The 115,343-nt window shown below is 39.0% G+C and carries 93 protein-coding genes, 2 tRNA genes, 3 rRNA genes and 5 pseudogenes (1 of these 103 only partly in view); 50 read left to right on the forward strand and 53 right to left on the reverse strand.

From position 1 onward, the window contains the following. From topA to AC4CUY_RS01435, 3 genes are all read left to right on the forward strand, one after another. On the forward strand, positions 1-861 hold the 3' portion of the coding sequence (gene topA / locus AC4CUY_RS01425; protein WP_419327063.1) for a type I DNA topoisomerase. It extends 1,782 nt beyond the left edge of the window; 861 of the gene's 2,643 nt are visible here — the last part of the coding sequence; its start codon lies beyond the left edge, outside the window; the stop codon is at positions 859-861. A 70-nt stretch (positions 862-931) separates the two neighbouring features. Beyond that, positions 932-1,690, forward strand: coding sequence for a hypothetical protein (locus AC4CUY_RS01430; RefSeq protein WP_336952169.1), 759 nt, complete (start codon positions 932-934; stop codon positions 1,688-1,690). Positions 1,691-1,826: 136 nt separating this feature from the next. Beyond that, on the forward strand, positions 1,827-2,390 hold the full coding sequence (locus AC4CUY_RS01435) for an HdeD family acid-resistance protein (RefSeq protein WP_490774651.1): 564 nt from the start codon (positions 1,827-1,829) through the stop codon (positions 2,388-2,390). 188 nt (positions 2,391-2,578) lie between these two features. Here the strand turns inward: AC4CUY_RS01435 and AC4CUY_RS01440 are convergent, their stop codons facing one another. Beyond that, on the reverse strand, positions 2,579-3,028 hold the full coding sequence (locus AC4CUY_RS01440; protein ID WP_336952579.1) for a carboxymuconolactone decarboxylase family protein: 450 nt from the start codon (positions 3,026-3,028) through the stop codon (positions 2,579-2,581). Positions 3,029-3,127: 99 nt separating this feature from the next. Here AC4CUY_RS01440 and AC4CUY_RS01445 point away from each other — a divergent pair, with 99 nt between their 5' ends. The 5 genes from AC4CUY_RS01445 (at position 3,128) to AC4CUY_RS01465 (ending at position 7,894) form a co-directional block, all read left to right on the forward strand. Further along, a complete protein-coding gene (locus AC4CUY_RS01445) occupies positions 3,128-4,264 on the forward strand; it encodes a glycerate kinase family protein (protein ID WP_490773581.1) in 1,137 nt (378 codons plus the stop codon). 188 nt (positions 4,265-4,452) lie between these two features. Further along, positions 4,453-6,444, forward strand: coding sequence for an ATP-dependent helicase (locus tag AC4CUY_RS01450; protein ID WP_419358906.1), 1,992 nt, complete (start codon positions 4,453-4,455; stop codon positions 6,442-6,444). A gap of 86 nt (positions 6,445-6,530) precedes the next feature. Then, complete coding sequence (locus AC4CUY_RS01455; protein ID WP_336952167.1) at positions 6,531-6,782, forward strand: RNA recognition motif domain-containing protein; 252 nt, start codon at positions 6,531-6,533, stop codon at positions 6,780-6,782. Positions 6,783-7,003: 221 nt separating this feature from the next. After that, complete coding sequence (locus AC4CUY_RS01460; RefSeq protein WP_004718012.1) at positions 7,004-7,507, forward strand: DUF6586 family protein; 504 nt, start codon at positions 7,004-7,006, stop codon at positions 7,505-7,507. 108 nt (positions 7,508-7,615) lie between these two features. Continuing rightward, positions 7,616-7,894: a hypothetical protein gene (locus tag AC4CUY_RS01465; protein ID WP_336952165.1), complete on the forward strand. Its 279-nt coding sequence runs from the start codon at positions 7,616-7,618 to the stop codon at positions 7,892-7,894. A 235-nt stretch (positions 7,895-8,129) separates the two neighbouring features. Here the strand turns inward: AC4CUY_RS01465 and AC4CUY_RS01470 are convergent, their stop codons facing one another. The 4 genes from AC4CUY_RS01470 to AC4CUY_RS01485 form a co-directional block, all read right to left on the reverse strand. After that, the gene (locus AC4CUY_RS01470) at positions 8,130-9,848 is read right to left on the reverse strand and encodes a cation:proton antiporter (protein WP_336952164.1); all 1,719 of its coding nucleotides are present in this window, start codon (positions 9,846-9,848) and stop codon (positions 8,130-8,132) included. 182 nt (positions 9,849-10,030) lie between these two features. Next, the gene (rpmG, locus tag AC4CUY_RS01475) at positions 10,031-10,186 is read right to left on the reverse strand and encodes a 50S ribosomal protein L33 (protein WP_003654787.1); all 156 of its coding nucleotides are present in this window, start codon (positions 10,184-10,186) and stop codon (positions 10,031-10,033) included. Between the two features lie 12 nt (positions 10,187-10,198). After that, positions 10,199-10,435, reverse strand: a complete 237-nt coding sequence (gene rpmB, locus AC4CUY_RS01480) for a 50S ribosomal protein L28 (protein WP_000048256.1) — start codon at positions 10,433-10,435, stop codon at positions 10,199-10,201. Positions 10,436-10,600: 165 nt separating this feature from the next. Next, a complete protein-coding gene (locus AC4CUY_RS01485) occupies positions 10,601-12,049 on the reverse strand; it encodes a coniferyl aldehyde dehydrogenase (protein ID WP_336952162.1) in 1,449 nt (482 codons plus the stop codon). A 111-nt stretch (positions 12,050-12,160) separates the two neighbouring features. Here AC4CUY_RS01485 and AC4CUY_RS01490 point away from each other — a divergent pair, with 111 nt between their 5' ends. The 5 genes from AC4CUY_RS01490 to AC4CUY_RS01510 all read left to right on the forward strand — a co-directional run bounded on the left by AC4CUY_RS01490 (position 12,161) and on the right by AC4CUY_RS01510 (position 15,906). Next, a complete protein-coding gene (locus AC4CUY_RS01490) occupies positions 12,161-12,853 on the forward strand; it encodes a TetR/AcrR family transcriptional regulator (RefSeq protein ID WP_034611676.1) in 693 nt (230 codons plus the stop codon). An 84-nt stretch (positions 12,854-12,937) separates the two neighbouring features. Next, complete coding sequence (purU, locus tag AC4CUY_RS01495) at positions 12,938-13,804, forward strand: formyltetrahydrofolate deformylase (protein WP_336952161.1); 867 nt, start codon at positions 12,938-12,940, stop codon at positions 13,802-13,804. Positions 13,805-14,023: 219 nt separating this feature from the next. Continuing rightward, positions 14,024-14,851 (forward strand): energy transducer TonB family protein, encoded by an 828-nt coding sequence (locus tag AC4CUY_RS01500; RefSeq protein WP_490773582.1) that lies wholly within the window; start codon positions 14,024-14,026, stop codon positions 14,849-14,851. A 27-nt stretch (positions 14,852-14,878) separates the two neighbouring features. Beyond that, positions 14,879-15,502: a MotA/TolQ/ExbB proton channel family protein gene (locus AC4CUY_RS01505; protein ID WP_004818829.1), complete on the forward strand. Its 624-nt coding sequence runs from the start codon at positions 14,879-14,881 to the stop codon at positions 15,500-15,502. After that, positions 15,502-15,906: an ExbD/TolR family protein gene (locus tag AC4CUY_RS01510; RefSeq protein ID WP_004717995.1), complete on the forward strand. Its 405-nt coding sequence runs from the start codon at positions 15,502-15,504 to the stop codon at positions 15,904-15,906. The genes AC4CUY_RS01505 and AC4CUY_RS01510 overlap by 1 nt, the downstream gene beginning before the upstream one ends. Before the next feature lie 432 nt (positions 15,907-16,338). Here the strand turns inward: AC4CUY_RS01510 and msrA are convergent, their stop codons facing one another. Beyond that, complete coding sequence (gene msrA, locus AC4CUY_RS01515; RefSeq protein WP_419327067.1) at positions 16,339-16,860, reverse strand: peptide-methionine (S)-S-oxide reductase MsrA; 522 nt, start codon at positions 16,858-16,860, stop codon at positions 16,339-16,341. Between the two features lie 252 nt (positions 16,861-17,112). Next, entirely contained in the window at positions 17,113-17,451 is a 339-nt protein-coding gene (locus AC4CUY_RS01520) for a protein tyrosine phosphatase family protein (RefSeq protein WP_151956787.1), read from the reverse strand. 126 nt (positions 17,452-17,577) lie between these two features. On the opposite strand from AC4CUY_RS01520, the gene AC4CUY_RS01525 reads away from it, so the two are divergent. From AC4CUY_RS01525 to AC4CUY_RS01535, 3 genes are all read left to right on the forward strand, one after another. Then, a complete protein-coding gene (locus AC4CUY_RS01525) occupies positions 17,578-18,474 on the forward strand; it encodes an alpha/beta hydrolase (RefSeq protein ID WP_336952157.1) in 897 nt (298 codons plus the stop codon). Beyond that, entirely contained in the window at positions 18,475-18,906 is a 432-nt protein-coding gene (gene trxC, locus AC4CUY_RS01530; protein WP_056516933.1) for a thioredoxin TrxC, read from the forward strand. It begins immediately after the preceding gene. A gap of 74 nt (positions 18,907-18,980) precedes the next feature. Continuing rightward, the gene (locus AC4CUY_RS01535; RefSeq protein WP_419327076.1) at positions 18,981-19,349 is read left to right on the forward strand and encodes an acyl-CoA thioesterase; all 369 of its coding nucleotides are present in this window, start codon (positions 18,981-18,983) and stop codon (positions 19,347-19,349) included. Positions 19,350-19,430: 81 nt separating this feature from the next. Here AC4CUY_RS01535 and AC4CUY_RS01540 read toward each other — a convergent pair whose 3' ends face one another. The 3 genes from AC4CUY_RS01540 to AC4CUY_RS01550 form a co-directional block, all read right to left on the reverse strand. Next, the gene (locus tag AC4CUY_RS01540; RefSeq protein ID WP_336952155.1) at positions 19,431-19,952 is read right to left on the reverse strand and encodes a nuclear transport factor 2 family protein; all 522 of its coding nucleotides are present in this window, start codon (positions 19,950-19,952) and stop codon (positions 19,431-19,433) included. 168 nt (positions 19,953-20,120) lie between these two features. Further along, positions 20,121-20,624, reverse strand: a complete 504-nt coding sequence (locus tag AC4CUY_RS01545) for a DUF4442 domain-containing protein (RefSeq protein WP_004717985.1) — start codon at positions 20,622-20,624, stop codon at positions 20,121-20,123. Positions 20,625-20,652: 28 nt separating this feature from the next. After that, on the reverse strand, positions 20,653-21,141 hold the full coding sequence (locus AC4CUY_RS01550) for a YajQ family cyclic di-GMP-binding protein (RefSeq protein ID WP_336952154.1): 489 nt from the start codon (positions 21,139-21,141) through the stop codon (positions 20,653-20,655). A 91-nt stretch (positions 21,142-21,232) separates the two neighbouring features. On the opposite strand from AC4CUY_RS01550, the gene AC4CUY_RS01555 reads away from it, so the two are divergent. Then, on the forward strand, positions 21,233-21,547 hold the full coding sequence (locus tag AC4CUY_RS01555) for a rhodanese-like domain-containing protein (protein ID WP_336952153.1): 315 nt from the start codon (positions 21,233-21,235) through the stop codon (positions 21,545-21,547). 49 nt (positions 21,548-21,596) lie between these two features. On the opposite strand, the gene mnmC is transcribed toward AC4CUY_RS01555, so the two are convergent. The 4 genes from mnmC to AC4CUY_RS01575 all read right to left on the reverse strand — a co-directional run bounded on the left by mnmC (position 21,597) and on the right by AC4CUY_RS01575 (position 25,094). Beyond that, positions 21,597-23,525 carry a bifunctional tRNA (5-methylaminomethyl-2-thiouridine)(34)-methyltransferase MnmC2/FAD-dependent 5-carboxymethylaminomethyl-2-thiouridine(34) oxidoreductase MnmC1 gene (gene mnmC, locus AC4CUY_RS01560; protein WP_490773583.1) on the reverse strand — a complete coding sequence of 643 codons (1,929 nt, stop codon included), beginning with the start codon at positions 23,523-23,525 and terminating at the stop codon, positions 21,597-21,599. Positions 23,526-23,624: 99 nt separating this feature from the next. Continuing rightward, a complete protein-coding gene (locus tag AC4CUY_RS01565; protein ID WP_336952150.1) occupies positions 23,625-24,146 on the reverse strand; it encodes an SH3 domain-containing protein in 522 nt (173 codons plus the stop codon). 4 nt (positions 24,147-24,150) lie between these two features. Beyond that, on the reverse strand, positions 24,151-24,453 hold the full coding sequence (locus tag AC4CUY_RS01570) for a YciI family protein (protein ID WP_004717974.1): 303 nt from the start codon (positions 24,451-24,453) through the stop codon (positions 24,151-24,153). A gap of 26 nt (positions 24,454-24,479) precedes the next feature. Next, the gene (locus AC4CUY_RS01575) at positions 24,480-25,094 is read right to left on the reverse strand and encodes an inner membrane-spanning protein YciB (protein WP_490773584.1); all 615 of its coding nucleotides are present in this window, start codon (positions 25,092-25,094) and stop codon (positions 24,480-24,482) included. 44 nt (positions 25,095-25,138) lie between these two features. Here AC4CUY_RS01575 and AC4CUY_RS01580 point away from each other — a divergent pair, with 44 nt between their 5' ends. Continuing rightward, the gene (locus AC4CUY_RS01580) at positions 25,139-25,990 is read left to right on the forward strand and encodes a PHP domain-containing protein (RefSeq protein WP_336952149.1); all 852 of its coding nucleotides are present in this window, start codon (positions 25,139-25,141) and stop codon (positions 25,988-25,990) included. A 121-nt stretch (positions 25,991-26,111) separates the two neighbouring features. On the opposite strand, the gene ybeY is transcribed toward AC4CUY_RS01580, so the two are convergent. Genes ybeY through miaB form a run of 3 tightly spaced genes read right to left on the reverse strand, consistent with a single transcriptional unit; the run spans position 26,112 to position 29,208 of the window. Further along, positions 26,112-26,597 (reverse strand): rRNA maturation RNase YbeY, encoded by a 486-nt coding sequence (ybeY, locus tag AC4CUY_RS01585; protein WP_490773585.1) that lies wholly within the window; start codon positions 26,595-26,597, stop codon positions 26,112-26,114. Positions 26,598-26,606: 9 nt separating this feature from the next. Next, positions 26,607-27,716 (reverse strand): PhoH family protein, encoded by a 1,110-nt coding sequence (locus tag AC4CUY_RS01590; RefSeq protein ID WP_004717967.1) that lies wholly within the window; start codon positions 27,714-27,716, stop codon positions 26,607-26,609. A gap of 37 nt (positions 27,717-27,753) precedes the next feature. Beyond that, positions 27,754-29,208, reverse strand: a complete 1,455-nt coding sequence (miaB, locus tag AC4CUY_RS01595; protein WP_004717965.1) for a tRNA (N6-isopentenyl adenosine(37)-C2)-methylthiotransferase MiaB — start codon at positions 29,206-29,208, stop codon at positions 27,754-27,756. A gap of 289 nt (positions 29,209-29,497) precedes the next feature. Between miaB and AC4CUY_RS01600 the strand changes: the two genes are divergently transcribed. The 4 genes from AC4CUY_RS01600 to AC4CUY_RS01615 all read left to right on the forward strand — a co-directional run bounded on the left by AC4CUY_RS01600 (position 29,498) and on the right by AC4CUY_RS01615 (position 33,813). Beyond that, positions 29,498-31,471 carry a lytic transglycosylase domain-containing protein gene (locus tag AC4CUY_RS01600; RefSeq protein WP_151801732.1) on the forward strand — a complete coding sequence of 658 codons (1,974 nt, stop codon included), beginning with the start codon at positions 29,498-29,500 and terminating at the stop codon, positions 31,469-31,471. A 38-nt stretch (positions 31,472-31,509) separates the two neighbouring features. Further along, a complete protein-coding gene (locus tag AC4CUY_RS01605) occupies positions 31,510-32,169 on the forward strand; it encodes a ribonuclease T2 family protein (protein WP_419358893.1) in 660 nt (219 codons plus the stop codon). Positions 32,170-32,339: 170 nt separating this feature from the next. Further along, positions 32,340-33,326 carry a malate dehydrogenase gene (locus AC4CUY_RS01610; RefSeq protein ID WP_004717959.1) on the forward strand — a complete coding sequence of 329 codons (987 nt, stop codon included), beginning with the start codon at positions 32,340-32,342 and terminating at the stop codon, positions 33,324-33,326. Positions 33,327-33,558: 232 nt separating this feature from the next. Beyond that, positions 33,559-33,813 (forward strand): DUF2789 family protein, encoded by a 255-nt coding sequence (locus AC4CUY_RS01615; protein ID WP_336952148.1) that lies wholly within the window; start codon positions 33,559-33,561, stop codon positions 33,811-33,813. A 130-nt stretch (positions 33,814-33,943) separates the two neighbouring features. On the opposite strand, the gene AC4CUY_RS01620 is transcribed toward AC4CUY_RS01615, so the two are convergent. Both AC4CUY_RS01620 and AC4CUY_RS01625 read right to left on the reverse strand, forming a co-directional pair. After that, a complete protein-coding gene (locus tag AC4CUY_RS01620) occupies positions 33,944-34,471 on the reverse strand; it encodes a hypothetical protein (protein ID WP_336952147.1) in 528 nt (175 codons plus the stop codon). 104 nt (positions 34,472-34,575) lie between these two features. Then, positions 34,576-35,178 (reverse strand): 2OG-Fe(II) oxygenase, encoded by a 603-nt coding sequence (locus AC4CUY_RS01625; RefSeq protein WP_336952146.1) that lies wholly within the window; start codon positions 35,176-35,178, stop codon positions 34,576-34,578. A gap of 116 nt (positions 35,179-35,294) precedes the next feature. Here AC4CUY_RS01625 and AC4CUY_RS01630 point away from each other — a divergent pair, with 116 nt between their 5' ends. From AC4CUY_RS01630 to rrf, 8 genes are all read left to right on the forward strand, one after another. Then, complete coding sequence (locus AC4CUY_RS01630) at positions 35,295-36,152, forward strand: 23S rRNA (adenine(2030)-N(6))-methyltransferase RlmJ (protein ID WP_490773586.1); 858 nt, start codon at positions 35,295-35,297, stop codon at positions 36,150-36,152. A gap of 164 nt (positions 36,153-36,316) precedes the next feature. Then, positions 36,317-37,144 carry a CDP-diacylglycerol--serine O-phosphatidyltransferase gene (gene pssA / locus AC4CUY_RS01635; RefSeq protein ID WP_004717950.1) on the forward strand — a complete coding sequence of 276 codons (828 nt, stop codon included), beginning with the start codon at positions 36,317-36,319 and terminating at the stop codon, positions 37,142-37,144. A gap of 34 nt (positions 37,145-37,178) precedes the next feature. Then, complete coding sequence (locus AC4CUY_RS01640; protein ID WP_490773587.1) at positions 37,179-38,297, forward strand: DUF6670 family protein; 1,119 nt, start codon at positions 37,179-37,181, stop codon at positions 38,295-38,297. A gap of 437 nt (positions 38,298-38,734) precedes the next feature. Beyond that, positions 38,735-40,273: ribosomal RNA gene (locus AC4CUY_RS01645) — 16S ribosomal RNA — on the forward strand. A 59-nt stretch (positions 40,274-40,332) separates the two neighbouring features. Next, positions 40,333-40,409, forward strand: a tRNA-Ile gene (locus AC4CUY_RS01650). A 44-nt stretch (positions 40,410-40,453) separates the two neighbouring features. Further along, positions 40,454-40,529: transfer RNA gene (locus tag AC4CUY_RS01655), tRNA-Ala, on the forward strand. 336 nt (positions 40,530-40,865) lie between these two features. Next, positions 40,866-43,756: ribosomal RNA gene (locus tag AC4CUY_RS01660) — 23S ribosomal RNA — on the forward strand. A 167-nt stretch (positions 43,757-43,923) separates the two neighbouring features. Then, a 5S ribosomal RNA gene (rrf, locus tag AC4CUY_RS01665) occupies positions 43,924-44,038 on the forward strand. The 16S, 23S and 5S rRNA genes sit together here with 2 tRNA genes alongside, the layout of an rRNA operon. Positions 44,039-44,177: 139 nt before the next feature. On the opposite strand, the gene AC4CUY_RS01670 is transcribed toward rrf, so the two are convergent. After that, positions 44,178-45,551, reverse strand: a complete 1,374-nt coding sequence (locus tag AC4CUY_RS01670) for a dihydrolipoyl dehydrogenase (RefSeq protein WP_419328697.1) — start codon at positions 45,549-45,551, stop codon at positions 44,178-44,180. A 142-nt stretch (positions 45,552-45,693) separates the two neighbouring features. Here AC4CUY_RS01670 and AC4CUY_RS01675 point away from each other — a divergent pair, with 142 nt between their 5' ends. Then, complete coding sequence (locus AC4CUY_RS01675; RefSeq protein WP_483770369.1) at positions 45,694-47,706, forward strand: Ig-like domain-containing protein; 2,013 nt, start codon at positions 45,694-45,696, stop codon at positions 47,704-47,706. A 339-nt stretch (positions 47,707-48,045) separates the two neighbouring features. Here the strand turns inward: AC4CUY_RS01675 and AC4CUY_RS01680 are convergent, their stop codons facing one another. From AC4CUY_RS01680 to thyA, 4 genes are all read right to left on the reverse strand, one after another. Beyond that, positions 48,046-48,486, reverse strand: coding sequence for an META domain-containing protein (locus AC4CUY_RS01680; RefSeq protein ID WP_234622392.1), 441 nt, complete (start codon positions 48,484-48,486; stop codon positions 48,046-48,048). 77 nt (positions 48,487-48,563) lie between these two features. Continuing rightward, positions 48,564-49,625, reverse strand: coding sequence for an Lnb N-terminal periplasmic domain-containing protein (locus tag AC4CUY_RS01685; protein ID WP_336954541.1), 1,062 nt, complete (start codon positions 49,623-49,625; stop codon positions 48,564-48,566). A gap of 31 nt (positions 49,626-49,656) precedes the next feature. After that, on the reverse strand, positions 49,657-50,169 hold the full coding sequence (locus AC4CUY_RS01690) for a dihydrofolate reductase (protein ID WP_336954542.1): 513 nt from the start codon (positions 50,167-50,169) through the stop codon (positions 49,657-49,659). Between the two features lie 79 nt (positions 50,170-50,248). Beyond that, a complete protein-coding gene (gene thyA, locus AC4CUY_RS01695) occupies positions 50,249-51,091 on the reverse strand; it encodes a thymidylate synthase (RefSeq protein WP_151801587.1) in 843 nt (280 codons plus the stop codon). Positions 51,092-51,265: 174 nt separating this feature from the next. Here thyA and AC4CUY_RS01700 point away from each other — a divergent pair, with 174 nt between their 5' ends. Beyond that, positions 51,266-52,063, forward strand: a complete 798-nt coding sequence (locus tag AC4CUY_RS01700) for a YwqG family protein (RefSeq protein ID WP_336954543.1) — start codon at positions 51,266-51,268, stop codon at positions 52,061-52,063. Positions 52,064-52,470: 407 nt separating this feature from the next. Continuing rightward, a complete protein-coding gene (locus AC4CUY_RS01705; RefSeq protein WP_004726489.1) occupies positions 52,471-52,998 on the forward strand; it encodes a hypothetical protein in 528 nt (175 codons plus the stop codon). Between the two features lie 107 nt (positions 52,999-53,105). On the opposite strand, the gene AC4CUY_RS01710 is transcribed toward AC4CUY_RS01705, so the two are convergent. The 3 genes from AC4CUY_RS01710 to lgt all read right to left on the reverse strand — a co-directional run bounded on the left by AC4CUY_RS01710 (position 53,106) and on the right by lgt (position 54,768). After that, a complete protein-coding gene (locus AC4CUY_RS01710) occupies positions 53,106-53,477 on the reverse strand; it encodes a hypothetical protein (protein ID WP_419328715.1) in 372 nt (123 codons plus the stop codon). Beyond that, positions 53,477-53,863, reverse strand: coding sequence for a hypothetical protein (locus AC4CUY_RS01715; RefSeq protein ID WP_336954546.1), 387 nt, complete (start codon positions 53,861-53,863; stop codon positions 53,477-53,479). Before AC4CUY_RS01715 ends, AC4CUY_RS01710 begins: the two co-directional genes overlap by 1 nt. 86 nt (positions 53,864-53,949) lie before the next feature. Beyond that, positions 53,950-54,768 carry a prolipoprotein diacylglyceryl transferase gene (gene lgt, locus AC4CUY_RS01720; protein ID WP_336954547.1) on the reverse strand — a complete coding sequence of 273 codons (819 nt, stop codon included), beginning with the start codon at positions 54,766-54,768 and terminating at the stop codon, positions 53,950-53,952. Positions 54,769-54,862: 94 nt separating this feature from the next. Between lgt and AC4CUY_RS01725 the strand changes: the two genes are divergently transcribed. Next, positions 54,863-55,645, forward strand: coding sequence for an NRDE family protein (locus AC4CUY_RS01725; protein WP_483770366.1), 783 nt, complete (start codon positions 54,863-54,865; stop codon positions 55,643-55,645). 52 nt (positions 55,646-55,697) lie between these two features. Here the strand turns inward: AC4CUY_RS01725 and AC4CUY_RS01730 are convergent, their stop codons facing one another. The 4 genes from AC4CUY_RS01730 to tatA form a co-directional block, all read right to left on the reverse strand. Continuing rightward, a complete protein-coding gene (locus AC4CUY_RS01730; protein WP_483770365.1) occupies positions 55,698-57,863 on the reverse strand; it encodes a PhoX family protein in 2,166 nt (721 codons plus the stop codon). 582 nt (positions 57,864-58,445) lie between these two features. Next, the gene (gene tatC, locus AC4CUY_RS01735; RefSeq protein WP_056514073.1) at positions 58,446-59,228 is read right to left on the reverse strand and encodes a twin-arginine translocase subunit TatC; all 783 of its coding nucleotides are present in this window, start codon (positions 59,226-59,228) and stop codon (positions 58,446-58,448) included. Next, positions 59,225-59,680: a Sec-independent protein translocase protein TatB gene (gene tatB, locus AC4CUY_RS01740; protein ID WP_004818879.1), complete on the reverse strand. Its 456-nt coding sequence runs from the start codon at positions 59,678-59,680 to the stop codon at positions 59,225-59,227. Before tatB ends, tatC begins: the two co-directional genes overlap by 4 nt. A gap of 17 nt (positions 59,681-59,697) precedes the next feature. Further along, on the reverse strand, positions 59,698-59,922 hold the full coding sequence (tatA, locus tag AC4CUY_RS01745; protein ID WP_004726505.1) for a Sec-independent protein translocase subunit TatA: 225 nt from the start codon (positions 59,920-59,922) through the stop codon (positions 59,698-59,700). 174 nt (positions 59,923-60,096) lie between these two features. Between tatA and AC4CUY_RS01750 the strand changes: the two genes are divergently transcribed. Further along, on the forward strand, positions 60,097-60,972 hold the full coding sequence (locus tag AC4CUY_RS01750) for an AEC family transporter (protein ID WP_483770364.1): 876 nt from the start codon (positions 60,097-60,099) through the stop codon (positions 60,970-60,972). Positions 60,973-61,105: 133 nt separating this feature from the next. Here the strand turns inward: AC4CUY_RS01750 and rdgB are convergent, their stop codons facing one another. The 11 genes from rdgB to AC4CUY_RS01805 form a co-directional block, all read right to left on the reverse strand. Further along, the gene (rdgB, locus tag AC4CUY_RS01755) at positions 61,106-61,729 is read right to left on the reverse strand and encodes an RdgB/HAM1 family non-canonical purine NTP pyrophosphatase (protein ID WP_336954553.1); all 624 of its coding nucleotides are present in this window, start codon (positions 61,727-61,729) and stop codon (positions 61,106-61,108) included. 84 nt (positions 61,730-61,813) lie between these two features. Next, on the reverse strand, positions 61,814-62,311 hold the full coding sequence (locus AC4CUY_RS01760; RefSeq protein WP_336954554.1) for a hypothetical protein: 498 nt from the start codon (positions 62,309-62,311) through the stop codon (positions 61,814-61,816). Positions 62,312-62,338: 27 nt separating this feature from the next. After that, a complete protein-coding gene (locus tag AC4CUY_RS01765; protein WP_105713372.1) occupies positions 62,339-62,716 on the reverse strand; it encodes a nuclear transport factor 2 family protein in 378 nt (125 codons plus the stop codon). 84 nt (positions 62,717-62,800) lie between these two features. Beyond that, a complete protein-coding gene (locus AC4CUY_RS01770; protein ID WP_004726515.1) occupies positions 62,801-63,397 on the reverse strand; it encodes a tetratricopeptide repeat protein in 597 nt (198 codons plus the stop codon). After that, positions 63,394-63,987, reverse strand: coding sequence for a methionine biosynthesis protein MetW (metW, locus tag AC4CUY_RS01775; RefSeq protein WP_004726517.1), 594 nt, complete (start codon positions 63,985-63,987; stop codon positions 63,394-63,396). Before metW ends, AC4CUY_RS01770 begins: the two co-directional genes overlap by 4 nt. Next, a complete protein-coding gene (gene metX / locus AC4CUY_RS01780; protein ID WP_004726519.1) occupies positions 63,987-65,147 on the reverse strand; it encodes a homoserine O-succinyltransferase MetX in 1,161 nt (386 codons plus the stop codon). The genes metW and metX overlap by 1 nt, the downstream gene beginning before the upstream one ends. A gap of 450 nt (positions 65,148-65,597) precedes the next feature. Further along, entirely contained in the window at positions 65,598-67,295 is a 1,698-nt protein-coding gene (gene leuA / locus AC4CUY_RS01785) for a 2-isopropylmalate synthase (protein WP_336954557.1), read from the reverse strand. 279 nt (positions 67,296-67,574) lie between these two features. After that, the gene (locus AC4CUY_RS01790) at positions 67,575-68,675 is read right to left on the reverse strand and encodes an alpha-hydroxy acid oxidase (protein WP_483770363.1); all 1,101 of its coding nucleotides are present in this window, start codon (positions 68,673-68,675) and stop codon (positions 67,575-67,577) included. 62 nt (positions 68,676-68,737) lie between these two features. Further along, a complete protein-coding gene (locus AC4CUY_RS01795) occupies positions 68,738-69,421 on the reverse strand; it encodes a Fe2+-dependent dioxygenase (protein ID WP_336954559.1) in 684 nt (227 codons plus the stop codon). Between the two features lie 72 nt (positions 69,422-69,493). Then, on the reverse strand, positions 69,494-71,833 hold the full coding sequence (locus AC4CUY_RS01800; protein WP_419819644.1) for a TonB-dependent receptor: 2,340 nt from the start codon (positions 71,831-71,833) through the stop codon (positions 69,494-69,496). Between the two features lie 419 nt (positions 71,834-72,252). Further along, positions 72,253-74,478, reverse strand: a complete 2,226-nt coding sequence (locus tag AC4CUY_RS01805) for a TonB-dependent receptor (RefSeq protein ID WP_490773588.1) — start codon at positions 74,476-74,478, stop codon at positions 72,253-72,255. Between the two features lie 431 nt (positions 74,479-74,909). Here AC4CUY_RS01805 and tig point away from each other — a divergent pair, with 431 nt between their 5' ends. The 4 genes from tig (at position 74,910) to AC4CUY_RS01825 (ending at position 79,302) form a co-directional block, all read left to right on the forward strand. Then, positions 74,910-76,241, forward strand: a complete 1,332-nt coding sequence (gene tig / locus AC4CUY_RS01810) for a trigger factor (protein WP_004726530.1) — start codon at positions 74,910-74,912, stop codon at positions 76,239-76,241. Between the two features lie 188 nt (positions 76,242-76,429). After that, positions 76,430-77,041 (forward strand): ATP-dependent Clp endopeptidase proteolytic subunit ClpP, encoded by a 612-nt coding sequence (gene clpP / locus AC4CUY_RS01815; protein ID WP_004726532.1) that lies wholly within the window; start codon positions 76,430-76,432, stop codon positions 77,039-77,041. A 36-nt stretch (positions 77,042-77,077) separates the two neighbouring features. Then, the gene (gene clpX / locus AC4CUY_RS01820; protein ID WP_483770360.1) at positions 77,078-78,388 is read left to right on the forward strand and encodes an ATP-dependent Clp protease ATP-binding subunit ClpX; all 1,311 of its coding nucleotides are present in this window, start codon (positions 77,078-77,080) and stop codon (positions 78,386-78,388) included. A gap of 164 nt (positions 78,389-78,552) precedes the next feature. Beyond that, the gene (locus tag AC4CUY_RS01825) at positions 78,553-79,302 is read left to right on the forward strand and encodes a DUF2846 domain-containing protein (protein ID WP_336954563.1); all 750 of its coding nucleotides are present in this window, start codon (positions 78,553-78,555) and stop codon (positions 79,300-79,302) included. 60 nt (positions 79,303-79,362) lie between these two features. On the opposite strand, the gene AC4CUY_RS01830 is transcribed toward AC4CUY_RS01825, so the two are convergent. From AC4CUY_RS01830 to AC4CUY_RS01850, 5 genes are all read right to left on the reverse strand, one after another. Then, entirely contained in the window at positions 79,363-79,896 is a 534-nt protein-coding gene (locus tag AC4CUY_RS01830) for a DUF2059 domain-containing protein (protein WP_419328736.1), read from the reverse strand. A 55-nt stretch (positions 79,897-79,951) separates the two neighbouring features. Continuing rightward, entirely contained in the window at positions 79,952-80,485 is a 534-nt protein-coding gene (locus AC4CUY_RS01835) for a DUF2059 domain-containing protein (protein ID WP_490773589.1), read from the reverse strand. A 10-nt stretch (positions 80,486-80,495) separates the two neighbouring features. Then, positions 80,496-81,044, reverse strand: a complete 549-nt coding sequence (locus AC4CUY_RS01840; RefSeq protein WP_490773590.1) for a hypothetical protein — start codon at positions 81,042-81,044, stop codon at positions 80,496-80,498. Between the two features lie 82 nt (positions 81,045-81,126). Beyond that, positions 81,127-82,653 carry a fumarate hydratase gene (locus tag AC4CUY_RS01845; RefSeq protein ID WP_004726542.1) on the reverse strand — a complete coding sequence of 509 codons (1,527 nt, stop codon included), beginning with the start codon at positions 82,651-82,653 and terminating at the stop codon, positions 81,127-81,129. A 224-nt stretch (positions 82,654-82,877) separates the two neighbouring features. Continuing rightward, entirely contained in the window at positions 82,878-83,081 is a 204-nt protein-coding gene (locus AC4CUY_RS01850; RefSeq protein WP_419330601.1) for a hypothetical protein, read from the reverse strand. A 224-nt stretch (positions 83,082-83,305) separates the two neighbouring features. Between AC4CUY_RS01850 and AC4CUY_RS01855 the strand changes: the two are divergent. Further along, positions 83,306-83,916, forward strand: a pseudogene (locus tag AC4CUY_RS01855) (class I SAM-dependent methyltransferase). 278 nt (positions 83,917-84,194) lie between these two features. Further along, entirely contained in the window at positions 84,195-86,381 is a 2,187-nt protein-coding gene (locus tag AC4CUY_RS01860; protein WP_419361063.1) for a TonB-dependent receptor, read from the forward strand. A 149-nt stretch (positions 86,382-86,530) separates the two neighbouring features. Here the strand turns inward: AC4CUY_RS01860 and pta are convergent, their stop codons facing one another. The 3 genes from pta to AC4CUY_RS01875 all read right to left on the reverse strand — a co-directional run bounded on the left by pta (position 86,531) and on the right by AC4CUY_RS01875 (position 91,790). Further along, positions 86,531-88,672, reverse strand: coding sequence for a phosphate acetyltransferase (pta, locus tag AC4CUY_RS01865; RefSeq protein ID WP_490773591.1), 2,142 nt, complete (start codon positions 88,670-88,672; stop codon positions 86,531-86,533). Between the two features lie 218 nt (positions 88,673-88,890). Then, positions 88,891-90,108 carry an acetate/propionate family kinase gene (locus AC4CUY_RS01870; RefSeq protein WP_336954570.1) on the reverse strand — a complete coding sequence of 406 codons (1,218 nt, stop codon included), beginning with the start codon at positions 90,106-90,108 and terminating at the stop codon, positions 88,891-88,893. A 416-nt stretch (positions 90,109-90,524) separates the two neighbouring features. Next, the gene (locus tag AC4CUY_RS01875; RefSeq protein WP_336954572.1) at positions 90,525-91,790 is read right to left on the reverse strand and encodes a glutamate-5-semialdehyde dehydrogenase; all 1,266 of its coding nucleotides are present in this window, start codon (positions 91,788-91,790) and stop codon (positions 90,525-90,527) included. A 303-nt stretch (positions 91,791-92,093) separates the two neighbouring features. Between AC4CUY_RS01875 and AC4CUY_RS01880 the strand changes: the two are divergent. Together AC4CUY_RS01880 and AC4CUY_RS01885 are read left to right on the forward strand one after the other, a co-directional pair. Beyond that, a pseudogene (locus AC4CUY_RS01880) lies at positions 92,094-93,141 on the forward strand (alpha/beta fold hydrolase); the annotation flags it as partial. A 77-nt stretch (positions 93,142-93,218) separates the two neighbouring features. Then, a pseudogene (locus AC4CUY_RS01885) lies at positions 93,219-93,446 on the forward strand (alpha/beta fold hydrolase); the annotation flags it as partial. Positions 93,447-93,536: 90 nt separating this feature from the next. Here AC4CUY_RS01885 and AC4CUY_RS01890 read toward each other — a convergent pair. Both AC4CUY_RS01890 and nagZ read right to left on the reverse strand, forming a co-directional pair. Then, on the reverse strand, positions 93,537-94,382 hold the full coding sequence (locus tag AC4CUY_RS01890; RefSeq protein ID WP_336954574.1) for a class I SAM-dependent methyltransferase: 846 nt from the start codon (positions 94,380-94,382) through the stop codon (positions 93,537-93,539). A 237-nt stretch (positions 94,383-94,619) separates the two neighbouring features. Beyond that, on the reverse strand, positions 94,620-95,639 hold the full coding sequence (gene nagZ / locus AC4CUY_RS01895; protein ID WP_490773592.1) for a beta-N-acetylhexosaminidase: 1,020 nt from the start codon (positions 95,637-95,639) through the stop codon (positions 94,620-94,622). A gap of 196 nt (positions 95,640-95,835) precedes the next feature. Here nagZ and AC4CUY_RS01900 point away from each other — a divergent pair, with 196 nt between their 5' ends. Together AC4CUY_RS01900 and AC4CUY_RS01905 are read left to right on the forward strand one after the other, a co-directional pair. Beyond that, positions 95,836-98,019 (forward strand): carboxy terminal-processing peptidase, encoded by a 2,184-nt coding sequence (locus AC4CUY_RS01900; protein ID WP_490773593.1) that lies wholly within the window; start codon positions 95,836-95,838, stop codon positions 98,017-98,019. A 209-nt stretch (positions 98,020-98,228) separates the two neighbouring features. Next, positions 98,229-99,836 (forward strand): annotated as a pseudogene (locus AC4CUY_RS01905) (bifunctional diguanylate cyclase/phosphodiesterase); the annotation flags it as partial. On the opposite strand, the gene AC4CUY_RS01910 reads toward AC4CUY_RS01905, so the two are convergent. Beyond that, positions 99,831-100,763 carry an IS5-like element ISAha1 family transposase gene (locus tag AC4CUY_RS01910; RefSeq protein ID WP_004637176.1) on the reverse strand — a complete coding sequence of 311 codons (933 nt, stop codon included), beginning with the start codon at positions 100,761-100,763 and terminating at the stop codon, positions 99,831-99,833. The pseudogene AC4CUY_RS01905 and the gene AC4CUY_RS01910 sit on opposite strands and share 6 nt — an antisense overlap. 55 nt (positions 100,764-100,818) lie before the next feature. On the opposite strand from AC4CUY_RS01910, the pseudogene AC4CUY_RS01915 reads away from it, so the two are divergent. The 5 genes and pseudogenes from AC4CUY_RS01915 to AC4CUY_RS01935 all read left to right on the forward strand — a co-directional run. After that, positions 100,819-101,352 (forward strand): annotated as a pseudogene (locus tag AC4CUY_RS01915) (EAL domain-containing protein); the annotation flags it as partial. Positions 101,353-102,449: 1,097 nt separating this feature from the next. After that, entirely contained in the window at positions 102,450-103,865 is a 1,416-nt protein-coding gene (locus AC4CUY_RS01920) for a TolC family protein (protein ID WP_336954580.1), read from the forward strand. After that, a complete protein-coding gene (locus tag AC4CUY_RS01925) occupies positions 103,862-106,003 on the forward strand; it encodes a type I secretion system permease/ATPase (protein WP_490773594.1) in 2,142 nt (713 codons plus the stop codon). Before AC4CUY_RS01920 ends, AC4CUY_RS01925 begins: the two co-directional genes overlap by 4 nt. Further along, on the forward strand, positions 106,000-107,187 hold the full coding sequence (locus tag AC4CUY_RS01930) for an HlyD family type I secretion periplasmic adaptor subunit (RefSeq protein WP_419328746.1): 1,188 nt from the start codon (positions 106,000-106,002) through the stop codon (positions 107,185-107,187). The genes AC4CUY_RS01925 and AC4CUY_RS01930 overlap by 4 nt, the downstream gene beginning before the upstream one ends. Before the next feature lie 362 nt (positions 107,188-107,549). Continuing rightward, positions 107,550-115,271 (forward strand): Ig-like domain-containing protein, encoded by a 7,722-nt coding sequence (locus AC4CUY_RS01935; protein ID WP_490773595.1) that lies wholly within the window; start codon positions 107,550-107,552, stop codon positions 115,269-115,271. Positions 115,272-115,343: the final 72 nt, after the last annotated feature.

The raw sequence follows: 115,343 nt of genomic DNA on the forward strand, positions 1-115,343 counted from the left end.
TTAACTACAGCACAGGGTGAAAACGGTATGCGCCGTAATCAACCTGTAGAAGTTGAAGCTGTTCACTGTAAAGAATGTGAACGTCCGATGCAGATTCGTACTGGTACAACGGGTGTCTTCCTTGGTTGTTCTGGCTACAACTTGCCACCAAAAGAACGCTGTAAAGGGACGTTGAATTTAACACCAGTTGAGTCGTTGGCTATACTTTCTGATGATGACAGTGCTGAAACTGCTGACTTAATGTCGAAAAAACGTTGTCCAATATGTGGTACGGCAATGGACAGCTATGTGATTGATGGTGGTCGCAAGTTACATATTTGTGGTAATAACCCGGATTGTGATGGTTACGAGCTGGAAGAAGGCGAGTTCAAAATCAAGGGTTATGATGGTCCAACCATTCCATGTGATAAATGTGATGGCGAGATGCAGTTAAAAACAGGTCGTTTTGGTCCATATTTCGCTTGTATGAGTTGTGACAATACCCGTAAAGTTCTGAAAAATGGTCAGCCAGCGCCACCTCGTGTCGACCCAATCAAAATGGAACATTTACGTTCAGTCAAACATGATGATTACTTTGTTCTACGTGATGGAGCAGCGGGGTTATTCTTGGCTGCAAGCAAATTCCCTAAAGTACGCGAAACACGTGCACCGAAGGTTGCGGAGTTACGTTCAGTTGCAGATCAACTTGATCCTAAGTATCAGTTTATCTTGCAAGCACCTGATCAAGATCCAGATGGTAATCCAACATTGGTTAAGTTTAGCCGTAAAAACCAAGCGCAATATATTGGTTCAGAGACCCCAGAAGGTAAACAAACCAAATGGTCTTTGGTCTACCAAGATGGGAAATGGGTAGAAGCTTAATTCATAGATATTTAAAAATGCTGGCCTAGGTCAGCATTTTTATTGCAATTAAAAATTGAGAATATAATCAATGTGGAAAAAGATTCGAGTTGGTATTTTACTGATCATTCTGCTGATTGTTGCAGTGAATGCTTGGCGTGATATGAACCAAGATTGGAGCAAGCCCATCTTTGTTTTATTACATCCAATTAATGCAGATGGTCAACGCTCCACATCAGTCTATATTCAGCAAATTTCAACAGATGATCTTGAAGAAATTAAACATTATTTAAGTTTGCAGTCTCAAGTATTTCGTGGACAACCGATTTCGTTCCATTTTCAACTTGGACGTGAATTAGATACTTTGCCACCTAAGTTTCCAGAATCAGGCCGTATATTGGATACAGTTCTGTGGAGCTTAAAATTTAGATTTTATGCATGGAAACAGCATCAAGGAGAAGATGGCTCACCATCGGTGACCCTGTATTTAAATTATTATGATCCGAAGTTGCTGAAAGTATTGAAGCACTCCACTGCATTGGAACGTGGACGTATTGGCTCGGTGAATCTATTTGCATCGCGAAAGCAAAGTTCGAGTAATAAGGTTGTTCTTGTACATGAGTTATTACATACCTTTGGCGCCAAAGATAAATATGATTTTAAAACAGGGCAGCCACTCTATCCAACAGGCTATGCAAATCCTGAGCAACAACCACGCTACCCGCAACCACGTGCAGAAATCATGGGTGGATATATTCCGCTTTCAGAAAGTAAAAGCAAAACACCTGAAGAACTAGCAGATACTATGATCAGTCGACTCACTGCACAAGAAATGGGATGGGTGAAGTAGCCTATAGACCTGTGCAATTTATCGCTAACATTCTGCTCAAATAAAGCTTTATTTTCGTATAGATGCAGATTTTATACAGACAAACAACTGAATTAGATCAACAATAAAATCAATGAATAACAACCAAGAGAAGAATATGCGTACTGTAGGAAATGATTTAGTTCGTCATCAACTCCATGAAAACCGTAAATGGTATCTTCTGCTTGGAGCTTTATTGGTGATTTTTGGATTAGTGCTATTGGCTTCACTGAGTATGGCAACATTGACAGTTGTTGCATTGTTTGGTGCTTTAATGATGATCGGTGGGGCTTTACACCTGATTGCAGCATTTAAAATTTTTGATGGCGGTTTCCGTTGGCTTTGGGCGTTGTTTGGTGTGTTGTATATCGCAGCGGGTTATTATGCCTTTAAATCTCCGATTACCACTGCAGTGGTATTAACCAATTTACTGGCAATTGCTTTATTGATTGGCGGTTTTATTCGTATTTTTAATGCTTTTATGTTGAAACCAATGTCTGGATGGGGTTGGACATTATTTTCAGGGATTTTAACATTGGCAACAGGCGCAATTATTTTGGCATCACCTGATTCTCCTTTTTGGGTACTCGGATTATTTTTAGGTGTGGATATTTTATTCCAAGGAGTGAACTATCTTACCTTCGCAGCAGCAATTAAACACATCCCTCCAGCGAGTCATTAAGGTTTCACTTGATATTTGAAATCGTATACGCTTTTAATAAAATGCCTGATGAATGACATCAGGCATTTTGCATTTTGGCGTAAATATTTATGCAACTAGAGCAGTATTCAGTTAAATCTTATCTTAATTAACACGCTTGAAAAGCGAAGTGTTGCCTAGATAAATTGATTAAAGTGCTAAAACGCAGCTTACTTTGCAACTTTATACTGGCTAGAAATGGCGATACGGTTCCATGTATTGATCACAATCGCAATCCATTCAATCGCTGTAATTTCATCACTAGATAAATGCTGTGCAGCTTGCTCATAAGCGTTATCTGGAAAATGTTGATTGGCAATTAAAGTAATCTCTTCAATTAAAATTAAGGCCGCACGTTCTTTTTCAGTAAAGTATTCACTCTCACGCCAAGCACTAATCAAGGCAATACGATCGGTTGACTCGCCCGCTTTAATTGCATCTTGGGTATGCATACGAACACAGAAAGCACATTGGTTAATTTGCGAGGCTCTTAATTTGAGCAAATGAGAGAATCCAACATCAAGCCCAGCTTGCTGAACTTTTTGCATAGATAAATTTTCAAGCTCGATGACCGTTTTATATAGTTCTGGGGCGGTCTTTCCAAGGTTTACACGTTGCATAGTTGTCATTTCTTTAGTCTTAATTATGAATTTATTAGTTTATCTATACTCGAAAAATCGTTATGTTAATTTTTGAATCTCACCGAAATGCATTTGCTCATGTCTAAAGTTTTTGTTCTTGCGCCTGACTCATTTAAAGAAAGTATGACAGCCGAACAAGCTTGTTTTGCAATGCAACGTGGCATTGAAAAAGTCATTGCTGATGCGCAGTTTATTCATGTACCTATGGCAGATGGTGGTGAGGGAACAGTCGATGCTTTGGTCGCTGCACGAAGTGGTCGTAAAGTATATATTGAGGTCACTGGTCCATTGGTTCAGCAACGAATATCCACCTATTGGGGATTAATTGATGGCGGTCAAACGGCTGTTATAGAAATGGCGATGGCAAATGGTATTCATTTGATCGAAAAATCCCAACGTAATCCTTTGGTGACATCAACTCTGGGTACAGGGGAAATGATTAAAGCCGCTTTAGATTTGGGTGTTGATAAAATCATTATTGGTCTAGGTGGGAGCGTCACCAATGATGCTGGTGCTGGGATGGCACAGGCTTTAGGGGCAAAATTTTTAGATGAAAACAACCATCCTGTAGATGTGGGTGGTGGGCAGCTTCAACAGATCAAAAGCATTGATCTTTCACAACTCGATGTGCGTTTAAAAGCGACTGAGATTATTATTGCCAGTGATGTAAACAATCCATTATGTGGTCCAAATGGTGCTTCTTTTATTTTTGCACCACAGAAAGGAGCAACTGCTGAGATGGTTGGGATCTTAGATCAAAATCTTGATCATTTTGCTATGTTGGTGAAACAACAATTGCATGTGGATGTGGCAAATATTCAGGGTGCTGGTGCTGCAGGCGGTTTGGGTTTCGGACTTATGGCTTTTACAGGAGCAAAAATACGCTCTGGTATAGAAATCGTGATTAAAGAAACCCAACTTGAGGAAAAAATTGCCCAAGCAGATTATGTGTTTACTGGTGAGGGCGGGATTGATTTTCAAACTAAGTTTGGCAAAACACCTTTTGGGGTAGCACAAGTTGCTAAGCAGTTGAATAAACCTGTGATTGCTTTTGCAGGGCATATCGGTGAAGGCGCCGAGGAGCTTTATGCAGAAGGCTTTAGCGCAATTTTTGGTATTGTTGATGGTGCATGTGATTTAGTCACGGCATTAAAGCACGGTGAGCAAAATTTAGAACGCTGTAGTGAAAATGTGACACGGTTGTTAAGGTTATAAGCTGTTTTTTATTGTTGAAGCCTTTCTTTAATCTCTCCAAAAGATAGGGGAATTTTATTGTCTTGAGTTTTTCTTCATTTTTATGTCCTGATTTAAGCGTCAATTCACGACTTGATTCTTGGGTTAAAATGCATAATTTCACTATAGCTCTGCTAAACTAGCAGCCATCCATAAAATGATGAGTGAAAATGAGTTTAGCCAACCTGATTAATGAATTAAACCCTCAACAAAAACAAGCTGCTACGACTGAAAAAAAACATAGTCTAGTTCTTGCTGGGGCAGGTTGTGGCAAAACCAAAACCATTGTGGCACGAGCTGCATATCTCATTGATCAGGGCATTCCTGCCAATCAAATCCAAATTCTGACATTTACCCGCCGTTCTGCCAGCGAGATTGTGGCGCGAGTAGAACTTGCTTTAGGTGATCAGGCCAAAGGGTTACGAGCATCTACATTTCATACCTTCTGCATGTATTTACTCAGACGCGTGCCAAAAGCTTTTGGATTAGATCAATTTTCGATTATAGATCGTGATGATCAATTGATGCTGTTTCGTTTGATTCGTGGAAAAGACGATAAAAAGAATCCCAACGCTTTACCCAAACCACAACAGCTTTGTGATTTATATTCCTTTGCGCGTAATACCCGACAAAAACTAAGTTTGGCTTTAGAAAAGCAATTGCCTGAGTTTTTAGATGATAAAGACCAAATTGCTGAAATCATGAAAGAGTACGAAACCCGAAAGCGGGCACGTAGTTTTCTAGATTACGACGATATTCTCGCCGTGGTTGCTTCTGCTTTGGCTCAGTCGGATGGCTTAGCAGATTATGTCGCGGGCTTATGTCAGTACATGCTAGTTGATGAAATGCAGGATACCAATCCTTTGCAATGGGCGATTCTTGAACCATTAAAAGACAAAACATCATTGTTCTGTGTGGGGGATGATGCACAGTCAATTTATGGTTTTCGTGGTGCGGATTTTGAAAATATCCACCATTTTAAAGAACGTGTACCAGATGCAGAGATTTTTAAATTAGAAAAAAATTATCGCTCTACTCAAGAAATTTTAGATTTTTCAAACTGGTTGCTTGATCAAAGCGATATTCATTACGATAAAAAACTTGAAGCTTATCGTGGTGAAGGCATTAAACCGCGAATGCATGTTTTTCCAAACGAGTTTGATGAAGCAAAATGGATCGCGATCGACATCAAAGAGCGACATTTATTAGAAGGTTCAGCTTGGCATGACCACATGGTGTTGGTGCGCTCAGCCTTTGCGGCAAGACATATTGAGGCTGCTTTTATCCAAGCCAATGTTCCTTACCGATTTATTGGTGGGATGAAGTTACTTGAAACAGCGCATGTTAAAGACTTACTGAGCTTATTGCGTGTTATTGCCAATCCATTGGATGATATTGCATGGATGCGGTTTTTAACCTTGTGGAATGGCGTGGGCGATGTCGGTGCGAGTAAGCTGGCGCAACAACTGTTACTTGATGCAGATATTGAGAAAATCACAGAAAAATTAGAAAAGTTTGGACGCATTCCTGACAATACATTGCTGATTATGAAGCAAATGAGTGTATTGAAAACTGAAGTTGAAGCCTGTGTAAAACTCGGTGTAGAGGCTATTCTCAATCAACTTGAAGAAAATTATGCCAAAAAAGATTGGCATAAACGGGTGGGTGATTTTGATTTGGTTAAGCAATTGGCATCTAAACATACCCAACTGAGCGAGTTCTTAGAAGAATATGTGCTTGATCCTGTTTCAATCAGTGAAATTGAACGTCAGTCGCAAGATGATGTGGTGACTTTAATTACGATCCATTCTGCGAAAGGTACAGAACAAAAGGTTTGCTATGTGGCAAATGTCTCTGCGGGGCAATATCCTAATGCACGTGCTCAAGGAAATTTCGATGAAGTTGAGGAAGAGCGTCGTGTGCTTTATGTGGCTTTAACACGCGCCCAAAATGAACTTATTTTAACCAAACAAAATTTAAGTTTTTGGGCCCATACGCAAACGGATGAACAAGGTCGTAAGATTGAAAGTTATTTTCTCAATGACTTAACTCGAAATTTATGTACTACAGAAACCCACTACAGACAGCGAGAGCAAACTGTAAAAAGTGCCTTAATCGAGCGTCGGGCGATTAATTTAGATTTTGGTATAGATCTAGATTAAACTATAGCAATCGTTTTTCATTCAAAAAGTAGGTAGGCGAGTGCTTTTTGATGTTTTTTGCCTCGTTTATATTTTAAGGTTGTGAGATGAAAATTTTAGTTCGTAATTTAGAACGTACTGTAACTGAAGCTGAATTGTTAGAGTTATTTAAGCAATATGGTACAGTAGATACTTGTACTTTAGTGCTTGATACGGCAACAGGAAAATCGAAAGGTTTTGCTTTTGTTGAAATGCCACATGGTAGAGAAGCAGTCAAAGCGATTAAAGCTTTGAATACTTTGCGCTTACATGGTCATGGAATTCGTGTAAAAGCAGCGGAAGATAAGCCAGAAGCATAATTGGCAGATATTCTAAGGAGCATTTATTGCTCCTTTTTTTATTTTAGTATTTAAATGATCTCGCCAAATCATGATAAAAATAAAAACTTAAACTGATATTTTTGTAAAAACGAGCGCTATCTATTTTATTGACATACAACATGGATAAAATTCATTGTGATTTTTGTTCAATAAAGATTAAGCTAAGACTGTAAAGAATGCCAAAATCTTAGGGAACTTCCATGTCACGTGTAGCTCGCTTTCATGCAGACCGTACCAATCAAAAACTTTACTTTGCTCGTCTTGCATGTATGCAAGGAGAACAAACTGAAAATGTTCAACAAGCTCAAGCACATCGTGAAGCAGCAGTATTTCATTTACATGGTGCGGTTTTAGCCTTTCTGCAAGAGTTGGTACGTTATTACCGTTTAAATGATTTTTCCCCAACCTTAAAGTCAATCGAAGAAAATATGGCGGCTAAAGGACAAGTATCACCAGAAGTTTTAGTGATGCAAAAATTAGCCAAAGAAGGATTTATTGCCGAACTCAAAAGAGCATATCGACTTTGTCAGTATGCACCTGAGCCAAGTGCACCAGAACCAGAAGATGAAACATCATCAAACTTAATTATCAAAGTGACTCAAACACCACAAGCTTGGTTGCCTGATACAAAGATTCTAAGAGAGTGGCACCGAGATTTATCGCAGCTTATTGATGGTTTTCGTAATGAAATGGTTGAATTCTGATCTTTTTGATCAGATATACTTGAAATTTTGTTTTAAATGACTATATAAAATATCTACAAGATGCAAAGTGCATTCAGCACCTTGCCCCATGTTGAGCATGGAGGATTTATGTCTATCGAACAGTTAAAAGAGTTATTTGGAAATCAGGAAGCTATTTTGGAGTTGGTACAGCTCGAAGGTGGGGAGCTGGCACTGCGTAATGCAGGTTCTGAAAAAGAGCCATTGGTCACTATTCAATTTAATGAAGAAGTGAAAGCACTACTGGGTGATCAAACGCCAGCGATTGCGCAACAGATGATTCAAGCTGCATTATTTGCGTTACTTGAAAAACAGGCAGATGAATGGCACGCTGAAGTTGTAGATGAACAACCAAAATTTATGAGCTAGTGATTTCATTTATTCTAGAATAAATACAATAAACGCACTTTCGAGTGCGTTTTTCTTTGTATGTCAATAGCATGATATTCATAGAGGATATCAAAAGAAGATATCAAATTATAAAAGCTATATCTTTGTCCAATAGTGGCATTCATGCCACTATTGGAGGTAAACACCACGAATAAGCAAACTTTCACAAATAAATGTTCAGTTGCTTTAAGTGAGTTTTGACGATAGCCCTATTTCAATGTGTGGGTTCATGATGATGAGCAATTTGGATTTGGTTTAAAATATGATTACTCATGTTTTTCGCCATTTCTTCTTTTGCATAATACACTTCACCGACATTGTCTTTACGGATCACTTCAGCTTCTTCTTTATTTTCAGCACAGACTAACACTTGAATTTCTGGATTAAGTAGCTTGGCCGTATCGACAATTTTATGAATATCTACAATATCCATCGGTGAAATCACCAATAGTCGTGCATGTTGGATATGGGCTTGAATCAATACACTGGGTTCAGTTGCTCGACCAGAAACCGCAGCAATGCCTTTTTCACGCAAATTCTCTACAATCTCGCGGTTCTCTTCAGCGATAACCACTTTGATGCCATCATCCATCAATGTTTTGGTTATACGACGTCCGACTTCACCATGACCAACAATCACCACTTGATCGCGTAAATACGCTTGATCGACTTCATCTGGAAGCATCGCCAGTGGATCACCACTACGTTCAAGTAAGCGTGCTAAATGCGAACGCTCACGGATCCAGTTTTGTACTGGTTCAATCGCAGAAAATAGGAATGAATTGAGCGTGATGGAAAATAAAGCACCCGCTAAGATTAAGTTTTGTGCTTCAGGACTAAGCAATCCCAGCGATAAGCCTAAAGTTGCGAGAATAAAGGAAAACTCACCAATTTGTGCCAGACTGGCACCCACTGTTAATGCTGTGTTGATGGGATAACGGAAAAATAATACCAATGCCATTGCAGCTAACGTCTTACCAATCATAATAATGGCGATGACCGCTAAAATATGCAGAGGCTGTTCCACAAGGATACGCGGATCAAATAACATTCCGACAGAAACGAAAAATAGGATCGAAAAAATTTCTCGTAAAGGTAAGGTTTCCTCTTCTGCACGATGGCTAAAATCTGATTCCTTAACCACCATCCCAGCAAAAAATGCTCCAAGTGCCATAGAAACACCGAAGATTGCGTATGAGCCATATGCGATGGATACTGCTGCTGCGACCACAGTTAATGTAAAAAGCTCTCTAGAGCCTAAACGTGCCACATATTGCATAATCATTGGGACAAGTCGTTTCCCAATAATCAGCATAAATGCAATAAAACCTGTCACTTTTAATAGGGTAATACCGAGTGTTAACCAAATATTTTGATCAGATTCATGCCCTGCAATGGTGTGTCCGCCTAAAAGTACTGCTGTTGCAGGCAGTAGAACGAGGACTAAAACCATGACCAGATCTTCGACCAACAACCAACCAACGGCAATCTTACCATTCACCGAGTTAAGCAGTCCTTTGTCACCTAATGCTTTGAGTAAAACCACCGTACTTGCACAGGATAAACTTAAGCCAAAGACCAGTGCAGAACCAAAGCTCCAGCCCCAAAAGATGGAAACTGCCATACCCAGTAATGTCGCAACTGCGATTTGTAAAATTGCACCAGGCAGGGCAATTTTTCGGACTTGCATTAAATCGTTGAGGGAAAAATGCATCCCGACACCGAACATTAAGAACATGACACCTAATTCAGCAAGCTGATTGGCCAGCGCGATATCTGCAACAACACCTGGGGTATTGGGGCTGATGATAATTCCCGCAATTAAATAACCAATCAAAGGTGGTAGGCGTAATCGTGCAGCGATATAGCCAAAAATCAGTGCTATACCAAAACCAACTGCAAGTAAAATAATCAGATCTACATCATGAGGCACTAAATACTCCTTAAATCTTCAGGAGAAATCATTCAAAAAATCATTTCTTAAGGTAATGACTTTGTATAAAGCCATATAAAATGCACAATCAGTGCCAAATTCGTTAAAGAGTTTAACAAGTCGAAGAAAAAAAAGGCAAAAAAAACGATCCAAATGGATCGTATTTTTTAAGAAAACTAAAATTATTTAATTTTAGCTTCTTTGAAGATTACGTGTTGACGGATTTTTGGATCAAATTTTTTGATTTCCATTTTTTCCGGCATAGTACGTTTGTTCTTAGTAGTGGTATAGAAATAACCTGTACCAGCAGTAGAAACTAAGCGAATTTTATCACGCATGGTTCAGACTCCTTAGATCTTTTGACCTTGAGCACGAAGGTCAGCAACAACCTTTTCAATGCCCAATTTGTCGATAATACGCATACCTTTAGTGGTTAAACGAAGACGTACGAAACGTTTTTCGCTTTCTAACCAGAAACGGTGGTGATGCAGGTTCGGCTCGAACCGGCGTTTAGTTTTGTTGTTGGCGTGTGAGACGTTGTTACCAACGACTGGACGCTTGCCGGTAACTTGGCAAACCTTAGACATGGTGTAACTCCATTGATTTAGCCAACAGCAAATCTGTATGGCCAGTCAAAATAAAACGGATTGAATTCATTCAAGGGGCGTTTTATACCAAAATTCCGCTTAAAAGACAAGCGGAATTCGTCAAAACGCAACATGATCCAATTTGATAGATCATGCCTTGATCAGTTAACGTAAGAAAGTTTTCTCTAAAATCTTATTTAGGGCTTTGTCATAAGGCGCTAATATGAATTTTAAGCTAAATAGCTTAGGAATAGACATTACCGAACGCTCATGTGATAAACCAAAGAAACCTTCTGGGCCATGATATTTGCCCATACCAGATGCGCCAACGCCACCAAATGGTAAATCGTCTTGTGCAACATGGGTAACTACGGAATTTTGACCGAAATGCCCAGAATGGGTACGTTGGGAAACGTATTCTGCACGGGCATTGTCAAAGTCGAAGTAGTATAAAGCAAGTGGACGTGGTCTGCCATTAATAAAGTCAATCACATCGTCAATTTGATCATATTCCATAATAGGAAGAACTGGGCCAAAGATTTCATTCTTCATAATGTCCATTGTTGGTAGGACGCTTGTTAAGAATGTGGGCGCAATTTTACGTACACTTGCTAATTCTTCATTTTGAGGATTGATTTCAATCAGCTCAGCACCTTGCTGTCGTGCATCCTCTAAATAACCTTGAACGCGGTTATACTGCTTATCGTTGATAATACTAGTATAATCTTGATTGTCACGAATCGTTGGATACATTGTTGTTGCAACTTGTTTAAAGCTTTCAATAAACTCGGCAGTTTTTCCTCTAGGTAGGAACATATAGTCTGGTGCTACACAGGTTTGACCAGAGTTCCATAATTTACCAAAAGCAATACGTTCAGCGACCAGATTGAGATCGCTTGAAGGATGTACGATTACAGGTGATTTACCACCAAGCTCAAGAATAACAGGCACTAGATTTTCGGCAGCAGCAGACATGACGGTTTTACCGACATTGGTAGAGCCAGTAAAAATGATTTTATCGAATGCTAAATGTGAAAATGCATCTGAAATTTGACCACCACCATTCACCACGGCAACCAATTCTTGTGGAAAAGCTTCTGAGAGTGCATTTTCAAGTACGAAGCCAAAATTAGAAGATGAACTTGAAATTTTGAGTATTGCGTGATTTCCTGCAGCCAATGCACAAATTAGTGGACCAACAGAAAGTAACAATGGATAGTTCCATGGTGCAATAATTCCAATCACACCTAAAGGCTGATATTGCACCCAAGCTTTGGCTGGTTGGTGTAAGATAGACACATGGCGCTTAGATGGTTTCATCCATGCTGTTAAATGCTTGCTATAATATTTAATTTGTTCTAAACATGTGAGTAGTTCACCAATTTTAGTTTCGCTGATCGAACGATTGCCATAGTCTTGATTGATTGCTTCTGCAAATTGATCTTGGTATTTTACGAGAACTTTCTTTAAGCGAGCTAAACGTTCAATACGTTCCTTTGCTGTAGGAACAGGATAGCGTTGATAAGCGACTTTCTGTTGTTCAAGAATGTCATGCATACGTTGAACTTCAGGTGAGTAAGAAGTCATTGAATTTGTTTTTGTATGACTGTTCATGACAAACACCATTTACGAATAGGTTAATATAATATAATTTTTAGAGTAAATACTCTAAATAGTCAAGTCACTTTATGTTAGCTTGTGCTAACGGTTAAAAATGGTAATAGGATGTCGAGCTCCAAAACTTTGAAAACGAAAGACCGAATTTTGCAGATTAGTCTGCAACTTTTTAATGAGCGCGGCGAACGTGCAGTTACAACAAATCATATTGCAGCAGAGCTTGGGATCAGTCCTGGAAATTTGTATTATCATTTTCGAAACAAACAAGAAATCATCAAAGAATTGATGGAACAATACCAAAAAGAAACTTTAGATATGCTGTCATTACCCGATGACCGTGGAGTCAATGCGAATGATAAAATCCGTTATTTCCAAGTTTTAAGCAGCCAGCTATGGGAATATCGCTTTCTACATCGTGATGTTTATCATTTAATTGAAAATAATGATGACTTTAGAAAAATTTACCCTCGCTTCGCTGGCAAGGTGATGCAACAAGGGCAAAAAATTTATCATGCCTTTGTTGAGGCGGGACTTATGCAGATGACACCTTCTGAAATTGAAGCACTCATCATCAATATTTGGATCGTGCTGACCAACTGGACAAATTTTCTTTATATGTCTGGGCATTTAAGTGATTCGAACCATTTAGATGAAAAATGGATTTGGCAAGCATTGCGCCAGATGGTGTTTTTGGAAGGCCCTTATTTACGTGGCGAAAGTCGTGAAACCTATGAACGCTTGCTAGAAAGCTTCGGTTCTTCGGAATTATTTGCCAGTTTATCTGCTGTAAAACGTGATTGAGGCTGAATCAAGATTGAAAGCTGATGAAAAAGCGTTAAAATATTTGGCTGTTTTTAAATTAACTTATAAGTGATATCCATCAACATGAACATGACTACTGCCAACACAGCGCGTCTACTGATTACTTGTGAAGACAAGCCAGGAATCGTGCAAGCTGTATCGAGCTTTTTGTATCATCAGGGCGCTAACATTACTGCGCTTGATCAATACGCAACTGAAGCTCAAGGCGGGCGTTATTTTATGCGTGTTGAGTTCGAACTCGATCATTTGCAATCTCGTCGAGAGAGTCTCATTCAAACTTTCGCAAGCAATGTGGCTGAACGTTATAGTATGCATTGGCGTTTGGCTTTGGTCAGTGACATTAAAAAAGTCGGTATTTTGGTGTCTAAAGTTGACCATGCTTTGCTTGAGTTGTTATGGCGTCATTCTCGAGGTGGCTTACCTTGTGAAATTACCCAAGTGGTATCAAACCATGAAGACTTACGTGAATCTGTAGAAAACTTTGGTATTCCTTTTTATGTGGTTCCTGTTAATAAAGAAAATAAACGTGAAGCCTATACAAAGATCGATGAGTTGATGCAAGGCAATGATTTATTAGTTCTCGCACGTTATATGCAAATTCTTGATGAAGAGTTTGTACAAAAATGGGAAATGAAAGTGATCAATATTCATCACTCATTTTTACCTGCTTTTGTGGGGGCAAATCCATATAAACAGGCGTATGAAAAAGGCGTTAAATTGATTGGGGCAACAGCGCATTATGTGACTGCAGATCTGGATCAAGGTCCAATCATTGAGCAAGATGTAGAGCGAGTAAACCATGATTTTACTGTGGATCAACTGCGTGAATTAGGCCAAGACGTTGAACGTAATGTACTTGCTAGAGCGGTAAAATGGCATCTAGAAGACCGTATTATTGTCGATGGTAATAAGACTGTTGTTTTTCAGTAGCATATGAATATACATTTAATATGAGTCGTAAAACAAGGATGCTTTATGCATCCTTTTTTTATTTTTAATTTGTAAAATCGATTAAAAATATTGAAAAACCAGTTGCAAATGAAAACACTTCTCATTTATCATTGTTGCACTTTAATTGTTCTATCCGATGAGCTTAATCTATAAAATCATATTTTTGTAGTTTGCTCAATTTTAGGTATTTAGATTCTTATGAGTCAGTCTTCCATTGCACCACTTCAAACGCCACCACCGATGAAGAAAAAAGTCCTTGCTGCAGTATTAGCAGTTGTTGTCGGGCACGCAGGTGTGTTGTGGGGGGTAAGTCATATGAAACCATTTGAACTGCCTCAAATAAAGAAAGAACCTTTAAAAATCAATTTTTTAAAGTTAAAAGAAGATGTTCCACCGCCGCCACCTCCTCCATCTGAACCCATCAAACCTAAAGTTCAACCAAAACCTATAGAGAAGAAAGTTGAGCCTAAACCAGTGGTTAAGCCAAAAATCATTGAGCAGAAAAAACCTGTAGAAAATGATGATCGGGCAAGAAAGCTTGAAGAACAAAAGCGTTTAGAAGAGCAACAGAAGCAGGATAAGGCACGTCAAGATGAGCAAAAACGTCTAGATGATCAAAAGCGTGCGGAACAGCAGAAACGTGAACAAGATGAACGTGACCGTCAAAAACGTGAACAAGATGAGCGCGATCGCCAACGTCGTGATCAAGAGCAAAGAAACACGCCGCGTAATGTAAACGAAGGTCAGGTGTCTTGGAGTCGTAGTCCACGTATCGCAAAAGAGCAATTACTTAAACTGATGTCTCCAGAAGATGGAACCAAGGTTGTAAATCTAGAAATTACTGCGGATGCGGGCGGAAATATTACCAATGTTCGTATTCTTCAATCCAGCGGTAATTCAAGTTTAGATAGTTATGTTGTTAAGCAGACTCAATCTGCAAAATTTAAAGCTTATAAAGAAAATGGTGCGGGTGTGCCGTTTAAAATTAGGCAAGATTTTGCGTTGTCGGTCTCTAAAGGTAAATAATTTTTTTAAGAATTAGGAAATGTGCATATGAACTTTTCAGTTTATTGGCAACATGCTGATGCGGTCAGTAAGACACTGTATTTTGTTTTATTGGCAATGTCTATTGCAACGTGGACTGTGTTCATTTTGCGTATTCTAGGCACGCGTCAACTCAAGCAGGTTGCTCAGGATCACCTTGCTCAGGCTTTAAAAGCCTTAAAAGCCAAGCTTGCGCCATTAAGCTTTGATCAACGTAAAGCAGTTGCAGAACAAGCGTTACTACGTCAAATTTCAGCTGAAAAAGCCAATGCAGAAAAAGGTGTTTCAGTTTTAGGAACGATTGCTTCACTTGCACCATTTGTAGGTTTGTTTGGTACAGTATGGGGAATCTTCCATGCGCTTGTTGCTGTAGGTAAAAGTGGTCAAGCCGGTTTAGCTCAAGTTGCAACACCAGTTGGTGAAGCACTGATCATGACGGGTTTAGGTCTTGCTGTTGCGATTCCAGCAGTATTGGCATATAACATTTGCGTACGTTTTAATCGGACATTGTCAAATGAGTTGCAAGATCAAGCACATGGTTTGTTAATTGATACGATGTTACAACAAGATTCTTCAACGCAAAAAGTTGAATCTGAATCTACAAATAAAGGTTTAGTTGGAGGTCAAGCTTAATGGCTTTTCAATTGGGAGAAGACAACGATTCTGGCATGAATGAGATGAATCTCATTCCGCTGATCGATATTATGTTGGTATTGATGATCATCTTCTTGGTGACAGCCACCGTTGCTAACCCATCGATACCATTAACTTTACCAAAGACCACAGCTGAAGTGATTGCGCCTCCACCTGAAGCAATTACCATCAGTATCAATCAGAATGGTGATGTGGCTTGGAATGATAAAGTCATCACTTTAGATGAATTGGCTAAACGATTTGATGAAGAAGGTCAAAAGCCAGTAAAACCAGCTGTTCAGTTAAGAGCGGATAAAGAATCTCGCTATGATACCGTTGCACAAGTGATGTCTCGTGCAAGTGAGGCAGGATTAAATGATCTTGCATTTATGAGTGATAATTAATTTGAATAATTACAAATATTTTAAAACCTCCTTTTAAGGAGGTTTTTTTTATGTTGATTTAAAGACAGACTTTTGTGTGAACCAAAAATTGAGCATTAAAAATTGATATGCATTTAAATTTTGATAAAACATAGATGGTATTTCTATCGTGAGGCGACATAAATGTCGCTAAGTTAGAGGAGGGTACAGACGTACCCCATCCAACATGAGCAAAAACAAAGTATTGCTTTGTTTGCAATGCAAGGTTTGCCATCCCACTACGAAAAGTGATTTAAACTATAAATGTAAAGCAAGGCATTATAAATTTGATCTTTAGAGATTTATCTTTCTGCAATAGTAAAAGTTTCATGCTTGATAAAGCTTAAGCACTCCTAGAAATTATTCAAAAACTTAGTTTGACAAGAAGTCTAATAGTTTGAGTATTTAAAATACTTAATCTTTGAGTAAGTCTTGAAACTGGCTATGGAGTTTGAGTAATTTTGGCGGAATGGCAAAATTACAATAACCTTGTGCAGGATTACGGGCAAAGAAGTTTTGATGGTATTCTTCGGCAGGATGGAAGGCGGGTGCTGAACTGAGTTCAGTCACAATATTTAAGCCATCTGCTTTGAGCTGTTCAATAAATTGCTCCGATTCAAGTTTTTGCTGTTCATTAAAGTAATAAATCACCGAACGATATTGTGTTCCAATATCATTACCTTGGCGGTTTAATGTGGTTGGATCATGAATTGCAAAAAAAACCGTGAGTAATTGCTGATAACTGATTTGCTGTTCATCAAATTCAATCAAAATCACTTCAGCATGATTGGTATCCCCATTACAAATTGCTTCATAAGTTGGATTGGGAGTATGCCCGCCAGCATAACCACTGACTACGTGATTGACACCTTTGAGCTGTAAAAATACGGCTTCGGTACACCAAAAGCAGCCACCACCAAATAGAGCCTGTTGCATGTGAAGATCCCTTTATTTTTAAATTATAGAAAAGATGAAACGATACTAAAGATCATATCGTGAACTTGCTTAGTTTGTCATATAACCATTTAAGCATAGGTACAATACCTGTTTGATTCACTAAAGAGATCTGTTTAAATTGTTGCAAAATTTTAAAAGAGCAATCTACTTAAATTGCTGTTAACAACTTAAACTTTTATATTTAAGTCGAATCAAAAGACATTCAATAGAATGCCTTTTACTCATGATAATTTATTCGTCGTCTAATAAATCCATTTGTTTTGCAATTTGATAGAGATTATTTGAACGATTCCCTGTACGACAAAACATAAGTACTGGTTTTGGAAGCTCGTTAAAGCGGTTAGCAAAGCTTCTGACATCAACTTCTGTGATTTGACCAGCAACGACAGGTAGAAATACATAGTCCAAACCTGCTGCACGTGCAGCTTCTTCAATTTGAGCACTTGTGGGCTGTTCAGTTCCGCCTTCCAAATCAGGACGATTATTCATTACAGACTTAAAGCCTTTTTCTGCCACTTGAGCAATATGTTCTGGACCAATTTGACCAGCAAAACCAACATTTTCACTCATTTCGTCACTCCTATATGATTTAAAATCCAATATGCTATATATAATAGCATTAAGCTCAGAACTGAGTTTGAACGATAAAAGATTTATAAAAGAAATATCTATAAAAGATAACGCAATGGAGTGTGTATGTACGCATATACAGTTGAACCACTATATATCCCCATTGGACAAGAAGTCATAGCGGCAGATTTTTATCGACCTAAAAATCTAAAAAAACCTGCTGTTATTATTATGGCTCATGGATTTGCATGTTTAAGACAATTTAAGTTGGTGAGCTATGCGCAAAAAATTGCACAGGCAGGCTACGCGGTTGTGCTGTTTGATTATCGTTTTTGGGGAGGAAGTACAGGCTTTCCTCGTGAACTCATTTCATTGCAAAATCAGTTGGATGATTGGAAAACCGTGGTGAGTTATGTCGCAACACAAAAGAAAATTAATCCAAAAAAAATAGTGCTTTGGGGGACTTCTTTGAGTGGCGGCTATGTACTTAGTCTTGCAAGTGAGCTAAAAAGTGTCCAAGCCATTATGGTGCAAGTGCCTTATGTGGATGGGGCAGAAACTGCAAAATTATTTCCAATTCAACAGTTACCCAAGGCATTAAAAATATCCAGTCAAGATTATATGGGGGCAAAAGTTGGGATACTTCCACGAACTTTACCTGTGGTGCACCCCTTTGATTTATGCTTTATTCCGACTAAAGATAGTTATAACGGCTATATGTCAATTGTAAATCCAGACTACTTTTGGAGTGGTGAAGTTCCAGCACGTGTATTTTTTAATTTAATTCGCTTTAGACCCATTCAGACCGTTAGAAGTATTAATATTCCTGTGCTATTTATTGCGGCTAAAAAAGATAGTTTTATCCCTATTGAATCTAGCCGAGAAACTGCAACAAATATTGCACCTTTTGTGCAATATCATGAATGGGATATGGCGCATTTTGATATTTATCATGGGAAATGGTTGGAAAAATCAATTTTGACCCAATTAGAGTTTTTACATCAACATATTGGAGTGAGCTAGATGATTATTGTATGTCCATCATGTGGCGCAAAAAACCGAGTTCCCGAAGATAAATTAAATGCTCAACCCACTTGTGGTCAATGTCATCAAAATTTGATTGCACTTGCTCCTATTGAGTTAAATGAACAAAATTTCAGTAATTTTGTTAGTCATAGTGATTTGCCAATTATGATTGACTTATGGGCCGAGTGGTGTGGTCCTTGTAAAATGATGGCACCACATTTTGCTGAGGTTGCAAAAAATAACCCTCATGTGGTTTTTGCTAAAATTGATACCGAAGCGAATCCACGCTTAAGTAGTGCATTTAATATTCGCAGCATTCCAACTTTGGTTTTAATGAATAAAACCACGGAAGTTGCTAGAATAAGTGGTGCGTTACGTGCTAACCAATTACAAGAATGGTTAGATCAACAATTGAATGCCCATAAGTAATTTAGGGGCTCGGAGTTATTGTGTCAGATTCTCATGTAAAACCTGAAGGTACACTGTCTTTACAAACCATCGCAATGCCAGCAGATACAAACTGGAGTGGTGACGTTTTTGGTGGTTGGATTGTTTCACAAATGGATTTGGCTGGCGCAATTCATGCAGAACGCTTTAGTAAAGGGCGCTGTGCAACGATTTCGATTAATCAGATGACTTTTCTTGTTCCTGTAAAAGTGGGGGATGTGATCAGCTGTTATACCAAGCTGTTAAAGGTCGGTAATACATCGATTCAAATGCAGATTGAAGTTTGGGATAGTCATGACAGCTCTCGTGCTGCCAAACGAGTGACTGCTGGTGTATTTACCTTTGTCGCTGTAGATGTTGCGGGAAATAAACGTCAAATATCTGAAGATGTAAAACAGAAGTATTTAGCTTCGCAAAGTGCATAAATACTCGATATAAAAAATCCCAACATTGTTTGGGATTTTTTTATGGAATATGTGTTTTGAATGGTTTATGCAAATATCTTATTAGAACATGGTATTACTATTAGCGCTTGATTCGGGAACAGCTTGTTGTACATCCCAGTGTTCAAGAATTTTTCCATTTTCGACTCTAAAGATATCGACAATTGCAACACCACGATCATGTGGATTTTGAGCTGAATGAACGTGTAAAAACACTAAATTTCCTTCAGCTACTGCACGTTTGATTACACTTCTTGCTTCTGGATTGTTTTGGAAATACTGAGTAAAGTGATTTACAAAAGGTGCTTTGCCATCTGGAACACGTGGATTGTGTTGAATATACCGATCATCAATATAACGATCTGCATATGTTTTGACTTGATGCTTTTGAAATACACCCTCATAAAAATCAGTCACAATAGCTTTATTTTGTTGCGCTTGTTGGGTTGTTGAATTTGCTGGTAATGTGTTGTTCATTGTAGTAGTAGCAACGTGACTTGGATTTTGGGCACATGCAGTGAGAAATATAATAGGGCTTAGAGTTAGGCTGAGTACAATAAATTTTCTTGGCGTAGCTGATCGCATGATTATCCTCTATAGTTCAAGTCTCAATAGTTCAAGATGGTGGAAATAACACCATCTTGATAAGGAAGTAAGCATGAATATAGTGAATAATCGTCACTCATTATTTGTACTTTAGTAAGTTTTATACTTACTAAACAGTAAGTTTTATTTACATTTGCAGATTTTTACTTATTTCTTTTTCAGGCGTTCTTTTGACACCCAAGCCCACACCATTTGGCATTCGACAGGCTCTTTTCCAGACTCATCCATAATGGTGACTGGAACTAGCGTTTCACCTTTTTCAGAGCTTTGCATTTCTAAAATTTGTTCTTTGCTCAATGTCGCTGTTGCTGTCATATCACCTTTAGACGGTCGTTTATATTCAATATGCATGCTTTTGATCAATACAATTGAACTATCAGGAACATTCATACCTGTGACAAAGCCTGTTGCTGTTTCAGCAATCAGCGCCATTGCAACAGCGTGTAATTGTCCAATATGGTTTTGCATAGCACGGTGATTTTTAATTTCAACCACAACTTTTGAATGGCTGACCTCTAGGTATTTAATATTGGCTGTACCCACCATAGGCACAACTCGACCAAACGCCTTACTCCAGAGCGTACTACGAATGCCTTTAGGGAATTTAGAGGTCGCTTTCACAAGTTTAGATAAACGGTTGGTCTGAGTCATGTCTTAACCTATAGTGCTGCTAAAGAGCTTAGTCTTTGAAGTTATTAAATTGTAAAGGTACACCGAATTGTTGTTCTTTTAAAAATGCCATAACTTGCTGTAATGTATCGCGCTTTTTATCAGTTACACGTATCTTGTCACCTTGGATAGAAGATTGCACTTTGACACCACTTTCTTTAATGGCTTTATTAATTTTTTTTGCAGTATCTGAGTCAAGTCCGTCTTTAAGCTTGATCACTTGAACAATGTTTTTACCTGAAGCCGTCATTTTTTGTGGATCAAGGGCTTGAATATCAACTTTACGTTTAAAGAAATGATTTTCGAGCATGCTATAGACTTGTTCGCACTGGAAATCACTTTCAGTTGAAATTTTAATTTCTTTGGCTTTTTCATTAATTTCGATTGAAACGTCCTGACCACGGAAGTCAAAGCGTGTTGCAATTTCTTTTTGGGTGTTTTGAACAGCGTGATTTACTTCAAAAATCTCTAATTCTGAAACAATATCGAAAGATGGCATAGTTTAGACCTTTACAAATGGAAAGAATATCTGAGATGCTAGGGATGTTTTCTTCATTTGCCAAGTGTTGTTTACATCAAAGGAGTGCACAATGATCCGTAAATTAGAAATTACAACATTTGAGTTCCCAGAAAATGCCGTTATCTGGGATGTTCGTGATGCAAAAGCCTTTGCCGAAGGCCATGTTAAAGGTGCTGTAAATCAGCCTATAGATGGTTTAAGTGCTGAGAGCTTAACTCAAGTGAATTCGGATCAGTCCATTTACATTTTATGTGGTGGTGGAAGTAAAGCGCCTCGAGCTGCTGAAAAATTAGAGAGTTTAGATGGTTCTCGTGATTACGTTGTGCTTATGGGGGGAACACGTGCAGCACGTGATGCAGGCCTCCCATTAGAACAGGGTTCGTAAAAAAGCGCCGAAAGGCGCTTTTTTACTACAAATAATCAATAAAAAAAAATCATGGTTGTATCGGTTTAAAATAAGGTTTTTTCTCTTTTACTTTCTTTTGAAAGCGGTTTGGATTTAATTTTTGCAATAAATTTTGAGAAATCGGGCAAGCTTGATGAAGGACCAAAGCTACCAAGATTTCACTACACAAGGGCGCAAATAAAAAACCTTTAGAGCCCAGCCCAGAAAATGTATAAACCTCTTTCTCAGCTTCAACTTTTCCCAGTAATGGAAAATAGTCCAGACTTTGAGCACGTACTGAAGCACGACCTTGCCATTCATCTACTTTGCAGAGCGATTCTGCGTATTGTGGAAACACACTGTGGATAAGTTCATAGTTATGCACATGGTCTTCAAGCAAAACTTCAGTGTCATCACGATTGGGATAAAAAGAAGCACCTAAAATCAAATGCTGCTCATCAAGCTGCATACAATAGCCTCCATAACTGTAGGCATATTGCGGATCTAATCGGTGTTTAACATTGTTGAGCCAACTGACTTGTCCACGGATCGGGTTGAGTATCGGGAACTGCTCAAAAAAAGCATGGCTTTCTTTGGCACAACATACAATCACATGATTAAAATCACCAAGATCTGTGTGTTGGCTATCTTGTAGTGTTAATTGATGGTGATTCGATTGAGCAATACTATGAATGTGAGCATGTTTAAATTGAATCAGCGGATGTTCAAGAATTTGGTCTTTGAGTTGCTGAGGATAAATTGAACCTGCTTGAGTGAGCTGTAAACTCTCTAGTGTGGTTTGTAGCTCTAAATCATCGGATGTTTGGTTTTTAAGTAAACCTTGGGGATACTGCGCTGCTAAATCCAATAAATGCTCAGTATTTTTTTGTGCTAATTGTTGAACGGCAATAGGACGAAAAGCCTGAAATTTTGGATAATGCTGCAAAGCATGTTGCCAAGCCAAGGTCATTAAATGTTCCGAACTTTGCTCGATAGGGCAGAGTTTCGGATTTAATAAGGCCAGAGGGTTACCAGAAGCACCTGCTAAAGGCGCTGATTGGTCGTAAATTGTAACTTGATGTCCTCTTTGGGCAAATCCCCATGCGCAGCTTAAACCTGCAATTCCAGCGCCAATGATGGCAATGTGGCGTTGATGTAAATTGTTTTGAGTTTTCCATATTTTTTTTTGAATGTTTTGTGCTACAAGATCTATTGACTGCGATTGATTTTCTTCGACTGCTTGTTCAGGCGCACTCCAAATGGCTTGTAGCATTTCACGTTTATGACCAAAACCAGGCGGACGTGAAATAGTGATTCCATGCTGCTTTAGACCCCGTTTAAGCACACCTGCTACGCTAAATGAGGCAAAAGTTGTTCCAAAATCTGACAGTCTGACAATATTGTTTAAAACTTTGTCTTCCCATATGTCTGGATTACAAGAGGGGGCAAATCCATCTAAAAACCATGCGTTCACTTGTTGAGATTTAACCATTGCTGGAAATACATCATGTGCATCACCTAACCACAGATCAATTGAAAAACGTGCTTCTGGAAAGCTTAAACGGTGACAACCTGCGATGGGCAATGGATAGTGTTGAATCAACTGATCAGAAAATTGTTGAAGTTCAGTCCACACCTTTAACGCACGGGTTAAATCCTGTTTAGACAAGGGGAACTTTTCTACACTGATTACATGTAAGTGGCTGTGATTCTTTGGACGAACATTGTGCCAAAGTTGCCACAATGCCAAAATATTTAATCCTGTACCAAAGCCAGTTTCACCAACACAGAAATATTCAAAATCATCTAAATCTGCAAGTCGTGTTGAAAGATCATTACCATTCAAAAATACGTGTCGGGTTTCAAGTAACCCGTTGTCTTTAGAAAAATAGACATCACCAAATTGTTTGGAAATTGGAACTTCAATTCCATCAATACATTGCCAGTCTAAATCGGCTGTTTGAATGGCATTTGACAAAGCAGATTACCTTTTGATAATTAAAATGAAAAAACCTGACATTTCGCAGTATCAGGTTAAAGCGTGAAACTTTCTAAGCACAAAGTCAAAGCAGTGGGCTTACCACTGACGACGACGTTTGGTATAGATATAGCTTGCGATTAAAAAGCCAAGTAAAACACCAACAGCAATGGTCGCAGCACCATATAAGAACATTTGCGCACTTTGTTCACTTTGTAGAACTTGAACTTGTACACCCAGATTGTCATTTTTGAGTTGTAATTCTTGGTTCTGTGAAAGGGCTTCTAAATTGGCCTTTTCAAGTTGCTGTAAACGTGTTGCTTGGTCTTTAACCAAAGCTTTAGCTTTGGCATCTTGAGATGCTTTTTCTTTGCTAATTTGTTCAGCCGTTAAAGGTTTATTTTCTTGCGCTTGAGCCTGCGTTTGGATGCTGGAATTTGCACCTGCTACAGCAGGAATAATACTCGGTTTTGGCGGTGCAACAGGTTGGGCCACCTGAGTAGGCGCTGCCGTCGTTGCTTGAGTCGCTGAAGATTGAGTAGGCTCAGCCGAGACAAGGGGGGATAAAAGTACAAAAGAACTTAAAGTCAGACTAAGTAAGCTTTGGACGACAACGCGCATTATGTTATCCCTTAGGCAATGCTTTATTGAATGGTTTAACATCAATATGACTATAAATTCCTTCTTTTAAGAAAGGTTCGTCTTTTAACCATTCATCCAAAGCTTCACGGCTGTCAAAATCGAGAATTAAAGTACTGCCATAAAAACCTGCTTGTGGATTTTCACGATCAATCGGCATCGCGCCGGCCACGATGACACGGCCTTCAGCATCTAACTTTTCGAGTCGAGCTAAATGTTGTGGGCGTACAGCAAGACGTTTTTCTACTGTACCTGCTTGATCGGTACAAGTAATTACAAATAATGGCATGATATTTCTCGATTTTCTAAAACACTTTATTCGTCGGTAGATTTAAAGTGTTTTCGTAATATAACAAACTGGATAATAATAAAGGAAAACATGACAATCATGTCACCAAATGCTGTAAATTCGCCCCAATATTTTCCACCTGCAAATAAAAATGCGAAGAAAATATGTAAACAAGACATGACAATGAACATCGCAGCCCATGCAAAGTTTAGATTTTTCCAACCTTTTTCAGTCAGGTTTAAGACTGGACCAAATAACCTTTGAATGAGTGGCTTCTTTTCTTTACCCAAATAAGGAGAGAGCAAGAAAGCGCCAGCAAAGGCTAAATTCAAAATTGCAGCTTTGAGACGAATATAAAAATCATCACTCAACATCAAGGTGATTCCACCAAAAATGACGGTCATGAACAAAACAAACCATTGTTGTTTATCCAGACGGAATTTTTGGAAAATAAATAGCGCACCATAGACCACAAGCATTGAAATAATCAGACCTGTAGTTGCAACAAGGATGTTGTTGTTGTTTACACCACCTGCTGAGCCGATCAATTGTAATAATGGATGATCGGTGTTTTTAGGATCAACCGTTTTGTATAAATAAAAGAAAATTATGAGTGGCACAAAGTCTAAAAGTGCTTTCATGTTAAAGTATCTAGTCTGTTCAGGTTGATGGGATAGTATAAAAGATGCAAGGCATAGATTTACATACTCACAGTAATATTTCTGATGGAACTCTGACTCCAGAGTTATTGGTTCAAGCTGCCATCGAGAAAAGCATACATACACTTGCATTGACGGACCACGATAGCATGGATGGCTTAATACAAGCTGAACAATTTGCAAAAAATCAACCAATTCAAATCATTTCAGGTGTGGAAATCTCTAGTCAATGGTCTAGACCTGAGACTAAAAAAAGTTATGGTGTGCATATTGTTGCACTCAATATGCAAAATCCTGAACCATTACAACAGCTTTTAATGCAACAGAAGAAAATTCGTGCTGAGCGAGCCAAGCAAATCTGTGATTTGTTAATTCCTTTGATTCATCAGGATATTTATGCAGAAGTTGTGGCAAAGGTGGATGGTGAACCTGATCGGATTACTCGGACGCATATTGCCAAAACCCTTGTAGAAAAGGGTTTTGTTCAGCGCGCACAGCAGGCATTTGATAAATACATTAAGGAAGGTAAAAAAGCCTATGTAAAATTTGATGGTTTAGGTTTGGCAGAAACCATTCAGGTGATTCATGAAAGTCAAGGTTTTGCAGTATTGGCACACCCAACACGTTATGATTTATCAGCAACAAATACCCGTTATTTAATTGAAATCTTTGCACAATATGGTGGTGATGCTGTTGAGCTTCCACCAGCAATGGAACCTGCTTCAACACGACAAATGGTTGATCGAATGATTGCTGAACACGGTTTAAAAGTGTCTGTGGGGAGTGATTTCCATGGTGACAATATGCCTTGGATTAAATTAGGCAATATTCCACGTGTCAAAGAAGGGCAAGTTGGGATTTGGGAGAGTTTCAGATAATACACCTTGATGATGTATTCAAATACTTAGATTTTGAATGAGATCTGTTTTTGAAAGACATCTCATTTGAATGAAACAAAAAATCCCTCTAGAGCAGAGGGATTTGGGGTCGATTATAAAATCAGCTTTCTTTAACAGTATAAGGGTTTTCAAAGCCTAGTTTTTTCAAGATTTCAATTTCGAGTGCTTCCATTTCTTCAGCATCATCATCAGAAGTTTCATGGTCATAACCCATTAAATGTAAGGTGCCATGAACCAGCATATGAGTGAAATGCTCAATAGGTGTCTTTTGTTGTTCAATCGACTCTTGTAAAACCACGGGGATGCAAATGACTAAATCACCGATGGGTAATGCATCAAGCATGGGTAGAACTTCTTCAGGAATCTCACTTGGAAAAGACAATACATTGGTGGGTTTGTCTTTTTCACGATATTCAAAATTTAATTTGTGACTTTCATCTTCATCAACACAAGCAATTCCAATTTCACAATCTTGGTCTACATCAATATGATGTAGTGTTGTTTCAATGACTTTTTTTACATAGACACGTTTGAGCACCAATTCTGGTGCTTCAAACGCTTGTTGTAACGATAAGCTAAGTTTCAAAAACAGTCCTTAAACATTTTCTTGATTTGCAGCAGTATGTTCTTCATGTTGAGCATCTGCGGCAGAATCATTTTCAGAAATTAAGGCTTCTTGACGTGCTTTACGTTCTGCACGAGCTTCAGCACTTAAACGGTATTGTTCACTGTCCCATCCTTCATAAGCTTCTACAATTTTTTGTACCAGCTGGTGACGAACGACATCTCGGGAATGGAAGCGAGTGATGTGAATTTCTTTGATCTTTTCGATGATACGCAATGCGTGAGCAAGACCCGATTGTTGCCCACGTGGTAAATCGACTTGTGTAATATCCCCAGTGATCACTGCACGAGAACCAAAACCTAAACGGGTCAAAAACATCTTCATCTGTTCAGGGGTGGTGTTTTGTGCTTCATCGAGAATTACAAAGGAGTGATTTAATGTACGACCACGCATATAAGCAAGTGGTGCAACTTCAATCACTTGGCGCTCAATCAGTTTTGCAACTTTTTCGAAGCCCAGCATTTCATACAATGCATCATAAAGCGGGCGTAGATATGGGTCGATCTTTTGGCTTAAATCGCCCGGCAAGAAACCGAGTTTTTCCCCAGCTTCAACAGCAGGGCGAACCAAAAGGATACGTTGAATTTCATTACGTTCAAGCATATCTACCGCAGCAGCGACTGCAAGATAGGTTTTACCTGTACCTGCAGGGCCGATTCCAAAAGAAATATCGCTTTGTAGAATACGTTGTACATAACGTTTTTGATTGGCACCACGAGGGTTAATTCGACCTTTACGCGTTTGCAACCAGACATCATCTAAACCGGTATGCTCATTGTCTGAAAGGTCGTCTTGTAACTCACGGTCAGTTTGGCTGCCTTGAATCATCAAATGAATCGTATCAGCACTGATTTGCTGAGAGAGTTCAGCTTCTGCATGCAAACGCTGCAATAAACCTTCAGCTCTCTCAACGGCTTCTAAATCACCATCGATATAGAAGTTATCGTTGCGATGAGAAATGTTGACATTTAAACGTTGTTCGATTTGTTTCAGATGACCGTTATAAGCACCTAACATGCTTTTTAAACGTTCAACTGAAATACCTGGAAAAGCTACTGTACGTCGAATCGCTGCAGTCAAGAGATATCCTTTTTAAAGTAAAGTCTATACCCTTACATTACGCCACGTCAGGCTCAAGATTCAAGAGTTCTCCATAAACTAAATTTAGGGTCTTAATCTCTGTAACCTCAATCTCTGCAAAGCGTCCGACCCAAGAGGCGTCACCTACAAATGTTACTAAACGTGTATTGTCAGCTGTACCGACCAATAAATTTGGATCTTTATTAGAAACATTTTCAACCAGCACACGTTGGATGGTGCCTAACATCGCATCGGTTTTACGAATACTTGATTGCTTAATCCAGTGTTGAACTTTGGCTAAACGTTCTTTCTTGACTGCATCAGAGGTGTCATCAGGTAATTCAGACGCTGGTGTGCCAGGACGTTTTGAATAAACAAAACTATAAGAATGATCAAAGTCTAAATCTTGGATAAACTGATAGGTTTCTTCAAAATGTGCATCAGTTTCACCGGGGAAGCCGATAATAAAATCTGAAGATAAATGCATATCTGGACGAGCTTTACGCAGTTTGGCAATTTTTTCGATATAGACATCAATGGTGTGGTTACGCTTCATCGCTTGTAACACATCATTTGAGCCACTTTGTACTGGTAAATGCAGATGTGAAACCATTTGTGGTAGGTCACGGTAGCATTGAATCAAATCTTCATTAAATTCGAGCGGATGTGATGTTGTATAACGTAAACGACCGATTCCTGGAATCTCTGCAACCAAACGTAATAAATCTGCAAAGGTACAAATTTCACCTTCAAAAGTTTCACCACGATAGCCGTTTACATTTTGTCCTAAAAGGCTGATTTCGCGAACGCCTTTTTCAGCTAAACCGGCGATTTCTGCCAAGACATCATCCAAAGGACGAGAAACTTCTTCACCACGAGTATAAGGAACCACACAGAAAGAACAGTATTTCGAGCAACCTTCCATGATTGAAACAAACGCTTTATAACCTTCAACACGAGGTTCAGGTAAAAAGTCGAATTTTTCAATATCAGGGAATGAAATATCTACAAGTTTAATTTTATCTTTCTTCGGCTTTTCAATTTGCTCAACATGCTGATCCAGCATTTGTGGTAAACGGTGCAATGTTTGAGGGCCAAAAACCATATCGACATACGGTGCACGTTTTTGAATGTTGTCGCCTTCTTGAGAAGCAACACATCCACCAACACCGATGACGAGATCAGGATTTTTTTCTTTTAATTTGCGCCAGCGACCCAACTCAGAAAATACTTTTTCTTGGGCTTTTTCTCGAATTGAGCAGGTATTCATTAACAGGATATCTGCGTCACTTGGATCTTTGGTTAAAATATAACCGTGTGAGTCGCCTAAAAGATCTGCCATACGATGACTGTCATACTCATTCATCTGACACCCTTGCGTTTCGATATACAGTTTTTTTACTGCACCGTCGGCTGGGGTGTGCTGTGGCTGGGTTACAGTGTTTTCTGAGGCAGCTTTGGCACCATTGGGAATGAAGGTTTGAACCGTCATGGAGGCGTCTTTCCTATGAATAAAGGGAGTTTTGAATGTGTACTAAGCCTGCTATTTTAACAGACTCATAAAAGGCGCGTCATTTTATAGTATTTAGAGTGAACTCAGGAAAATATTTAGCGTCTATTGCCATTTATTGAATTGTAGGGCATTGAAAATGAAAATTATGAAGAAAAAATAGAGAACAATATTAATGATGAATCATAAGGTTACATAACACAACAGTAGAAATGGATTAGAATAATTAAACTAGGCACAAATAAGTGCATCAGTATGTTAAAGGCACATCATGCAGGTTGAGAGAAAAACGGTGTTAAAGCAGCAACTTAAGCAAAATAAATTAAAACTTTACCTTTTAGGAACAGTTGCATGTACAAGCCTGCAAGTGGCTCATGCTGCTGAAGAGCAGTTTAATGATGCTTTACGTAATGCAAATAATCCAAGCGCTTTAGAACAATACCGTTCTTCAATGCAAAATGATGCTTTGGGCTATTATCCTGAGTATTGGTCACTGAATTCAAATCTCGCTTTTCAACCTTCTGCAAATATCATTAGCTTTGCGCAACGTTATCCTCAATCGGCGATGGCGGAAAAGTTAGCTGCGGATTATGTCGAAGAAAAGGTTAAACAAGCAGATTACGCCAGTGCGCAGCCTGTATTGCAATATGTCTCTAATCCAGATCAAGCAGAACGTTGTGCTGTTGCTCAAGTTCGTGCGAAAACTGGTGACGTTTTGGTCTATGCTGAATTTAAAGATGTTTGGTTGGCAACCAATTCTCAACCTGAATCATGCAATGGTTTAGGCCGCATGATGCTTAGCAGCCCACTCATGACTGCTCAAGATCGTCAACAACGATTATATGCACAACTGAGAGCAGGGCAGTCTGGTCTAGCTATCGCTACCGCACAAACGATTGGGGTTAATTTATCATTAACCCAATTGAACCAAATCCAAGCCAATCCATTAAATTATTTATGGTCTGCACCAAAAAACAATGTAGAAGATTATGCTTATTTGGTTTATGCACTGGGTCGTGCAGCAGATACGGATTTAACCAGCGCTTTGCAGTCAGTACCTAAGTTGGTTCAGGGTGTACCAGCGGATGTACAAAAATATATTTATCGTACTGTCGGTTATATCGGCGGAACGACCGTTATGAAAAATAATTTTAATCGTGAAGTACTGCAAAATTTTGATGCAAGCTATGGTGTGCCATTCAGTGCAGAAGAAGCAGAAGTTTACGCACGACAAGCCATTCGATTTGGGGCTTGGGAAAGTGTAATTCGTGCAATAGACAGTATGAGTGTGACACAAAAGCAAGAAGACCGTTGGCAATATTGGTTGGCACGTGCTTCAGAACAACGCAATGATGCACAATCTAAAAGAACCGCCAAAGATATCTATCAACGATTGGCAATGTCGGGTGATGATTATCATAATTTGCTTGCCAAAGATCATTTGGGGCAAAAATATAATGATAGCCCTGCCAGAGAACAGCCTTCAACTGATGATCAGCAACGCTTAAATAGTGATATTCATTTCCGTCGTGCATTTACTTTGCGAAATATTAATGCGCCTGCAACATATACCAATAGGGAATGGAACTGGGCGGTACGTCAGGCATACTTAAAACATGATGATGGGCTGCTGCTTGCTGCCGCAAAACGTGCAACTGATATGGGTTGGTATGATCGTGCAATTTACGCAGCAGAACGTACTGAGAAAAAGCATAACTATGTTTATCGTTATGCCACACCTCATCAGTCGTTGGTGGTAAGTCATAGCCGTAATGCGGGTATTGATCCAGCTTGGGCCTATGGTTTAATGCGCCAAGAAAGTCGTTTTGTGACTGCTGCTCGCTCACATGTTGGTGCAGGTGGTTTGATGCAAATCATGCCAGGCACTGCAAAGTTGGTGGCAAAACAAATGGGTGAAACTTATAATCCTGCTGCACTCAGTGATGCCAATACCAATATTCGCTATGGTACTTTCTATCTGTCCATGATTCATGGTCAATTAAGCAGTAACCCTGTCTTGGCAACAGCAGGATATAATGCTGGGCCAAATCGTGCGAAACGTTGGCAGCCAGATTATCAAAATCTTTCAGCTGATCAATATACGGAATCTATTCCTCTGAATGAAACACGTGACTATGTAAAAAATGTGATGACCAATGCAGCACATTATGGAATATTGTTGGGACAAGGGCCTCAAGCGATTGAAAGTCGTATGCCTGTTATTCCAACCCGTGTTTCACAATAAAACTATTTAGACTTGGATGAAACTTTGTTGGTAAATCAATGATTTTCAAAATTTTGCGTAAATTGAAAGAATTTTGCTTAGCATGGACCTTATGCTTTGTGGGATTTTTTGGGCTCAATATGCAGTTACATGCTGCACCGCAATTACAAGGCTATGTCATGCAAGTCCAGATGACACCTGCTGTATGTGCATTAGATTCCTCTAAACAAAAACAACGCAAATGTCTCGAAGGTTATTCATTAACAATCACAGGTTTATTGCCTGAAACGACAGAGCGAAATTGCACCACCAATACATCTGCAAGTTTAACGCCTCTACAAGCCAAGGTCGTTGCACGGGTAATGCCTGAGGAAAATGCGCGTATTCAATTGTGGCGTAGTGTGGGTGGCTGTGTTCCAATGAACGCGAGTCAATATTTTAGAACAGTGATTAATTTAGCAGATCGTTTGAAGATTCCTACAGATTTAACCAGCTCTGAAAATAAGAATGTACAACATAATGCGTTAAAAACTCAATTCGTTAGATTAAACCCGGGAATGAATAACGATAGTATCCGTTTTACTTGTCAAAGTTCATCATCAAACCCTGTATTAACCGAGGTTCAAGTGTGTTATCGGGTCAATGGTCAGTATAAACAATGTTCAAATCACATTGTTTCAAACTGCCCAAATACATTCTCAATCAAAGGGACTTATTAATTCTTCTGAGGTATTTTATTTATATTTCCTATCATACTTTTGTTGAAAAGCATTCTCTTTTACATGCAACTGTTAAAGGATTGGAGTACAATCTTTGCCGTTTATGATAATTCGATTAAAACGGATTTAACCGTTTAATCACATTAACGATCCTCATTGGAGATAATTACATGAAGCAACCTGTTCGCGTTGCCGTTACTGGCGCAGCTGGTCAAATCGGTTACAGCTTATTATTCCGTATCGCTAGCGGTGAAATGCTTGGTAAAGACCAACCCGTTATTTTGCAATTGTTAGAAGTTCCATTTGAGAAAGCTCAAGCTGCGCTTAAAGGCGTAATGATGGAATTAGATGACTGTGCTTTCCCATTATTGGCTGGCATGATCGGTACTGATGATCCAAAAGTTGCATTTAAAGATGCTGACTACGCGTTATTGGTTGGTTCACGTCCACGCGGTCCTGGTATGGAGCGTGCTGACTTGTTAAAAGTGAACGGTGAAATCTTCATTGGTCAAGGTCAAGCACTTAACGAAGTTGCGAGCCGTGACGTTAAAGTACTTGTTGTAGGTAACCCTGCAAATACAAATGCTTATATCGCAATGAAATCTGCTCCTGATCTTCCAGCGAAGAACTTCACAGCAATGTTGCGTCTTGACCATAACCGTGCGTTGACTCAAATTGCTCAAAAAGCAGGTGTTGCTGTAGCGGATATCAAAAATCTTACAGTTTGGGGTAACCACTCTCCAACAATGTATGCGGACTACCGTTTTGCAACTGCAAATGGCGTAAGCTTAAAAGACAAAATCAACGATGCTGATTGGAACGCAAATGTATTCCTTCCAACTGTTGGTAAACGTGGTGCTGCAATCATTGAAGCGCGTGGTCTTTCTTCAGCTGCTTCAGCTGCAAATGCTGCGATCGACCATATGCGTGATTGGGCGCTTGGCACCAATGGCGAGTGGGTAACAATGGGTATTCCTTCTGATGGATCTTATGGAATTCCTGAAGGTGTGATGTACGGTGTTCCTGTGATTTGTGAAAATGGCGAATACACACGTGTTGAAGGCTTAGAAATTGATGCATTCAGCCGTGAACGTATGGACAAAACACTTCAAGAGCTTGAAGAAGAGCGCGCAGCTATTGCTGATATGCTTAAATAATTAAAACTTAATCTTTTAAAGATTAAATTTGAAAAAGCACTCTATTTAGGGTGCTTTTTTTAGATTCAAGTCAAACATTCTGAGAATCGATAATTTAACTTAAGCCAACTTTTGTTTGTTTTTTAATCACAAATTGAAACAAGAAAAATAAAATCTAGACTATCTTTTAAAATTATTTTCTTATAAGTTAATTGAATAAAACATGACAAATAAATTTATATAAGGAGGCAATATGATCAGGACGAACACACCATCCTTAGAATTACTATTTTCTCAACTTGGTTTGGCAAATAGTCCAGCAGCAATTGAGCTATATGTACGCACTCATCAATTGCCAGCAAATCTTTCATTACATGAAGCGCCATTTTGGAATAGATCTCAGCGTGACTTGTTAATTAGTCATTTGGTACAAGATGATGATTGGGCGATTTGGATTGATGAGTTAAACCAACAATTGCATCTAGATGCGTATAAGTTAACAGCTTAATGATTTAGTTTTCCCCAGAGCAACAAAAAGATGGCCAAATGGCCATCTTTTCTATTTCGCATCGATCAAATTAGTATTGATCAAAATCAATAAAAAATAGTGTCATTTTGAATGGGCATAATACTGCTGATCAATGCAATTTAGACTGAATCATTTGACTAAACCATGTCTCATTGCGAACAGGTCTAAATGCAGTATGTTGTTGCAGTAATGTTAAATCAAAATCAGTAGTCTTGATATATTTACTCAGCCAGTGACGAGTCAATGCAAATTCATTTTTACTCACAGATGCATAAGCCAACATAAAGTAAATATCAGCATGATGATGTTGCGCCAGTGGTTTTAATATCTGCTGAGTAATCAATGCATAACGTGATTCTTTAGTCAATTCAAAGTAAATCATATAGGCTTTGGCCAAATGCAAAGAAAGCTGAATGTACACTGACATTGGCATTTCTTCATATTCAAATCGTGCAGTTTCAAGCAACACAATTGCTTCTTGCAAAAAATGGATTTGTTCCTGCTTTGAATGACTTTTAGTGACCAGCTGTAAGCGTAAGTCCCCACGTTCAAGTGCAAGTTCAGGTGTATTGCCTGACAAATACAATTGATCTGTTTCCCCAATACGCGAGATGATTTGTTTTGTATTATCAAACATGTGCTGAATCCTCTGAATTTATGAAGAGTATTATGAGGCCTATTTCAATAATTTAAAGCTTGGCGCATAGAGATACAGCATTGCAAATTCGAAAACTGAGTATATTACAACACTGTATTGTCACTTCTTAGCCATGCGGTAATTGATAATCGCTGATGTTTGGCTTCTAGCACTTCATGTAATAAATCACTTTGGAACATAGCAATACGATTAGGCTGGGGTTCTATAATATGCCACACATTATTTTTATCCTGTAAGTGTAACTTTCCACCCCAGTCATCCTGCCATTCTTGGTGTAAATAATACACCGTAGAAATCATACGGCCATTTTTACCTTGTGGATTATCACGATGAAGTGCATAGAATTCCCCAGCGTTATAGCAGGCAAAATGTGCTTCTACATCCTGAATGCCTAAATAAAATGAGTAGTTTAAAATTTGCGAGAGTTGTTTAAGTGCATCAATATGTTGTTGTGCGATCGTAAGCTCTTCATTGATCCACAAGATATGGTCGCTGCGAATATTGCTGATCACACCATTTTGAATTGCTGCTTCACGAAAGCGATTTAAATTTGAAGTACATTCTGCAACCAGTTCAAGTCCGTATTCAGCGGAGTAAGCATTATCAATGATGGTAAATCCATGTTGATCTAAATCATCAAGAATTTGATCAACATTCCATGACTTTGGGAGTAGCAGGGCTTCCATAAATTACCAAAAAATAGTGCAATAAAGATATGTTGTTATATTAGAACAAACGATGGACAGTGAAGAAATATTTTTTCGTGTTAAAATGATTATTGAACTCAGGAATTAATCGAAACATGAATTACCGTCACCATTTCCATGCAGGCAACTTTGCCGATGTCATGAAACATGTGTTATTGCTGCAACTTTTGACACGTCTAAATACTAAAGACAAACCATATCGCTATATAGATACACATGGTGGTGCAGGTAAATATGATTTATCTACTTCTGAAGCACAAAAATCAGGAGAATTCTTAACCGGTATTCATCGTCTGGTTAAGCTTGATGAGTCGATTAAACGTAATGCGCCTGATGGTGTAAAACAATATCTTAAAATTGTTGAAGATATGCGTGCAGGTTCAGGTAAAGGTGCTTATCCAGGTTCACCTTGGTTTGCGCTTGAAGGCATGCGTGATATTGATAAAGCGACTATTTTTGAAATGCAGCGTGATGTGTTTCAACAATTGTATTTTAATATTCGTGATAAACGCGCGGGTTTACATGAGCGTGATGCTTATGAAGGCCTTTTGGGGGTTATTCCACCCAAAGAAAAACGTGGTTTGGTGATGATCGATCCTCCTTATGAATTAGAACGTAAGGACTTTCCGCAACTGGTCGAGTTGATTGCCACTGCACATAAAAAATGGCCAACAGGTGTATTTGCAATTTGGTATCCAATTAAAGACCGTGCCATGATTGATCGTTTTGAAAAGAAAATGATGAAAACAGGGATTCGCCGTCAGTTGGTCTGTGAAGTTTGTGTTTGGCCAGATGACACACCAGTTGGGTTGAATGGTTGTGGTTTGTTGGTGATTAACCCACCTTGGAAATTCTCTAACGATGCTGATGAGGCATTGCAATGGTTGTTCCCACATTTACGTATGAGTGAAAATGGTGGACATGCTGCTGTTCGCTGGTTAGTGGGTGAATGATCCATTCGATTGGATATCAACAGAAACATGAACGATGGTGTGAATTACAAATTAAGACGAAATAAATTGAGTAATTCACATCAATTTCACTTAAAAATGAATGTGATAAAATATTTAAGTGAGATATCAACAGCTCTATCAGAGCCATAGATAGGATTCAAAAAATGACAAATATAAATAAACCAGAAAGCCCAAACTCTTCTAATCAAGACCATGGATTTGATGGCATTACTTTTGAAGTGGAAGAAGAAGAGCATACCCATGAAGGGCAGAAGGTCAAACGTCGCGGAATCTATTTGTGGCCAAACCTGATTACAACTTCTGCGTTGTTATCTGGCTTTTATTCGATTATTGCTAGTATGAATGGTGACTTCACTCAAGCTGTTTATGCAATATTCCTTGCAGCACTATTTGATGGTTTGGATGGTCGTGTTGCTCGTGCAATTGGTGCACAAAGTGCTTTTGGTGAACAATTCGATTCACTTTCAGATTTGTTGGCATTTGGTGTTGCCCCTGCGATTTTAATGTATAGCTGGAGTTTGCATGATCTAGGGCGGATTGGCTTGGCTGCTTGTTTTGTTTATACCGCATGTGCTGCATTTCGTTTAGCACGCTTTAATGTACAAATTGGTGTGGTCGATAAGCGTTATTTCATTGGTGTCGCAAGCCCATTAGCAGCGATTATTATTATTGCATGGGTATGGGTTGGACAAGATTTTACCTATATTTTTGATTTAAAAGATGTTGCGATTCAAGCGACCAATGCATTTGTTATCATTGCAGTAGGTTTGTTGATGATTTCAAATATCAAATATTATTCTTTTAAAACTGTAGACCGCAAACGTGTTCCATTCTTTGTATTGCCTATAGCAGTTTTTATCCTTGCAGCAATCACTTATAATATTCCTGTAGGGATTTTAGTCATTTCGATTATCTATGCGATTTCTGGTTTTGTGACAACATTCTTAGCGAGAAAGAATACTGTTGAATAAAGTGTAAAAAGATAAAAGGGTAAGGGGGCTTGATATGCGGTTGTTTCAAGATTTCTTAGATCAGTCTAAACAGCTGAATCAAGCTCAAACGCCTATAGAACTTTGCTGTCATCCCCCTCAAGACAGGTATAAAATTATTCATCAAAAATTAGTGCTTGCCGATCTACCTGCACCATTGCATTACCTCAATTTTTTTAGTTTGATTGGACAGCCCAATAGTCCTGTTTTTTGCAATAACAATGAAATCTCGACAACTGCTTTAGATACAGCAACCCTGCTGGTCAGCTCTAGCCCTCATATGGTGGGGCAGCTAAGCTCATACTCAATTCAGCATGAATGCCAATTTCACACCGATGAAAATTGCAATGTAACCTATGCGTTTGGTCAAAAAGAAAAAGTGTTTGGAAAAGTTCCTCATTTTACTTTTCAAAGACTAGATGACGAATTGAGTGTGAATTTAAGTATTACGACATTGCCTTTAATTTCTCATTTTATTCATTTGAAATTTGGATTTGCGCAGCACTGGTCTTTGGTTGCGCACTGTAAAGGGACAATTCAATACAAAGATCAAAATTATGAAATTGAACAAAATGCTGTTTTTGAATATATGAAAACAGTAAATTTCCCTTATCTACCTTATGCACTATATACATATCAATTGATTCAAGTGAATGATGAATTACAGATTATTTTTATGCATAGTCGTGATCAGATGAATAATATTTTACATTCACGTATCTATATTCGAGATATTCAAAACAATGAAACAAAAATGCTTGATCGACAGGTCTGTTTCAATATTCACCGTGTGTTCCCTAAAGTCACAACAGTAAATCATCAGGAGATGTATTTACCACGCGAGTTCGAATGGCAATATCAAGATGAAAATACCAAAATTGATATTCAAGCACAAAGTCGTGGGGATTATAAATTTGGTTTAGCCGCGGGTTATGTTGGAAGTTTTTTTTATCAATTACATCTCAATGAAGAATATTATCAAGGTGAGAGTGGTTACTGTGAATATATAGATTGTCGTCCTTTAAAATGGCAGGAAATAGACAAAGACAATAAGTTATCAAACAAATCGAGCAATCCAGTGCTGATAATGCTTAAAAATAGCTCAAAAAACAAAAAAAAGATCAATTTAGAATAATAAATAAGCAAGTGATAGAAAAAATGAAAAATAATTAAAAAAAGGGGTTGTGTTGAGTTGTTAATGCTGTAGAATGCACATCCATCGGCGGTGATGTTAAATAAAACTTCTGATAAATCAGGCACTTGATTAAGTTGTTAAGATTTCGAATTGAGATTTTAAGATGAGGTTAGGGTTGGGTTTGTTAGAAAAAATAATTAACATTATAGATTGACTTTTTAGAGATAGAGAGTAGTATAGCCGACCTAGCTTGATGCTGACGAAGCATTGAGAAGATCATTAAGAGAATATGAAGAACAACTTGTGTGGATTTTTACTGATTGATTGATCGAAATATTATCATTGATTGATTGGTTTAAATTACTCGAAGTTTATTTGAGAGAATTTGTCAGTACATTGATGAGCCAGAATTGTGACCTTAAGTCACTAATGATTTTTAACTGAAGAGTTTGATCATGGCTCAGATTGAACGCTGGCGGCAGGCTTAACACATGCAAGTCGAGCGGGGGAGATTGCTTCGGTAATTGACCTAGCGGCGGACGGGTGAGTAATACTTAGGAATCTGCCTATTAATGGGGGACAACATCTCGAAAGGGATGCTAATACCGCATACGCCCTACGGGGGAAAGCAGGGGATCACTTGTGACCTTGCGTTAATAGATGAGCCTAAGTCGGATTAGCTAGTTGGTGGGGTAAAGGCCTACCAAGGCGACGATCTGTAGCGGGTCTGAGAGGATGATCCGCCACACTGGGACTGAGACACGGCCCAGACTCCTACGGGAGGCAGCAGTGGGGAATATTGGACAATGGGGGGAACCCTGATCCAGCCATGCCGCGTGTGTGAAGAAGGCCTTATGGTTGTAAAGCACTTTAAGCGAGGAGGAGGCTCTTCTAGTTAATACCTAGGATGAGTGGACGTTACTCGCAGAATAAGCACCGGCTAACTCTGTGCCAGCAGCCGCGGTAATACAGAGGGTGCGAGCGTTAATCGGATTTACTGGGCGTAAAGCGTGCGTAGGCGGCTTTTTAAGTCGGATGTGAAATCCCCGAGCTTAACTTGGGAATTGCATTCGATACTGGGAAGCTAGAGTATGGGAGAGGATGGTAGAATTCCAGGTGTAGCGGTGAAATGCGTAGAGATCTGGAGGAATACCGATGGCGAAGGCAGCCATCTGGCCTAATACTGACGCTGAGGTACGAAAGCATGGGGAGCAAACAGGATTAGATACCCTGGTAGTCCATGCCGTAAACGATGTCTACTAGCCGTTGGGGCCTTTGAGGCTTTAGTGGCGCAGCTAACGCGATAAGTAGACCGCCTGGGGAGTACGGTCGCAAGACTAAAACTCAAATGAATTGACGGGGGCCCGCACAAGCGGTGGAGCATGTGGTTTAATTCGATGCAACGCGAAGAACCTTACCTGGTCTTGACATAGTAAGAACTTTCCAGAGATGGATTGGTGCCTTCGGGAACTTACATACAGGTGCTGCATGGCTGTCGTCAGCTCGTGTCGTGAGATGTTGGGTTAAGTCCCGCAACGAGCGCAACCCTTTTCCTTATTTGCCAGCACTTCGGGTGGGAACTTTAAGGATACTGCCAGTGACAAACTGGAGGAAGGCGGGGACGACGTCAAGTCATCATGGCCCTTACGACCAGGGCTACACACGTGCTACAATGGTCGGTACAAAGGGTTGCTACCTAGCGATAGGATGCTAATCTCAAAAAGCCGATCGTAGTCCGGATTGGAGTCTGCAACTCGACTCCATGAAGTCGGAATCGCTAGTAATCGCGGATCAGAATGCCGCGGTGAATACGTTCCCGGGCCTTGTACACACCGCCCGTCACACCATGGGAGTTTGTTGCACCAGAAGTAGGTAGTCTAACCGTAAGGAGGACGCTTACCACGGTGTGGCCGATGACTGGGGTGAAGTCGTAACAAGGTAGCCGTAGGGGAACCTGCGGCTGGATCACCTCCTTAACGAAAGATTGACGATTGGTAAGAATCCACAACAAGTTGTTCTTCATTGATGTATCTGAGGGTCTGTAGCTCAGTTGGTTAGAGCACACGCTTGATAAGCGTGGGGTCACAAGTTCAAGTCTTGTCAGACCCACCAAGTCTACTGAACACAGAAGAGCAGATATATTAAGATCTTAAGCTGGGGACTTAGCTTAGTTGGTAGAGCGCCTGCTTTGCACGCAGGAGGTCAACGGTTCGACTCCGTTAGTCTCCACCACTAATTACAGACTAAGTGATTACAGAACTTAGTAAGCCGATAGCTTATTAAGTTCTGTGATTTATCACAGTTAACTACTCGCTGACGAGGCGGTAGTGAATCATTAACAGAATATATTTGAGTTGAAATAATTGTTTAACTCGTTTTAGTTGATGTTAGCAAGCAATTGTTAATATTGAATGAAATGAGAACTAGCGATAAAACTGAATCAAGCGTTTTGGTATATGAATTAAATTGAAGCTGTATAGTGATTAAATTCACAGGCAACAAATAGAAGTGGTTGAATCCACATTGTTGATCCTCCTTGTAGGGATTAGCGACTGTTTGGGGTTGTATAGTCAAGTAATTAAGTGCATGTGGTGGATGCCTTGGCAGTCAGAGGCGATGAAAGACGTAATAGCCTGCGATAAGCTTCGGGGAGGCGGCAAATATCCTGTGATCCGGAGATTTCTGAATGGGGAAACCCACTTACCATAAGGTAGGTATCGCATGATGAATACATAGTCATGCGAGGCGAACGAGGGGAAGTGAAACATCTCAGTACCCTTAGGAAAAGAAATCAATTGAGATTCCCTCAGTAGCGGCGAGCGAACGGGGATCAGCCCATTAAGTTATATGTGTTTTAGCGGAAAGCTCTGGGAAGTGCTACCGTAGAGGGTGATAGTCCCGTACACGAAAGGGCACATATAATGATGACGAGTAGGGCGAGGCACGTGAAACCTTGTCTGAATATGGGGGGACCATCCTCCAAGGCTAAATACTCCTGACTGACCGATAGTGAACCAGTACCGTGAGGGAAAGGCGAAAAGAACCCCTGTGAGGGGAGTGAAATAGATCCTGAAACCGCATGCATACAAGCAGTGGGAGCCGACTTGTTCGGTGACTGCGTACCTTTTGTATAATGGGTCAGCGACTTATATTCAGTAGCAAGGTTAACCGTATAGGGGAGCCGTAGAGAAATCGAGTCTTAATAGGGCGTTTAGTTGCTGGGTATAGACCCGAAACCGGGTGATCTATCCATGAGCAGGTTGAAGGTTGGGTAACACTAACTGGAGGACCGAACCCACTGTCGTTGAAAAGCCAGGGGATGACTTGTGGATAGGGGTGAAAGGCTAATCAAACTCGGTGATAGCTGGTTCTCCCCGAAAGCTATTTAGGTAGCGCCTCGGACGAATACCATAGGGGGTAGAGCACTGTTTCGGCTAGGGGGTCATCCCGACTTACCAAACCGATGCAAACTCCGAATACCTATGAGTACTATCCGGGAGACAGACTGCGGGTGCTAACGTCCGTAGTCAAGAGGAAAACAATCCAGACCGCCAGCTAAGGCCCCAAAATTATAGTTAAGTGGGAAACGATGTGGGAAGGCATAGACAGCTAGGAGGTTGGCTTAGAAGCAGCCACCCTTTAAAGAAAGCGTAATAGCTCACTAGTCGAGTCGGCCTGCGCGGAAGATGTAACGGGGCTAAAACTATATGCCGAAGCTGCGGATGTATACTTAGTATACGTGGTAGGGGAGCGTTCTGTAAGCCGATGAAGGTGTATTGAGAAGTATGCTGGAGGTATCAGAAGTGCGAATGCTGACGTGAGTAACGACAATGCGAGTGAAAAACTCGCACGCTGAAAGACCAAGGGTTCCAGTCCAACGTTAATCGGGGCTGGGTGAGTCGACCCCTAAGGCGAGGCCGAGAGGCGTAGTCGATGGGAAATTGGTTAATATTCCAATACTTCTGTGTAATGCGATGAGAGGACGGAGAAAGTTAAGTCAGCCTGGCGTTGGTTGTCCAGGTGAAAGGCAGTAGGCATGCATCTTAGGCAAATCCGGGGTGCTCTATGCTGAGAGCTGATAGCAAGCTAGTTTACTAGCGAAGTGGCTGATACTATGCTTCCAGGAAAAGTCTCTAAGCTTCAGTTACACAGGAATCGTACCCGAAACCGACACAGGTGGTCAGGTCGAGTAGACCAAAGCGCTTGAGAGAACTCTGCTGAAGGAACTAGGCAAAATGGTACCGTAACTTCGGGAGAAGGTACGCTGCTGACGGTGATAGGACTTGCTCCTTGAGCTATTGGCAGCCACAGAAACCAGGCCCCTGCAACTGTTTATTAAAAACATAGCACTCTGCAAACACGAAAGTGGACGTATAGGGTGTGATGCCTGCCCGGTGCTGGAAGGTTAATTGATGGGGTTAGCGTAAGCGAAGCTCTTGATCGAAGCCCCAGTAAACGGCGGCCGTAACTATAACGGTCCTAAGGTAGCGAAATTCCTTGTCGGGTAAGTTCCGACCTGCACGAATGGCATAATGATGGGGGCGCTGTCTCCAGCAGAGACTCAGTGAAATCGAATTCGCCGTGAAGATGCGGTGTACCCGCGGCTAGACGGAAAGACCCCGTGAACCTTTACTGCAGCTTGACATTGAACTTTGATCTTACTTGTGTAGGATAGGTGGGAGGCTTTGAAGTAGTGACGCCAGTTGCTATGGAGCCATCCTTGAAATACCACCCTGGTAATATTGAGGTTCTAACTCTGTCCCGTTATCCGGGACGAGGACCATGTCTGGTGGGTAGTTTGACTGGGGCGGTCTCCTCCTAAAGAGTAACGGAGGAGTACGAAGGTGCGCTCAGCGTGGTCGGAAATCACGCGTAGAGTATAAAGGCAAAAGCGCGCTTAACTGCGAGACCCACAAGTCGAGCAGGTACGAAAGTAGGTCTTAGTGATCCGGTGGTTCTGTATGGAAGGGCCATCGCTCAACGGATAAAAGGTACTCTGGGGATAACAGGCTGATACCGCCCAAGAGTTCATATCGACGGCGGTGTTTGGCACCTCGATGTCGGCTCATCTCATCCTGGGGCTGAAGCAGGTCCCAAGGGTATGGCTGTTCGCCATTTAAAGAGGTACGCGAGCTGGGTTTAGAACGTCGTGAGACAGTTCGGTCCCTATCTACCGTGGGCGTTGGAAATTTGAGAGGATCTGCTCCTAGTACGAGAGGACCAGAGTGGACGAACCTCTGGTGTACCGGTTGTGACGCCAGTCGCATCGCCGGGTAGCTATGTTCGGAAGGGATAACCGCTGAAAGCATCTAAGCGGGAAGCCTACCTCAAGATAAGATTTCCCTAGGACTTTATGTCCTCTAAAGAGCCGTTGAAGACTACGACGTTGATAGGTTGGATGTGGAAGTGCGGTGACGCATGAAGCTGACCAATACTAATTGCTCGTGAGGCTTGACTATACAACACCCAAGCAGTTGTATACGAAGCATCATTTGATTCATAAAAGATCAAACATACTTGATTTAGTTGTAAAGCTAGTTAAAATATTCAACTCAAATGTTCTGTTAAACTCATTTGGTACGAAGTAAGGCATTTAAATAAGACCCGAACAAGTCCATAACAGTTTGCTGGCGACAATAGCAAGAGTGAACCACCTGATCCCTTCCCGAACTCAGAAGTGAAACCTCTTAGCGCTGATGGTAGTGTGGGGTTACCCATGTGAGAGTAAGTCATCGCCAGCTTTTAAATCTAAAACACCCCGGTCTCTAACGAGAACGGGGTGTTTTTTTATGTGCGCTGTTTAGTGGCATAATGAAATAGAAATGTTTGGAAGAAAATATAAAAGCTCTATTCTTCAAAATAGAGCTTCAGGTAAAAGCGTTATTTAAGTTGTCTTCGTGCATGTTTTAATGCTGTTCTTAAGCCTTCTTCCAAAGTTGGATGATAAAAAGGTTTTGCTAATACTTCATCAATTGTTAGTTCTTCGGAAATGATCCAAGAGAGTAAGTGAGTCATATGTTCAGCAGATTCAACAAAAAGTTCAGCACCTAAGAGTTTTCTGCTTTGCTGATCTACATAAACTTCAGCAGCACCTTTATTTTTACCTAAAACCAATGCACGACCTTGCTTTTCATAAGAAGCAAAACCTGTAATAAAATCTATGTTTGATTTTGATAGTGAGGCAAAGCTTTGACCAGCAATTCCCATTTCAGGACTACAGAACACGATACCTAAAGGTGATAGGTTATTTAAGTTGTATACATTGGGGAAATTTAAACAACTTGAAATGACATTTCTTCCTTCATTCGCAGCCTCATGTTGTAAAGGTGTTTGAGTGAAAGCATCACCAATAATAAATATTGGAAAATCAGCCAATTGTTTAGTGTTGTGATGAACCGGTAATTGTTTTAAATCTGAGAATGCCTGATCAATATTTTCGAGGGATAAGGTTGATAAGTTTGTAGCACGACCAGTCGCATTTAAAATATAGTCAACCTGTATGGATTTAGACTCATTATTTTCGATAAATGATATTTCAACACCATTTTCAAGATCTTGAATTGAATCAGGTAAAACTTCAAATTTTATATTAAGTTCTTTGGATAATTCCGTTTGTGCAATTTCTTGTAAATTAGGGCTACTCAATACCCCTACTTTTTTGCTTCTTGCAAAAATAGTCGTATTTACGCCTAAGCGATGCATTGCTTGAGCCATTTCAATTGCAATCACACCACTACCGATTACGGCAATAGATTTAGGCAAAGTCTCAAGTTCAAATACTTCATCCGATGTGATCAGTTTATTGCCTATTTTATTTTTCCAATCCTGGTTATAAGTCGGTGTTGAGCCTACAGCAAGAATAAATGATTTAGATTGATAATGTTTTCCATCGACCTCAACCGTATTTGCATTTACAAATTTAGCTTCGCCATCAATTTTATGTGCAGTTTCCCAACTTTCTACATCTTTAAGCGTCGCACGAGCAAAGCGGTCACGTAAATTTCTGACATGTTGCATAACTTGACGTGTATCGATCTCTGCTTTTACCTCTAAAGCGACTTCTTTGGCATTTTGAATGTCATACATTCGATTTGCAGTTGAAATGAGAACTTTACTTGGCATACAGCCAACACGGACACAGGTTGTATCCCATGGACCTTTATTGATAATCAGTATGTTAGATGTATATTTGATTGCTTCTTTATATGCACTAATACCTGCTGTACCTGCGCCGATGATGATGATGTCGTACATGATATAAACCTAATTGTGAATAATAGTAATTACATTAAAAAACATTTTGAAATAGCATATTTACACATATAGATAACTATGGTTACATAGCACTCAAAATAATCTACAACAATTTTTGGGGATTCTTAGGTTGAGTAAAATTATGGATACTAGAAAACTTACTGGAAAGTTAAGTGCTATTGCAATTTCTATTTTGTTAGCGAGTTGTGGTGGGGGCGGTGGAGGTTATTATGATAAGAATGATAACGGAACAGGCAATGGTAATGGTGGAACTACAGTTGAAGCTGTAAATATTAGTCCAATTACTTTGTTGAATACAGATTCTATAGCTACAAACACAATAACAGTTTCTGGTGCTACAGCAAAAGTAAAAGTTACTGATGCTAGTGGAAAAGGAATTAGTGGAGCATTGGTTACTTTTCAAGGCACAGGAGTGGTGTTTGGTACTTCAAATGGTGCTGTTTTAACCAATGCTGATGGAGAAGCAAGTATTTCAGTTAAGCCTGAAAATAGTACAGACACTGGTAGTTATCAGTTGACGGCAACAGTGAGTCATAAAGATTCAACTGCGACAACAACGCCTTATAATTATTCTCTACAAGCTGCAAATATAACCTTTGAAAACATGGTTGCTGCAAATACCTCACTTGATTCTGGTGGCTCAACGATCATAACGCTTAAAACACAAGACTCAGTGACCAAAAATAATCAAAATAACATTACTGTGAATTTCAGTACAAGTTGCGGTACTTTTGATAACAACGCTGTGGTTTCATCAAATCAAGGTGATGTTGCTGTTACATATAAAGCAATCGATATAAATGGTAAGTTGTGTGAAGGCGGACAAAAGATTATTGCAACTGGCAGTAATGTTTCTGTTTCTAAATCTGTTGATATACAAATTGCAGCAATTGCAGCCAATTCTTTAGTTTATACAACTGTTGGTAAAGTAAACTTAGTCACTAGAAATAGTGGTTCAGCTTCTTCTGGAAGAATTGAGTTTACTGTGTATGCAAACGGTACGCCTGCAGCGAACCAAGATGTCAACATAGAATTAACGAAAGCTCCGAGTGATTTAAGTTTTGTTACGGATGGTAATCGAATTCCCAAAATAGTGAAAAGTGATGCATCAGGTAAAGTAAATGTAAATCTTTATCCAGGTAACTTACCTGGACCAGTAGAAATTAAAGCTACACTAGCAAGTAATACCAATATTTTTGTGTTGTCTAAAGAAGTAGCAGTTGCTTCTGGTCGTGTAACACAGAATGGTTTGAGTTTGTCTGTAAGTAAAATAGCTTTAGCTGGTGATGGCGATGGTGATATTTCAACAATTACGGCACGGATGGCTGATCGTGTAGGTAACCCTGTACCAGATGGAACCGTAATTAGTTTTATTTCGGAAGGTGGAAGTGTTACTCCAAATTGTGCAACAACGAATGGTGTTTGTTCGGTTAATTTGACTACTCAAAATCCGCGTCCACTTGATAGTCGAGTAAGTGTTTTAGCTTTTGTTGAAGGTGATAAAGAATATGTGGATGTAGATAATGATAATATGTATACGATAGGCATTGATAAATTAACACAAAATATTGGTGATTTCTTTTTAGATGATAATGAGAATAATCAGAAAGATGAAGGTGAATTTAAATATGTCCGTGGGGCATCAGGTGCAACATGTATTCCATCTACAATCGCTCAGCCAAATATTGAGGGTACGTGTAATAATCAACTAGATGCAGTATTACGTAAACAATTACGTTTTGCTTTCTCAAGTGAAACCCCTACATTTGTAGCTCTGAGTGGAGTGAATAGTTCAATGACTCAAGCTTTACCTGGAATCTTTACTTTTCAAATGTATGGTAATAGTTTAAAAACAGTCCCAATGCCTTCAGGTACAACAATTTCAGCTACTGCAAAAGATAATACAGATAATAATTTGACTTGTGAGGCAGAAGTTGTTGGTGGGGCGCTTACTGTTCCAGGTATTATGGATTTACTCTTACCAGGCACATTCCCTCAGAAAGATAATAAGATTGTCACTTACAGTGTTCGTAGTCTGAAATGTGCTGCAGGTGATGAGATTCGTATAACAGTAACAACACCTAATGGAACGATAACGAAACCGTTAATTAATGTGGTTAATAGCCTGAATTAATAGGGAAAACAGCGCTTCGGCGCTGTTTTTTTATTTAATAGATGTTCCCATACTTACCCCAACCGTAGGTCTTACATTCATTGAACTACATGCAGATAAAATTAGGCATGAGATCAAGATAAGGCCAATGAATTTCATAGAAATATCCAAATTTTAAGTTGTTGTTATTCTAATCCCAATGATAAGACAGCGTGTGTAGTAAAATTATTGTCTTTCATTGATTGAGTTAAAATTTTTATTCAATTTCATTGTTGATATTGGATTCTATAATCTGAGGTGTTTAAAAGCCTAACGTTTTAAGCTTTTAAACTGTGTATATAAATAACTGCTTAGACGATGTTATGGCGTTGTAAATTGCAAAACACGATTCCCATATTGATCAACTAACTTTAACGTTTTGTCATAGACTTGATAACCTTTCACCTTATTGAGTGCTTCAGTATAGTCAGCCGCAAGTTTCATAGTGTCCTGACAATACATCCGAGTAGAGCCGAGTTGCCCTAAGGTTAAGTGCTGTCCTTTGATGGCGTATGCACCCATAATACGATTACAACCATCTGCACCACTTACCCGTAAATCTGAACCAAATTGAATACTTGGCACGTTGTGAGCATTTGGTGTTGCTTTATATTCTGTTGCACCAATATGCGTGAGTGTCCAATTTTTGTTTTGCAACAAACTTAAATTTTGGCTTTGTTGATCAGCACTTGGTGTAGATGCACATCCAGAAAATAAGAGCGTTGCTGTGATGAATGTGGTTGCGAGTATGGATTTAAACATGCGTATTCTCCTAATTTTAATGATTATATAAACAAAATTGAGTTAAACCATAAAGACGAGCTGACTAAAGCTATACATTATTGAGCATGTTCATCAGGTAAACCAAAACGAATCACTTTAGAAAAGTTATCGCTATTTTGATATTTAAACTGAGCATATTCAGCTGTTCTTGGATTGATATGTGCTTTTTTATACCATTCTTTGATTGACCATTGATGATTTAATGCACCCAAATCATAAAGATAATTGGGTAAATAACCTGAAGCCAATAAACGATAATCTGTTGGTAATTTTTCAGGGGAAATCGCCTGAACCATATCAAAAACCAAAGTTGTACAGTTACTGGTTAGGGTGTTGTACCACTTTGGATGTTCTGCCAAAGCGGAAGATTTCAAAAGATACTCTTCAAACAATGCTTTGGTTTCTGCTTTTGGTAGTTGAATCGGGAAAAAATAAACCTGCTCACCTCGAATATTACTCCGTGTATAAACAATATCTTTTTCATCTGCAGCGATTAGACTTAGCTCAAACTGTCTAAAAAAACCACCAATTGCAGAAAAGTTTTCATTTTTTTCTTTCCGAATTTCAATGGAAAAAACGAGTGGGCGCTGATTTAAAAAATCAAAGCTAACCAAGGTATGGGCAATCTGTGGTCCCATCCAATAAGAGGTGATGATATTGACGCCTGTAATCTCATCTAAGTTGTAGCTTCTGGTTTCCCAGCGTTCGTCATATTGATCAGGGGAGTGCCAATTAAAGTTACGGACATTATGAATCGTGACAAGATGACCTTGCTGCTCGTAAGTAAAAATTCTGGAAACTTCTGGACTCCATTGACGATCTTGTTGCGCAGGAATATTAAAGTACCAGACTAAGCTGACAATAAAGGCGATGATATAGATCAAACTGTCAGTTTTTCGGCTAAATATATTTTTAGTAAAATAGATTCCAAGAATACTCAGTGCAAAAATAATCCAAATAGGGATGATGATATAACTGAAAATCTTTCCTAAGGGATGTTGAATCCAAATTGCGAAACAAAACCACAGGCTGCTCAATACGACAAATAAGCTAAACAAGGAATGGATTATCCCCATTCCAAGTGTATGCAGTATTGATCTTGCTTTTAAGCTATCCATAAGCCACTATTTTTATTCATAAAGTTCAGTGCTATTTTCGGTATGTTGCAAACTCAAAAGCAATAGCTGTTTTGTCATCAACATGTGACTCGCTCGCAACTTTTTTAAATTCCGCTGGAATTTCTGGATAATACGCATCACCTTGTACATCGAGTTCAATGTGGGTGAGCTCTAAACGATCAGCAATGTGCATGGTTTGTTTAAAAATTTCACCACCACCAATGATAAAGATACTGGCAGGTTTTTCTGAGACCAATACATCAGGAATCGCTTGCTCCAAAGCAGCATCTATACTATGGGCCGTTTTAACTCCAGCAAAACTCCAATCCTGATCACGGGTAATCACCCAATTGACACGTTTAGGTAATGCACGTCCCATCGATTCAAGCGTTTTACGTCCCATCACCACAACACCACCTTGGGTGATTTCTTTGAAGTGCTTAAGGTCTGCTGAAATATGCCATGGAAGATCGTTCGCTTTACCAATGCAGCGTTGTTGATCCATTGCAACGACATGCACAATTTCAAAGTTTTTAAATGTCATAATGAATTCGCTTATTATCCATTGGAAAATTTTCCCTCCTATTGCAAGGAGGGAATAAGGAAAGACTGAATTAAAATATTTAAACAGCTACAGGTGCTTTAATTGCAGGATGTGACTCATAACCTGTAATTTCAATATCTTCAAATTTAAAGTCAAAAATATCCTTAATTTCAGGATTTAATTTGAGTTGGCACAGTGGTAAGGGCTCACGTGTTAACTGAAGTTTCGCTTGTTCAAAATGGTTAACATATAAATGTGTATCACCGCCAGTCCAGACAAAATCACCTACGCCTAAACCACAAACTTGAGCAACCATATGAGTCAGTAGAGCATAGCTGGCAATATTAAATGGCACCCCTAAGAAAACATCTGCACTACGTTGATAAAGTTGGCAAGACAACTTTCCATCTTGAACAAAAAATTGGAATAAAGTGTGGCATGGCGGTAAGGCAACTTTACCTGCTTCATTTGGATTCCAGCCAGACACAATCAAACGACGTGAGTTTGGATTGGTCTTGATTTCATTGACCAACCAACTGATTTGGTCAAAACCATCATTTTCAAACAAACCATTATCTTTTTGCGTAGCGCCAAAGTTACGCCATTGATGACCATAGACTGGGCCCAACTCCCCTTCAGGGCGTCCAAAACGGGCAGTCTGCTCAGCGGTAGACCATTCATCCCAAATCGAAACTTTATTGTCTTTAAGATATTGAACGTTGGTGTCGCCTTTTAGGAACCACAGCAATTCAATCACAATTGAGCGGAAATGAACCTTTTTAGTGGTTAGTAGCGGAAACCCTTTTGACAAGTCAAAACGCATTTGATGACCAAATACAGAACGAGTACCAGTACCAGTACGATCACCTTTGTCACCGCCATCGTCTAGGATATGTTGTAGAAGGTCTAAATACGCTTTCATATAGTGTCCAATTTGGGGCGTCCATACGACATAAATGACAGATTATGTCGCATGATTACCCATTCGTAATGTTTCTGAATAGCTTCAGAGTTTATACTAATCTGAGTTTCTTTTTAAGCTAGATTATTTTCTGTTTTGCATCCATCTAACAGCTAAAACTAAGAGTATTTGAAAATGAGTATAAATTTGAATGAGCTCCCAGCATGTTTACAGCCATATAAAACGCAAATTATTGCGACAAAAAAAGACAGTATAGAAATATCATTAGTGCCGACTGAAGATTTACAGATTTGGCAAAGCAAAGTGGGTGGAAATCCCTATTTACCTGTAGAGACGCAATATCCGCAGAGCGCGGAGGGTGATGACCTACAATTATTGGCGCAGATCAATTTTGCAGAAGTGCCAGAAAATCAACATTATCCAAAGTCTGGAATTTTACAGTTTTTTATCAATCCGCATGATGATTTATATGGTCTCAATTTTGATGATCAAAAAAAGCAAGATGGCTTTCGGGTGGTTTTTTATGACAAGATTGAGCAAGATCTTGCACTTTTACAAAGCGATTTTCCAAGTTTTGTTGAGGACGATATTTATAGTCCTATCGCAGGACAGTCTGCGATTCAGTTTGAGAAGGCTGAAAGCTATATTGATATGAATAATTTTGATTTTGCTCAAAAAGTCACAGACCCTTATGAAAAAGATAATGAAGAAGAGTTTTGTGATGAGTACAGTGAAGTTTTTTCCGCAAGCGGTCATCGTTTAGGTGGATATCCATTTTTTACTCAATCTGATCCGCGTGAATACAATGAATCTATTCAAGATTATATTTTACTGTTGCAGATCGATACAGGTGAAGCTGAAGGTATTGAGATCATGTGGGGCGACTCAGGTGTAGGGAACTTCTTTATTCATCCGGATGATCTTGAAAAAAGAGATTTCTCTAAAGTGGTGTATAACTGGGATTGTTATTAAGCACCGACGGCATAATTTCTAAAAAGCTGATGTTGATAACATCAGCTTTTTATTGAAAAAATCTTTCTTTGGCATACGATTTTGCTGAATTCATAAAACAAAAGTGTGACTGAATTGACAGTTTAATGTGTTGATTAGATTAAGAAAATATTTTAATGATACGGCCGAGTAAACCTCTATTGATTAATTTTTAAACAAACAAACCCAAGTGATGAATTGTGTAATGTCAGCAGTTTCAGTAGCTTGAGGCGTTACAAATGAGATTTATTAACACTTACATATTTTTTTACATGTTTTAAGTCTACATTTTAAGAATTGCTGATTACTATTCATGGCTTGTGAAAAGTTGTTATTGATTTAAACAAGGTAGTTTGAATCAATTCAAAAGGGCAGTTTGAGGACAATGCATGATTTACGACCACAATGTTAATATGAATGAATACGTGAATCCCACGGTTCATATTCAGATTCGATCGGAAAATCAAAATAATAATTTTCGACCAGATGAATACTTAAAAAATAAAGCATTTGAAACTTTTAAAAATCAAACTGAAGCATTTAAGAAAGAAAGCTTAATCGATATTAGTAAATTTACTGAAAAACTTGTCAGTATGTCACGTAGTACTACTGCACATCGTTGTGCAAGATATGTGCGTATAGCGCTTGAATCAGCTGGTGCACGTTTTTCTGATCATCCAGTTGCGGCTTCAGATTGGGGTTCGACTTTAACTGAGATTGGTTATAAGCAAATCCGTCCTGACTTTGATAATCCTCAAGAAGGTGATATTTATATCATCAACAGTACCAGTCGCCATCGTTATGGCCATATTGCTGGATTTACAGGTTCTCAATGGGTTTCTGACTTTAGACAGCGTAGTTACGATGTGTATAAAGACCCAAATGTAACCTATGAGTATTATCGTTTAGCTGCTTAGTTTCACAGTCAAAATCATTTAATCTATTACGGATTAAAAGATAAAAAAGGAAGCTTTTGGAATGAAAGGCTTCCTTTTTTATTGCAATGCTTTTTTTTACAACATCTTTAGTCAAAACGTTTTGCGCGATTTTGATAAATTGACATGATAAATAGACCTAAAGCAGCAAAGCCAAGGGCTTGAATTGATGTCAATATTTTATGTTGTGCAGGTAAAAAAGCCATTAAAAGCATAAGTGCAAGAAAAGGGTAGATGGAAAATAAAATTTTGAAACCTTGAGTATAGACATTATTTTTAGAGATTTTTAGCCCGAGCATTCTTAATAAATGTGTAGAGATTCCAATCGCTAAACACATCACGGTAAACGTTGGACTTAACTTCTCAATCGTGGTGCAATAATAAATTATTGCGCAGGTTAAGATTGAAATGACGACTTTAATTTCACGACTACAGCGCGCTGAATACCAAAAATCTAACATTATTTAGAGACTTGTTCAGACGAATTTTGATTGAGTAGGGATAGTGGTGAAAAAATACAAACTGCTAGAGCCATAAAACCAATACCTTGAGCGCCTGGGATCAAAATTTCACCATTGTTCATATTTTTAAAAACCAATGCCAAAACTAAAGCCAGTGGAATCCAGGTCAATAAACGATAAAGAAATCCTGTGGGGTTTTGGGCTGCAAAATGAACTTTACAGTAACGACAAATCAGAAAAATAATACCTGTACCTGCAAAAAGTAAAATATTATCAAGGGTTAAAGGCTGGTACCAATAGAGTCCAATAGTGACCAGTACCAATAAAATAAGAAAAATGAGCTTCTTTGCAACCGAGACTTTAGGATCAAACCAAAATTCAAGCATAGTGATTTCGTTTAAATTGGATAATGATAATTTAGCATAAAAAAGGTGAAGCTTAGCTTCACCTTTTTCAACTTAGCTCATAAGGCTTAATTATTTTTTTGTGGACCCCAGTCAAAAATTTTCTTTTGGTAAGCATACCAAATTAACCATAATCCAATCAGAATCATTGGGAATGAGAGGATTTGACCTTTGGTCATCCAACCAAACAAAATATAACCTTGATCCGCATCAGGTTCACGGAAGAATTCCATAAAGAATCGAGCACAGCCATAACCCATTAGAAAGATTGCAGATACGGCATAACGTGGGCGTGGTTTAGCACTATAGAACCATAGAATAAGGAACAGCAGCAGTCCTTCACACAGCGCTTGATAGAGCTGAGATGGATGACGAACCAAATGTAGTGGATCTGTCGGGAAGATCATACCTAGCGCAAAGTTAGGGTCAGAAACTTGACGACCATATAATTCACCACCTATGAAGTTACCAATTCGACCAAACATCAAGCCCGTCGGTACACAGGGTGCAATGAAATCTAGTGTTTCAAACCAAGTTTTCTTGTATTTATGGCACCACAAAAGCATGGCGATCATTACACCAAGGAAGCCTCCGTGGAAACTCATACCACCAGTCCAAACTTTAAATAGCCAGATAGGATCTGCTAAAAATTTGCTAAACTCGTAAAATAAAACATAGCCTACACGACCACCGAGCACAACTCCAAGTGCACCAAAGAACACCAGATCTGAAACCATTTCAGAGTTCCAGTCAGCACGTTGTTTAGCACGATAAGTAGCAAGTCCCCAAGCACATAAAAATGCCAAGAGATACATCAGCCCATACCAATGGACGTTGAGTGGACCCAGTGATATCGCAATTGGGTCAATATTCGGGTAGGTGAGCATTCCTAATCCTTGATTTTCTATTTTGCACAGATTTTAGCTGAAACATATTAAAAATGTTGTACATTCAATGTGTAAACTTCATGGAATGTATTTTATGTGTATTGTGGCATTGGCTTGGCAAGTTTTGGATGATTTACCTGTTTGTTTAATTTCAAATCGTGACGAATTCTACCATCGTCCAAGCACTCAATTACAGTCATGGGCGAACAGTCCGATTATTGCAGGGCAAGATTTACAATCCGGCGGAACATGGATGGGGGTTACACCACAGGGACGTTGGGCAGTGATTACCAATTATCGTGATGGTGCTGATAAACAAACTTATCCCACTACGCGTGGCTATTTGATTCAAGCCTTTTTAGCGTCAGATCAAACACCAATTCGTTTTGCACAAGCATTGGAAAAGCAGCAAAGAGATTATGCGGGTTTTAACTTATTTGTGGGTGATCGACAGCAAGCTGTTTATATGAGTAATCGCGGTGAAGCCCCACAAGTGTTATCCCAAGGTGTATTTGTCGTTTCAAATGGCTTGATGTCAGATGATTGGGAAAAAACCAAGCATTTACGTAAACGCTTTACCCAAGAATTTTTACCCATGTTGCAAGTCCCTTCTATCTCTGAGCAAGATCTACAATTCGCTGTTTGGGATATTTTAGAAGATGAACGAAAAATTATTCCTGATTTACTGCCCAATACTGGAATTAATCCTGAGATGGAAGCGTTGTTGTCTTCAACATTTATTCAAAGCCCAATTTATGGCACACGCTGTTCCAACTTTTTAAGAATAAGCAGTACGCAGATTCATTGGATCGAAAAAACACAACAAGGTGAACATATGGGTGAGTTAGTCGAGATTAAGCGCACTATTGAAAAATAAAAAGCCATAGCAACTTTCGTCACTATGGCTTTAAAAAAATAAATTTAGTTGATTAGCCAGCAATTACACCGCCATCTTTACGAGTAATGACGACCGTTGCAGAACGTGGGCGAGCAGTCTTGTTGCTTGGATCTTTTTGTGATGCAGGCCAGTTACTTGAAGGCTTATCAAAGCTAGGTGAGTCTTCACCTGGATGTTGAACATTGATAAAAATGGCTTTGTAGTCGGGTGTCATGGTGACACCCGTGATTTCACATTGTTTTGGACCTGTTAGGAAGCGACGCAGGTTTTCATCAGTGACTTGTTTACCCACGATCGTTTCTTGCCCAGCAGATGTTATTGCTTTTGCGCCATCACCGACTTTACCAGGGAGTGCAGCAAGCATCATACAGTTGGTGGTATCTGTATAAGCACCATCATCCGTTTGAATCCAAAGTACACCACGTGGGTCGAACCACATACCATCTGGTGAAGATAAATCATTATTATCATTTAACCCAGACAAGTTGATGTTACTGGCCATTTTTGCTTCAGCACCAAAGAGGTAGATGTCCCAAGTAAAGCTTTCAGCTGTAGTTTTATTATCTTTTTCATGGAAACGGATAATGTGACCATTTACATTGCCTTTACCACCTTCTGGGTCGCTATAGTTTCGTGGATTTGCGGCATCTAATGCATGTGCTGTACCACGGTTCGAGTTATTGGTTAGTGTGACATAGACTTCACCATTCTCTGGGTTCACCGCAACCCATTCTGGACGATCCATTTTAGTGGCTTTGACTGAATCACCGGCTAAACGTGCAAAAGTAGTGACATCGGCTTGAGACTTGAAAGGATAGACGGTATTGCTATCATTTAAACCGTTTTTACCATACGCCAATTCAATCCATTTACCTGTACCATCATTATTGAACTGCGCAACATATAGCTTGCCACTGTTCATATATTTATCGCCAGCGCGATAGCCACCATTTACATCTTTTGCATCCCACTTCGCATCAGATACAAATTTGTAGATATATTCGCCACGTGAGTCATCGCCCATATAGAAGGCTAGATTTTCCCCTTCGATTAAACGGCTTGAGCGACAGTCTTCATGCGCAAAGCGACCTAAAGATGTTCGTTTAACGGGGTTTGAACGACTATCGAACGGATCGATTTCAACAATCCAACCAAAGGTATTTGCGCCGTTTCGATAATCTTTGTCTGCGGAGTCAGCAGTAATTGAAGAGTTCCAGCGGTCATATAAATCTTGGCTTTCGATTGCCCCAATCGCGGTTTCCCAGCCATAACGTGAGCTGGCACCATCTTTTAAACCATAGCGATTCAGTGCGATGATCTCAGCCGCACTACGTTTTGCATCATCACCTTTATTACGCACAAAGTATCCAATAAAGTTTTCTTCTGTGGTGAGGTAAGTTCCCCAAGGGGTATAACCATTACCACAGTTATTATGTGTGCCGCGTGTTTGCTTTGCTGAGCTTGAGTATTTGGTTTTCACCAAGTCTGAACCTGCAACTGTGCCTGCAAAGTCCATGACCGTTGACGCTGTAATACGGCGATTAAATGGAGAACTTTTAACAATCTCTACTTTTTGTGTAGTTGCATCTTTCTTTAATTCAATGACGGAAACACCATGCGCATTGACTTCACGAATCACTTCATCTTCTGGGCGACGACCATTTACTTTTGTTGCACCTTTAGGATGTAAGAAGGTTTGATTAATGTATTCATGATTCATGACCAGTAAGCCACGGTTTGACGCTTTAGCATCATATTTAGAGCTATTGGAATTTAAGCCAAAATAGCTCATACCATCATGACAGTCACCTGAACGTGCTGTAAAGCTGACCCCTGAAGGAACATTGTTATCATCCCAGTCAGGGATCGTCTGCATTAATGGATCACCTAAAGCATAAAGCACATTTGCTTCATAACCCGCAGGAACAGTGACGATGTCATTGAGGTTTTTTGCAACAGGGTTAAAGGTGAATTTTTCAGGTTTTTTAATTGTCGTGGTGGGTGTTGAATTATTGTCATCGTCATCATTACAACCAACTAGGCTCGATGCTAAAGCGAGAGCAGCTGCACCGCTTGCTGTTTTTGTAATTAAACTACGACGAGAAATCCGTTGTTCTAAAATGTCACGGAAATGCGTGTTATTCGAAGTATTGTTATCTAACTCTTGATTTTCATGATATGGCGTGAGGTCTGTCATACGATTCCCTTTGGCTTTAAGTCTTGATTAAATGTGATTTTGATTCAGCTTAAAAACATACAGAACAAATGTGTAAGATCTCTTACTCTTATATTTAATATTGGTTAAATTTAATCTTATTTTAAGAAAGTAATAGGATTGTCATATTTATATTTAGACCATTACTCCGTTGTTCAATTTCTATAAGAATTAGGTTATGACTGATTAAGCATGATATCTGCTTGGTGAATTGAATAAACTGGATTAACTTTCAATTGTTTTAAAAAATAGAGATTTTTAACAAAGAGCTCTTAATAATAGGCTTCTTTTATAAACGCTTATCAAAAGCATAGATCAGTATAAAATCGCTCTCATCCTAACCGTCTCCCGAGGGGAGAAGGAACTTTCGATCGCAATATAATTCACTCAACATGATCATTTTTCGACTTGTGAAATAGATCTAATGTATTTGAATAAAAGGGCAGAAGATTAAGCAATAGACTTGTTTTAATAATTGTTTCTAAAAAAGAATTTAACAAACTTAAAATAAAAATGACCTCAAAAGAAGTCATTTAAATATTAAAAAGTTTTTTATTTTGATAGTTAAGCATCTACAGTTTTACGTTTTTCAATCACTTTACCCAGCAATAAACCCAGCTCAAATAGCATCCACATTGGAATTGCGAGCATGATCATTGAAATTGCATCTGGTGGGGTAATAAACATAGACACGAAGAAACATCCCACCACGATAAAGCGACGCTTTTCAGCCAATGTTTTAGTGGTGACGAAGCCAACTAAAATTAAAACTAAAGTAATAATTGGGATTTCAAAGGTCACACCAAATACCAAAAATAATTTTAGACAGAAGCTTAAATAACTATTGATGTCAGTCATTGGCGCGACGGTTTCTGGTGAAACACTGATAAAGAAATGCAGGATGGATGGCAATGCAATAAAGTAAGCAAAAGCGATCCCTGAATAAAACAGCACAATACTGCCAAACAACAATGGAAATGCTAGATTTTTTTCTTTTTCGTATAATGCAGGTTTAATAAACGCCCAAAGTTGATAGATGATAAAGGGCATCGCCAACATCAGCGCAATAAAGAAGTTTAACTTAAACGGCGCCATGAAGGTTGCTGTAACATCAGTTGCAATCATGGTTGAGGTTGCAGGTAATTGTTTTCTGAGTGGTTCTGATAACGCAATATAGGTCTTATTGGCAAATGGCAATAAACAAAAAAATATAGCGATGAGCGCGCCAACAATTTTAAATAAATGCTTACGTAACACCATCAGGTGTTGAGTAATCGGCATCGCATCTAAAGGCGGCGTCTCGGTAGATGAGGCATCATGTACTTGTGGTGCTAATGAGTCGCTCATACAGCCACCTTCAATTGCGGTACTTCTTTAACAAGAACAATTTGTGGTCGAGTTACAGTACAGTTTTGTTTATCTAACCAAGTCTTTGACATATAAATAGCGGGAACCGTAATATCGAGTTTATGATAAGTCGTGTGAATTTTTTTATTGTCTGTTATTGCGAGATGACTTTCTTGTTCTACAGCAATTTTTTGTTGTTGTAACTCTTGCATTTGAGCCTGCATTTTTTGTTCAAGTTCTTGAATTTTTTGCATCTCTTGTTGCATTTGTTCTCTAAATTCAGAAAGACGTAATTCACGGTCGATGTCATTTTGGACACTACTAATTGCACGTTTAAATTTGCTATACCATTTGGCAGCAAAACGCGCAGCTTCAGGAAGTTTATCTGGTCCCAATACCAAGAGCGCAATGATCCCAAACACTAACAGTTCTGAAAATCCAACATCTAACATGATCTACGCCTCACCGATTAGTGTTTTACTGTAGAGTTCACATCAGTATTGCTAGTTTGATGTTCTAGTGTACGCGTTTCAGTCAGTGAAGCAGTTGTTGCCTCTTCTTCTTTAATCGATTTCTTAAAATCTTTTACGGCACCACCAACATCTTTACCTAAGTTTTTTAGCTTTGATGTACCAAATAGTAGAATCACAACGATTGCAAAAATAAGTACATGCCAAATCGATAATCCAGCCATAGTTTTAACTCCTATTTATTAACAGCTATAACAACAGTTATCCATGACAAAAAAGTGACACTAATATTTCAATTTAAAGACAGACAATATTTATAAATTATTTTGATATGTTAAACGTTATCTATATTTGGAAAATGCTAGTATGTTCATGATTTGAGAATAAGGTGTAGTATTGTGGCTTTGTTATTTCCAGTTTTATCATTTATCTGTGGGCTGATACTGGCAAATAGCAAATTTTCAGTAAACTTAAAATCATTCATGTCTTTGCTGTTGGCTCGCTTATTTATCCCGATTGTGATTATTTACAATATGGTATTTTATAAATCGGGCAGTATTGCTTTAATTTTATTTGCTTTTTTCTCATGCTTTACGCTTTTCTTTATTTATCTCACGCTGTCTAAAGATCGTTTAGCTTCATTGTGTTTTAGCTATACCAATATGGCATGGCTCGGCTTTCCGATTGCCTTGGCTATATTTGGTCCAGACAATAGTATGCTGATGATACCACTCTATATCGGGGTTTCAATTTTTGGAAACTCTTGGGCTGTGACTTCGGTAAGTTCAGCCCCGCAATCCAAACAATTGCTTATCAAAAAAGTACTGCAATCGCCACCTGTGATTGCCTTGATCATTGCAGGGCTTTTACGTTGTTTTGATGTGCAACAGTTTCAGACAAATGATTGGATTAATTGGATTTATACTCTGGCTAAATGGAGTATGAGTTTTACTGGTATGTGTGTATTGGGGATGTGGTTAAGAAAAACCAAAGTCCATATCGAGGATTTACTGTCCAGTACTAAGCTCGCAATATTAAAGTTAGTTTGTGGTGTTGTATTGTGCAGTCTGGCTTATTTCTTTTTACCTGTTCCACAGATCCATCAATATATTGGGGTGATGTTTTTACTGTTTTGTTTACCGCCAGCTGCCAATATTGTCGCATTGGAAACCCACTATCAAGGCACTGGGGTTTCAGCAAAATATATTGCTTCGGGAACGATAGTCAGTTGTGTGGTATGCATCCTATATGGTGTGTTGATTCATTTTTTATAGTTTTATCGGTTGATTGGTTTATTTTGCTTCGTTTTAGATAAGTTTTAGCGATATCCATCATATTCCTCCTTTGCTCAAAGGCGAGGAGGAATCTAACAAAATCGTATGATTTTAAACGGCTGGTTTTAACTGCTTATTTCAAGCTTGCTTTAAACAATTGCATCGCCTGACCACGATGGCTAATTTTGTTCTTTTCTGCTTTACTCATTTCTGCGCTTGAAATATTTAGCTCGGGTAACCAGAACAGTGGGTCATAACCGAAGCCATTTTCACCTCGAGCTTGCTCTAGTACTTCACCTTGCCAGATCCCTTGGAAAATTTGTGGTAAAGGGTCATCTGCATGTTCAACCAATGCCAATACACACACGAACATTGCTTCAATCGCTTGATCGTCTTGGCGTAAAGGCTTAAGGTTTTCCAGCAATTTTGTATTATTGGCTGCATCATCGCCATGTTCACCTGCATAACGTGCAGAGTAAATTCCAGGTGCTCCACCTAATACGGGAACGCAAATCCCAGAATCATCAGCAATCGCAGGTTTACCTGAAATACGGCTCGCATGACGTGCTTTGATAATTGCATTTTCAATAAAGCTTAAGCCATCTTCAATCGCGTCTTCGATATTCAGTTGACCTTGAGGAATCACTTCAACGGGTAAAGCCAATTCAGCAAACAATTTTTCAAATTCAGCAATTTTGCCTTTGTTATTGCTTGCGAGTACCAGTGTTCCTTGTGATAACCAATCTTTTGATGACATGATGCAGACTCAAAATTTAAAATTGAGTTATTTTAACTTAATCTGTGTCATAAAATGCGGCTAAATTCTCTCGTCCTTTACGCTTTACTGGATATGTTTTGCTTTTGCGCTAATGCGTTTGTCTAACTGTTGTTTTAAATCGAGAACATCCTCATTTTTCATAAAACCTAGTCCAACATTGAGTTTCTGTTTGCTGTTATCTTTCATGATAAAAAGTAAATAGTATTGTCGATCAAGTAAGGTTTTTTTGAGCTCAACTTCATAGATCTCTGGTATTTTAATGTGTTTTTTAATGATCACTCTACCTTTAAAATCAATGCTTCTAATCATGTCTTGGGAGAGGGTTAAAATAGGACGTTGATTGCTAAATATCTGAATAGCTTTATTACTGAAAAAATAAGCAATGAGACCCAATGGCGTAACAAGAAATAGCGAAAAGAGACTTTTTAAGCCATTCTTCCATTCAAATATTTCCAAGATTAAAAGCACGGTCGCAGCCCAAAAGGGGCAGGCCAAAATTCCAGCAAAAATCGCCAAAGGAATTATTTGTTTGCGTGAAGCATAATATTTTTTCTTTTGCATATTTTTCCATACATAGAAGAACTCGATTTACTTCTCAAATGCACAAGTGGTGCCTTGGTGGAAAATCATTTGCCATATACCGTGATCATTCATAACCCAAATTGAACTGCGTAAAGCCACATTGTATTGAGCTTGAGTTGCCACATTGATTTGATGGCTTTGATAGGTCAGTAAAACGCTATGATCAGATAACGACTGAACTTGAAAATCCTGTGCTTGAATGATGTCGGTATCTGTATCGTTTAAAAGTGCTTCAATCATTTGGGCTTTATGCACAACCCACCCTGATTTGGTAATTTCTTTAAAATCTGGATGTAACCGTTGATCAAGTATTTGAAAGTTTTGACGATCACGATGATGCAACCCGCATTCATATTGAATTAATTGTTTGAATAGGTCTTGCATTGTCAACAATCCCAGTTGAAATACTTAAATGGATAGCAGTAAAAAAAGCACCCGAAGGTGCTTTTATGATCGATGAAAATCAAATTATTGAGCTTGAATCCATTGATCTGCACGTTGTGTTGCAGTACGAATTTGGTCTTGAGTTAAGTTAGCAGCCAAAGCAGTTTTTTTGGTTTGCGACATGTTAATTACTTTATTGTCTAACATACCATCACGTGTAGAAAGCTCATACCACTGATAAGCGCCCATGTAGTTTTTCTTTTGCTCTTCCATCACCGCAAGATTAAAGCTTGCACGGTTATCGCCGTGGCTTGCTGCTTTTTCAAAGTATTGACGCGCAGATGTTTCGCTTTTAGAAACGCCTAAACCATCAGCATACATACGACCAACATTCAACTGAGCCGCAGAAATACCTTGGTCAGCCGCAGCTTTAAACCATGTAAATGCTTGTTTAAGGTCTTTAGATACACCGCCAGTACCAGCCTGGAAATGTGTTGCTAAATAAAATTGTGCAGCAGGTTGACCAGCTTTGGCTGCTTTTTGCAAATCTGTCACATTCATATGTGCATATTGTGCTGCCATTGCTGATACAGATTGTTGTTGCTGCGGTACATAGTCCGCATGGGCTTGAATACTCACTAGCCCAAAAAATAACGTACTGCCTAATAATAATTTCTTCATAGAGCGCTCACTCGATAAATAGCGACTTCGCCGAACAAATTCGGTATGGCTTTACTTAAAAAGCTACCTTGTTGGTTCCCATTTACAGCGAGTCGATCAATAATTTGAATCTGATTTTCAGCACATAATGCTTCAAAATCACGAAAGGTGCATAAGTGGATATTAGGTGTATTGTACCACATATACGGTAAGGCATCAGAAACAGGCATCTTGCCTTTCAGTGCAAGGAAAGACCGTGTTTTCCAATACGCAAAGTTAGGAAACGTAATAATTGCTTGTTTCCCCACACGCACCATATCGCGCAGAAGCACATCAGGTGCATCTACAGCTTGCAAAGCTTGTGCCATAACCACATAGTCAAAAGACTGGTCGGCAAAGCGTCCCAAACCGAGGTTTAAGTCTTGTTGTATAATATTTAACCCTTTGCTGACGGCAATTGCAATCTTTTCTTGATCGATTTCTAGCCCATAAGCGTGAATTTGCTGTTTTTTGCTCATTTGTGACAATAATTCGCCATCACCACAACCTAAATCGAGCACACTCGCACCAGCATTGATCCATTTTTCTGCAAGCTGTTGGTCAATACGCATTACAAAGCCTCCTTAGGTGTTGAATTAAGGTGTTCAATACCACCTAAAAATGCACGTAAGGATTTGACGTACAAGGGGATAGGGAATAGGAATGAGTCATGGCCCTGCTCAGCATCGATATCCAAATAACTCACAGGTTTTTGATTGGTAATCAAGGCGTTGACAATCTCTTGCGAGCGTTCTGGGCTAAAACGCCAGTCTGTTGTAAATGACACTACTAAAAAGCGACATTTGGTATTTGATAGGGCTTTAGTGAGTGACTGTTCATATTCACGTGATGGATCGAAATAATCCAAGGCTTTGGTCATGATCAGATAAGTATTGGCATCAAAGTTTCGACTGAATTGTTCGCCTTGATAACGCAGATAGCTTTCAACTTGGAACTCAACATCGAAACCATACATAAACTTGCCTGATTTTAAATCACGACCAAATTTTTGTTTCATGGCTTCTTCAGAAAGATAGGTAATATGACCCACCATACGTGCCAAAATTAAGCCACGTTTTGGATAACTATCGAGTTCTAAATAACGGCCATTGTGAAAATCTGGATCAGACAAAATAGACTGACGTGCCACTTCGTTAAATGCAATATTTTGTGCGGAAAGCTTTGGTGCGCTGGCAATGATGACACATTTTTGTAAACGATCTGGATAGTCCACAGACCATTGTAAAGCCTGCATGCCACCTAAAGAACCACCAATGATTGAATACCAAACATCTATCCCTAAGCGGTCAGAGAGGAGGGCTTGGGTTTTAACCCAATCACGTACAGTCACTAATGGAAAGTCGGGACCGTATGGGCGATTTTCATTTTCAGGGTTAGGTGAAGTGGGTCCCGTTGAGCCACTACAACCTCCAATATTGTTGAGTGCGACCACGAAAAACTTCGAAGTATCAATGGCTTTACCTGGCCCAATACATGCATCCCACCAGCCTGTTTTTTTATCGTCTTCGTGGTGATAGCCAGCCGCATGATGATGTCCTGAAAGTGCATGGCAAATCAAAATTCCATTTGATTTATCTGCATTGAGCTCACCATAGGTTTCCACCATGATTTCATAGCGTGGCAATACTCGACCACACTCAAGCTCTAACGGTTCTTCAAATTCAAACTTTTGTGGAGTAACGAGCCCCACTGAATCAGCTGGAAAAGACACTGGAAATGTTCACCTTAAAGTTTTAGAAGGTCGATAAATTACGAATATTAGAGATATCTAAGACATCTATATAGCTAATAAATTAATGATATTCCATGGTTTTCACAATAGTGTTTTATCATTAAAGTTCACTTTCAGAATGAGTGATGATGTCTAGAGCGATAGTGAGTCGAAATGGAATGTCTTCACTTCACTGGCTTTAACTTATTTTCCATTTTGGAAAATGAAATGCAAAGCTTTGCAACAGAACGATCTTATGAATCACTACGGAACTTACTCGCTACTCATTCACAGCTGTCTGATCTCAAACAATCATGGATGAAATTTCCACGTATTTTTTATCTTTGAGAGGCATAAAGCTATTCGAGAAAGTCACTTGCTAATATCCATGAATGAAAGAAAGGATACCACTAGGGGGCATCCTTTCTAAAGTCTTTTAATTGATATGGCTTATACAGCAGCTGCGATGACTTGTTCAGTACTTAAAACACCTTGGTCAATCAAACGATTGGTTGCGGCAATGATTGCTTCAATTGAAGAGGTGACGATATTATCATGTACACCAGCGCCGAATGCAGATTTACCTGTGCCTTGGACTTGAAGTTCGATCAATGCCAACGCTTTTGCATGTGCGCCTGAACTGATACTGCGTTCTTCGTAGTTTAAGACATCAATTGGTAATTGAAGTGCATTTAAAATCGCAGAAATTGGACCATTCCCTTCACCACGTAAGTGCTGAGTTTCACCATTGATGACCACATCAAGTTCAATCACTTGACTACCATTTTCATCTGACAATCTATAGTTTTTTGCTGAATAATGTGCATCTTTTGCAGCAACGTAGGTATCTTTAAACAAGGTCCAAATTTGTTGAGCTGAAACTTCAACGCCTTCTTCATCTGCAACTTGCTGAACAATTTGTGAGAATTCAATCTGTAAGCGACGAGGTAAAACCACGTTATAGTTAGATTCTAGCAAGTAAGCAATACCGCCTTTACCCGACTGTGAGTTGACACGAATCACCGCATCATAATCACGACCTAAATCTTTAGGGTCGATTGGTAAGTAAGGCATATCCCAAATTTCTTCATCTTTTTGGAACTCAAAGCCTTTTTTAATTGCATCTTGGTGAGAACCCGAGAATGCAGTAAAGACTAAATCACCTGCATATGGATGACGCGGATGTACAGGCAAACCAGTACATTCTTCTATTGTGGCAATAATCTCGTTAATGTTTGAGAAATCTAACTCACATGCCACACCTTGTGTGTACATGTTTAATGCAATTGCAGCCACGTCAACGTTACCAGTACGTTCACCATTCCCAAATACACAACCTTCAACACGATCAGCACCAGCCATGATCGCTAACTCAGATGCTGCAATACCACAACCACGGTCATTGTGACAATGCACTGAAATAATCACACCATCACGACGTTTCAAATTACGATGCATCCATTCGATTTGGTCGGCATAGACATGCGGACCTGAAACCTCAACAGTTGCAGGTAAATTTAAAATAACTTTATTGTCAGGCGATGCTTCCCAAATTTCAGTCACAGCATCACAAATATCTTTAGCAACCTCTAATTCTGTTGCTGTAAAACATTCTGGGCTGTACTGGAAAATAAATTCAGTTTCAGGCTGTTTGGTTGCATATTCTTTTACTTTGCTTGCCGCATTCATTGCCAATTGCTTTGCACCATTGACATCAACATTCAATACTTTTTTACGGAAAGTGGGTGAGTTTGAGTTATAGATATGCACAATGGCGCGTTTCGCACCTTGTAAGGCTTCAAAGGTGCGTGCAATTAAATGATCACGGGCTTGCACCAAGACTTCGATATAAACGTCATCTGGAATATGACCTTCTTCAATCAACTTACGGGTGAAATCAAAATCAATTTGTGAAGCTGAAGGAAAGCCAATTTCAATATGTTTAAAGCCAATTTTGACCAACATTTCAAACATTTTGAATTTTTGTTCGATGTTCATTGGTTCGAAAATCGCTTGGTTACCATCACGAAGGTCGGTACTCATCCAAATTGGCGCTTTATTGATTTCGTTATTTGGCCATTGACGGTCAGGCAAGTCTACACGTTGGTACATGCGACGATATTTTTTACTTGGATCAGCCAACATCATGAGGGAACTCCTTGTGTAGTTGTTGTTGCTCGTCTCTTGGATAAAGGCAACTTACTACAAATATAGATTGTGTCTATCTGTTCAATTTACAAGTGTTTTTATGATGAAAACACTTATAAATTTTCATAAACTTATACGTGGGTAGCACGAGATAAATCTAAACACTGATAACTTACAAATGGTTTAACTTGAGATTAATTCTAAAACAATTATCTTGGAAATAATTTCCTTAATTTGCATAAAAAATATCAGTTGAGAGAAAAATTTTCTTTGAATGTCTTAATCTTGAAAAATATATTCTTGATTGATTTCTTTTACGGTAGCTGTTCCCATTAATGCCATGGTAATTTCAAATTCTTCCTTTAAAATTTTAATCACATGGGCGACACCTAAAGCACCAGCAACAGAGAGCCCGTAGATCGCAGGACGGCCAATCAGCACCGCAGATGCGCCTAATGCCAATGCTTTAAATATATCTGTACCACGACGGATTCCACCATCCAAAAGCAAAGGAAAATCATGAGGAACAACGGCCTTAATTTTTGCTAAGGCGATCAGTGGGGAAATACTCGTATTGAGTACCCGCCCACCATGATTGGAAACGATTAAGCCTTTTACTCCGATTTCGACTGCTTTTTTTGCATCGAGTGGATGTAGCACACCTTTTAAAATTACAGGCAAATGGCTATGGGCAATTATAAATTCGATATCTGCCCATTTGGGTGCAATTTGCATTAAGCCATTGAATACTGGATGTTGATGCTCAGAAATTTCGGGTAGAGGAATGTGGGTGGGGGTATGGGGATGTAGCATGCCTTCTGGCAATTGGAAATTCACCCGACGTTCACGATCACGAATCCCTGTATGCGGTGAATCTACTGTAATCACAAGCGCTTTAAAATTTTGTTGTTCTGCGAGTCGAACTAAGGCCAATGATTTCTCACGATCACCTTGCCAATACAATTGAAACCATTTCAAAGGGTTTTCTTGTTTTAAACTTCGCATATCGGTATTGGTGAAAGTGCTCAGTACAATATTACTTTCTAAAACTTCGGCCGCTAGTGCAGCCGCAGCTTCGCCGTCAGGGTGGAACAATTGTTGATGCCCAATCGGTGCAAGAAAAATTGGATGAGGAAAATTTTGTCCTAAAATCTCACATTGGGTCGAGCCTTGAGTTAAGTCATTGAGCAGTCTTGGAATCAGTTGAATATTTTTAAATTGTTGTAAGTTTTCTTGAACACTTTGCTCATCCATCGCCCCACCTTGCAAATAGTGCCAAGTGTTTTCAGGCAGATGCTGTTCTGCTTGTTTCTCGTAATCCGCAATGGTCTGTAAATATGCTGGAATTTGAGTGAGTGGTGCTTGGATTTTTTTACTCATTTATTGATTGTCCAAATTTATACAAAACACTTTCATTACAATAATGACTTGCAAGCTAAAACTTATAAATCACTCCATTCACGTAGAAGGTTGTGATAGATCCCTGTAAGACTAATCACTTGCTCATGTGTAGCAGATAGCTCGATGGTCAGCTTTTGAATATTTTGATCTAAGTCAAAGAGAATTCGTCGTTGCGCATCGGATGATACAAAGCTTTGTACCCAAAAGAACGAGGCAATACGTGCACCCTCAGTGACTGGGTTGACCTGATGTAAACTGGTAGAAGGATAGACAATTGCATCGCCAGCTGGAAGTTTTACTTCTTGTGTACCAAAAGTGTCTTCGATCACCAGTTCACCGCCATCATATTCATCGGGATTGGTGAGAAAAACAGTGCAAGACACATCAGTTCTTAAATACTGATTGAGTTGAGGATGACGACGGATAGCATTATCAACATGCATGCCAAAGTTTCCGCCGTGTTGATAACAATTAAACAGCGGAGGTAAAAATGTTTTTGGAAGAGCCGCGCTAAAGAACAAAGGATTTGCATTGGCAGAATTTTGAATGATTTGTCCAAGTTCAAATGCTTGTTGAGAATCTTGAGCCAGTTGTAAATTATTTTTTAAATGCGCAGATTGATAGCCTGTTGTTACTTTTCCATCTGTCCACTCTGCTTGAGAAAGTGTCTGACGACAATGATTTAGTTCATCCAGACTAAGTAAATTTGGAATATGTAAAATCATGATTTTCTTCCCCAAAAAAGAAACAGCGCCTGATGAATCAGACGCTGAATTTTAACATAGATTGGCTAAATCTTAGAACTTATAGTTGATGTTGAATACGCCTTTGCGACCCTCACCAGGCATTGCCCAACCATTGTTACGGATATGGGTGTAGTACTTCTCATCACTTAAGTTTTGCCCCAATAATTGGAAACTTAAATCTTTGTTGTAGCTGTAGGTTACAGAAGCATTGTGAATCACATAATCTTCAGACTTGACCTGCGGCACAAGATTATTCGTCGCTGAACGTGTGCTTAAATACATTTCACCTTGATAGGTTAAGCCATAGCCAGCTTGCCACTGATCATTGAATTGATACGTTGTCCATAAGCTGCCTGAAATTTTAGGAACATTGACCAATTTGTCACCTTTTTGGAAGTCAGTATTCGGTGAACCATTGACTTTAGTTTGGTCGTATTCTCCTTCCATATAAGCAGCACTAGCGGTGATGTTCCATTTTGGCGTAATTTCACCAGCTAAACCAAGTTCAACACCTTGTACATAGTTTTTACCATCTAATTTGGCATCTGGTTGTCCAGGTATATCATTGGTTACACGGACTTTATCTTGTTCATTACGAAATACTGCGGCAGACACTAAGAAGTTAGGATGTGCTTGCCACTTTGCCCCCACTTCATAGGCAACTGCATTTTCTGGGTCTGTACTGCAAGAATTTGCTGTGATTGCATTGTTGGTAATAGTTTGAGAACAGCCACCACTTGCAGTATTTTGTACCGGCTTTTGAGCATTAGCATAAGACAAATAAAGACTGGTTGCTGGTGTTGGTTTAAATGTCAAACCTGCATTATAGGAAATTAAATTATCAGACTGTTTATAGTTTTGACCACGAGTTACCGCTGCATTAGTTGTTGAAATAGTATCTGAACGATATTGACCGTCAGTATAATCATTACGCACACCAAGGTTAAGTAACCATTGTTCACCAAACTTTAAAGTATCAAACAAATACGCTGAATAAACATTTAAGTAGCCTTCAGCAACAGCTGTTTTACGGAAATTTGTTGGACCATGCCAAAAGTTATCTGGATTGTACACATCCATGTAAAGCGGGTTAGTAATAGAACTGCCTGCTGATGAACCATTTGAATTATATAAAAAGCCAGCTGTGGTAATCTCATAGTCTTCACGGCTAAAGCCAACCCCAGCAACAAGAGCATGATCGATAACCCCAGTTTTGAATTGCACATTGATGTTGGTGTCATTGGCAAATTGCTTATTATGGGTATCACGATAATAACCACGTGGACCAGAAATATAATATGAACCCTTTGGAACAGTAATCGTGGTTGTACCAGAAGTTACATTACAATTTTTATATCCAGTTTGGTTGGTATTGGTCAGTGCTGTTGGTGATGTGCCATCTGCTAAACAAAATGTTCCTTGTGGTGCAGAAACAGTTGCTTTTTGTTGAATATCACTATAACGAGTAATGGAGTTCAGTTTTGCGTTGGGACTGATCTCGCTTTCTACTTTAAATGTGACAACCTGATTTTCAATATCTTGTTGATCTAAGTTGCTATAGCCATAGTTATTTTTATCTGAAATCCCTTTGACAGGTTTGCCATTATAATAAGGAACGCCGTACTGTGGATCATTTTCATCTTTTTGATATAAGTAAGATAAAGTTGCCTTGGTCGTATCGCTGATTCCAAAAGTAACCGATGGCGCAATTCCCCAACGTTTCATTTCTTCATCACGACCCGCATAGGTGTTTTGATGCCCCATTATATTTAAACGAAATGCTAAATCTTCATCTACAACTTTATTAAAATCACCGGTAAAGCGTTTATAGCTATCTGAACCAAAACCTAAAGTAACTTCATTGCTGTCACGATTCTTAGGTGTTTTAGAGACTAAATTGACACCCCCACTGATTTGTCCTACACCATTTTCAACAGAATTCGCACCTTTGATGATTTCAACAGCTTCATAGTTGAATAAATCAGAACGGTTGGTTAATGCTGCATCACGTAAGCCATCTACAGTTGTGTTATAGGTTGCATCATAACCCCGTAGGTTGATTTTATCGCCATAACCACCACCACCTTCGCCAGCACCAAAACTAATGCCTGGAGTTGTTGCAAGGGCTTGTTGTAGTGAAAGTAAGCCTTGATCTTTGAGTGCTTTTTCCGTGATGACCTGAACAGTTTTAGCGGTATCTAAAATGTTTTCTGTACGTTTAGTTGAAGATGTTTTTGCTGCTAAATATGCAGTATTTTGTTCTGCACGAGCTTGAATAGTAGGAAGTTGTACTGTTGTGTCTTCAGTTGCTGCAAAAGCTAGATTGGGTAAAGCAATTGCAAGTGCAACTGTTTTAACTTTTTTGTTTTTTACAGAGTATTTTTGAGCCATTTTTTGCGTCCATCGCAGGTTGTATCAAACTTACCCAATACTGCTCAGGAAACATCATGTCGCAATAATGGAGAAATTGTTAGGGTGTGTAACTAGTGTTGCGAAGTCTAATGATAATTATTTTCATTAACAATAAATATAAATGATTATTCATACGGAAAAACTGTTTAATCTATTAAATATAATTAAAGAAAACTATAGGGGATATGATTGATGGAGTTTGATCATATTGCTGAAATTTAAAGTATTTTTAATGGTTGGTAAAAAGTAACTATTGGAAGTTATAGAATTATTTTTTAGTGAGGATTAATAACAATGAGATTTATCTTTAATAAAAGACACAACGAGCTAAATTATCGGTAAAAAAATGGCCCCTATGAGCAGGAGCCATTTCACTTTAATTTTTAAAGTATTAACTATTAATATTTAAAGTTAATTGATAAAACAGCATTACGGCCTTCAGCTTCAGTTGCATAGTGAGATGCATAGGCTTTAGTAAAATAACGCTTGTCTGAAAGGTTGTTTACATTAAGCTGTAAATCAACATTTTTGTTAATGTTGTAACGAGCCATTGCATCATAACGTACATAGCCAGATACATACTTAGTATTTGCAGCATCACCATAGACTTTGTCCATACCTAATGCACCAGCACCAACAGTTAACTGTGGAAGCACTTGATACGTTGTCCAAAGTGTTGCAGAGTTTTTAGGTACGTTAGGAAGTTGTTTGCCTTTCGCAGGGTTAGGGTATGTACATGTCCCAGCACGATTACATGACGGGCCAGGGTTGGTCATTTCACTGTCTAGATAAGAGTATCCAGCTGTAATATCCCATTTGTCTGTAATTTTACCTGTAGCACTAAGCTCAATACCATCAACTTTACTTTCACCGCCGTTGGTGTAGGTACCAGCATCTAATTGGATACGAGTATTTTGTTTTTCTGTACGGAATACAGCAGCTGTTAAGTTTATGCGATCATTGAAAAGATCCCATTTAGTTCCAACTTCATACGTACGCGCTTCTTCTGGCTTTAAGTCCATATAAGCTTGTCCGATCGCTTCTGAACCATCACCACCATCAACACCCACTGGGTTAGCTGATGTTGCATAGCTTGCATAGATTGAACCATTTTTCATAGGTTTATATGTCAAACCAGCTTGGTAAGTAAAAAAGTCTTTATTATTTTCTAGTTTTGCGCCTGTTGCATTCGTCACTTGCTCAGTGTCAAATTTGTCCCAACGAACACCTAGATCAAGTAGCCATTGTGGATTAAATTCAATATTGTCAAGCAAATAAACTGATGTAACTTTTGTTGTAGTCGTGGTGGTATTACGATTGGCAACTGCAGAACCTAACCATTCTTCTTTCGAATTTGGATTTGTTAAAGACGTACACCACGCATCATTGATTTTACAATCGCTGTTGAAACCACCAGTTGTAGTACCTGTATAACCTGGATAAGTAGTTGTATAGCTGCCTTTATCTGATTTTTGATCACTATATTCTGCACCAACATTAAACTTATGCTTAATTGCACCAGTGTTAAATTTACCAGTCAATGCAAGTTGATCTGTGAAAATATCTGTGTCAGTAATACGTGAGTTAATACGACGCCAAACTTTATCATTTAGGACATTACCTTTTGAGTCATCTGGTTGAGTCCAAAGATAATCATTCGTTGACTTGTTATACACTGCAGTATTGGTAATGGTTAAATTGTCAGTTAAATCATGTTCTAATTTAATTGTACCAATTTGGTTTTCTTGTTTTTGAAAATCACGATCATGTAAACCATAGTAAATGCCTTGTTTAACATCTACAGGCTTACCAAAAGTTGCTTTTTTCGAAGCATCATAATTATATGGCACACCCGAATCTGGTGTATCGTCTGACTTTAAATAGTAATAACTTAACGTTGCACGAGTCGCTGTATCTAAGCCAAAAGTAATACTTGGTGCAATACCAGCACGTTTATATTCTGCGCCGTCATGTTGACCCGCTTTCTCATTTTGGTGTCCCATTACTGCAATACGAGTAGCAATCCCATTACCAAAATCTTTATTGCCATCTAGGGTAATACGTTGGTAGTTATCTGTACCACCCGCAACAGAACCCTCTAAAGCATCGCCTTTTTTAGCGACTTTAGAAATCATGTTTACACTACCACCAACCGAACCAGCACCACCAAGTGAAGATGCTGACCCTTTAATAACTTCTACTTGTTCTACTGCAAACATTTCACGGTTTTGCGAAGTGGAATTACGCACACCATCCACAAACATAGAACTTTCAGAGTTATAACCACGAATAAATGGACGGTCACCATTTGGGTTGCCACCTTCACCAGCGCCAAGAGTAATTCCTGGAACTGTACGAAGTGCATCTGCCAGTGTTGTTACTTGAGTATCTTGAATCAGTTGTTTTGAAATAACAGATACAGATTTAGGTGTATCCAAAAGTGGCGCAACAAATTTTGTATTGGCAGACTGATCTACTTTTAAACCTTGTTCAGTCGTTGCTTGTGCTTTAATTGTTGGTAGTTTTGCGATTTCGTCTTGAGCGATGGCTGACGTTGCAATAACTGAAAGAGATGAAGCGATTGCTGTAGTAACAATCTTTTTGCGTGATTTGATAAAAGACATACTTAAACTCACTAAGAGTAGTGCAAATTTGTATGCGAATAATAATGATTCTTATTGTTTATTTCATCTGTTTGAAATTGAATTTGTCGATAGTTTTAAAAGTTTATGATGAGAAAATGAATTGAAAATGTTTTGAATTTTCACTTAACTTTTTGAATTTTATCTATTTAGCTTTATTTCCGGATATTTCAAAATGTAAATAAATTTATTCTATTGTCACTAAAGTATTTGAATTTGGTAAATTTCTCAAAATATGCGGATTTCTGGCTTTTGACTACAAAGAAGGGGATTTGTTTAAAAAAGCGACATAATGGGGAAATCCGTGACCGAAATAAAATGATTTACACAGGTGTTTTGTATATATTCAAATGTTGTCATATAATGTGGCACTTTTTGAAAAACTGTAATTATTAAATTCTATCGAGGAAGCCATGCAAGTAACTTCTGAAGCGGTTTCGGGCGTTGCCCGTCGTTTAAATGTATCTGTACCGACGAGCCGTATTAACGAGCAGTTTGAAGCTCGCTTGAAACGCACTGCCAAAACTGTGAAGATCAACGGCTTCCGTCAAGGTAAAGTGCCAGTAAACGTTGTACGTCGTGAATACGGCGCTGGTATTTACCAAGAAGTTGTAAACGACATCATTCGTGACACAGTATTTGAAGCAATTCAACAAGAAAAAATCAACGCTGTTGGTATGCCAAACATCGACAAAGTTGAAAACAAAGATGATGCTTTAGTTTATCAAGCTACAGTTGAAGTTTATCCTGAAGTTGAAGCTAAATTTGAAGGTCTTGAAGTATCACGTAAATCATCTGAAGTAACAGATAAAGACGTTGATGCAATGCTTGAAAACCTTCAAAAGCAACGCGCTGAATGGACTGAAACTAAAGGCATGGCTAAAAAAGACATGCAAGTAACTTTCGATTTTGAAGGTACTGTTGATGGTGAGAAGTTTGAAGGCGGTGCTGCTGAAGACTTTAAACTTGTTTTAGGTTCTGGTCGTATGATCCCTGGCTTCGAAGACGGTATCGTTGGTATGAAGAAAGGCGAAGAGAAAGTGATTGATGTAACTTTCCCTGAAGATTACCAAGCTGAAAACTTAGCAGGTAAAGCGGCTCAATTCAAAATCACAGTTAAACTTGTTGAAAAACAAAAACTTCCTGAAATTGATGCTGAATTCCTTAAAATCTTCGGTTTAACTGAAGAAGAAGGCGTAGAGAAATTAAAAGCTGACGTTCGCAAAAACATGGAACGTGAAGTAAAAAATGGCCTACGTAACCAAGTAAAAGGTGCAACTTTTGATGCACTTGTTGCTGCAAATGACGTAGAAGTTCCTGAATCTATGTTGGCTCAAGAAATTGATCGTCAACGTCAACAAATGATTCAACAATTTACTCAGCAGTTTGGTGCTCAAGGTGCTAAAGCATTTGACAGCAGCATGCTTCCTGATGAATTGTTCAAAGAACAAGCTGAAAAAGCAGTTAAACTTGGTGTATTGGTAAGCAAAGTATTGGCTGATGCTAAACTTGAAGTAGACCAATCACGTGTTGATGCTTATATCGAAGATATGGCTTCTTCTTATGAAGATCCGACTGAAGTGATCGAATATTTCAAAACTGATAAGCAACAACGTGCTCAAATCGAAGGCGTAGTGTTAGAAGATCAAGTTGTTGATCATATCTTAGCTGCTGCTAAAGTAACTGATGAAGTTGTTAGCTACCAAGATTTGTTAAAAGAGCAACAAGCGCGCCAACAAGGCTAAGTTGTTTGATCTAAAAAAGGCGCTTTGGCGCCTTTTTTTATGAGCTTAAACATGGATTTAATCATTCCATTCACAATACTTATGCAAAAAATATCTGATATTAAGTTGGGAATATTTTGCATTTTCAGCAATTATCCCTCATATTGTGAACATGAGTGAAGTAACAAGAATTCAGGAATAAATAACGTATGTATGTTCCATCAATTGAAAGCGCTTTGGTGCCAGTAGTCGTAGAACAATCTTCACGTGGTGAGCGTTCTTTCGATATTTTTTCACGTCTTTTACGTGAACGTGTGATTTTTTTAACTGGTGAAGTTGAAGACAACATGGCGAATCTTATTGTCGCGCAAATGTTGTTTTTAGAAGCTGAAAATCCAGATAAAGATATCCATTTATATATTAATTCACCTGGTGGTTCAGTGACTGCGGGTATGGCAATTTACGATACGATGCAATTTATTAAGCCTGATGTAGTGACCTATTGTATGGGGCAAGCTGCATCTATGGGGGCTTTCTTATTAAATGCTGGTGCAAAAGGTAAGCGTTATTGCTTGGAAAATGCGCGTGTGATGATTCACCAACCATTGGGTGGTTTCCGTGGTCAAGCATCGGATATTGAAATTCATGCACGTGAAATTTTATTCATCAAAGAACGTTTAAATCGTTTAATGGCTGAACATAGTGGTCAAGATTACGAAACAGTCGCTAAAGATACAGATCGCGATAATTTTATGACTGCACAGCAAGCAAAAGAATATGGTTTAGTGGATCAGGTATTAAGTAAACGACCTCAAGACTAAACATTTATAGATAAGATTTAAGAATTTGGAGTGAAAATGTCCGATCTTCCTCAAGGACAAAAGCATTGTTCATTTTGCGGTAAAACGCAGTCTGAAGTCGGTAAGCTGATTGCAGGCGAGGACGCATATATTTGTAATGAATGCGTGGATGTGTGCTTAGACTTAGTGCAAACGAGTCAACAGGTGGAAACAGGCGATTGGGCAACACGTCCATTGCCAAAACCACATGAAATTCGTGCGGCTTTGGACCAGTATGTAATTGGTCAAGACACAGCAAAGAAAACACTTTCAGTTGCAGTGTATAACCATTACAAACGTTTAAAAGTATCTCAGACAGGGCATAAGCCTAAAGATGCAGTTGAAATTGCTAAAAGTAATATTTTGCTGATTGGACCGACAGGTTCAGGTAAAACATTGCTAGCACAAACACTTGCACGTTTGCTTGATGTACCTTTTGCAATGGCGGATGCAACAACTTTGACCGAAGCTGGTTATGTTGGTGAAGATGTTGAAAACATTATTCAGAAACTTTTGCAAAAAGCGGATTACGATGTAGAAAAAGCACAAAAGGGTATTATCTACATTGATGAAATTGACAAGATTACCCGTAAATCTGAAAACCCTTCGATTACACGTGATGTGTCTGGCGAGGGCGTGCAACAAGCATTGTTGAAAATGATTGAAGGTACGGTTGCGTCAATTCCGCCTCAAGGTGGACGTAAACATCCACAGCAAGAGTTTATTCAAGTCGATACTGCAAATATCTTGTTTATCTGCGGTGGTGCATTCTCTGGTCTTGAAAAAGTTGTGCAACAACGTCAAGAAAAAGGTGGCATTGGTTTCACAGCAGATGTAAAGAATAAAGACGATAGTAAGAAAGTATCTGAATTATTCCGTCAAGTTGAAGCAGCAGATTTGGTGAAATTTGGTTTAATTCCTGAGTTTATTGGTCGTTTACCTGTGATTGCGACACTTGAAGAACTTGATCAAGACGCGTTGATGCAGATTTTAACTGAACCAAAAAATGCATTAACTCGTCAGTATCAATATCTCTTTGAGATGGAAAATGTAGACCTTCTTTTTGAAGATTCTGCTTTACGTGCGATCGCGAAAAAGGCGTTAGAACGTAATACAGGTGCGCGTGGTCTGCGTTCTATTTTGGAAAATGTATTGCTTGAAACGATGTATGACTTACCAAGCCGTTCAGACGTTGGTACTGTGATTATCAATGAAGCTGTTATCAACGATAAAGCTCAGCCAGAGTTTAAGCCTGAACGTCAACCCAAGCATGAAAATACTGAAGTTGAAAAAGTAGACTTGAAGGTGTTGGATACTAAGTCAGCTTAAAAGCTGGGTTTCGATTCATCCTCAGTGCAATTCATCTGAAACGTGCAACTAGCTTGACTATTTGCACGTTTTTTATTTTTAAATGGTCATTGAAATGTTAAGCTGGCTGTAGACAATAGGGTTTATTAAAAACGAAAATAAAAAATACGCGGTGAGGGAAAATCATGCGTTACATCGGTCTAGTCGTTTTGATCAGTTGTGGGTTGGCAGCTTGTCAAAGTCATCAATCTGTTGAACAGCAACCAGCAAAAGTTGTTTCAACTTTAGAGCCAATCGATTTCAAAAAAGAAGATTCGTTGGTTCATGAAAAGCTGGAACAATATAAAGTTGCATCATTTTCTACAGGGTCTTGGGTCAATCAAAAACCGGGGCAATATTTTAAGCTGGTTAAACCTCAGAATCCTCAAGCTGCAATTGTGTATTTTTATCGACCTGATAGTCGTTGGAATAGACAAGAAATTATTCCAAACAATTTTTTTCTGAATGGTAAGAAAATTCCAAGCTTGATCAGTAATCATTACTACTGGATTGAACTGGCTGAGGGGGATTATAAGTTAAGTCTCAGTCGTCCATTAACTGTTTTTCATTTCCAGAAACCCAAAGTTGCTTACTTCTCAGTGGAAGCTGGCGGGCAGTATTTTGTCAAATATGAAGAAGAAAAGTTTCGCGGTGGGCCAAATGGTGAAGCTGGGTTATTGCGTGTAGGGCCTTTAATGCAAATGCCTACCCGACAAGGACTAAAAGAAATTTCAATGACTCAATTGAAGACACCTGGTCTTAATTTTGTCGCAGAAATGACTGCGGATGGACGATTGATCAAACCTAAAGAAAAAATCAAAGGTGAGCCATACAAAGTGAGTGATGACGTACATTTGGGGCAGCAGTTTAAACTTTGGAATCCAATGACTTGGTAATCTATCTCTAGATGCTGCTTGATATAGAAAAGAGAGCGAAGCTCTCTTTTCTTATTTGTTTTATTGAGTATTTGCAGACTTTTTTAAAGCATCTAATTTTTTAGTTACTTCTTTAAAATCTTCAGATGCATTTTGTACACTTTTAATCAGTTGGCTGTTCATGACTTTCATGGTTTCTTGAGCAACTTGAGGTGTTTTTTTCAAAATTGACTGTCCAATAGCACTTGAATAAAAATCAATTTGAGCTTGAACTTCTTCAGCACTGTATATGTCTTTATAAATCTTAAGATAAACGGGTTTGATTTGATCCCAAGCAACAGTTTTTTTACTTTGCTCATACATTTTGTCAGCAAGTTCATTGGCGACAATTTGTTCTTGTGGATTGAGCTGATCTTTTTTGACCGTCATTTGAATGATTTGATAAGCCTGTTGATCTAGCTGAGGACGAATCTGTTGTAATGTTTCTTGCAGCAGTTCATCAATATTCATGACTTTCAATAATTGTTGAACTTGTTGATCTGAAGCGGGCGCTGCAAAAGCAAAATTTGTGGTGATACATGCGCTTGCAAGTAGTAAGTGTTGGAATAATTTCATAAAATACCTATAGGATCCTGCTGTAATTAACATCATAAAATGATTGAGTGAAAGCTTAATCAACCTGAAGAATTGGCTTTAAAATCGTTTCCATTTTTTCCTTCAATGCTTTTTGATTTTCTACTTTCATCATTTTTTCTTGAGAAAACGTTGTGGTTTCTTGCATGACTTCTGTCATCAGGGTGTTCATCTTTTTATTGATAGATTGTCCAATCGGTGTACTTAAAAAAGCGATATTGGCTTGAACTTCTTCTTCTGTAAAGGTCTTTTTAAATAATGATTTAAACATGTTGAGATATTCGGGGTCAGTTACCAGCTGTTGTTGAAGATCACTATACAGCGCACTAATTTGTAGTGCTGCATTTTGTTGATCGATATTCAATGTTTGAGCACCCGTCACTTGGCGGACAAGTGCTTCTGCTTGATCGTCAAAGTAAGGTTGCATATCACGAGTACTTTGTTTGAATATCTCTGAGATATTGGAGAGTTGCATCAATTTGTCGACACTTTTATCTGTTGCTGGAGATGCAAAACTTGACACTGTGATACAGCATAAACTTAAAGTTAAAATGAACTGCATAATTTTCATAGGTTTTCCTTTATTTATTTTCATCTAAATGATGCAATTGCTGAATAATTTCTCCAATTTTATTGCGATATTGTTGGATAAATTGAGGGTCATTGATTGCCTTATGAATAGCAGCATTGCTTTCTATGAATATTTCTGTGTCAATATTGGCAAGTTTTGTGTACAGCTCTTGGCTTGACGTTGTGTCACGCTGAGAGAGCATTTCAATTTCTTGAGAACTTAACGATTCTAAAAGAATTTGTTTGGTTTGGGCGATAAATTGTGGATCTCGGAGAATATTTTCTGGTATTGCTTGATAAATCTCTACAATTTGAGGGATGATTTGTTTTTCTTTATCAGTGAGTTCTATTGTACTTGATCCGTTTTTGATTAAATTTTCTGCTTGATTTTGATAAATCCTTTTTGCACTTTCATTGTATTGTAGGCGCCATATTTGATTGGTAATGATACCTTGTGCTAGTCGCTCAACGGCATCACTATCAGTGTTTGAGGCAAAACTTTGAATAGAGATCAAGCATAAAAATAACCCCGGAAAAATAATATATTTTATAAAGTTCATGATCTGACCCAAAATAAAAAGCACTCTAATCATAGAGTGCTTTTTAAGTGATGCTCAAGCTTAATCTAAGCTTTAGATCAGATTATTGTGCAACAGCATCAACCACTGGGATTTTACCAATTTTGGCTTGCCAGATTTTAGGTGCAGTCGCATGAATAGAAGTACCATTGACATCAACTGCAACAGATACAGGCATGTCTTGTACTTTAAATTTATAAATAGCTTCCATACCTAAGTCAGCAAATGCAACAACTTCTGCTTCACGAATGGCTTTAGATACTAAATAAGCAGCACCACCAACAGCCATCAAATAAGTTGCTTTATTGTCTTTGATCGCTTCAACAGCAGCAGGGCCACGATCCGCTTTACCGATCATACCGAACAAGCCAGTCGCTTCAAGGACTTGACGTGTGAACTTATCCATACGTGTTGCTGTCGTTGGGCCAGCAGGGCCTACAACTTCATCGCCTACAGGATCTACAGGTCCCACGTAGTAAATGAATTTACCTTTGAGATCTACAGGTAACTGTTCGCCTTTATTTAACATGTCAACCATGCGTTTATGCGCAGCATCACGACCTGTATAGATGGTACCGTTCAATAATAATGTATCACCCGGTTGCCATGAGTTCATTTCTTCCTGTGTGATATTGTCTAAGTCAACACGTTTAGATGTTGACGTATCCCAAGTCACTTCAGGGTAATCTGAAAGTAAAGGCGCTTGAATATGTGCAATCCCTGAACCGTCTAACTGGAAGTGAGCGTGACGAGTTGCAGCACAGTTTGGAATCATACCGACTGGTTTACCAGCAGCATGACAAGGGTAGTCTTTGATCTTGATATCAAGCACTGTGGTTAAACCACCAAGACCTTGTGCACCGATACCCAATGCATTCACTTTTTCAAAGATTTCAATACGCAGTTCTTCGATTTGGTTCTGTGGACCACGGCGAAGTAACTCGTCCATATTGATTTCTTCCATGAGCGATTCTTTTGCAAGCATCATGGCTTTTTCAGCAGTACCACCAATACCAATACCGAGCATTCCTGGAGGACACCAACCCGCACCCATCGTTGGTACAGTTTTAAGTACCCAATCTACGATCGAGTCAGAAGGGTTAAGCATTGCCAGTTTAGATTTATTCTCTGAACCACCACCTTTCGCTGCAACAGTAATATCGACTTTATTGCCTGGAACGAGTTTGTAGTGAATTACAGCAGGTGTATTGTCTTTGGTATTTTTACGACCAAAAGCAGGATCTGCTAAAACTGAAGCGCGGAGTACGTTGGAGTTTTCTAAGTAACCTTGGCGTACACCTTCATTGATCGCATCATCTAAGCTCATGGTTAAATCAAATTTAACATCTAAGCCCACGTCAACAAATACGTTAACAATACCAGTATCTTGACAGATTGGACGATGACCTTCTGCACACATACGTGAGTTAATTAAGATTTGTGCAATTGCATCCTTTGCAGCTTGGTTCTCTTCACGATCATAAGCACGGCTCATCGCTTGGATAAAGTCTTGTGGATGATAGTACGAAATGAACTGAAGCGCGTCCTTGACCGATGTGATCAAGTCATCTTGTTTGATAATAGTTGTCATATCAAAAATCTCTTGAGCGGGCTGTTAGCTAGCGGGCTAAATTATACGTGATATTGCTTGTTTTGTGGTGGCTTAGATCTAATTTCAGCCTAAAGTTTTATGATTTTATTTGAGAAACTCAGCTTATATTTTGGTTGATCAAGTCAACTTTTCTACTTTATATATATTCAACCTGTCAAAAAACTTAGATACATAAATATATTTCTCTTAATTAGTATTGTTAATTACATCAATTGAATGGAAAAATAAATTGTTTGATTATAAAAAAGCTTGCAATGCCACACCTTACATTCAACGTTTAAATGTCTTTGCGTAGGTGATGCCTCACTTGTCGTAGGGGATGTCAAACCTTGCGCTGCAAACAAAGCCGTGCTTTGTTTTTGCTCATGGGTGAGGGGTACGTCCTGTATCCCTGCCCACGGCGACATCCATGTCGTCCCACGCTAGGATAACTATCTAGAATTCAAAAATACAAAAACTTATTCATTGCCAAAACTTCTAAAGTTCATACAAAAACAGGGTAATTCTCCCTTAAAATAATTGAACTTAAAAGGAGACAATCGAATAATCTTATTGAAATAAATTTCAGATTTTACAGGGTAAAAAGCTCAATACTCTTTGAAGTCGGAAGCTTGGGCTGAATAACAACAATATGGAAAACTATACACATCTTGCGGAAAATATTATTGAAATTTTAAAAAAAATGCCCGTGCATGGACTGATTTACGTGGGGAATTTCTTTATGAAAAAGCGTGGTTGGATCGCTTTTTAACTTTTAATTCCAGCTCACTCTCATATTCTGGATTTGGGCTGTGGTTCAGCAAAGCCCATTACTGCTTATTTGATTGAGCAAGCGAATACAGTGACAGGTGTTGATAGTTCTGATGTGATGATTGAAATGGCGAAACAGAATTTTCCTGAGCACACTTGGATTTTAGCTGATATGCGAACAGTAAATTTAGATCGCAAGTTTGATGCAATACTTGCTTGGGATAGTTTTTTCATCTTACACCACAAGATCAGAGAAATATGTTTGAAATTTTTAATCCATATACAAAAGCTGGTGCTACTTTAATGTTTAGCAGTGGACCATCCCAAGGGGAGGCGATTGGAGAGATGTTTGGTGATGCTCTGTATCATGCGAGCTTATCATCGGCTGAGTACCACGAACTATTTAAAAAGTATAATTTTGCAGTGATAGCGATGATTGCAGAAGACCGTAATTGTACAGGACATACTGTTTGGTTAGCCAAGCGAATATAAAATACCTAGATGAAAATAAATTAAGCAATAAATTAAAAATATCTAAAAATTTTAAGATTCTCAAATTAAGATACTCATCTATTTTAATTGTGAGTATTAAAGTTATTTTTTAGTTAAATTTCTAAATAAGAAAAAAAAGCCTATCTCCTTTAATGTACTTTTCACGTTTATTTTATTTACCTATGATTATTTTGTAGTTAAATTAGCATGTTATTGTAAATTTTGGTGAGAAATTGTATTATAATGATAATTATTCTCATTATGTTTTCGGTGTAATCATGCCTTTTGTTAAAAAAAGCTTAACTTTAATGATGCTGTCGACGGGAGGACTTTTCGTTTCCTCTCTAACATTTGCAAATACAGATAGCAGTGAAGAACAGAAAAAAAGTACAGCAACGCTTCCCACGATTGTAATTGAAGCAATGAATGATGGTGACCCAATAAAAACATATGTGGACTATAAACAAGCCAATGTTACGAGAAATGGTTTAGATAAAAAAGATATACCACAAACGATTGATACAATTGATGTTTCTAAATATAAGCTATATGGTGCAAATGATTTGAGTGTCATGCTACAAGGCACACCAGGCGTTTCAACCAGTTACGATATGCGTGGTGATGGGATTATGCTGCGTGGGTTTAGTGCGGATTCTGGGGATATCTATCGTGATGGTGTGCGTGAAAGTGGACAAATACGTCGCAGTACCGCCAATGTTGAACGAATTGAAATTTTAAAAGGTCCTGCATCTGTATTATATGGCCGTAGTGGCGGCGGTGGTGTGATCAATATGGTCACCAAATATGCAAATTTTGACTCGGGAAGCTCAGTTGGGGCATACGTGGGTTCTTATGACAATGTTGGCGGAACGCTTGATATTAATAAAGTACTTAATGATAACTGGGCTGTACGTTTGGTTGGTGAAAAGTCCGATACCAATAGTTTCCGTTCAGAAATTGGCGCCAATGAGGAAATGATTTCTCCAAGTGTGACTTATCGTAGTGATGATGAAAAGCTACTTTGGACAACGGAATTTACTTACGACAATATAAATCGAGTTCCCGATCGTGGGCCTGCTTATGATAATTTGCCTGCAGGAACTTCAATTAAGATGGGGTTTGCTCAACCTGGTGATTATGTAGAAGATATTCTTCAAACAATGCGTACAGATGTTAAATATGAATTTGCACCAAATTGGAAATTTCATTGGGGCTTAAGCCATCGTGAGTCGGAACAAAATTTTGATCATTTTTATTTAGGCTCTATGTGTACTGCTGACGTGAAGCCAACGAATACAAATAAAGGGTGTTATAAAGGTTATATCAATCAAATTTATTATTGGCAACAGACAACCAATAAAACCACAACCAATACTTGGGATATAACTGGTGAGTTTAATACTGGGACAATTAAACATAATATTCTAGTCGGTACAGACTGGTCTTATGAGCAGAGAGAACCCTTACTATCAAATAAAAACAAGGATGGCTCATTGATTTATGGGTTTGTTAATCCATTAACAGGTGATCGTTTTAGTAACCGTGGTACAGGGCATATTACTACCTCGCATAATTATAATGAAGGAACAAATTATGCGCTTTTCCTTCAAGATCTTATTAGCTTCAATGATCAGTTTAAAATGATGTTAGGCGGGCGATATGATTACTATGAATCAAAAACCACAAATAAATTAGAGAGTTCAACCTCATATCGACAATCACGCGAAGTTAAAGACGAGACATTTAGTCCAAATGTAGGTTTTGTATGGCAACCCGTCCCTGAGCAAAGTCTATATGCATCTTATAGTCGAAGTTTTTCACCCTTTGGTGGTAATATGGGCGTCAATGTTATAAATGCAACTGATGACCTAAGCGCATTTAATTATGAGCCACAATATCTTGATCAATATGAAGTGGGTATCAAAAGTGATTGGCTAGATTCTAAGCTAAACACCCAACTATCTGTATTCAATATTAAAAAACATAATATTCGAGCGCGTAAAGATCCAGATGATAATAACTCGCCTTATGTTGTTATTGGTGAAAATGAATCTAAAGGATTAGAGTTTAGTTTTATTGGTCAGGCACTGAATAATATTTATGTTCGAGGTGGCTATGGTTATACAGATGCCAAAATTACTAAACATGATGTAAGACCTGAATTAGTTGATAATAATTTACGCAATGTGTCCAAGCATACAGGCAATTTATTTGTACGTTATCTTCCTACCGAAAAAATTTATGGCGAGGTTGGTGCAACCTATATGGGGGATTATTATACTTCTGATGAAAATACCATCAAAATGCCAGATTGGACTCGTGTAGATGCTGCAATTGGTTATAAAGACGATAAATGGGGCGCGACGATTGCTGTAAATAATTTAACGGATAAAGAATATTGGCGTTCAAATGCAATGCCAGGGACTCCTCGAAATTATTTATTCCGTTTAAACTATTTCTTCTAAACTTTAATCTCATCGGAAAAGAGGTTGCCTGATTACCATGATAGCAATCTAATCGTTTGGTCAGATGAAAGCATGATGCATGCGTTTATAGTAAGTCGATAATAAAAACCACCCAATTGATTTGGGTGGTTTTTATTATTAGTAGAGAATTAATGTGTAGTTTGTTGTTCTGACTGAATCGCTGTCAATGCAATGGTAAACACAATATCATCCACCAATGCTCCACGAGACAAATCATTTACAGGTTTATTTAAACCTTGCAGCATTGGACCAACACTGACGACATTGGCAGAGCGTTGAACCGCTTTATAAGTCGTATTGCCCGTATTGAGATCAGGGAAGATAAAGACATTGGCACGACCTGCAACTTGAGAGTCAGGGGCTTTAGAACGGCCAACACTTTCAACGGATGCAGCATCGTATTGCAAAGGGCCATCAATCAATAAATCTGGACGACGTTGTTTGGCAATTTCAGTGGCTTTAGCTACTTTTTCGACTTCTGCACCTGCACCTGAGGTTCCTGTTGAATAAGAAATCATGGCAATACGTGGGTCAATACCAAATGCTTTTGCTGAGTCTGCGGATTGAATTGCAATCTCTGCCAATTGCTCAGCATCTGGATCGGGGTTGATTGCACAATCACCGTATACATAAACCTCATCTGGCAACAGCATAAAGAAGATTGAAGAAACCAATGAGTACTCTGGTGCGGTTTTGATCAGCTGGAATGCAGGGCGCACCGTATTGGCGGTAGTATGTACAGCACCAGAAACCAGTCCATCGACTTGATCAAGTGCCAGCATCATCGTACCAAGGACCACAGTATCTTGCAGTTGCTCACGTGCTTGTAATTCGTTGAGTTTGCCTTTACGTAATTCAATCATTTGCGTCACGTAGTTTTCACGGATCAGATCTGGATCAATAATCTCTAAATCCACAGGAAGTTCGATATTACGTGCTTTGGCGACTTCAAGTACCGCTTCAGGTTTTGCTAACAATACACATTGCGCAATACCGCGTGATTGACAGATCGCTGCGGCTTGAATAGTACGAGGTTCATCGCCTTCGGGCAGTACAATACGTTTTTTTGCAGCAATTGATTTTTGTACCAATTCATGACGGAATGCGGAAGGGGATAAACGAGGTTTATAGTCACCGTTCAACATCTGGGTCAGCCATGCTGGATCAATATGGCTTGAAACGAAACGGGTCACTTGATCTGCGCGTTCGGTATCATCCACAGGAATTTCATTGCTTAAATTGGCAAGCTGCTGTGCTGTTTCAAAGGTACTGAGTGGTGTATGTAAAATAGGTAGACCATTTTTAATTGCAGACTGGCAGAATTCTAAAACCAATGGATTTGGCTCATGATGTTCAGTTAAAACTAAACCTGCGAGTGGAATGCCATTGCTGGTGGCTAAACTGCTCGCCAATAGCACATCAATACGATCAGAAGCACTGATAATCAGTTCGCCTGCAACGAATTTTTGTAGCTCATGTTCAATATTTGAAGCAATTAAGCTACTGTGCAACACACGACGTGTGTTAGCTTTGCCCTGATTAATCCATGTGGCTTGAATTTGTTTAGCTAGGTCTGAGATACGTGGCACACTTAAGGTATCACTGAATGGAACTAAGCCAATAATTGGGAATGCTGCTGAACCAATGTGTGCATAAGTTTTTTGAATTTCAGTTTTAAATTTTTCAGTATCTGCAACTAAACGTAAACTTGGATCAATGGTTACTGGAATTTGTGCAGATTCAGCAGGTAGACCACGAGTACGCATAAACAATACGCCCGCATTACGCGATGATGATGCTCCACCAAAATTACGTACTTGTGCTTCAACTTTTTCAGCAGTTTGTTCTGGTTTTTCGATATTGGCATTGCTGACGAAGATGACTTTGGCATCTAAAGCTTGCGCTAAAGAGGCATTTAAATCACTGGCAAAAGCATCACGAGCAGTTGGTACTAAGCCCTCTACAATCACAATGTCATGGGACTTTGCAATTTGGCGTTGTAAGCTGACCGCTTCTTCAAGGAGTTCATCTGTTTCACCATCATTGAGCTGTTGTGTGATTTTTACATAAGCTATTGGTTCAACTGTATCTAATTTTGAAATATGACGGTAAAGCGCAGTTGTGCGATCTGGTTCAGTGATTAATTCTTGTGAAAATGGTTTTAAAAAACCGGCTTTAACACCGTGGCATTCCAATGCATAGACCAAACCTAAACACGCCGACGTTAAGCCAACGCCTTCCCCAGTCGGAACCAATAAAATTGTTTTCATAGACGATTCTTTAATCAGTAAATAGTGTGAATTCATGGATAAATTGAAGATGAATATCTCCAATCATCTACAAGACTGGTTTATATATTTATGCCAGCTTAAACGATTACAAAATAGCTTTATATCAAAAATCTGATTAAGATCATTATAAATAATGATCTTGAGTATGCTGCTATTTCAACATGTACACGCAAAGCTCGTACAAGACTTACGACAGCTTAAGCTGTCGCAATATCAGATTCAGGCTTTTTTGCAGCCTGTTGTACCTCGTGTTCTACAACATGAACCGTTTCTTTAGCGATTCGACCTTCTTCATCGGTTGGAATTACCCAAATTTGAGGGCCTGTTCCTGCATCAATTCGACCTTCTGTTCCACGTTTTAAACCATCATTCTGTTCTTTGCTAAGGTTGAAACCGAAGTGAGGTAAGTAAGCAACAGTTTTTTCACGAATGTAGGCAGAGTTTTCGCCAATACCACCAGTAAAGAACAAACCATCGATACGTGGTAAGCCACAGCTTAATGCAGCCAGAGATTTGGCTAAACGATAACAGAATACTTCAATCGCTAAAGTTGCATCTTCATTGCCTTGTTCTGAGGCATCAATCAAGGTACGCATATCATTTGAAAGATCAGATAGGCCTAGTAAACCTGATTCGCTGTTTAGCATTTTATCAATTTTATAGATATCCCAACCTAAGTTTGAAGCAAGGAAGCTATGAATGCTAGGATCAACATCACCACTACGTGTGCCCATCACCACGCCTTCGAGCGGGGTAAGTCCCATGGATGTATCGACACTTTGACCGTTCCAGATTGCGCAAGTTGAGCTACCGTTGCCTAAGTGTGCTGTTAACCAACCGCCATGTTTGTAGCTACCCGCAAGTTCAGAACCACGTTCAGAAACATACGCATGACTGGTACCATGGAAACCATAACGACGAACATTGTGTTGTGTATAAAGAAACTTTGGTAAAGCATAACGATATGCATGTGCAGGCATGGTTTGATGGAATGCTGTATCAAATACTGCAACCTGTGGTAATTCAGGGAATAGGCGCATTGTCGCATCAATACCGACTAAATGAGCAGGATTATGCAGCGGTGCAAGCGGTGTTGCTTCACGAATTTTTTCTACAATTTCAGGTGTCAATAATTCCGCTTTGGTTAAGGTACCCCCGTGAACGACACGGTGTCCAATGGCTTGAGGCTTATATTGTGATAAGCGACCTAAGATAGTTTCTAAAGCTTTTTCATGGTCTGCATAAGGAATTGACAGTTCAAGAGGCTGATTACCCGCCGTGATTCCTTTAATACGTGCATCAGCAGAACCTAGGTTTTCTGCTAAACCAAAGATTCGATCTTCACGACGTTCAGAAACAAGCGCATATTTGATTGATGAAGATCCGCAGTTAATTACTAATACTGATGTAGACACGTTTGAATACCCGAAATTATAATTTAAAAAAGTCATCCTGATTGATCTGATTATGCTTGTTTATATAGGGCAAATTAGATCGGCAGTCATGTTGTACCATGTGTAGTTTTTTTGTCCTAGATAGACTTTAGGTGATTAGACTTTTGGACTATCGACCTGATATTGATTAATAATTAATATTTATCAATTGATTGTTAAAAATTATCACTCATTGCCGTTTTTATCTATCTGCATTATATAGTTTCTTGTAAATAATCTTGTCCTATAAAAATGATGTTGTTTTGGTGTTTTAAAATTTAATTAATTGTTTTTTATAAAAAATTTTAATTTAGTTATATTTTAACGATGTATTAAAAGTAAAAAACTCAGCATTTATTGTTAAGATAAATGCTGAGTCGAGTTATTCATGCTTGGAATTAATGACGAATCTGACCATCTCCCAAAACAATCCATTTTTGAGAGGTTAATCCTTCAAGACCAACTGGACCACGGGCATGAATTTTATCTGTAGAAATCCCAATTTCAGCACCTAAGCCATATTCAAAACCATCAGCAAAACGAGTCGAAGCATTGACCATGACCGAACTTGAATCTACGCGTGTCAAGAATTGACGCGCTAAGCTAAAGTTCTCGGTGATGATTGCATCAGTATGATGTGAACCATACTTGTTAATATGTTGAATGGCTTCCTCAATCCCTGTCACAATTTTCACTGCTAAGATTGGGCCTAGATATTCTTCATACCAATCCTCTTCACTTGCTGGTTTTACAGCGTTGCCTAAGATTTTTTGAACATTTCTACAACCACGTAATTCAACGTTTTTTTCTGCATAAAGCTCGGCGATACGTGGTAAAAACTCCTCAGCGATTTTTTCATCAACCAAGAGGGTTTCCATTGCATTACATACACCATAACGATGTGTTTTGGAGTTTAATGCGATAGGAAGTGCTTTATGTAGATCAGCTTGAGCTTCAACAAAAACATGGCAATTTCCATCGAGGTGTTTAATCACTGGGATGGTTGCCTCATTGGTGATGCGTTCAATCAAGCTTTTACCACCACGAGGTACAATCACATCAACATATTCAGACATGGTAATTAATTGGCCCACGGCAGCACGGTCAGTGGTGTTTATCACTTGTACACAAGTTTCAGGTAAGCCCGCTGCTTTTAAACCATGTTGGATGGCTTCAGCAATTGCTTGATTTGAATTCAATGCTTCAGAGCCACCACGTAAAATGATGGCATTGCCAGATTTTAACGCAAGTGAGGCAGCTTCAAGGGTAACGTTTGGGCGTGATTCATAAATCATGCCGACCACACCTAAAGGCACGCGCATTTTACCAATCTGAATACCTGTTGGGCGGAAAGCAAGATCCGTGATTTCACCAATCGGATCGACAAGACCAATGACATCTTTTAAGCCTTGTAACATTCCTTTAAAGCGTGTGGGGTTGAGTTCTAAACGATCAAGTAAAGCACTATCCAATTGATTGTCACGACCTTTGCTCATGTCAATTTGGTTGGCGGCCAAGATTTGCGGTTGACTATTTTCCAAAGCAGTATAAATCGCAGATAAGGCATTATTTTTTGCAAGTGTAGTTGCGCCTGCCAAAACACTAGCGGCTTGGCGTGCTTGCTTCCCTACAGTTTGCATATACTGTTCAATTGAGTCTTGCATAGCAGTTTATTTGATCATTAAAAATTTCCCTTTGATAGTAGCAGTCTAAGTAAAGCCAAGGAAGTATTTCACTGAAATAAACTTATTTTGTGTTGCCAGAACTCAGAATATTTTGCAAAGTCTTTTGCCATTTAAACTGGATAAACGGTCAATTTAGCGATTGCGTATAAATCACACATCTGTAAGAATGAAACAATAAGGACATTGAAGTGATACAGAATTTATACGTATCACGAATTTGAAAGAATAATGCGGGTCAAAATCTTGCATATTAAAAGAATAAAGCAAGGATGGAGGAAGGATATGAATTCCATTATCCAAATGGACACAGAATCACACCAATCTTTATCAAGCTTTGGTTTTTTCGACATATACCACAAAAATAGTTTTAAGCAGGAACCAAGAACAACTTGGATTGATGGCTGGAAAATTGAGTATATGGCGATCGCAGATCCACGAACAATTCACAATACCCCTATTGTGATTGTGGGTGGAGCATTCCAAAACTTTAACTCATATAAATATTGTGTCGAGCAGTTTTTTGAAAGTGGCCCAGTCATTCTGATTGATTTGCCCTCAATGGGCGCCAATCAACAAATCACCAATATCGATTCTGGCTTATCAGCAGGTACATTAGAGTTACCAGATCTTTCCCGTATGTTGGGACAGTGGCTTGATATTGTCGCGATTGAAAAGGTTGCCGTGGTGGGGATATCTTTAGGTTCTGTGATTGCTTCATTTTTTGTTGATCAACGTCCAGAATTGGTCGAGAAAATGATCCTGATGGGCGTCATGCAAGAAACGCGTAAAAGCTGGCGGATGCTGTTAGAAGAATCATTGATGCTGATGAAAGAACAACGTATGGGGGAGTTTGGTCAAGCGGTCATTTTGTATTTAGTCAATCATGCTAAATTAGACAAAACCCGAATGTCGCCTACAGCAAAAAGATTGTTCTTTAAGCAAATGGCTGAGTTTTCTCATACAGAACAAGAACGTTATGAAATCAATTGTAATCGCTTATTGCGGTTAAACCATGTGCCGGTCCCTCAAGTCAATACGCTGGTGGCATGTGGTCAATACGACAGTTTTACCTTACCCCATGAAAATGCAAACTTTGCTTTGCAATGTCCAGACATGCAGTTTGCAATGATTGCCAATGCGGATCATGTTCCACAATTACAGCGTCGTAAAGAAACCATGACCTTATTCACTACTTATTTAAAAGGTGATTCTATTCAAGGGCTAGATGGCATTGTTAATTTCACACGGGAACAAATGCAACATATCGAGCGCCGTGGAGAACAACGTATTCAAGTGCTTGATCCGCATCGCCAGTTGAGCCACCGCCATTCAAATAGAGTGATACAGGTAGATGTGATTGATTTAAATTATTTTGGTCTATTGATAAGCCTTGATCATCAACAGGATTTAGCTTTTGTCAATGAACATACCCGTGATTTGGCTTTAAACTTAAGTGATGATGAAGGTGAGTTTGCGATTGAATGTTTGATTTTTGAAACATCTGAATTTGGTGTTCGGGCTCTATTTAAGCATGGTAGCTTTGAAAATGCAGATCGCTTATTACGCTTTATCGCGCGCCAAACTCAAACAGTACCGGTGTGTATTGAACAAGAAAATGCTGTAGCTTTAAGGTAGTCAGGGTTTATTCTGTTAAAAAACCAGTCTTTTTCACTGGTTTTTTATAGTTAGGAGTTCAAGTCTCGATCATAGCAACAAATGATTGCTTTATCGTTGTGCATCAATCATCCACACCAAATCACCTAGATGTTCTTCAGCATCGTGTTCAATTGAATTTTTATTAAAATAGGAACTAGGCTGGATTACTTCAACTTTTTGAAAACCAGCTTGATAGATAAAATTTTTCACTTGTTCTGGATTGATAAAGTGAAAGGTAAAAGCACTTCGAGACATGATTTTTAATAGCTTGCTGCTATTCCAAATCACTTTAGCCAGTTTGTTTTTTACAGGTTCAGGATAGAGGTCTGTGAGATAATGTAAGCTCTTGAAGTCTTGTCCGTACTGGGAAATCGATTGAATCAATTGTTGTAAAAGTGCTTTGGTAAAGTAGTTAATTAAACCTTCACTGATCACAACGAGCGGTCGTTGGGGATCAAATACGTCAAAGGCTTTTTTAAAATCGTCTGTAAATAAATCTACAGACAATACATCTGGGCTCGCGTTATCAATTTGCTTAAGCGCTGCTTGCTTAGTTTTTGCCATATCGGGCAAATCTAATTCACGATAATCAATCGTGGGATAATGTTGCCTAAACCACCAACCTCTTGGTGATAGTCCTGCGGCTATTTCTAATACTTGTAAGTCAGGAGACTGTTCGATCAGTTTAGCTAAGCGCTCATCTAACATAGTATGACGTTGTTTGAGTGTGGTACGCATACTGCCGCCTACATATTTTTCTCCCCAACTTTCTATTGGATGGGCAATCATCGCTAAAGTTTTACCCTTTGATGTAGCAAATAATGGATGAGAAATTCCCATTTTATACCAAATATAGCCTGTGTAATGGGCTGTAAATGAGATATGGCGGTGCTTTGAAAGTTGTTGGTCTGACATAGTTATCCTTAACTTATATTTTTTCTAATTCGATGATTACGAAAACAATTAAAAAGAAGACTAAAATTTAATTTTACTCAGTTCTTCTTTTTTATCCTTCCCAATGCACTATTTAGAGATATGCATTTTAAGCTTTTTAAACTGTTAAAAAGCTTAAAATTTTCTCTTTCTTTTTATAAAAAGAAAGAGATGTTAATTTTTCTAGATCAACATCATATAGATGTGTTTCTATTCTTTTTAAAGTGAATTTTTAAATTCTTCAATGACTCTTTTGACAGTTTGCCATTCATTTCCAAGCTCAAATTTTTCACCAATGGTGATATCTGGAATTTTGCCACGCATACGTTGTAAACGTGCTTGATTTGGTAATGGTAGATTGTTAATTCCAGCCAATGCAATACATGCTGATTCACGATTATTACACACCAAGCCCATATCGCAACCAGCTTCGAGAGCAGCTCGGATACGTGCGTCTGCTCCGCCTGCGACACAAGCAGCTTGCATACTTAAATCATCTGAGAATAACACACCATCAAATTGAAGTTCTTGACGTAAAATCGTTTCAATCCAATAGGGTGAAAAGCCCGCAGGATTTGGATCTACATTTTCATAAATAACATGTGCAGGCATAAGTGCATCCAGCTGGGTTTGTAGCTGAATAAAACTTTGCATATCATTATTATAAATATCTTGGTATTCACGTGGATCAATTGCTGCAGCAACATGAGAATCTGCTTTAACTGAACCATGTCCAGGGAAGTGTTTGCCTGTAGTTGCCATACCAGCACGTTGCATCCCTTTCATAAATGCACTAGCTAGGGGCACAATATCTTGTACATTTTTTGCAAAGGCGCGATCGCCAATCACATCACTTATATCATTGAGATCTAAAACAGGGGCAAAACTAAAATCAATCCCGACAGCAAGCACTTCAATTGCCATGAGCCAACCACATTGTTCAACCAGTGTTAATGCTTTTTCAGGTTGAGTTAAGTAAAGCTCACCAAAATGCCCCATAGCTGGTAGTAGAGTAAACCCTTGTTTTAAGCGTTGTACTCGCCCCCCTTCTTGATCAACTGCAATAAGAATGTCTGGGCGAATTTGGCGCATATGATCGGTTAATGCGCGAACTTGTGCAGGTGATTCTATATTTCTTGAAAATAAAATCATGCCACCGACTTGCGGAGTTTGTAATAGTTCAATATCTTCTTGAGTAAGTTCTGTGCCTGCAATATCAAGCATCAATGCGCCGATCATAGGAATCCACGGTTGTATTTATTTAAACTGGGAAACAATACCCGATTTCTGCAATGATTTGCTACACTTAGTCAGTACAGATTATGCTAAAACTACACAACATAAACAGATAAAGTCGTTTAAGATATTGAAACTGTTGAGTTCAGATTGAAAAACGATATAGAAATTGGAAAACCCAAGGAAGTATTAAGAATTTATGAAAATTCAAACTCTCGCTTGCGCTATAGCACTTGCAACAGGTGGTTTATTCTTTACCCATACCATCAATCAGGCAATGGCGGAAACCAATGCTACAAACGTGTCTCAATTGATTCATCCTTCACAAGATCAAGCTTTAGTGACACGTCAACTTGCAACTTTGATTGACCGTCAGCATTATTTGAATATGCGTTTAGATGCAACCACATCAAATCGTATTTTAGACATGTATATTGATAGCCTCGATCCAGAGCACACATTATTTTTAGCTTCAGAAATTGAACAATATAAAAAACAGTATGGTGCAACACTTGGCGCAAAACTAAAAGCAGGTGATTTGTCTGGACCATTTGCGATTCATGCGCATTATCGAGCGCGTTTAAAAGAATTTTATGAATTTGAATTGGCTGAACTCAAAAAGACACAGAACTTAAATCAACCGAATGAGTTTATTGATGCCGATCGTGAAAAAGCTGCGTTTTTTGCAAGCAAAGCCGAGTTGCAAAACTATTGGCGTAAAATGCTGGTGTCGCAATTAATCAATCTCACTATTGCTAAGCAAGAAGATCAAGCCAAACAAAAAGCATTAAAAGATGATCCAACATTGGCCAATGGTCAGGATTTAGCCGCATCAGAAGATCTTACACCGGTTCAAACGCTTACCAAGCGGTATACCCGCCAACTAGAGCGTATTGGACGAACCAAGAGTGATGATGTGCTGGAACGTATCCTCAATGCAATGACCTTGACCTACGATCCGCACAGCAATTATTTTCCACCTGTTGATGCCATGGAGTTGAATCGTCAAACCACCTTACAACTTGAAGGTATTGGTGTTTCGATTCGTCCTGAGCGTGGTAATGAAGACTACACCAAGATTGAAACTATTGTAGATGGTGGGCCGGCAAGTAAGACTGGACAGGTTAAATCGGGTGATCGCATTATTGGTGTTGCACAAGATGGCAATAAGATGGTCGATGTGATTGGCTGGCCAAGTTCCGAAATTGTTGGATTGATACGTGGGAAACGTGGAACCAAAGTTTCAGTGAAATTGTTAGCTGCTGGTGCCTCTATGAGCCAAGCGCGAGTTGTCACAATTACTCGTGATGTGATTCAAGAAGAAGATGCTGGTGTCCGTTCACGGACTGTGGAACTTACACGTGATGGTAAAAAGCATAAGTTTGGTGTTTTAGAAATACCATCTTTCTATTTGAACTATCGTGCACGTCGTGCAGGGACTGAATATCGCTCTGTTTCAGAAGATACCAATAAAGCATTGAAGTCACTTGCAGCACAAAATGTTGAAGGCATTATTATTGATTTGCGTAATAATCCAGGTGGTTCTTTAGAAGAAGTTGCCAAAATGATTGGGCAGGTAATTAAAGAGGGCCCAGTGGTTCAAATCCGTGACGGTAACGGGAATGTGAGTGTGTTTGAAGACACCGACGGTGGTGCTCAAACTTATTCAGGACCTTTGGCTGTTTTGGTTAACTTAGCATCAGCTTCTGCCAGTGAGATTTACTCTGCTGCACTCCAAGATTACGATCGTGCAGTTATTTTAGGGAGCACAACAACAGGTAAGGGAACTGCACAAGTTCAATTAGATAGTCTTGCTTATGGTCAAGCGACCTTAACTCAGCGTAAATTTTATCGTGTTACAGGTGGAAGCACACAAAACAAAGGTGTGATACCAGATATCAAATTGGTTGATATTTACGATGAAGAGTTTGGTGAGCGTAAAGCGAAAAATGCCCTGAAATGGGATACGATTCCGACTGCGCCATTTAAACGTGAAGGTTCAATTCAACCTTATGTGGCACAGCTTGGTGAAAAATCAAAAGTTCGTACGGCAGGCGATTCTCAGTTCCAATATTTAGAGACGCGTAAAGCGATTGCTCAAGAAGCTAAAGATCAGAAACGAATCTCTCTAGATATTGATAAACGTAAAGCGGAGTTAATAGCGCTTGAAGCAAGAACATTGGCTGCAGAGAACAAACGCCGTACTGAAACAGGACTAAAACCATATTCAAATTGGGAAAGCTACCAAGCAAGTTTGGATGCTTTGGCTGAGTCGAGAGCAAAAATGAAAGTAAACCAGCGCCCAGCTTTGCCAGAAGAAGAGACTTTTGTGAATGAAGCTGCCAACGTTCTGTTAGATTTGGCACATCTAACAAGTAAATAACTAAAAATTCTATTTAGGTAAAATAAAAAAGCATATCTCGGGTATGCTTTTTTATTTCGATTTAAAAAATAACTTGACGTTCAATAGGATAGTGATATTTTAAGTAAAACGAACGCTCTTTAAAAAAGGTGAACCTTCTCGCAATTTTAGGTTGTATATATAAAGGTTGCTTATAACAAAAATAGGTTCATTACTGGAAGTAAATTTTTATGAGTTATATGAGTTATGATAGTAATCTCGTAATAGGCTCTGCATGTATTGCAGTTATCATCTGTTACGTAGCTATTTCATTAGAACAACTCATATTTACGCAACATTCGCCTCGCCAACAAAAAATTATATTATGCTTGAGTGGCATGGTTTTTGGGTTTGCAATTTGGGCAATGCATTTTATCGGAATGTTGGCTTGTGATCTACCACAAGGTTATTCCTTTGATCTAACATTCACAGTGATTTCATATATTATTGCTGCATTGGCGTCGACTTTTGCGATTTGGCTGACAACTCAAGAAACTTTGCCTATTGTACGGCTGATTTTGGGTGGATTGTTGATGGGGTTGGGAATTTCTGGGATGCACTATATCGGCATGCTGGGTTTAAATATTCCAAATCAACAAGTTGATTATGATGTTATTTTAGTGATGCTCTCAGTCATCATGGCTATAAGTGGTTCAGGATTGTCTTTCTGGCTCGCCTTTAAATATAAGAATTCTTTTAATCATAAGATGCTCTATAAAATTGCTGTATCGATCATGATCGCGCTCAGCATTGTGGGAATGCATTATATTGGTATGGCTGCGGCGACGATCTCATCGGTGCATGAAAAACATTTTGGAAGTCAACTACACGAAGGACAAGGTATTTTATTGTTTACCATTATTTTTGTAGCGAGTTTGATCCTTGTTTCTGCTTTTTGTGTAGCGATTTTAGAACGAAGATTAGAAGAACGTAGTTTACAGTTATTACAAGCCAATAAAGAGCTTGAAGACTTAGCACTTCAAGACAATCTGACTAAACTTCCAAATCGATTATTTCTAGTTGAATACACAGATGCTTTATTTTTAGGTTATAAAGAAATACAGACTAAAATTGCTTTTATTTATATTGACTTAGATCGCTTTAAATCAGTCAATGATGCATTTGGTCATCATATAGGTGACGAACTTCTGGTTAAACTCGCACAGCGTTTATATCCTTTGCTCAAGGACGGACAAAGACTTATTCGTATTGGTGGAGATGAGTTCATTCTGATTCTTGAAGATTCTAATCGTAATGAAGCTGAAGAAATTGCTGAATTATTCTTACAAAAAATACAAGATGGGTTTCAAATTTCAGGTAAAGAAATCAATATTTCTGCCAGCATTGGAATTGTATTTTTTCCAGATCATGGGCAGAACTTACAAGATTTATTGATTAATGCTGATTCAGCCATGATGCAATCGAAAGAGCAGGGTCGTAATACTTTTAGTGTTTATAGCAGTTCTTTAGACCAACAACACCAAAGTCGAAGTCAATCTAAACTCATCAATGATTTATATAAAGCAGTAGAAGAACAACAATTTATTCTATTTTATCAACCTAAATTCACAGCCGACTACCAAATTTGTGGCGTAGAGGCTTTAATCCGTTGGAAGCATCCAACCCTAGGCTTACTTGCACCGAGCATGTTTATTGATGGTGCTGAGCAAACGGGTCTGATTATTCGTATGGGTTATTGGGCTTTAGAAAAAGCATGTAAGCAAATTCAAGAATGGGAAGAGGCTTTGTTGCACAAACATTCAAAAGCTAAACTTCTTCCAAGTTATCTAAATTTAAGTGGCAACTTGGGTGTGAGGTCGGCCTAAATCTGTAAATTTATTTAATACGGCCACACGTGCATGAATCTCATTGACTTGGCTTTGAAAGTTTCTCGCACGGAGTTTATCGCCTAATAATTTGATGCAATGCATCTTGGTTTCTATCAGACTTCTGCGATGATAGCCTGACCAATTTTTCCATATTGTTCTCCCTAAACGTTTAACTGTTCGAAGTAATTCATTTCGCTCTAGCGAGCTGGTCTTTGTATCTTTCCAAGGTTTCGCATTTTTTCTTGGCGGAATCACCGCATGTGCTTGTCGGTCTGCAATTACTTGACGGCATTGCTTGGTGTCATAAGCCCCATCAGTATAGACAGAGTCAATCTGCTCATCTTGTGGAATCTGATCGAGTAAATCACCAAGCACTTGTGAATCACTCACATTATTTGTAGTGAGTTGAATAGCGCGTATTTGAAGGGTTTCAGCATCTATACCAATATGAAGTTTACGCCATTGGCGACGATATTCAGGTTGGTGTTTCTTACGCTTCCATTCACCTTCGCCTAGAAACTTTAAGCCAGTAGAATCGACGAGTAGCTGGAGACCATTACTGCTTTTTTGATAGTTAATTGCAATATCAATATGCTTTTGTCTTCTGCAGATGGTGGAATAGTCTGGTGCTGTCCAATCTAATCTACAAAGATGAATGAGACTTTGCACAAAGCCAGTGACCATGCGTAAAGAAAGACGAAATAAGGATTTGATCATTAAACAGCATTGGATGGCTGTATCTGAATAAGTTTGATTTCGACCATGTTTACCTTTGGGTTGAGCGTACCATTGAGTCTTGGGATCAAACCAAATTGAGAGATTTCCTCGATTTATTAATGCACTGTTATAAGAAGACCAATTGGTTGTACGATAGATTTTAGGTGTGGGCTTATTCATTTGAGAATTATATTGTGGAATAAGCCTTTAGAGATAGGTTTGTGCAACAAAGCCATGGGAAGATAAAAAATATGCTTTTGGTCCGATTGCAGTAAATCTTTCAGCTGTGCAATTTGAACATAAGCATTTGATTGAAACTCTAGAAAAATTGATTCAAAAATACCATGTCAAGAATGGTAATTTAATTATTGAGATTACTGAATCTACAGCGATGCATCATATTGATGACAGTATTCAAACTTTTGAGAAATTAAGAAATTTAGGTATCCGACTGGCAATTGATGATTTTGGAACGGGCCATTCGAGTTTCTTGTATTTAAAAGATTTACCAGTAGATGAATTAAAAATAGATCGAGAATTTATCCGTAATTTGTGTGAAGGTTCAAAAGAACAAATCATTTTAGAAAGTATTATTCATTTGGCGATTCGTTTGGGTTTGGTGGTGACGGCAGAAGGTGTTGAAACTGAACAACAGGCGCAGATTCTTAAACGCTTAGGTTGTCAGCAATTACAAGGTTATTTGTTAGGCATGCCGCTACCGGTAGATCGTTTAGAAACTAATTATAGTATGGTTAAAGCTGTACCTTAAATATAAAAATATTGAATCATGTGACGAATTTAAACTGTCATTAAAACTAAATTTAAGATGATTATAATCTGATTTTACTTGAAATTTAAAATAATATAGTAGTTTTTTTCTCAGCAATATTAGTCGATTTATCGATTTTCTAAGTCCTAAGTCAGCTTTTTATTAAATATAATAAAATTTTTTAAATATTTTTATAGTAGTGTTTATTAGTTTCTTCGCTTTAAAAAGATACTAGTTTTATCTTGTTAGTTTAGGATTTTTTTTAAACCGTACTTACTGTTTTTGCTAATATTGAATAAAAATCAAATAGATGTTGATTTTGAATTAAGTTTTATAAGGAGCCGGATGATAATAGTTAATCTTTTTTTAATAATCTGAAGTAATAAAAATTAATTTATATATTGAGCCTCTTGTAAAAATTTTTTTAGCTATATTAATTTAGAGTTAGAAGTTATTTTTTATCTTTAATATTAATTGGTTTATATGTTTTATTCTGAATGTGAAATATCTTAAGTCTTAAGTAGATGCTTTTTATTTAAATTAAATGACAGCTTTTTAGTATTAATATGTATTATCTTATCATGATAATTCTATTTAGTTTGTTTTTTAGGCATCATTCACAAGCGATTGTTAAAATTATAAATCAACGTGAAATCCTTTCTCATTCTAGCTTTATCTCAAAGGGAGAAGAAACTTTCAATAAAAATATTATTCACTCAATATGATCATTTTTTGATTTATGAAATATATCTGTTTTAAATGTGCATTAAAGCTTCTGGTGTATTAAACACCTTTTAATCAACTAAATTTTATATAAAATAACAAGTTGTGTTGGTGTTAGTTACTTTTTTTTGAAGCATATGTTTTTTTGTTCTTAGTTTAAATTATTCTCTAAAAAATTTCATAAAAGAAGTAAGGTTTTAAAATTCATGGATATAAGCTGGCTATTTTCTTGTTTTTTAATATTTTAAAAGATGAGAAGTTCAATGAGGAATACGTTTTTTCACCAAAATCAGTTTCTATTTATAATTAGCTTAACGAGTAATTTTTTTATAATTTTCTATATTATTTTTATTGCATCGACTGTGAAGGCTGAAATGATATTAGCCAAACCAGAGAAAAATTTAAAGAATAAAATTTCTCAACTTTTTGCTCCTGAAACTGATCAAAGTTATAAATTTGTTGAGTTGCAAAAACTAAGCAATTTGCAAGTAGATCAAAGTCAATTTCAAAAAATTGGAAATGAAGGTTTTTTTCCTACTGTACCTAATATTTTAACACATGATTCTATTAATTTAATTGATGCTATCCATTATTCAATTCAACAGAATCCTGATATTTCACAGGCGATTGCTAATTTAGCAGCAGAAAATGCAGGCGTTGATTTTGCAAAAGCTGGTTATTATCCGCAATTATCAGGAGGAGTCAGTACTGGAGATTTAACAACAGGAGAGCGTGGCCGCCAGTTACTCAGTTTAAATGCAACCCAGATGGTTTATGATTTCGGGAAAATAAAGTCTGGAGTTTCAGTAGCGCAAGCTAAGGTACAACTTGAACAAGCAAATGTCTTAGTCAGTATTGATGATATCGCTTTAGATGCATCCCAAACTATTATTAATATTCAGCGCTATTTACGATTAAATAAAATTGCTGAGCAACAAATAACGGGTATTCAACGAATTAAGGATATCGCAAATTTACGCGCAAATGCTGGAATCAGTAGTCAAGCTGACCCAATTCAAGCTCAATCTTATCTAGAGTCAGCGCAATCAAGTTTAATTGCTCAACAATCTTTGTTACGCCAATATCAGCAACATTTACGCATTCTTCTTGGTGTAGATATTTTTAATAAGGTTTGGCTGATTCCTGACGATCTTGTTATGCAATCTGATTTATATGGTGAACCTCAATTTAATATCATTCCTAAAATGATTGTAGCTCTAGCTAAGGTAGAAGTTGCAAAAGCCCAAAAAGAACAAACCCGATTAACTCGTTATCCAACGCTTGCGGTTAAAGGTTCGCTAAATCAGGCCTTAAATGGTCGTAATCCGAATAATGGTAGAGATGATGGGTTTTATAGTTCCATTATGCTTGAAGCGACCAGTCAGTTTTACCAAGGGGGGGCTAATTCTTCGCAAGTTAAAATGGCGAGTTATGCGGAAGAAGCTGCCAAATCAGAAGTGAACTCAGTATACCGAGATGTTCTAAATCAGATTAGAACGAGTCGTGAACAAATTGAAAACAAACAGCGCCAAATACAAGTTTTAGCAAATAGACAAGAAACAACCGTTCGGACCCGAGAGCTATATCAGGAACAATATAAGCTGGGAACACGTTCATTGGTTGATTTACTTAATGCTGAACAAGCAATCCATAGTGCAAATACAGAGCTCGAGACAGCACGTTATGACATCTATAACAGTATTGTTCAGTATATTGCCGCAACAGGTCGTTCGCGACAAGTTTATGGCTTAAACAATATTTCAATTCAGGGGTTCGAAGTTCAGCCATGACGACAAAAAAAAATTATCAACCCTGGTTACAAGCAATACTCACGGTTGCAAAGTATTATCGGATTGAGCCATCAGAAGAAAGAATTCGCTTACAATTGGAATGGAATCAAAACCAAAAGCTGGATGACATTTTACTATTGATCGCCCGTCAGGTTGGATTAAATCTACGTAAATCTAATTTTTCTGTAGAGCTTTTAAACCCATGGCTTTTACCTGTCATTTTTGAACTAAATGATGGACAAGTTGGGGTCGTTGATAAAGCAGATAAGCGAGGAAATGTTAATATTCAATTTAGTGGTGATCAAGGTTTATCACAAAGTATTCATATAGATTTATTAAAAGATAAAATCAAGTATGTATACACTTTGCGGCCAGAGACTTCAATTCCTGATGCTCGCATTGATGAATATATTAAGCCATATCAAGAAAATTGGTTCTGGTCGATTGCCTTACGCGATTGGAAGCGATATATAGATATAATGTTTGCCTCTTTGATTGCAAACATATTGGCATTGGCAACCATTATATTTTCTATGCAGGTTTATGACCGTGTCGTACCTTCACAATCTATTTCAACATTATGGGTATTAGCTGGTGGGGTATTAATTGCGGCGATCTTTGAATTCGTATTACGTGTATCTCGTGTCTATCTGTCTGATATTATTGGTAAACGAGCTGATTTACGTATTTCAGATCGCGTTTTGGGACATGCACTAAGAATTAAGAATAAAGATCGCTCAAAATCGACGGGTAGTTTTATTTCTCAAATCCGTGAACTGGAAGGTGTTAGAGAACTTATTACTTCAACTACAATTGGTGCAATTGCTGACTTACCCTTCTTTTTTCTTTTTCTGTTCATTTTTGCTTTCATTGGTGGAAACCTATTTTGGGTGATGTTGTTGGTTATCCCGCTTATGATTTTACCCGCAATTTTGGTACAGAAAAAATTGGCGCAGTTAGCACAAGAGGGGATGCGTGAGTCGGCTATTCGAAATGCAATATTAGTAGAGGTGGTTCAGGGTATAGAAGATATCAAGTTATTGCGGGCAGAATCTCGTTTCCAAAATCAATGGAACCATATGAATGAGATTTCCGCTGATATCGGGATGAAACAACGTAAAATTGTCGGCACTTTGATGGCCTGGACGCAAAAACTTCAGGGCTTAACATACGCTATGGTTGTTTTAGTGGGTTGTTTTGCTGTCATTGATGGTGAAATGACAACGGGTGCTTTGGTTGCATGCTCAATTTTGTCATCACGAATGCTCGCTCCAATTGCCCAGATTACAGGAATCTTGGGACGTTTACAGCAGACTAAAATAGCGAAACAAAGTTTAGATGAGCTGATGAAGCGACCTATTGATCAAGCTGAGCGTTCTCATTTAGTTCACAAGCCTGTTTTGAATGGGGACTATGAGTTAAAGAATGTTTTGTTTCAATATGGAGATGAGGATCCTAAACCGAGTCTTATGATTCGTCATTTAAAAATTCGATCAGGTGAAAAAGTCGCCATATTAGGTCGTAATGGCGCAGGTAAGTCTACTTTGTTGCAATTGCTATCAGGTATGCAGGAACCCAATCAAGGTGCAGTTCATCTCGATGGTCTAGATTTATCTTTAATAGATCCATCTGATGTACGACGTGATATGGGCTTACTCAATCAGAATGCATATTTGTTCTACGGCACGATTCGAGAAAATTTGACCCTAGGTGCGCCTTTAGCAACAGACGATGACATATTAAATGCTTTGACTGTTACAGGAGCTCTTGCTTTTATTCAAGAAAAGAAGGAAGGACTTGACCATCTGATTTTGGAAGGAGGTATTGGTTTTTCTGGAGGGCAAAAACAAGCATTTCTTTTGGCTCGGTTACTCATTCGTCAACCAAATATCCTCTTGCTGGATGAACCTACAGCTTCCATTGATGATGTCTCAGAAAAACAACTAATTGATCACTTAAAAGATTGGTTAGCTCATCGAACGCTTATTGTTGCAACTCACCGCCGGGCTGTCTTAGAACTAGTTGATCGCATTGTTGTCGTTAATGATGGAAAAATTGTCATGGATGGGCCAAGAGACGAGATATTAAGTCAATCAACTATTCAACACAATAATGTTAAACAAGGAGATAATTCATGAGCGAGCAACAAGAAAAAGATCGTTCAATGAATGTTTCCTATACTGAACCATCTTTACCCCGTGTGAGCTTAATCATTTGGATTGTAGGTATTGGCTTTCTGATTTTTTGTATTTGGGCTTGGATATTTAAACTTGAGGAAGTATCTACAGGAGTAGGAAAGGTTATCCCTTCTTCTAAAGAGCAGGTAATACAATCTTTGGAAGGGGGAATTCTCACCAAATTAAATGTACAAGAAGGTGATATTGTTGAAAAAGGTGAAATACTGGCACAGTTAGATCCTACTCGTTTTGCATCAAATGTTGGTGAATCCCAATCTTTACTGGTGGCAGCTCAGGCAACAGCAGCTCGTTTACGTGCAGAAGTGAATGGAACACCATTAGTTTTCCCTAAGATTGTTACAACAGATTCAATGTTGGTAAGTGAAGAAACGGCGCTGTATCAGTCTAGACGAGAGGATGTGGAGCAAACCCTGAAAGGGTACAAAGAGGCTTTACAGTTGGTACAGCAAGAGTTAACTATGACTGAGCCATTGGTTGCTAAAGGAGCTGCGAGTGAAGTTGAAGTTTTACGCTTGCGTCGTTCGGCAAATGATTTACAAAATAAAATGAATGATGTTCGAAATCAATATTATGTGAAAGCACGGGAAGAATTAGCTAAAGCCAATATGGATATCCAAACTCAACAACAAGTGGTTGTGGGGAGGACCGATAGTTTGGATCGGGCTATTTTTAGAGCCCCCGTGCGCGGTGTTGTGAAAGAAATTTCGGTGACAACACATGGCGGTGTTATACCGCAAAATGGGAAGTTTATGACGATAGTTCCAATTGATGAAAAGCTTTTGATTGAGGCTCGAATTTTGCCACGTGATATCGCTTTTATTCATCCCGGACAAGAAGCACTAGTAAAAATTACAGCATATGACTATTCAATTTATGGAGGATTGAAAGGTAAAGTGACAGTGATATCTCCTGATACTATTCGAGATGAAGTAAAGCAAGATCAGTTTTACTATAGAGTATATATTCGTACGGATTCTGACAAACTTTATAATAAAGAAAAAAAATCATTTGCAATTACACCAGGTATGGTGGCGACTGTAGATATTCGTACAGGTGAGAAAACAATATTGGATTATTTATTAAAACCATTTAATAAAGTAAAAGAAGCATTGCGCGAAAGATAAATTTTAAAATATAAGTATGAATTTTTAATATAAAAATTCATACTTATTTTAAAATTTTTTTATTATTTTAAAATATGAATTTTATTATTTGGATTTTAAAACATAATAGTCTAATAAATGTATTTTATACATTAAAACAAAATAAACTATTGAAAATTAATAAATATCTCTAATTTAATAATTGAGATTAAAAAATATACTGCATTTTTATTTTTTTTGTGTGATGAAATTCATGTATATAATTTATTTCCGTGTTGAGGTTTGCCTTTATTTTATCTAATTTATTCCATAGTTTGGGCTCTTTTTATTTAAGAGCTTTAAATTGGATTCATTTAAATAAAATCCTTTAAGGGGCAGAAAATATGTCAGAAATACAAGTTGTTTCTAAGGAAAGCCATAAGGTCTTAGAAACCACAACAAAAGATAATGTTTCACTTTCAGAAGCATCCGTAGTTTTAATAAAGGTCAATAAAGATGATGTTTCTGAAATAAAACAAGATGGTAGGAATGCAATTATCACTTTAAAAAATGGTGATAAAATTGTAATAGTTGATTTTTTTAATGGCGGTAATTATTCAACTGATAATAGTTTAGTTTTTGAAGATGGCAACCATAAATTAGTTTGGGTGCAATTTACAGATAGTAATGGCGCATTATTAGAAAATATCACATATAGTTATATAGATGATATAGAACCACTACTTTATCATGATGGTGCAGGCTCGCCATGGGCATGGTTATCAGTACCATTAACTGCTGCAGGAATTTTGTGGTGGGCGAATGATAATGATAGTAATAATGGTAAATCTTCAGTAAAACCTGACACTACTCCACCAACAGCTCCTGTAGTAGATCCAATTAATGGAAAAGATCCTATTACAGGTACAGCTGAGCCAGGCTCAACAGTCACAGTCACTTACCCAGATGGTACCAAAACCACAGTTGTTGCTGGTCCAGATGGAACTTGGACAGTGCCAAATCCTGGTTTAAAAGATGGGGATGAAGTTAAGGTAATCGCGACAGACCCAGCAGGGAATAATTCATTACCAACGGTCGTCGTTGTAGATGCTATTCCACCAACAGCTCCTGTAGTAGATCCAATTAATGGAAAAGATCCTATTACAGGTACAGCTGAGCCAGGCTCAACAGTCACAGTCACTTACCCAGATGGTACCAAAACCACAGTTGTTACGAGTCCAGATGGAACTTGGACAGTGCCAAATCTTGGTTTAAAAGATGGTGATGAAGTTAAGGTAATCGCGACAGACCCAGCAGGGAATAATTCATTACCAACGATCGTCGTTGTAGATGCTATTCCACCAACAGCTCCTGTAGTAGATCCAATTAATGGAAAAGATCCTATTACAGGTACAGCTGAGCCAGGCTCAACAGTCACAGTCACTTACCCAGATGGCAGCAAAACCACAGTTGTTGCTGGTCCAGATGGAACTTGGACAGTGCCAAATCCTGGTTTAAAAGATGGGGATGAAGTTAAGGTAATCGCGACAGACCCAGCAGGGAATAATTCATTACCAACGGTCGTCGTTGTAGATGCTATTCCACCAACAGCTCCTGTAGTAGATCCAATTAATGGAAAAGATCCTATTACAGGTACAGCTGAGCCAGGCTCAACAGTCACAGTCACTTACCCAGATGGTACCAAAACCACAGTTGTTACGAGTCCAGATGGAACTTGGACAGTGCCAAATCCTGGTTTAAAAGATGGTGATGAAGTTAAGGTAATCGCGACAGACCCAGCAGGGAATAATTCATTACCAACGATCGTCGTTGTAGATGCTATTCCACCAACAGCTCCTGTAGTAGATCCAATTAATGGAAAAGATCCTATTACAGGTACAGCTGAGCCAGGCTCAACAGTCACAGTCACTTACCCAGATGGCAGCAAAACCACAGTTGTTACGAGTCCAGATGGAACTTGGACAGTGCCAAATCCTGGTTTAAAAGATGGCGACGAAGTTAAGGCAATCGCGACAGACCCAGCAGGGAATAATTCATTACCAACGGTCGTCGTTGTAGATGCTATTCCACCAACAGCTCCTGTAATAGATCCAATTAATGGAAAAGATCCTATTACAGGTACAGCTGAGCCAGGCTCAACAGTCACAGTCACTTACCCAGATGGCAGCAAAACCACAGTTGTTACGAGTCCAGATGGAACTTGGACAGTGCCAAATCCTGGTTTAAAAGATGGCGACGAAGTTAAGGCAATCGCGACAGACCCAGCAGGAAATAATTCATTACCAACGGTCGTCGTTGTAGATGCTATTCCACCAGCAGCTCCTGTAATAGATCCAATTGATGGAACAGATCCTATTACAGGTACAGCTGAGCCAGGTTCAACAGTCACAGTTACTTACCCAGATGGCACCAAAACCACAGTTGTTGCTGGTCCAGATGGAACTTGGACAGTGCCAAATCCTGGTTTAGATGATGGTGATGAAGTTAAGGCAATCGCGACAGACCCAGCAGGGAATAATTCATTACCAACAGTAGTCATTGTAGATATTGGATCTGACTCTGACAGTGACTCGGATTCTGACAGCGACTCGGACTCTGACAGCGATTCTGACTCTGACAGCGACTCGGACTCAGACAGCGACTCGGATTCTGACAGCGACTCGGACTCTGACAGCGATTCTGACTCTGACAGCGACTCGGACTCTGACAGCGATTCTGACTCTGACAGCGACTCAGACTCTGACAGCGATTCTGATTCTGACAGCGACTCGGACTCTGACAGCGACTCGGATTCTGACAGCGACTCGGATTCTGACAGCGACTCGGACTCTGACAGCGATTCTGACTCTGACAGCGATTCTGACTCTGACAGCGACTCGGACTCTGACAGCGATTCTGATTCTGACAGCGACTCGGATTCTGACAGCGACTCGGATTCTGACAGCGACTCGGATTCTGACAGCGATTCTGACTCTGACAGCGATTCTGACTCTGACAGCGATTCTGACTCTGACAGCGACTCTGACTCTGACAGCGATTCTGACTCTGACAGCGACTCGGATTCTGACAGCGATTCTGACTCTGACAGCGACTCGGATTCTGACAGCGACTCGGATTCTGACAGCGATTCGGATTCTGACAGTGACTCTGACAGCGACTCGGATTCTGACAGCGATTCTGACTCTGACAGCGACTCGGACTCTGACAGCGATTCTGACTCTGACAGTGACTCGGATTCTGACAGTGATTCTGACTCTGACAGCGACTCGGATTCTGACAGCGACTCGGATTCTGACAGTGACTCGGATTCTGACAGTGACTCGGACTCTGACAGCGACTCTGACTCTGACAGCGACTCGGACTCTGACAGCGATTCTGACTCTGACAGCGATTCTGACTCTGACAGCGACTCGGATTCTGACAGCGATTCTGACTCTGACAGCGACTCGGATTCTGACAGCGACTCGGATTCTGACAGCGATTCGGATTCTGACAGTGACTCTGACAGCGACTCGGATTCTGACAGCGATTCTGACTCTGACAGCGACTCGGACTCTGACAGCGATTCTGACTCTGACAGTGACTCGGATTCTGACAGTGATTCTGACTCTGACAGCGACTCGGATTCTGACAGCGACTCGGATTCTGACAGTGACTCGGATTCTGACAGTGACTCGGACTCTGACAGCGACTCTGACTCTGACAGCGACTCGGACTCTGACAGCGATTCTGACTCTGACAGCGATTCTGACTCTGACAGCGACTCGGATTCTGACAGCGATTCTGACTCTGACAGCGACTCGGATTCTGACAGCGACTCGGATTCTGACAGCGATTCGGATTCTGACAGTGACTCTGACAGCGACTCGGATTCTGACAGCGATTCTGACTCTGACAGCGACTCGGACTCTGACAGCGATTCTGACTCTGACAGTGACTCGGATTCTGACAGTGATTCTGACTCTGACAGCGACTCGGATTCTGACAGCGACTCGGATTCTGACAGTGACTCGGATTCTGACAGCGACTCGGATTCTGACAGCGACTCGGACTCTGACAGTGACTCTGACTCTGACAGCGACTCTGACTCTGACAGCGACTCGGATTCTGACAGCGACTCGGACTCTGACAGCGACTCGGATTCTGACAGTGACTCGGATTCTGACAGCGACTCGGATTCTGACAGCGACTCGGACTCTGACAGTGACTCGGATTCTGACAGCGACTCGGATTCTGACAGTGACTCGGACTCTGACAGCGATTCGGATTCTGACAGTGACTCGGACTCTGACAGCGATTCGGATTCTGACAGCGACTCGGATTCTGACAGTGATTCTGACTCTGATAGCGATTCGGACTCTGACAGCGACTCGGACTCTGACAGCGACTCGGATTCTGACAGTGACTCGGATTCTGACAGTGACTCGGATTCTGACAGCGATTCTGACTCTGACAGCGACTCGGATTCTGACAGCGATTCGGACTCTGACAGTGATTCTGACTCTGACAGCGACTCGGACTCTGACAGCGACTCAGACAGTGATTCTGACTCTGACAGCGATTCTGACTCTGACAGTGATTCTGACTCTGACAGCGACTCGGATTCTGACAGCGACTCTGACTCTGACAGCGACTCGGATTCTGACAGTGACTCGGATTCTGACAGCGACTCGGACTCTGACAGTGACTCGGATTCTGACAGCGACTCGGATTCTGACAGTGACTCGGACTCTGACAGCGATTCGGATTCTGACAGTGACTCGGACTCTGACAGCGATTCGGATTCTGACAGCGACTCGGATTCTGACAGTGATTCTGACTCTGATAGCGATTCGGACTCTGACAGCGACTCGGACTCTGACAGCGACTCGGATTCTGACAGTGACTCGGATTCTGACAGTGACTCGGATTCTGACAGCGATTCTGACTCTGACAGCGACTCGGATTCTGACAGCGATTCGGACTCTGACAGTGATTCTGACTCTGACAGCGACTCGGACTCTGACAGCGACTCAGACAGTGATTCTGACTCTGACAGCGATTCTGACTCTGACAGTGATTCTGACTCTGACAGCGACTCGGATTCTGACAGTGACTCGGATTCTGACAGTGACTCTGACTCTGACAGCGATTCTGACTCTGACAGCGACTCTGACAGTGATTCTGACAGCGACTCTGACAGTGATTCTGACTCTGACAGCGACTCGGACTCTGACAGCGACTCGGATTCTGACAGTGATTCTGACTCTGACAGTGACTCGGATTCTGACAGCGACTCGGATTCTGACAGCGACTCGGATTCTGACAGCGACTCGGACTCTGACAGCGACTCGGATTCTGACAGCGACTCGGATTCTGACAGCGACTCTGACTCTGACAGCGACTCTGACTCTGACAGTGATTCTGACTCTGACAGTGACTCGGATTCTGACAGCGACTCGGATTCTGACAGCGACTCGGATTCTGACAGCGACTCGGACTCTGACAGCGACTCGGATTCTGACAGCGACTCGGATTCTGACAGCGACTCTGACTCTGACAGCGACTCGGATTCTGACAGTGACTCGGATTCTGACAGTGACTCGGACTCTGACAGTGATTCTGACTCTGACAGCGATTCTGATGACACGACTGCACCTGATGCGCCAACTGCAGATGTTGTTAATAATGGAACGCAAGTAACAGGTACAGCAGAACCAGGTTCAACAGTGACAGTTAAAGACCAAGGCGGTAACGTATTGGGTACAGCGGTTACCGATGAAAATGGCAACTATACAGTAGATCTAACCACACCATTAACCAATGGTGAAGTGGTCGATGTGACTGCAAAAGATGTTGCTGGCAATGAATCTGAACCTACTCAAGCAACAGCTGATGATACGACTGCGCCAACTGCTCCAACAGCTGATGTTGTTAATGATGGAACGCAAGTAACAGGTACAGCAGAACCAGGTTCAACAGTGACAGTTAAAGACCAAGGCGGCAACGTATTGGGTACAGCGGTTACCGATGAAAATGGCAACTATACAGTAGATCTAACCACACCATTAACCAATGGTGAAGTGGTCGATGTGACTGCAAAAGATGTTGCTGGCAATGAATCTGAACCTACTCAAGCAACAGCTGATGATACGACTGCTCCAACTGCTCCGACAGCAGATGTTGTTAATAATGGAACGCAAGTAACAGGTACAGCAGAACCAGGTTCAACAGTGACAGTTAAAGACCAAGGCGGTAACGTATTGGGTACAGCGGTTACCGATGAAAATGGCAACTATACAGTAGATCTAACCACACCATTAACCAATGGTGAAGTGGTCGATGTGACTGCAAAAGATGTTGCTGGCAATGAATCTGAACCTACTCAAGCAACAGCTGATGATACGACTGCGCCAACTGCTCCAACAGCTGATGTTGTTAATGATGGAACGCAAGTAACAGGTACAGCAGAACCAGGTTCAACAGTGACAGTTAAAGACCAAGGCGGCAACGTATTGGGTACAGCGGTTACCGATGAAAATGGCAACTATACAGTAGATCTAACCACACCATTAACCAATGGTGAAGTGGTCGATGTGACTGCAAAAGATGTTGCTGGCAATGAATCTGAACCTACTCAAGCAACAGCTGATGATACGACTGCGCCAACTGCTCCAACAGCTGATGTTGTTAATGATGGAACGCAAGTAACAGGTACAGCAGAACCAGGTTCAACAGTGACAGTTAAAGACCAAGGCGGCAACGTATTGGGTACAGCGGTTACCGATGAAAATGGTAATTATACTGTCGTGTTTACGGATTCGTTAAATGATGGAGAAGTTGTAGATGTGACTGCAAAAGATGTTGCTGGCAACGAATCTACTCCAACAGAAGTTACAGCACCAAATATTCCAGTTGATGCAGTAGACAATCTCGTAGAAGCAGGGGTTGATTTTGAGTATCCTGTTACAGAAACGACCTTAGACAACGCAATCTCTTATAATTGGCTCATTGGTTTCCTTGGAATAGTCATTGGTACAACGAGTGGTTCAACCCAATTCAGTGTTCAAGAAAATCAGATAGCTGATGTTACATTAGAAATCAAGTCAGGATCATGGGCATCATTCTTCGATAGTGTTGCAGTTAAAGTGTCTAAATTTGAGAATGGTTCATGGGTTGAAATTGGTAACAGTTCATCAGGCGGAATCTTTGACTTTATTGGAGTTTTTGGTCAAGTCGCTAAACTTGAATTACCTGGATTAGCAAGTGGACAATATAAAATAGATATGAGTAGCTTTAATGCTATCACTCTACCTGGTTTTATTGAGACTGATATTATTATCAAGTCTTATGACACTGCTCAGGATCCTATCATAACCAATGTAACTTCAGTTGGTGGTAATGTGATTACTGATACTGATGGTATTCATGGTCAGGATAATGTGCCTGCTGGTGCAATTATATCTGAAGTAGCTGGTCAAGCTATAACAGGTGAAACAACCATTGTTGGTAATTATGGCACACTAGTGATTAAACCAGATGGTAGTTACACGTATACACCAAACAGTGATGTTACAGTAATTGGTAAGACAGAAATGTTTGAATATACTGTGATAGATCCAGTAACGGGTAAATCTGATAATGCTAATTTAACTATTCAAATTGGTACAAATAGTAATGATGAAGCTATCTCAAAATTAGCTATTAATGCTGATGAATATTATGAGACAAGTGCCGGTGATGATATCTCTACAGCGAGTATTGGTGATGAAAACATTACGAGTACTGCTAGCCATGATGTTATTACGACTGGAGCTGGAGCAGATACCGTTATCTATAACTTACTGAACGTTGCAGATGCAACGGGTGGTAATGGTAAGGATGAGTGGACTGACTTCAATCTGGCACAAGGAGATAAAGTGGATGTTAGTGCACTATTAGATGGCGCTAATGCAGACAATATCGCTAATTATGTGTCTGTTACTTCTGATGGCGAGGGTAATACTTTGATTAGTATTGATCGTGATGGCACTGGAAATAACTATAACTCAACTGACCTTATTGTATTGAAAAATACAGATACAACACTGGATGAGTTATTAAATAATAATCAGCTTCTGTTCTAATTGATTGTTATTGATATAAGTATACAAATTGGAGAGAAGGCATAAGTGCCTTCTCTTTTTTGTTTTCTAAAA

This window comes from Acinetobacter sp. 778_lipA, assembly GCF_058242985.1.

Bases quoted from the DNA above. Each gene is read 5' to 3' on its own strand.
- AC4CUY_RS01825 (WP_336954563.1), top strand. From the start codon at position 78,553: ATGCGTTACATCGGTCTAGTCGTTTTGATCAGTTGTGGGTTGGCAGCT.
- AC4CUY_RS01625 (WP_336952146.1), bottom strand. From the start codon at position 35,178: ATGGAAGCCCTGCTACTCCCAAAGTCATGGAATGTTGATCAAATTCTT.
- AC4CUY_RS01930 (WP_419328746.1), top strand. From the start codon at position 106,000: ATGAGCGAGCAACAAGAAAAAGATCGTTCAATGAATGTTTCCTATACT.
- leuA (WP_336954557.1), bottom strand. From the start codon at position 67,295: ATGATGTTGGCTGATCCAAGTAAAAAATATCGTCGCATGTACCAACGT.
- pssA (WP_004717950.1), top strand. From the start codon at position 36,317: ATGACAAATATAAATAAACCAGAAAGCCCAAACTCTTCTAATCAAGAC.
- AC4CUY_RS01860 (WP_419361063.1), top strand. From the start codon at position 84,195: ATGCCTTTTGTTAAAAAAAGCTTAACTTTAATGATGCTGTCGACGGGA.
- AC4CUY_RS01910 (WP_004637176.1), bottom strand. From the start codon at position 100,763: ATGAATAAGCCCACACCTAAAATCTATCGTACAACCAATTGGTCTTCT.
- rdgB (WP_336954553.1), bottom strand. From the start codon at position 61,729: ATGTCATCAAAAGATTGGTTATCACAAGGAACACTGGTACTCGCAAGC.
- AC4CUY_RS01795 (WP_336954559.1), bottom strand. From the start codon at position 69,421: ATGATTTTACATATTCCAAATTTACTTAGTCTGGATGAACTAAATCAT.
- AC4CUY_RS01565 (WP_336952150.1), bottom strand. From the start codon at position 24,146: ATGCGCGTTGTCGTCCAAAGCTTACTTAGTCTGACTTTAAGTTCTTTT.
- AC4CUY_RS01575 (WP_490773584.1), bottom strand. From the start codon at position 25,094: ATGAAAGCACTTTTAGACTTTGTGCCACTCATAATTTTCTTTTATTTA.
- AC4CUY_RS01840 (WP_490773590.1), bottom strand. From the start codon at position 81,044: ATGAACTTTATAAAATATATTATTTTTCCGGGGTTATTTTTATGCTTG.
- AC4CUY_RS01830 (WP_419328736.1), bottom strand. From the start codon at position 79,896: ATGAAATTATTCCAACACTTACTACTTGCAAGCGCATGTATCACCACA.
- AC4CUY_RS01800 (WP_419819644.1), bottom strand. From the start codon at position 71,833: ATGGCTCAAAAATACTCTGTAAAAAACAAAAAAGTTAAAACAGTTGCA.
- AC4CUY_RS01715 (WP_336954546.1), bottom strand. From the start codon at position 53,863: ATGCTTGAATTTTGGTTTGATCCTAAAGTCTCGGTTGCAAAGAAGCTC.
- thyA (WP_151801587.1), bottom strand. From the start codon at position 51,091: ATGAAAGCGTATTTAGACCTTCTACAACATATCCTAGACGATGGCGGT.
- AC4CUY_RS01620 (WP_336952147.1), bottom strand. From the start codon at position 34,471: ATGTTTGATAATACAAAACAAATCATCTCGCGTATTGGGGAAACAGAT.
- AC4CUY_RS01925 (WP_490773594.1), top strand. From the start codon at position 103,862: ATGACGACAAAAAAAAATTATCAACCCTGGTTACAAGCAATACTCACG.
- AC4CUY_RS01430 (WP_336952169.1), top strand. From the start codon at position 932: ATGTGGAAAAAGATTCGAGTTGGTATTTTACTGATCATTCTGCTGATT.
- trxC (WP_056516933.1), top strand. From the start codon at position 18,475: ATGATTATTGTATGTCCATCATGTGGCGCAAAAAACCGAGTTCCCGAA.
- AC4CUY_RS01675 (WP_483770369.1), top strand. From the start codon at position 45,694: ATGGATACTAGAAAACTTACTGGAAAGTTAAGTGCTATTGCAATTTCT.
- tatC (WP_056514073.1), bottom strand. From the start codon at position 59,228: ATGAGCGACTCATTAGCACCACAAGTACATGATGCCTCATCTACCGAG.
- AC4CUY_RS01610 (WP_004717959.1), top strand. From the start codon at position 32,340: ATGAAGCAACCTGTTCGCGTTGCCGTTACTGGCGCAGCTGGTCAAATC.
- AC4CUY_RS01500 (WP_490773582.1), top strand. From the start codon at position 14,024: ATGAGTCAGTCTTCCATTGCACCACTTCAAACGCCACCACCGATGAAG.
- AC4CUY_RS01890 (WP_336954574.1), bottom strand. From the start codon at position 94,382: ATGTCAGACCAACAACTTTCAAAGCACCGCCATATCTCATTTACAGCC.
- tatB (WP_004818879.1), bottom strand. From the start codon at position 59,680: ATGTTAGATGTTGGATTTTCAGAACTGTTAGTGTTTGGGATCATTGCG.
- AC4CUY_RS01640 (WP_490773587.1), top strand. From the start codon at position 37,179: ATGCGGTTGTTTCAAGATTTCTTAGATCAGTCTAAACAGCTGAATCAA.
- AC4CUY_RS01545 (WP_004717985.1), bottom strand. From the start codon at position 20,624: ATGACTCAGACCAACCGTTTATCTAAACTTGTGAAAGCGACCTCTAAA.
- AC4CUY_RS01455 (WP_336952167.1), top strand. From the start codon at position 6,531: ATGAAAATTTTAGTTCGTAATTTAGAACGTACTGTAACTGAAGCTGAA.
- AC4CUY_RS01835 (WP_490773589.1), bottom strand. From the start codon at position 80,485: ATGAAAATTATGCAGTTCATTTTAACTTTAAGTTTATGCTGTATCACA.
- AC4CUY_RS01730 (WP_483770365.1), bottom strand. From the start codon at position 57,863: ATGACAGACCTCACGCCATATCATGAAAATCAAGAGTTAGATAACAAT.
- AC4CUY_RS01440 (WP_336952579.1), bottom strand. From the start codon at position 3,028: ATGCAACGTGTAAACCTTGGAAAGACCGCCCCAGAACTATATAAAACG.
- miaB (WP_004717965.1), bottom strand. From the start codon at position 29,208: ATGACGGTTCAAACCTTCATTCCCAATGGTGCCAAAGCTGCCTCAGAA.
- AC4CUY_RS01680 (WP_234622392.1), bottom strand. From the start codon at position 48,486: ATGTTTAAATCCATACTCGCAACCACATTCATCACAGCAACGCTCTTA.
- AC4CUY_RS01550 (WP_336952154.1), bottom strand. From the start codon at position 21,141: ATGCCATCTTTCGATATTGTTTCAGAATTAGAGATTTTTGAAGTAAAT.
- msrA (WP_419327067.1), bottom strand. From the start codon at position 16,860: ATGCAACAGGCTCTATTTGGTGGTGGCTGCTTTTGGTGTACCGAAGCC.
- rpmB (WP_000048256.1), bottom strand. From the start codon at position 10,435: ATGTCTAAGGTTTGCCAAGTTACCGGCAAGCGTCCAGTCGTTGGTAAC.
- AC4CUY_RS01485 (WP_336952162.1), bottom strand. From the start codon at position 12,049: ATGAACAGTCATACAAAAACAAATTCAATGACTTCTTACTCACCTGAA.
- AC4CUY_RS01725 (WP_483770366.1), top strand. From the start codon at position 54,863: ATGTGTATTGTGGCATTGGCTTGGCAAGTTTTGGATGATTTACCTGTT.
- pta (WP_490773591.1), bottom strand. From the start codon at position 88,672: ATGAAAACAATTTTATTGGTTCCGACTGGGGAAGGCGTTGGCTTAACG.
- AC4CUY_RS01685 (WP_336954541.1), bottom strand. From the start codon at position 49,625: ATGGATAGCTTAAAAGCAAGATCAATACTGCATACACTTGGAATGGGG.
- AC4CUY_RS01535 (WP_419327076.1), top strand. From the start codon at position 18,981: ATGCCAGCAGATACAAACTGGAGTGGTGACGTTTTTGGTGGTTGGATT.
- AC4CUY_RS01490 (WP_034611676.1), top strand. From the start codon at position 12,161: ATGTCGAGCTCCAAAACTTTGAAAACGAAAGACCGAATTTTGCAGATT.
- AC4CUY_RS01920 (WP_336954580.1), top strand. From the start codon at position 102,450: ATGATATTAGCCAAACCAGAGAAAAATTTAAAGAATAAAATTTCTCAA.
- AC4CUY_RS01770 (WP_004726515.1), bottom strand. From the start codon at position 63,397: ATGAAGAAATTATTATTAGGCAGTACGTTATTTTTTGGGCTAGTGAGT.
- AC4CUY_RS01570 (WP_004717974.1), bottom strand. From the start codon at position 24,453: ATGCCATTATTTGTAATTACTTGTACCGATCAAGCAGGTACAGTAGAA.
- purU (WP_336952161.1), top strand. From the start codon at position 12,938: ATGAACATGACTACTGCCAACACAGCGCGTCTACTGATTACTTGTGAA.
- AC4CUY_RS01790 (WP_483770363.1), bottom strand. From the start codon at position 68,675: ATGAGTAAAAAAATCCAAGCACCACTCACTCAAATTCCAGCATATTTA.
- AC4CUY_RS01525 (WP_336952157.1), top strand. From the start codon at position 17,578: ATGTACGCATATACAGTTGAACCACTATATATCCCCATTGGACAAGAA.
- nagZ (WP_490773592.1), bottom strand. From the start codon at position 95,639: ATGATCGGCGCATTGATGCTTGATATTGCAGGCACAGAACTTACTCAA.
- AC4CUY_RS01935 (WP_490773595.1), top strand. From the start codon at position 107,550: ATGTCAGAAATACAAGTTGTTTCTAAGGAAAGCCATAAGGTCTTAGAA.
- rpmG (WP_003654787.1), bottom strand. From the start codon at position 10,186: ATGCGTGATAAAATTCGCTTAGTTTCTACTGCTGGTACAGGTTATTTC.
- AC4CUY_RS01630 (WP_490773586.1), top strand. From the start codon at position 35,295: ATGAATTACCGTCACCATTTCCATGCAGGCAACTTTGCCGATGTCATG.
- AC4CUY_RS01435 (WP_490774651.1), top strand. From the start codon at position 1,827: ATGCGTACTGTAGGAAATGATTTAGTTCGTCATCAACTCCATGAAAAC.
- tatA (WP_004726505.1), bottom strand. From the start codon at position 59,922: ATGGCTGGATTATCGATTTGGCATGTACTTATTTTTGCAATCGTTGTG.
- AC4CUY_RS01555 (WP_336952153.1), top strand. From the start codon at position 21,233: ATGATCCGTAAATTAGAAATTACAACATTTGAGTTCCCAGAAAATGCC.
- AC4CUY_RS01850 (WP_419330601.1), bottom strand. From the start codon at position 83,081: ATGTCGCCGTGGGCAGGGATACAGGACGTACCCCTCACCCATGAGCAA.
- clpX (WP_483770360.1), top strand. From the start codon at position 77,078: ATGTCCGATCTTCCTCAAGGACAAAAGCATTGTTCATTTTGCGGTAAA.
- AC4CUY_RS01540 (WP_336952155.1), bottom strand. From the start codon at position 19,952: ATGCGATCAGCTACGCCAAGAAAATTTATTGTACTCAGCCTAACTCTA.
- AC4CUY_RS01875 (WP_336954572.1), bottom strand. From the start codon at position 91,790: ATGCAAGACTCAATTGAACAGTATATGCAAACTGTAGGGAAGCAAGCA.
- AC4CUY_RS01580 (WP_336952149.1), top strand. From the start codon at position 25,139: ATGCAAGGCATAGATTTACATACTCACAGTAATATTTCTGATGGAACT.
- AC4CUY_RS01805 (WP_490773588.1), bottom strand. From the start codon at position 74,478: ATGTCTTTTATCAAATCACGCAAAAAGATTGTTACTACAGCAATCGCT.
- AC4CUY_RS01460 (WP_004718012.1), top strand. From the start codon at position 7,004: ATGTCACGTGTAGCTCGCTTTCATGCAGACCGTACCAATCAAAAACTT.
- AC4CUY_RS01605 (WP_419358893.1), top strand. From the start codon at position 31,510: ATGATTTTCAAAATTTTGCGTAAATTGAAAGAATTTTGCTTAGCATGG.
- AC4CUY_RS01760 (WP_336954554.1), bottom strand. From the start codon at position 62,311: ATGCAAAAGAAAAAATATTATGCTTCACGCAAACAAATAATTCCTTTG.
- tig (WP_004726530.1), top strand. From the start codon at position 74,910: ATGCAAGTAACTTCTGAAGCGGTTTCGGGCGTTGCCCGTCGTTTAAAT.
- AC4CUY_RS01690 (WP_336954542.1), bottom strand. From the start codon at position 50,169: ATGACATTTAAAAACTTTGAAATTGTGCATGTCGTTGCAATGGATCAA.
- AC4CUY_RS01510 (WP_004717995.1), top strand. From the start codon at position 15,502: ATGGCTTTTCAATTGGGAGAAGACAACGATTCTGGCATGAATGAGATG.
- AC4CUY_RS01445 (WP_490773581.1), top strand. From the start codon at position 3,128: ATGTCTAAAGTTTTTGTTCTTGCGCCTGACTCATTTAAAGAAAGTATG.
- AC4CUY_RS01900 (WP_490773593.1), top strand. From the start codon at position 95,836: ATGAAAATTCAAACTCTCGCTTGCGCTATAGCACTTGCAACAGGTGGT.
- metW (WP_004726517.1), bottom strand. From the start codon at position 63,987: ATGCGTATTGACCAACAGCTTGCAGAAAAATGGATCAATGCTGGTGCG.
- AC4CUY_RS01615 (WP_336952148.1), top strand. From the start codon at position 33,559: ATGATCAGGACGAACACACCATCCTTAGAATTACTATTTTCTCAACTT.
- AC4CUY_RS01710 (WP_419328715.1), bottom strand. From the start codon at position 53,477: ATGTTAGATTTTTGGTATTCAGCGCGCTGTAGTCGTGAAATTAAAGTC.
- AC4CUY_RS01450 (WP_419358906.1), top strand. From the start codon at position 4,453: ATGAGTTTAGCCAACCTGATTAATGAATTAAACCCTCAACAAAAACAA.
- AC4CUY_RS01670 (WP_419328697.1), bottom strand. From the start codon at position 45,551: ATGTACGACATCATCATCATCGGCGCAGGTACAGCAGGTATTAGTGCA.
- AC4CUY_RS01600 (WP_151801732.1), top strand. From the start codon at position 29,498: ATGCAGGTTGAGAGAAAAACGGTGTTAAAGCAGCAACTTAAGCAAAAT.
- AC4CUY_RS01700 (WP_336954543.1), top strand. From the start codon at position 51,266: ATGAGTATAAATTTGAATGAGCTCCCAGCATGTTTACAGCCATATAAA.
- AC4CUY_RS01705 (WP_004726489.1), top strand. From the start codon at position 52,471: ATGATTTACGACCACAATGTTAATATGAATGAATACGTGAATCCCACG.
- AC4CUY_RS01505 (WP_004818829.1), top strand. From the start codon at position 14,879: ATGAACTTTTCAGTTTATTGGCAACATGCTGATGCGGTCAGTAAGACA.
- lgt (WP_336954547.1), bottom strand. From the start codon at position 54,768: ATGCTCACCTACCCGAATATTGACCCAATTGCGATATCACTGGGTCCA.
- AC4CUY_RS01520 (WP_151956787.1), bottom strand. From the start codon at position 17,451: ATGAGTGAAAATGTTGGTTTTGCTGGTCAAATTGGTCCAGAACATATT.
- clpP (WP_004726532.1), top strand. From the start codon at position 76,430: ATGTATGTTCCATCAATTGAAAGCGCTTTGGTGCCAGTAGTCGTAGAA.
- AC4CUY_RS01465 (WP_336952165.1), top strand. From the start codon at position 7,616: ATGTCTATCGAACAGTTAAAAGAGTTATTTGGAAATCAGGAAGCTATT.
- AC4CUY_RS01845 (WP_004726542.1), bottom strand. From the start codon at position 82,653: ATGACAACTATTATCAAACAAGATGACTTGATCACATCGGTCAAGGAC.
- AC4CUY_RS01765 (WP_105713372.1), bottom strand. From the start codon at position 62,716: ATGCAAGACCTATTCAAACAATTAATTCAATATGAATGCGGGTTGCAT.